This is a genomic window from Clostridium transplantifaecale (genome assembly GCF_900626075.1).
Lineage (GTDB): Bacteria > Bacillota > Clostridia > Lachnospirales > Lachnospiraceae > Otoolea > Otoolea transplantifaecalis.
Map to the genome: position 1 here is coordinate 1,095,756 of NZ_UYZY01000001.1, position 115,343 is coordinate 1,211,098.

Genomic DNA, 115,343 nt, shown 5'->3' on the forward strand with positions numbered 1-115,343 from the left:
CTTCGATCATCTCAGCAATAAACTGGAACGTCTTGAACAGCGTATTGAGGAGCTTGGGTCCAGGGAGGAAAATGGGGAAGATGTCAAAAAGCTTACCTGTTTACTTGGCGTCAAAACCCAGACCGCCTTGTCTGTCATAGTGGAGGTTGGAGATTTCAAGCGGTTTGCGACAGCAGACCGGTTTGCATCGTACCTGGGGCTGGTACCAGGCGAAGATTCCAGCGGGGACGGACGCCAGAGGCTTGGCATCACCAAGGCGGGGAACACCCACGTGCGTCGGTTGCTGGTTGAAGCGGCGCAGAGTTATAGCCGTGGGCAAATCGGATACAAGTCCAGGGAATTAAAAGCCCGCCAGAGTGGAAATACACCACAGTTGATTGCATACGCAGACAAAGCCAATGAACGTCTAAGGCGGCGCTATTATAAAATGGTGCTTGGACAGAACAAGCGCAGCAATGTAGCAAAAACAGCAATCGCAAGGGAACTGGCCTGTTTCATGTGGGGAATGATGACAAATCACATAGCCTGATGCGGGTACAGCACCGTGCGGCTCCGGTCAAGGCTGCTGCGCACCGCCTGCGGCGTCAGGGCCCTGACAGTAACCGCCCGCTACTGTAGCGGGTAAACAAGCCGATGTAAGCTGGCCAGTGCCACATACATCTGGCCACAATCCAAAGTAACAACTGAAGACATCTTGAAAGGGTTTCGGCCATTTCAAGGTTTGGGCTATCTACGCCTCAACTATGTTGGCACAAATATCAGTGATCCACGCATTTAGACGGTAGAGCCCACGGCGGACCATTGACCTGTAGGTAACCAATCCACGTATATCAGAGTGGCCAATGCCGGGAACTGACACTCCGAAGCTCTTTCCAGATGTCTTCAGAAACAAAAAATAAAAGTTTGTGGTGATGTTCCGCAATTTACACTTGACAAAAGTCATTACATATCAGTTGAGATGCGAGGACGCGTCTGTAAGATGGCGGACGGGGTGGTGGGATTGTTGGATGGGTCTTCAGTCCCGGTTGGTAGGGTGTGGTGAGGGGGAAGGAAGGTTGTCGGCGGGACTGAAGACTCAGGGAAAGTTCTGCCCCGTCCGTCAGCTTCAGAAGCTAATTGTCTTTTTCGTCAAGTAAGGGGGAGGGTATTGTCGCGGCCACTATCTGGATGTGATGCCTATACAGTTTGACGTAATCTCAGACGGCATCGAAAGGAACCTGGTGGCCGAGACTATATTCCATTCCACAAAGAAATAGAACAAATTAGCGGCCGCAGGCCGGGAGCGGATGGCGAAAACCTTCCCGGAGTCTTCAGTCCCATCGACAACCTGCCCGGGGAAGGAAGGAGAAAACTTTCCGAAGGGGACCTTGGAGCCCGCCGGTGCTTAGACGGCGTTCTTTGACGTCTTAGCATCCGCTGTGCGCTCCATAAGCGGGAGCGAGTCCCCGTAGGAATTTTTTCTCCTGGATTCCCCACCAGCGACAACCTGTACCGGGACTGAAGACTCACAGCCTCCCTCTCACCATCCCGACCCCCGACCGTCCCGGCGGCGTTCTCATTTCCCAAATCCCCCGCTTGTGTTCTTTCCGGCCATCTGCTATATTTATAGTATAAAAAGCTCTTAAACAAAGGAGAAAAAATGGTCTTTAAAATTGCTCTGATCCTGAAAGAACATTTCAGAGAAAAAATCAACAGCTACATGCCGAACAAACCGGACGACGTCGTTTTTGACTTCTTTCCTTATACTACGATTCAGGAAATCCAGGATGTTTTTCTTTCTATCAAAGATCAATATGATGGATTTTACGTCAGCGGCCTGATTCCGCTGCAGGCTATTAAAATAATCGGTGAACAGAGCAGGGACGCCATCATCGCCCATTCTTCCGTTAATGTGGAAAATGTGTATCAGGCCCTGCTTCATCATATTGTCACGGCCGGCATCGAGAATGTCAACCTCTCCCGCGTCGGGATGGATTTCCTGGACGATGAAAAGACATTGGAAGAATTGATACGTGAGGAAAAATTCGCCCAGGCCGCCTACACCTATGAGAAACGCTGGACCAGCCTACAGACGGTGGACGAGATTGAACAGGAGGAACTGCGCGTCCAGGATTTCTATGTGAAACAGTATCAGGAAGGCAAGCTGGATATCATCATCACCTATTATTACAGCGTACTGGAACGCCTGAGAGATAAGGATATCAGCTGCTATTACGTTTACCGCGGCGAATGGGCTTTCTGGAACAGCATAGAGGAGTTGAAAAAGAGCATTTTCATCAAGAAATTTAATAAGAACCGGTCCGCGGTTATCCATATTAATACCGATAATGCCAGAGAATTATACCGGGACAATTATGAGCAGTTCCGCCATCAGTTGATGAGCACGGTGCTGCAGTTTAACCAGCAGCATTTAAATAAGGCAATTTTTAAATCCAGCTACGATGCGATGGAACTCTATATGGACTATGAAACCATGAACCTGCTCACAGACGGGTTCCACAGCTGTCCTCTGTTCACCTTCTTGTTAAAGTCAATGGATTTTCACGGCTCGGTCGGCTACGGCATCGGAGACAATATCTATCAGGCCCGCTTAAATGCCATCAATGCCAGCCACTTCGGACGGAATATGATGAAGGACAGCATGGGCAGTTTTCTGCTGGATCAGAATGAGTCCCTGACTTTCCTCTCGGCCGGCGGTTCCTCCGGGTCGGGTTCTCTCTTTAAAATCAGTGCCGACATCGTCTCTGAGATTGCCGACAAGGTAAAACTTTCCTCCGAAACAGTAGTCCGTATCGCGGAAGTCCTTCTTTCCCTGAATACGGAAGAGATCACTTCCCAGGATTTGATTAATAGTCTGGGCGTTTCCCTGCGCAGCGCCAATAAATTTTTATCCAATCTGGAAAAGGGCGGTTACGCCTCCGTTTGCGGCCAGAAAAGAAATGGAATCAAGGGACGCCCCGTGAACATCTACCGGGTGAATTTTAATTTAAATCCGTCTTAAACGGCGGCTGCACTGGCCGTCAGACATAATACTTTATCTATGCAGACAGCATAAAAGAGGCTCACAGATGCCAATACAGGCATCCGGAGCCTCTTCTGCTTGCCGGTACTATTACTTCAGCCCCATTATTTCAATCCAGTTACCTCGGCTCCGTTACTTCAGTTCTGTTACTTCAGTTCCACTGCTTCATTCCGTTACTTCTCAGAGCCTTATCATGATTCACATTCTTCCTGCCTGTAAAAATTAATCAGGCAGCCCTCACGCAGGATCTTGCGCTCCGTTTTGCTTAGATACCCTAAGGACAGCGTAATTTTATGCGGACTCTGCGACCTGTCTTCCGGGAGCACATAAGCTTCCGTTTCGCTCTCCTTCGACTCAAGCAGCTGCCTGATGCCGGGAATCCAGATAAAACATCCCGTCTCAAATTCCGACCCGCCCGCGCAGGTAAAGGGCAGAATCCCCCAGTTAATCAGATTGGAACGGTATCTCTTCGTCGCATATTCGCGGCAGATGTTAGCCCAGCCGCCAATCACGCGCTGGCAGGTTGCCGCGTACTCCCTGGCCGAACCGTCACCCGGCTTTTGGGAACAGAGCACGCTTCCGATGCAGGTCCTTCCTGCGTTAAACGGCAGGCCATTTGCGGTCAGGCAGGCCGCGGCTTCCCTCAGCTCCCTGTCCGTCTCAAAGGGGGCGGCTCCCTCCATCAGCGCATCTTCCCATTTTTTCACCGCTTTGCAGCGTCCCACGTACTGCGGTTCCCTGGCTGAGAGGGCGTACTCCGCCAGTTTTAAAAGGTTTGAGCGGTAAGAGGAACTCTCCCCTCCCGGAATCAGTTCATCGGTTGTCGTCACGGGATCGTCAAGAACGGCCGAAACCTTTAAAAGCAAATCGTCGTTCAGCGCCGGAATCACAGGAATGTCCTTGATATTCGGCCCCTTTTTAAGCTCCACGCTCCGGTCCGCCTTTCCGAAGCAGTCGAGCACCCGGTTCTCGTACAGCTTGGGATTAAAATAATAGTTGTACTTTGTATACGTTCCGTCCCACTCCGTTGCCGGTGTCAGAAATCCTTTATTACCGGCGGTTGCGGCGATGCTCAGCGCATCCATCAGGGCAACCGACGCCAGCTGTCCGCTCTTCGGCCTGGAGCCCTCGCGGTTTGAAAAGTTCCTGGTCGTATGGCGTATGGAGAAGCCCCCGTTAAACGGCACATCCCCCGCCCCGAAACAGGGCCCGCAGAAAGCGGAACGTAAGTTTGCCCCTGCCTCCAGAAGCGTTGAAGCAATCCCCTTTTCCACCACTTCCTGGAACACGGGCTGGCTGGCCGGGTAAATATTTAACTGGAACACATCATTTCCAATGGAGCTCCCCTTCAGAATATCCGCCGCCTTGCTGATGTTTTCAAAGATTCCTCCCGCACAGCCTGCAATCACTCCCTGATCGACTCTCAGACGGCCGTTCTCTATCTTGCTTCTCAAATCCATCTTCAGGCCGAACTCTTTCATCTGTTCGTTACATCTTTTCTCGGTCAGATTTAGGATATCCTCCGTATTCTCATTCAGCTCTTCGATCGTATAGGCATTGCTCGGATGGAAAGGAAGGGCGATCATCGGCCTGATTTTTCCCAGGTCCACTTCCAGAAGATAGTCATAACGAGCCAGTCCTGCGGGCCTGATTGGCTTATAACCGCTTTCGCGTCCGTGGATCTTAAGCCACTCCCTGACGCTGTCATCCGTCTGCCAGATTGTGGAGACGCAGGAGGATTCCGTCGTCATCACATCGATCCCATTTCTGAAATCCACACTGAGGTTTGCAATTCCCGGGCCTGCAAATTCCATAATCCTGTTTTTCACAAAACCCTCGTCAAACACGTTCCTGATAATATCGAGAGCCACATCCTGCGGCCCCACTCCCGGCGCCGGCGTCCCTTTCATATACACGAGGACAACCGGAGGCCGTACGATATCATAGGTTCTCAGCAGAAGCTGTTTTACAAGCTCTCCGGCCCCCTCGCCGATAGCCATGGTTCCGAGAGCGCCGTACCTGGTATGGCTGTCCGCCCCCAGAATCATCTTTCCGCCCCCGGCGAACTGCTCCCTGATATACTGGTGAAGAACCGCCTGATGGGCCGGAACCATGATTCCGCCGTACTTTTTCACCGCTCCCATCCCAAAGAGATGGTCATCCTCATTCAGTGTCCCGCCCATTGTACACAAGCTATTGTGGCAGTTGGTCAGGACAAAAGGAATTGGAAATTCCTCCACGCCGCAGGCAATTGCCGTCTGCAGCACTCCCATATAAGTCATATCGTGGCTGACCAGCGCATCAAATTTGAGCTTCAGGTTTCCCATATCAGAAGACGTATTATGCGCTTTCAGTATGGACCACGCCATGGTTCCCTGAACCGCCGCGTTAAGCTCCTGTTCTGAAAACCGGCCTCCGGCGGTCAGGAATTCCCTATCTTTATCACATACAATTTTTTCACCGTCTACAAGATAGACGCCGTCATATTCTTTTCTCATCGCAAATTCCACCTTGTTGTCCCTAATCATAACGATTCACTTCTTTTCCCGTTCCGCCCAGATCATTATCCTTCTTTTTTCGTCTGCCTGATTACATCCAGAATCGTTCCGTCACGGCTCTCCACAATTCCTACCACCCGCTCCTCAAATTCCAGTTCCTCCGGCTTTCCGACAATCGAATAGGCGATATCCCGAAGCTCCACGATTGTTTTTAACGGCAGCCCCGCCTCTTTGAATGCGCTCAGTAAATCCTGCCTGCGAGGGTTAACGGCAATGCCGTAATCCGTTACAAGAACATCTATCACCTCACCCGGAGTCGTCACCGTTACCACCCGGTCACAGACGGTCGGGATGCGGCTGCGCAGAAGGGGGGCGACAATAATCGAACAGTTGGAACCGGCCGCCGTATCAGGATGACCGCCCGGCGCTCCCCTGACAATTCCGTCGGAGCCCGTCACCACATTGACATTGAAATCGGTGTCGATTTCCAACGCTCCCAGCACTACATAGTCCAGCCTGTTTACGTAAGCCCCCTTATTCATCGGATTGGCATACTCGGATGTGGAAATCTCAAAATGGCCCGGATCCTTTTCAACGGACTCAACCGAGGCGGCGTCAAAACACTGGGCGTCCACAATGGTCCGTACAAATCCCTCTTTCAGCAGTTCGCACATGGGTTCTGTGATTCCGCCGATGGCAAAACCCATTTTGATACTTTTTTCTTCCAGATAAGGTTTGAGCATCCTGTTTACCGCCAGCGCCGCTCCTCCTCCTCCGGTCTGAAACGAAAAACCGTCCTTGAAAAACGGAGCCTCCGCGATTACTTTCGCACAGTATTCCGCCATTTTCAGTTCCCTGACGTCACTCGTCATCCGCACCACATTGCTGACAATCTTATCCGGGTTTCCGATCTCCTCCACCTGCACCACGTAGTCCACATCCACCTGCGAAATGCTGGCGGGAAGGTTGGGAAAGCCGACGAGACAGTCCGTGACGACCACCACCCGGTCCGCGTACTTTGCATCCGCCATGGAGTATGACAGGACGCCGCAGTTGCTTTTGCCGCCCACTCCCCTGGCATTTCCGTACTCATCACTGGTGGAGGCGCCGATAAACGCAATATCGATATGTACGTCCCCTTCTTCAATTGCCCTCACCCTCCCTCCGTGGGAACGGATAATAGCCGGGTTTTTCAATTTGCCTCCCGAGATAGCCTCCCCGATTTTCCCCCGCACTCCGGAGGACTGGATACCGGTCACCACGCCGTCCTCAATCAGCTTTGCAACCGGGTCATGGGCCGCCCCCAGGGAACTGGCGCAGATGGTTAAATCTTTTATTCCCATAGCCGCCACGGTCTCCATCACCATGTTAACCACGTAATCTCCATCACGGAAATGGTGGTGGAAAGAAAGAACCATGCCGTCTTTGATGCCGCATTTTCTAAGGGCATCCTCCAGGGAGGGCAGAAGCTTCTTTCCTCCCTGCATATTGCTTCTGACCGCCGGAGCCGCTTTTTTATATCCTGCCCCGTCGCGGTAACCGGGGCCCTGATACCCCTCTTTACCATACCGCTCTAATATTTCATCCGGGATTTCTCTCCCCACTCGATTGATCATGGCCGTCTATTTCCTTCCATTTTTTTCCATTTTTTTGTTCTTGACTTGCAGAGTCAAACACTATATGATTTATCTGTATATATTATTCGACATTTTATTACATCTTTTGTGCATATTGACTAATTTCTTTTTTCAGCAGTAAGGAGGCCGAATTCATATGGAATTCCGGGAATTAACCAACATTTTAACAATCGCCGAGGAGGGCAGCCTGTCGAAAGCCGCCGAAAAGCTTTTTGTAAGCCAGTCCTCATTAAGCCAGTTTCTCAAAAGCTATGAAGCCTCCATTGGCTGCTCCCTCTTTGTCCGCACTTCCACCGGAATGCGCCCCACCGAAGCCGGTGAACGCGTCCTGGAAGCCGCCCACCAGATTGTTGCCATCGGCAATAATTTACAGAATGAACTCTGGGACATCGCTAACCTTTCCACCGGCAAGGTGGCCCTCGGACTTACGCCGTTTCGCGGTTCCTTTGTACTGCCCGATATCCTTCCGGCCTTTTACGCCAGGTATCCGCAGATTACAATCCATACGGTGGAAGCCAACACCCAGACACTGGAAGATCATCTTCTGCGCGGCATTATCGATGTCGCCCTGCTGACCTATCCCCTCATCAACAAGAAGTTACCCACCGAGGACGCCTATGAGGAGGAGGTATATCTGGCGGTTAACCGGGATTCCCACGTCCTGGAACTGGCGAAATATGACGCAGAGACGGGGCGCACCTATGTGGAGTTTGAGGATGTGATGCATGAGCCTTTCATCCTTCTCTCAAAAGGCCAGCGGCTTTTCACTCTGGCGGAGAGCCAGTTTGACAAATACGGCTGTAAACCTCATGTCATCCAGAAGACCCAGAATCCTGAAACCAGCATCCGCCTGGCCGAACAGGGTCTTGGTCTGGCATTCATGGCAGGTTCCTATATCCACCCCATTTACAACGGCAGTTATAAGCTCTCCTATCTGTCTATCGGCAGGGAGGGCCTCCACCGCAAGCTGGTCTTTGCGTTCCCGCCCAACACCTACCGCTCTAAAGCAACGATGGCTTTCGTGGAGATGGCTTCCAGGCTGCTGGCTCCCGGAGGCAAGTTTTCCTAGAGCCGCGCCGCCCGTGTTTCATGCCGTCCAATTGAACCGGGACCCATCCAATTGAACCGGAACCGTCATGCGCCGCTATGCCCGGGCTTTTCTTTTTTTCGCAAACATGGGGCCGAATACGCAGGCAATGCTGGCTATCGCCAGTATCAGTACGATCGGCCTTGTAAATATCTCCCAGAAGCTGTCGTAGGATTCAATGGTCCGAAGCAGCTCATTGTCGGCGGTTTTACCAAGCAGAAGTCCCAGTATCAGAGGCATAATGGGAAATTCTGCTTTTTTCATTGCCCAGCCAATTACCCCGAACAGCAGCATCAGCCCGGCATCGAACAGGGTATTTCTGTTGGAAAATGCACCCAGAAGCGTCAGCACCAGAATGCAGGGAACCAGATATTTTGTCGGCACCTTTACAATGTATGCGGCAAAAGCACAGAGCACCAGTCCCAGAATCAGCATGACGAACTGCTGGATAAACAGGGAAGAAAACGCCATATAGATGACATCCTCGTGGTCGATAAAAAGTTTTGGGCCCGGATTCCATCCCTGAAGCACCAGCGCCCCGAGCATCATGGCAGTGGAGGCTGAGCCGGGAATGCCGAGCACAAACAGAGTTGCAAGGGCTCCGCCCTCGGATGCATTGTTGGCCGTCTCACAGGCGATTACGCCTTCCGGGATTCCCGTTCCGAACTGATCCCCCCGTTTGCACCACTGCTTCGACTGGTTGTATCCCATCATACCGGCCACTGCCGCTCCTGCTGCCGGCATGATTCCGATAATCACGCCGAGAAGGGAGCAGAGCACCGCCTGCACGGGTCTTTTCAGCACCTCTTTAAAGCCTGAGATAACCGCCCTGAATCCGGTGGAATGGTTTCCGTTCTCGTCCGTCATCATCTTTTTTCCCGCCAGATTAATGATCTCCGGCATTGCCAGAAATCCAATCAGGGCCGGAACCATCGGAATGCCGTCCATCAGGAACATATTGCCGTAGGTTCCCCTTATCGTTCCAAGGGAACTCATCCCGATTGTGCCTAGAAGAATTCCGAAGAGACCTGCATATACGCTCTTCAGCGTATTTTTTGCAAGGCTGCCCACACAGCTCAAACCAAAAATCGCCACCATAAACATCTCCGCCGGTCCGAATTTCAGGGACAGCGTAGCCAGAGGTTTTGTGGCGAACAGCAGGAAGACGCAGCCGATCAGGCCTCCGATTACGGAACTCATCAGGGCAATTCCCAGCGCTTTTCCGCCTTCTCCTCTCTGGTTCATCGGATAACCGTCCAGCATGGTCACCATATTGGCCGTCGAACCCGGCGTGTTAATCATAACGGCCGTAACGGCCCCGCCAAATAATCCTCCCGTGTAGATTGAAAGCAGGAAGACGAGAGCCGTCAGCGGCGGCATCTTGTATGTAAAGGGCAGCATCAGCGCAATTCCCATACTTCCCGTCAGGCCCGGAAGGCAGCCGAGCACCAGCCCAATCGCCACTCCTCCGAACATGTAGAGGAGGTACTGCATTTGAAAAATAACCGAAAATCCTTCTATGAAATGTTGCATCCTGTTCCTCCTCCCTTAAAATCCCAGAAATCCCGCCGGCAGCGGAATATGCAGCCCGATCTTAAATACCGCATATAAAATCCCGGTGACGATAAGCGGCAGCAAAATGTAAGGCAGCGGCTTTTTGACCTGCATAATCAGTAACAGAACCGCCAGCAGAACCGCAGTGGTAATGATAAATCCCAGATGAGGCATGACGATCACGTAAACCGCCATGGAAACCACCACGAGGAATGATTTGAACAGGACCTGTTTCTCCTCCTGTGATATCTGCAGCGCCCCTTTATTTTCTTCCCGCTCCCTCTTCCACTCCCTGATATCGGTGAACGTATTTACTGCAAACAGAATCACCATCACGATAAAAACCGGTTTAATCAGGTACTGGTTCTTTTTGCTGTATCCCGCAACCTCGATAAAATAGGTTGCCGACCAGAGTAATACAATGGCAGGAATCGCCAGTCTTTTTATAAGCGAACCCATTTTTTATCCTCCTTCCGTACTGCGGCAGCCCGACGGCCCGCCGCTTCCCCTCCTGAGACCGCGGTTTTCCCGCTGTCTGTTCTGCCCGATATCCGAAGATGCGGGATACCGGGCAGCAGTTTTCTTGTTTTATACTCACATGGAATAATCTTTTTCTATGCGTTCTGTCTTATTCCTCTTTCAGCCAGTCCTGGTACTGTACGACGAGTTCATGAAGCTGAAGATTCAGTTTATTGCTCTCTTCCGGTCCGCGGAACGCCGATACGGCAAGCTCGCCGCTGGACTCTAAGAACTTCTGGTATTCCGGATTCTCGAACGCCTCTTTATAGGTATCTATAAGCGTCTGGTAACGCTCCGGGTAGTTTTCTTTTACCCCCTTCTGGACTGCAAAGAGACGGCAGGAACCGAGGGAGCCGGGGATCTTCAGATCCGGATACACTTCATCAAAGCTTGGGGTCTCGGGCCAGATAGCGTTTCTGTCGGAACCGCAGACGGCAAGCACTTTTGCCTGATCGCCCAGTCCCATATCGCCGTTGGCGGAACCCGTGATGAAGTCCACATGGCCGCCCATTAAAGCCGTACGGAAATCATTGCCGCTGTCGTAATAAATTGTCTTGTAATCCAGGTTAAACGCCTCAGTCAGGATGCCGAGCAGGATGGAACCGGCTCCGCCTGCCGTGAGGCCCACTTTAATTTTCCCGGGGTTGTCCTGAATCGCCTTGACCAGATCTTCGATCGTATTATAAGGTGAGGTGTCGAGCACCGTTATCGTGGTCGGATCGATCTGCTGCATATTAATCAGGTCAAAATCCGAGATATCGTAGGTAGCCCCCTGTAAAACCTGGTTGCCGCTTAAGTATGTCTGGGTTCCGCAGTAGATATTTGTGCCGTCCGCCGGAAGCGTCTGGTAGTAAACCGAACCGACCATGGTGGACGCGCCCTCCCGGTTCTCAACGACGAAGGTGCAACCTGCCGTCTCCTCCCAGTAAGGAAGAATTCCCCTGACCATCAAATCGGCGCTTCCTCCCGCCTTAAACGGAACAACTATCGTCAGTGTCTCTCCCTGAGGCCAGGCGCTCTCCCCTTCCTCCGCCTTGCTGTTTTCCTCTGCTGGGGCCGCCGCTTCCTTCTCTTCGGCTTTTGAACCGCTTTCCGTTCCCTTTACCCCGCCCGAACTGCAGCCCGTAGCCGTAACTGCCATCATTGCTGCCATTGTCAGTGCCATCACTCTTTTTTTCATAGGTACTCCTCCTGTTTTTTGATTCTTTTTTATCGGACGTCTTCCCCACTTCTTCCGTCCTTTTTAATGGTTTCATTTTATCAGATAATTCTGAATTTGAACAATACGGATTCCCACACCCACCCTATCAGTTTTTCTAATATCTGATATCTGATCTTACTATTGGCGTTTTGAAATACTTTTCAGTATAATCGCAAGTAAATACAGTATGAGGAGGTTGTTATGGAAATTTTAAATACTGCCATAGCCGGTACCCTGGAATCCAGCGATGTCCAGGTGATGGTGGAACCGGCGGCCGGGGGGATTGAACTTGAGCTTGAAAGCAGCGTTATCAACCAGTACGGAAAACAAATCCGGGCGGTTATCATGGAAACGCTGGAACGGCTGGATGTGAAAAATGCAAAGCTGCGCGTGATCGACAAGGGCGCGCTGGACTGTACGTTAAAGGCCCGGGTGGAATGCGCCGTTTTCCGCTCCAACCATATTACGGAGCAGCTGCCGTGGGGAGGTGCGATTCGATGAATGAGAATAAGAACAGGCTCAGAAGAACCATGATGTTCCTGAACTGCCAGAAACCGGGACTGATCCGGGATCCTTATATCTACGGCGCGGATTCCATCATTCTCGATCTGGAGGATGCGGTTGCGGCAAACCAGAAGGATTCGGCCAGATACTCTCTCTATCACGCCTTAAAGGAAATCAATTACCGCGGAGTGGAGCGCGTCGTGCGGATCAACGGGCTGGACACGCCTTACTGGAAAGAAGATATCCGTGTCTGTGTTGCCGGCGGCGCCGACGCCATCCGGATCGCCAAGACGGAAACGGCGGAAGACGTAAAAGCCGTGGAAGCCGCCGTCCTCTCCGCCGAGCAGGAATTTGGCAGACCGGCCGGCAGCACGCTTCTCATGGCCGCGCTGGAATCCGCAAAAGGCATTTTAAATGCGCTCGAAATCTGCGGTTCCTCCGAGCGGCTGTTCGGCATCGCCCTCAGCGGAGGTGACTTCACAAAGGATATCCAGACCACCATCACAGGAACCGGAGTGGAGCTGGCCGGAGCCAGACAGCACATGATCCTGGCTGCCAGGGCCGCCAAAATCCAGTGCTTTGATACGGTCTACACGAATCTGGATGATATGGAGGGATTCCGGAAAGATGTGGAAATGATTCATATGATGGGCTTCGACGGCAAATCCATCATCAACCCGAAGCAGATCGCCGTGGTGCATGAAATCTTCACTCCCTCGGAAAAAGAGATTATCTATGCGGAAAAGCTGATACGCGCGATTGATGAACAGAAGGAACAGGGCATCGGTGTCTTTACCGTGGACGGAAAGATGGTGGATATCGCCTTTTACGACGGAGCCCTGAGGACGCTGAATCTGGCCCGCGCCGCCGGGCTGTCTGTGAATCTCTGATTAGAGAACATGATTAGAGACTGTATGCAAAAAAACTGCCCGGGGCTTCTACACCGGGCAGTTTCTTATCTACGATACTATATTTTATTATTGATTTAGATGCCGAATGAATATTTTATTACCAGACTACAATAGAAACAGCCATCAGGATACTCTGTGTAATAACAAGTGCGATGAAAAGCGGTACAAACCATTTCCACCACTTATCAATCTTGACGCCCGCAATACCACAGATAATCGGTGTCATGGCAGTAGGCCACATGATGTTGGAAAGGCCGTCGCCAAACTGGAATGCCAGAACGGCCGACTGTCTGGAAATACCAATCAAATCTGCCAGAGGCGCCATGATCGGCATACTTGTTACCGCCTGGCCGGAACCGGACGGAATGAAGAAATTGAGGCCCGTTTGCACCAGGAACATTGCAATCGCAGAAATGGCTCCCGGAAGGTTTGAAAGCGGAATAGACAGATAATAAACAATCGTATCAATGATATGTCCGGCCTGGAGCACTACCAGAATACCACGGGCAATACCAATCATCATACAGGCAACCGCAATCTCGGAAAAACTCTTGGCCACTTTTTCCGCAATCACATTAGGTCCCCAGCCCATAATAAATCCGCTGACAAGGCCCATTAACAGGAAAACAGCGCTCAGTTCGGCAAAATACCAGCCTTTTGTCTTTGTTCCCCAGACAATTACGATAATACCTACAACAAGTGTTGCAAGAACCAGTTTTTCCCTTATGCCGAACCGCTCATTCTCGATATTATCCGAGTCCATGGTGAGGCTGTCAAAATTATCCCCATAAACAAGGCTCTTTGACGGATCCGCCTGGATTTTCAGGGCATAACGTACGACGTATACGGAAGCAACGGCAATGAGGACAAGATGACAGATAATCCTGAAACCTGCTCCTGACATCTGCGGGATGTCGGCAATACTCTGGGCCATTCCGACCGTAAACGGGTTCATAACGGCGCCGCTGTAACCGAGTCCTGTTCCAAGGGCAACGATAGCAAGGCCTACGATTGCGTCATATCCCATGGCAATCGAAATTCCTACGAAAATCGGAATAAACGGGAACATCTCCTCAAATACACCGATGGTGGAGCTGGCGCATCCAATCAGGGTAATAAATACCGGGATGATGACGGCTCTCGCGGAACCTTTTAACACTCTCAGCATGCTGGCAACGAGACCGTTAAATGCGCCGCTGGCGATAATCAGTCCGATGGAAGCATAGGAAATAAATACGAAGAACGTTACTCCTGCCGCATCCACAGTACCGTTGTAGAGTGACTGAACAAGGGTGAAAAAACCTACCGGAGTAGACTCAATGATGTGATATGTACCGGGAACTACCATCTCCCTTCCGGCATCATTCAAGGCACGTTCGAACTCGCCTGCCGGAAGAATCCACGATGCAATCGCACAAATAATAATAATTGAAACAAGAAGTACATAAATATGAGGCATTTTAAACTTTTTCTTTGTTGTTGCGGACTCACTACTCATATGTTCTCTCCTCTCATAAGACAGACCCGTTTATTTACTTTCTCTTCTCCACCTGCTCCTGAAACTCCGTGTAAACCTTATTCCTGAACTCTTCGTCATTAAATATCTTAAGAGCCATCAGGGACAGGATACAGGCCCCGTTTTCCATTGCCTTTTCCGCCTGCGGCAGGGCTGTTGCGTCCCTGAACGCCTCGGTGTGCAATGCATAGTCTTCATCCGTGATTGCTAACAGCGGCTGGATCGCCGGACAATGATAGCTTACATTTCCCACATCAGAAGAACCGCTGGCTGCCTCTACCCCCGTTGTAGGCATGCCAAAGGACTCAAACCGGTCAATTACTTCCTCCTCCAGTGTCATGTTGCGGACCATATCCGCAAATTCGAACACCGTCGTAAACTTCACCGTGCAGTCGAGGGCCATTGCCGCTCCTTCCGCACATTTCTTTACCATCTCATCCACCGCTCCCATGGATTTCATCGTAGCCGTCCTGAATTCCATTCTGAGCTTCACATAATCGGGGATGATATTGGGTGCCTTTCCTCCTTCCACTACAATACTGTTGACATGGACATCCGGTGTGAAACATTCCCGCCTTGCATCAATCAGATCCATGAATTTCCTGGCCGCCGCCAGAGCGCTCTTTCCTTCCCAGGGAGCGGCTACCGCGTGGGCCGCCTGCCCGTAGAATTCCACAAAGTAGCAGCGCAGGCTGAGAGCGTCCATATCCGCCCGGCACTTTCCTCCGGACCAGCTGTGCATCATCATAGCCAGAGACATGTTGTCAAACACGCCCTGGGCCGACATGCCTATCTTTGCGCCGTTCTCTTCCTCTGCAGGAGTTCCGATTACATGAACCTTTCCCTTATAACAGTCCTTCAGATCTTTTAGCGCAAGTCCCGTCAGCACCGAAAGTGAGCCGTGAAGATTGTGGCCGCAGCCATGCCCGATCTCAGGAAGCGCATCATACTCCGTCAGAATCGCCACCTCCGGTCCGTCCCCGTTGTCAAACAGGGCATGGAATGCCGTCTCGTATCCTGCGTAAGGGTATGTAACCTCGAATCCCGCGTCCTTGAGCACTTCCACCATCCTTCTGCTGGATTCAAACTCCTGATCCGGCAGCTCCGGATGTTCCCTCAGGTAGCAGCTCAGTTCAGCCGCCTTCTGAAAGTGTCCCTCCACCGCTTTCTTTACTTCTGACAGTTTGTATTCTGCCATAGCACACATCCTTTCTGAGTTTCCTCTAAACCGTCCCCGCCGTGCGGAGACACAACACCAGGTTCCCAATTAAAGTACACTTCAGCTCTGTCGTTCTTTAATTAAAGCATACTTAAAGAACAGCTCTTTAAAAAGAATTATATCACACCTGCATCTGCTCTGCAATGTTTTTTGTGTATTTTATTTTATTTTGTATTTTTTCAGACATTGACAAACTGGCACGGACTTTCGTCGGTTTCCTCTTTGTTCCGCCTCCTGCCCGGCGGATCTTCTATGCCGGCGGGGCAGCAAACCGATTATCCGCACTTCGCTCCGCCACCGCAGATAATTTGTAAAATTGCAGGTCCAAAGTACCGCTGATAGTTCAATTGATGCTATCTTATACTTTTTTCATACTCTTCCTTGATTTTCTCCCCATTTCTGGATACAATAGGCTGTATCACCTAAAGGAGGAACCTATGAAAGTTAAGAAAGTCTCATCGATGATCACCAGAATCATCATTTCTGCAGTACTTATGTTTTTATTGTTTTATTCGATGCTGCCGGCTATCAATTTAAAAGATAAGAATTTTATCATTTATCTGATTTCCTGCATCATCATTTTCCTGGTCGTTAATTTCCTCACCTATGTCAAAGATTTTATCCAGAATCTCAGCAGCGGGCGCGGTATGGAGATGACAAGAGATCCGGTCACCGGCCAGGTCGTCTTCCGCAAAACCCCGGGTGAGAATAAAGGCAAGGTAAATATGGGCAAACCGTTAAAATACGGTTTCATTGCCATTGCGGTTTTGATTGCGCTGATGCTCCTGGCCTCGGCGCTGGGACTCAAGATATTTAATGCCGGACGCTACCGTGACCTGATCACCATCACCGACGGTGACTTCACCTCCGACGTCTCCGAACTTAACATGTCACAAATACCGGTCGTTGACAAGGATACTGCATCCCGGCTGGGAAGCAAGAAGCTGGGTGAGATGACGGAGCTTGTCTCCCAGTTTGAAATTCTTGATAATTACACCCAGATTAACTACAAGGGCACGCCTTACCGTGTTACGCCGCTCTCCTACGCCGACCCGGTCAAATGGCTCTATAATATGAAAACCGGTCTTCCGGCCTATATTGCCGTGGATATGGTAAACCAGGACACCAATCTTGTATGGCTTGAATCGGGCATGAAATACTCTACCAGTGAATATTTCTTCCGCAACATTTACCGTTATATCCGTTTTAAATACCCTACCAAGATGTTTGAAACCGTCTCCTTTGAGATCGACGACGAGGGTACGCCTTACTGGGTTGCCCCGACTATCGCCTACCGTATCGGCTGGTGGGACGGCAAGGATATCGACGGAGCCGTGCTTGTAAACGCAGAGACGGGAGAATCGGCTTACTATGACAAGGCCGATGTGCCTCAGTGGATCGACCAGCTTTACGATTCCAACCTGATTATCGAACAGCTGGACGACAACGGAAGATTCCAGAACGGCTATATCAACTCCATCTTCGGCCAGCGGAACGTGCGCAGGACCACCTACGGATATAATTACCTGGCAATCGACGACGACGTTTATCTGTACACGGGTATGAGTTCCGTTACCTCCGATGAATCCAATATCGGTTTCGTTCTGGTTAACTTAAGGACAAAAGACACCCAGTTTTACGCGGTTCCCGGAGCCACCGAGCTGTCTGCGATGGAGTCCGCCAAAGGCCAGGTACAGCACTTGAACTATACTGCCACCTTCCCGCTGCTCTTAAACATTTCCGACAGGCCGACTTACTTTATCTCCCTGAAGGATGCCGCCGGGCTTGTTAAGATGTACGCGTTTGTCGATGTAGAACAGTACCAGATTGTAGGAACAGGCCAGACGATTGACGAGGCAAAGAGAAACTACCGCAATGCCCTGAACCTGGAAGATGTGGAAATTCCGGAGGTTAAGGAAGGAACAGAGATTTCCGGCACCATCGACGCCATCGAAAGCGCCGTAGTGGGCGGGAATACCTGCTACTATTTCACTCTGAAAGGAAGCACGCAGGTTTATACGGCGGAGATTACCGTATCGGAGAAACTTCCGTTTATGAAGGCCGATGAACGGGTGAAATTCAATTATACGGATGAAGGGAATGTGCGGGATGTTATAGAGTTTATATTTAATTGATGGAGGGACGCCGGAGAGATGGTGGCGGGATGGTGAGGTGGATCGAGGGGGCTTCAGTCCCGGGTGAGGTTGTCGTGCAGGGGAAGATTATCGACGGGACTGAAGCCCCCATGCCATAGTAAATCGCCCGCCATCATCCCCCGGCTGACTGTCCCCTCCACCAAGTGCGGGGCCAGGTATTGCCGCTGTCACTACTCGTTTCCTGTCAATATTAACTCTTATTAAATTTAAATTTTGTAAATTAAAAAAGGTGTTTTTTCTGATATCAGAACATGTTTTTTGTTCCTCATCGGAAAAAGCGCCTTTTCTTTTTTAAGGTTATTTTTGCTCTTTTCTAGCCTTGAAACCGGTTATAAGAATAGAAATTTCAACTGTAATTCGCTAACTTTTCCTCATTAGCTGCGATATCCAGAAACCGTAAAAGCACCGGATGCATATAGTGGCCGCGGCTATATCTCCCCCCTTGTGAAGAAACAGGACAATTCAGCAGCCTCCGGCCCGGGGACGGGATGGCGGTAAACTTTGCGTCTTCAGTCCCGGCCATAACCTTCCCAGCGGGGGAGGAGGAAGAAAAAATCTCCGAAGGGAACGTCGGAGTCCATCGGCACTTGGGCGGCGTTTCTCAGGCGCCCTAGTGACCGTTATGCACTCCATAAGCGCAAGCGGTTCCCGTAGGCGATTTCTTTCTTCCGGATTCCCCACCCGCGACCAAACTAAAGCCCGGGACTGAAGACTCATAACCTCTCTCTCCCCATCCCGTCCCCCGGCCGTCCCGGCGGCGTCCTCATTTCTCACCACCACCTCCTGTTGAATTTCCCTCCCATTTCCGCTATAATACTAATACTGCCCTGAAAACCGGCGGCTCGTACAGACCCGCTTACATAATTCGCCCGGCTTCATCGCAGTACCACACGTAAGGAGGATAACACAATGAAAAGTGACGATATAATCATGAAAGCAGCCATCATCCACATCCTGGATTCTTCGGTAGGCATCCCGGTGCTTTCCGATCAGGCTATGGAGATTGGCCCGGATTTTTCCGATTTTTTAAAGGCACATATTGAGAAGATTACCGAGAGCGACGATATTAAACAGTGCCGCTTTTCCGACAGCTCTCCTTTAAAGGAACTGATTGAAAACTGCACGCCGGAGAACTTTGTGGAGACCAGCAAACAGCTTGCCGAGAATCTCTATGATATTATGAACTCCAACATCGACATTCCCGCCGCCGATATTGCCATCCTGGTGTTCAGTTGTGCAGGTGACGATTATCTGGCATTTCTGAAGATGAATTATAAAACATCCTACACCCATGCCACCAGGGAAGCCGACGGCGGCAACCGCAATGATATTATTCTTCAGCGCGCTCTGCTCCCCGCGCAGGGGCAAAAGCTCTCTGAGGCCTTTGTGGTTAATCTGTCGGACGGCAGCATTCTCCTGACCGAGAAAAAATATGAGGTCAATGGTGAAAAACGGTTCTATTTCTCCGAACTGTTCCTGGAGTGCCACGCTCCCCTCTCCCAGAAATCCAAGCTGGATATCGTAACAAGAGCGGTAGAACAGGTAAATAAGAAATATTACGGCGATGAAGCGCCCGAGCGCAGAATGGAGATTAAAAATGTTATCTGCACCGAACTGGAGGAACAGGGTGAGATCAAGGTCGCCACAATCAAGGAGAAGATTTTTCCGGACAGCCCCGATATGCAGGTAGAACTGGACGAGAAGCTGGACAAGTATAATATGTCATATGAAACCGTTCAGCCAAAGAGTGAGCAGACTATCAAAAAGTTCCAGAAACAGCATCTGACCACCGACACGGGTATTGAAATCTCGATACCGATGGAAGAATACAGAAATCCGGATCACGTGGAATTTATCACAAATGAGGATGGAACCATATCCGTGCTGATTAAAAATATCGGACAGCTTACAAGCCGGTAACCGCCCATCCTTCTCACACAGCCTTCATGCCGCCTTTTTCCTTCCAAATACCGTAATCGAAATAACGGACGCCAGAATAAAAAGAACACCGATCCCCGTCTTCACTCCCACCGCCTCACCGAAGCAGACAACTCCCAGCACAATGCTGGTGAGCGGTTCGAAGGTGCTGAGAATCGCCGTTTTCTGCGCCCCGGTCATGGCTATGCCGAGCTGGAACAGCACACAGGCCACCACGATCAGCATAAAGGAGAATCCAAACGCAGCCGCCCAGCCCCTGGCCGAATGGAAAAGCACAAAGGTTCTCGTGACCAGAGAAAGCGCAAAGACCATCACTCCCGAAACGAGAGACATATAAAAATTCGTCTTGAACGGCTTCATAAATTTCAGCGTGCTCCGCTCGAAATACATCATGTAAAACGTATAGGTAACTCCGGATGCCAGAGCCAGCAGGATTCCTATCATCCCGTTTTCCTGTCCCGGTTCATAGAACAGGACGAGGCCGATCACGCAGAAAACGACCGATGCGATCTTAGTCCATGTTGCCTTCTCTTTAAAAATGAATACCGATGCAAGAATGACGAGCACCGGATAGCTGAAATGAATCGTGGTAGCGCTGCCGCTTGAGATATAATTGTAAGAAGAAAATAGAAGGATTGGGGTCAATGAAAATCCCAGGCTCAGAATAATAAACTGACCGAGCTGGGACACCGTAAGCCGCATCCCGTAATCGCGCTTTTTAAGCTCTCCCGCAGCCTCCCTCTCTTTTTCACCTTTTGCCTGCTCCCTGAGCGCCAGGATAAACAATACCGGCAGCGCCAGACTGTAGCGGTACACGACCAGGCTGACCGCGTTGCACCCCTCGGCGTACAGGTATTTTGCAACAATCGGCATACAGCCGAATATGATTGCTGAAATGACAGCATAGACAGACCCTTTTAATTCTTTCATTCCACACTCTCTCCCCGGTTATTTTCAACTTTTCTTTCTAAAACAGTTACAGATAGGAAACCGCCAAACCGGCCTGTATCTTCTCACAGGCCTTCGGCTGCCTTACCGGTCATCCGTCCGCCGGTTCAGCGGCTCAGCTCCCGGCTCGGGCTATATCATCTTTCTGTATTCCTGTTTCCATTTGGTCAGCATCTTTCCGGCTCCGGCCATCCGTTTAATTGAATCCCGGTCAAAAAGAGTTTCCACTTCTTTTACTTTCCCGTCCTCAGAGGCCTCCTTAAGAACCGTCTCAAGCTCTTCCTTCCATCCGTCCTTTTCTTCTTTCGTAATCAGAGCTTCATACCGTTCCTTTAAGGTCAGCTCCGGGTTCAGCAGTGTAAGCTGGTAAATCTTCTTAAGCGTATCCCTGTTCTTCTGGAAATTGTAGGACATATCAAAAGCAGCCATCGCCTTTTCAAACCAGAAAATGCCCGCGTAGGAAGCTCCGATATTGTTCCAGATCTTCGATGTGAATTCATCGCTCAACGACTTGAGCCTCCAGTCGTCCAGGATTTTCTCATAGTAGAGCACGGCGGTTCCGTACTGTTTCAGCCTGAAATAGAAATCAGCCGTCTCTTTCGTAAATTCCGCGGCGCTCGTCTTTCTGTATGCTGCAATCTTCTGACGGAATTTGCTTATCTCCCTGGCCGTATAGTAGTAGCATTCCTGAAGAATGATAAAAATCATCTCATCGGGGTCCTCCCCGCTTTTCTTATAGGTTTCCAGCTTTCCCGCCAGAAACGCCATATCCAGTTCGGAACGGATAAATGCAATCAGGTTATCGTCGATAAAACCTCCCATGGCCAACAGTGGATTATTATAAATGACATAGCAAAGCTCCTGGGAGGATGTGATGTGGATTCCCAGACGATCTATAAAATATGGATGTTTCACCGGCTCATGCCTGCAAAGTATCAAGCTCATAATATAACCTCCTGCTTTATCACCGCATCCCCAGCAGGGTAAAGCTCGCCAAACCCCTTATCCTTTATCACGGCCACCATCGTCCGGTCACTTGAAAAGCCCAGCGAGAGTTCGATTCTGGTTGTCCTGTCCGGACGCTTCGGGAAATCGGCCAGCTCGATTTTCACCAGCTTCTTCCGTTTGGGATCCAGCGGGGAAATAGTAAATTCCACCTCCGGCGTCCCCGTGACGATAAAATCTACGGTACTCTTCGCCTCATACCAGTTGTCCCCGGCCGCGGCCAGAACTAACTGCCCCTCTTTATCGTGGTTCAGAACCTTTAAAGAGACCGTCGTCTTAAGCCTGCCCTCGCAGATGCAGATAAAGGGATAAGATGTTTTCTCCTGCAGGTAATCGGCGGCTTTCATCAGCGCTCCCTTGGAAAACAGGCTGTTTTCCACGAAAACTCTTCTGCGGCTGCACACCTGTTTCATAAATTCCGGCGCCCACTCCGTATTTTCAAATCCCTTTCCAGTCAGTACAATGGCGGAAAACAGCCGCTTCTGAAGAATGCGATCCGCGCAGGAACAGAGAATACGGTCCGCCAGCCTGGCTCCCGCCGTATTATCCAGCACATCCAGGTGGAATCCTTCCTCCAGATTATCGCAGTCGGCTATTACCTGCATCTGCCGCAGCCCCCTCTGGACCTTCAGCTCATAGTAACGCAGGCTCTGATCGCTTAAATCAAACATCCCGACCTGGTTGCTCCAGACTTCACGTTTCTGGCTCATGACATAATAGACAAAACTCTCCGTATGGCTGATCAGGTGCACCCTGTCGCGGGGAATATTCAGATAATCGGCACAGTAAAGAAGACTGTCCATCAGTTTTACCTCAAGGCAGTCCACTGCAATGACCAGGCTGGCCACATCCTCCTTGCCGGAGGCTTTCTTCGGCAGTTCCAATGCTCGTTCAAGGAACATCTTGAGGAGATAAATCCCCTCATACTTGATGCCCCCGATTGTAGCGGTTCCGTCCTTTAGCACCTGTGTCAGAAGCTTATCCTCCATGATCCCGTCACCGACCAGGGTATGGGCGTAAGCTTCCTCCTCCACATACCATTCGTCGATATTCTTGTTCTTGCACACGACTGTGGGGATTACCCAGGTCTGTTCCGGCTCCATACACGAAATATGTGTGTAGTTATCACATAAATCAATTCCTATTACAAGTCCGTCCATTCTCTAAAAGTCCTTTCAAGGTCACTTACATTCCTGTTCACCGACTGCCCCAAAACGCAGTGTTCAGAACAGCCGCTCACTGTAATGTGAACAGCGCTGCAACCGCCGCATCCTTCTTTAAATATTCTTCCATCTGTTCTCTCAGGGCCGCCTCGTTCTTCAGTTCCAGGGAAAGACTTATCTCATTCAGGCAGGCAAAACGGTTGCCCGGCGTTCTGGTCGTCACCTCCCGGCAGGAAATGCTCCCCTCCGCCACTTTCTTCCTCTCTCCGTTCTCATCCTCCAGAATCTGATATTCCATAATCTCGCCCTCAAACAGAACCTTCTCCCGGATATAAATCCCCTTATACACAGGCCGCATGTCCTCGTAATGGTATTCCTCCTCTTCCGGAAGAATCCGAAGGCGCAGATACGGCTTTTTCTCCTTATTACCATGATATTCGATGATTTCCTTATCCAGAATATTACCCGGTATCATAATGAACTTTGCCAAATCCTTAAAGTAGGTAAAAATCATGCCCGCCTCAATCAGGACATCCACAACCGACTGGCACAGCTCCCTCTGCTCATCCAAAAGCACAGGAAGAGTGGAATAATATTTGGTAAGCGCCAGCAGATAGATATCCGGCACCTTGTCTTTCTCCACACTGTTGTTGACAGCCGCTTCCAGATAGGCGAATACCTTGTCCTCGGTCGTCCTGTCATAGAGGAAATACTCCACGCTCTTTACGGTAAAGTACGCTTTTACCACATTTTCACTCGTCTTCTTCCTGGATGCATACAGTTCAAAGACGCGGTCCATCTTTTCCGTGCTGCCTGTAAACAGCATCTGCGCCACAAGACGCTCCTCCAAATCGTATGTCTCCACATGTTCCTTGATTCCCTGCATCAAAATCCGGTACATCTGATCCACGGTTCCGTTGAAGTGCTCACACAGGTAATCGAGAATAACGCTGTCGCTCTTCTCTTCCAGGAACACCTGATAAGCCAGGTGAAGCAGCCTGTCGTCCTCATCGAAGAGGTTTTGGAGCACCATCTTTGTGCACAGCTTCAGAAGGCGGTTTACCTGGATGCCCTCCGTGCCGTAGCGGCAGATCATCTCATACGCTTCCGAATAATAATTCTGTCTGATCAGCGTCTCGCAGACGCCGCTTCTCTCCTGCCTGGTCAGAGAATCCTTGTCCAGGCACAGCAGATAAGCCACATTGTTATTCCTCGTGCCGTCCTCGCTCTCATCCACCATCTTTTTGTAATACTTTACAATCGAAGACATGATGCGGGAACGGAACAGCGGGTGTAGCTTCATCTTCTGATCCGCCAGCTCTAAAAGAGCCGCGTTGTCCTCGCTCAGCTCTTCTTTCTCCATAGCCTCATAGCAGGCATTGACGAACAGAACCGGGTGATCGGGATAAACCTCAAAGCAGCATTCCAAAAGCTCATCTACATCCTCCATGGCCGGTGCCTTGTCATAGCGGATATTCAGATACCTGTTCCCGTAGGCGTCCTGGAACAGAATAATGTCCCGCTCTGAGAAAAGGGGCACATAGGCCACTCCATCATGGAGCGGATAGGCATCCTCCGTCATCAGTTCCTCATGGCGCACCACCACGTAACGCATTGCCGCGTCACGGCAGCTGATCCGGTTCGACTTAAGAACCACCGGCAGGGATTTGGCCATCTGGGCATCAATCAGTTCCTTATAGATCATATGCTTGTAAATGACCGCCAGGCGGCTGCCTATTCTCCCGGCAAAAAGCTGCTCCAGAGCAAACTGTTCAATCGCCCTCTCATAGAGACGATAGATATCGGAATCACGTTTTGTGTAGCTCAGGATATTTCTGTAGAGCACGGAACGGCTGTTCGCATCCAGCTCCGTGGCATACGAAAAATACAGAAGCACTTCCCTGGGCAGAAGTTTCCCGTAGTCCCCCGGCAGGGAATAGAGAAAATATTCGTACAGCCTGGTCAGGCTGATTCCCGCCTTGATGGATTTGTCATACCATTCAAAGTAACGGTTTCCACGGCAGTTGCCCTTTATCATCATGGCGCATACGGAAGAAAGAATCTCCTGCTCCGGATATTTCTCATATAATATGCAGAGCAGTTTCAGATATAGCTCCTTGAATCCCTTGGCGCTGTTCAGGGCCCTCGCGGCCGCCAGAGCCAGTTCGCGGCTCATCATCCCCCGCTTTGCGCCAAAATAAAGGGCATGAAGTTCAAAACGGGCCATATTTCTTAAAAATCCCGGTTCCTTTTCAAGCAGCTTCAGGCACTCCACATACAAAAACGGGCTGTGACAGCCGTCCTTGAACTCCTGCTCCATGCTGATAAGGACCGTCACCGGATTTTCAAATAACTCCTCATTCACTTTCAGTAACATCAGATAGAGCATAAAGTCATTATGCCCCCGCTCCTCATCAGAACAGTATTTCTGAAGCAGACGGATCAGAGAATCTTTCTGTTCGTGGTCATTCCAGATCTTCACCTGGAGATACTGGTAAAGACAGTAAAGCTCCTTCTGCTCCAGCCGCTTTGCCAGAACCCTGTCCCTGACCTCGTCAAGAATCAGACATGCCTTATCCTGACGTCCGGTCAGAACGTAGATTTCCGCCTGTAAAAGAGGCAGAAGCAGATTCTCACTCGTCATCTTCATCAGATCCAGCTCTTTCTGCATCTGGTTGAGAATCAATGCATCTTCATACATACCGCTCTCGTACTCCAGGCGCAGCCCCAGGTATTCCTTCATCTCCTCCCGGAATGCGGCGCGCTCCGCGTCGGCTGATTTGCCGCTCAGGGTAGCTTCCACCGGAATCTTTGTAATGCCCCTGGCCGTCTTGATCAGAACGGCGCCGTAATTTCTTCCCATATGAAGACGCTCGGAAAGAATGGTAAACGGCAGCCTGAGGGTCCCGTCCTTAAAATCGGCCTGGGTTGCGCTCTTCTTCGGCAGGTGGATAAAGTCTCCGTCCACCGAGGCCTCCAGGTAAATATATCCCCATGTGTCATTTCTTATCGTAATAGAATCTTCCAGGAGCCTGCCCGGATTATCATATATCTTCTTTCCGTCCTCGATCATCAGACGGATTGGATTCTTGACGCCCAGGGCAACCAGAAATTCTTCCATGAAATTCTGTCTGCTCCCGTGGCCTTTAAGTCCATCGTAAATAGCCCTTGTATGCATGTCCTGCATAAAGGGCGCTTCTATAAAATCCTGGTACTCTAAAAGGCGCAGAGCCGTATCCATATCATGCTCCGCGACTTCTAGAAAGTCTTTTGCCGTATTCAGGTTCCCGAGTATTCTGCCCGATGAGGCGAGATCTACGTGGAACAGATAAGGGATTTCCTTCTCCCCGCAGTTCGTTACAAGATAAAAGGAACCGTCTATCTCATCTCCCGCGGATAAAAAAGAGGTATCCACTTCATAGACTATATGATTCCGGAGTCCTCCAAACGTATTATTGTCATTTGGAATGCGCACGCGGATACTGGAAGAATAGACAAACCCTTTTACATTCAGGCCATTCTCGCTGCCGATAAAAATCTCCCTCTTCACGGTCGTGCCGACCCGTACGGTTTCCTCAATTACATCCGGCGTCCATATTATCTTCGGAAGTTCCGAATCGATAATTCCCTTCGCCAGACGGTTAATCCTTTCTTTCATATCTTACCACCTGCTGTCGCTCTCGTTGGTAATTATTCTATCATACTTTGTCCGCAATTACACTACATAAATCGACTTTTTGTCACTTAATTCGGTAATTCATTTTTTATGTCCTTGATTTAAGAATGTAAAATTGCTATGATAGGAACATGAGAATTTGCGGCCGCTCTTTTGCCTCTGTACCGGCATTGCCGGACCTGGTTTGAGTGGTTTTGCAAATATTGTGTTACATAGAAAGTAATTCTATTTCTGGAGGAAAGCATAATGACAAACAGTGAGAAAGCGTTAAAGCTTCATGAGGAGTGGAACGGCAAGATAGACACCGTTTCCAAAGCACAGGTAAAGTCCAGGGAGGATCTGGCGCTCGCTTATACGCCGGGCGTAGCCGAGCCGTGTAAGGTGATCGCAGAAGATCCGGAGGCCGCCTACAAGTACACCATCAAAGCCAATACCGTGGCCGTTGTATCCGACGGAAGCGCCGTTTTAGGCCTCGGCAACATCGGTCCCCTGGCCGCCATGCCGGTTATGGAGGGCAAGGCCGTCCTGTTCAAGGAGTTCGGCGGCATCAATGCATTTCCAATCTGTCTGGACACCCAGGATACGGAAGAGATTATTGAGACCGTAGTCCGTATCGCTCCCGCTTTCGGCGGCATCAACCTGGAAGATATCTCCGCTCCCCGCTGTTTTGAGATCGAAGAACGTTTAAAGAAGCTCCTTAATATCCCCGTATTCCACGATGACCAGCACGGGACCGCCATCGTCGTACTGGCCGGCATTATCAACGCCCTCAAGGTAACGGGAAAGAAGAAAGAGGACTGCCGCGTCGTAGTCAACGGTGCTGGAAGCGCGGGTATTGCCATCACAAAACTTCTCCTGACCTACGGCTTCCTCCATGTCACCCTCTGTGACAGAGTCGGAATCCTTACTAAGGGAATGGAAGGCCTCAACTGGATGCAGGAAAAGATGATGGATGTCACCAATCTTGAACAAAAGACCGGGTCCCTCGCCGATGCGTTAAAAGACGCCGATATTTTTGTTGGAGTCTCCGCTCCCGGCATTGTGACCGCCGAGATGGTTTCCGCCATGAACAGCGACGCTATCCTCTTTGCAATGGCAAATCCCGTTCCGGAGATTATGCCCGACATTGCAAAAGCAGCCGGCGCCAGAGTGGTCGGCACGGGACGTTCCGATTTCCCCAACCAGGTCAACAATGTCCTGATTTTCCCCGGCATCTTTAAGGGGGCTCTGGAGGGACGCGCCACCGCTATCACGGAAGAGATGAAGCTGGCGGCCGCCACCGCTATTGCCGGACTTGTGGATGACAGCGAACTGAACGATGAAAATATTCTGCCCGCCGCATTTGACCCGAGAGTGGCCGATGTGGTCAGCAAAGCCGTTAAACAACATATCTGAAGGTACAAGTATGCTATCATAAAGGAGTCTTTCCATGCTGTCTGAACCGATGACCTTATACAAACTGATGAACCTGTATATGCTGAAACAGGTAAATTTCCCGCTGACGAACGCGCAGCTGTCCAACTTTTTCCTGGACCGTGAGTACACGACGTATTTCACGCTTCAGCAGGCCCTCAATGAACTTCTCGAAGCTGGGCTTATCAAGATGGAAACGCTGCACAACAGCACCAGATACGAGATCACCAGAGAAGGTGAGGAAACCCTGGAATTTTTCGGGAAAAAGATATCTCCCGCCATCGTGGAGGATATGGATGAATATTTAAAGGAGAACCGCTTCCGCATGCGCAACGAAGTGGGACTGGTTTCCGATTTTTATAAATCCACCAATCAGGATTATATCGTTCATTGTGAAGTCCGGGAGGGTAAGAATGTCCTGGTCAATATCGACGTCTCCGTTCCCGATAAGGAACAGGCCGAGATTATGTGCAGCCATTGGAAAGACAGAAGCCAGGAAATATATGCTTATATTATGAAATCCCTGATGAGTGATAAATCTTCGGGAAAAGGAAAATAACCGTAACACGAAATAACGGCTATGCATGGAACAGGGGAACGAAATTCCGGTTTCGTGCATAGCCGCCGGGCTTTTAAGGAACCCTGTTTTTATATGGAAGTTCCCAGATATACGGAAACTCGCAGATTACGGACTGATGCGGTTTTAATTCGGGTAAAATGCACGGAGGTTGCTTTTTACCATACAGAGGAGGGAATACGATGCGTTCGCAGAATTCTTCGATTGCGCCGGTACGCGCGGTGCAGAACTTGAAACAAAACATGGACCGGGATATCAGACAGATCCGGAGAAAGTACACGTTTCTCAAAATCAAGTGGACTCTTCTCTTTGTGCTGCCAATCCTTCTGATCGTCATCGCTTACCAGGTGGCAAAACAGTTTTTACGTATCAAAATCCGTGAGGTCGGCCGGAAAGCATCAAACGCGCTTCCCTATAAGGAATGCTCCGGGGCCGCGGCCTCCATGCCGGACAGCGGCGATAAAAAGATTGAGGCGGAAACCAAGCTATGAATTCATTTATCCATGACAGAACCTCCGGGCATATGACGGACACTGCTTCCGCCGCCCCAAAGGAGCGCGACTACCTGTTTGACAATCTGAAGGCATTTATGCTGTTTCTCGTGGTAATCGGCCATATTCTGGATCCCTATATCGAGCGCCAGGACAGCCTTTACCGCTATCTGATGCAGTACATCTATCTCTTTCACATGCCGATGTTTGCCTTCATCACCGGATACTTCACAAAGAATACCGACAAAGCCAGGAATACAGCAGTCAGGAATGTGCTGATCCCCTATACCTTCTGGCAGCTCCTCTACATTGCGATGGCGCTGCTTTTCATTCAGCTCGGCCTGGCCAGCTATAACACGGACGTATTTAAGCCGTCGCTCCTGCTTCCCAGCAGTCCGCTCTATTATCTTCTCTGCGTTTTCGTCTGGAAGATGTTTGCAAAGGATCTGCTGAAGCTGCGCTGGCCCGTTCTCTTTTCGTTTGTATCGGGCCTGCTCGTAAGCATCGTCTTCGACGAAGCTTTCCACATAGGATGGGGCGCCTGTTTTTCCCTGCTGTTCTTTTTTGTGCTGGGCCTTAAGTGCACGGAAGAACGCGTACGGAAAATACGGAAACTTCCGCACCTGCCGGCGCTGGCCATCCTGGCGGCGGCAGTCATTCCCTCCGTCGTGCTGCCCTACAGCTTCCGGAATGTGCGTTTTACCTATGAGTCGGTCGGTCTTACCCCCGCCCTTGGAATCGCTTACCGCGCCCTCTTCTATCTCATTGCCATCCTGATGATAGGAGCCCTGATCAATCTCTTCCCTGAGAGGAAAAACTGCTTTTCCCGCGTCGGCACCAACGCCATTCTGGTCTACGCAGGCTCCTCCTTCGCCGCCCCGGCCCTCTATCTGCTCATTGCGCGGTTCATTCCGCTTGCCGGCAGCGTTTATGGGAATCTGGCCGGAATGACGGTATTTGCCGCCGCACTGGTGATGTTCTGCCAGATGGAGTGGATCAGGAATATTTATGATTGGGTTATAGGGGGAATCTGTAAAGTAATTTTTAAATAAGATGTACAATAAGTCTTCAGTCCCGGGCTTTAGGTTGTCGCGGGTTGGGAATCCGGGCAGAAAAAGTTCCTTCCCCACAGGCAGGTTATGGACCGGGACTGAAGACGCGAAGGTTTTCGTAATAGGGTATTTTTTCATAGGCACTACGTTTTTTCGATTTCAGAGAATCTGCCCCCTGTTCAGCTTGAAATACCACTTATTTGCTTGACTTTTCCAGAAAATCCCTCCACAATAGAATCAGATACTACCTGACTAGTCCAGGAAAGGAATTGGTGAGCATATGAACCTCCTTAAAAAAGAATTGATAAAACCCGCTTTAATCTCTGTTGCAATATGTCTTTTCGTCGGTATTATCCTGCGGTTTCCGATCGATTTTGTATTTGAGCTATTTGCTTATTTTATGACTTTTCTTCTGCTTCCTCCCTGCTTAAAAAGCCGCGAGGCCAGTCTTCCTTTTAAACTGTCGTGTATTGCCGTTACGGCAGCTGCCGGGATCGGAACCATCTACCATTTCGACGGGATCGGCAGGCTGATGCATTACTATCTGATTACGTTCTGCATCATTGTTGCAGGCTCTTTTCTCTGCTTCTATCTCAGCGGCCGGTTTTTCCGGCAAAAATAAAGAAAACGAACTTTTTATAGATTACTATATAAAAACAGCAAGACTCCCGGGCGTTTCCGGGAGTCTTGCTGTTTTTTAATTCACCGCTTCTGCGGAAAAAAAGTTTGTCTTTGCATTGGCCAGCTCTCTGTGGAGAGAAACGGCCATGGCCACGGCTATAACTGCGGAAATCACATCAGCGGCCGGCTGGGCATAAAGTATTCCGCCCAGTCCCCAGATATGGGGAAGAAGGAGGATAACCGGCACAAAGCAGAGCCCCTGCCTGCATGCTCCCAGTATAAAACCTTCTCTTGCCTTTCCCAGCGCAAGAAAGAGGGAGGAATAGACGGTGTAGAAGCCAAAGAGAATGAAGGAAATACCATTTGCCCTTAAAGCGCTTTGGCCCACGCGGATCATCTCGGCATCCCCCTTTGTAAACTGGGAAATGATAGCGGTAGGGAATAAGGCCATCACCAGTCCGAAAATTGCGCAGAATATGGTAGACCATAGAATGGAGGTTTTGATTGCCTTTTGAAGGCGATCGTATTTCTTAGCTCCGTAGCTGTATCCTGCAATAGGCTGAAATCCCTTGATAAAGCCAAATACCATCAGGCTGCCCATGGAAATAATTCTTGTGACGGCACCCATCCCTGCAATTACAGAATCTCCGTACTCTCCGGCCTGCATGTTAATCAGCGTGATAGAGAGACTGGTCAGAAGCTGGAAAATCAGTGTGGGTATTCCTATCTTAAAAATTTCGGACATTATTCGTTGCGAAAAACTGCATCTTTTTATGCTGAAGCTGAAGACACTTTTCTTTCTAAATATATACCACAAATAAACCAGTGTAGAAAAAACCTGTGAAATTGCCGTCGCCGCCGCGGCTCCCGCCACTCCGTAACCAAGGGAATAAATAAAAATCGGATCCAGCACCATGTTCAGCAGCGCGCCGGCCAGCAAGGCACACATCGTTGTTTTGGCAGCTCCTTCACTTGTTGCAATATTATTCATCGTCACGTTAAACACGTTGAATATTGATGATATTATATAAATTCCCGCATAAGTAACCGCATAGGGCATAATGCTGTCCGTCGCCCCCAAAAGTCTCAGGATGGGATGCAGAAATATAACGGCGCAGAGTATTACAAAAGCTCCAACGAAAATACTGCCGTACAGAGCGGTACTGGCAACCCGGTCCGCACTCTCCTTTTCGCCACGCCCCAGCAGCCTGGAAATATAGGATGCGGCTCCGTTTCCAAACAGCAGTCCCAGCCCCACAACCGCCTGGCCTAACGGAAATGTGACGGAGATTGCTCCCATCTGACTGGTACCCAGACCTCCGACAAAGTAAGCGTCCACCAAGTTGTACAGCGCATTAATCATCATTCCGATCATGGTTGGGATTCCCATTGCCAACAACGCTTTGGCTATGGGGGCGCTCCCCAGCAGTTCCATCTTCCTGTTTCCTCCGTTCATGAATTGTTCTCCTCTCTCTCAACAACATCTATATATTATATTACTATAAATTATAGTAATATAAGTAGCAGAATATATACTACTATAATTTATAGTAATTGTCAAGAAAAAGATTGTACTAAACTGCTCTCCGCACATTCAAATCGCGGCGAAGAGCCAGTCTTTTCAATATGTACATCCGCCGCAACCCAAAGTTGCGCAAGTGTATTGCTAAAATGATTGCCAGTATTACTATGCTTTGGTATGATTAAAGCACTAAATCAGGAGGTATTTCATATGACATTCGGCGAAAAGCTGCTTCAGCTCAGAAAAGAAAAAAACCTGTCGCAGGAAGCTTTAGCAGAACAATTAAATACAACAAGACAGGCCGTAAGTAAGTGGGAGAATGGACAGAATTATCCGGAAACAGAAAAATTGCTGATGATTAGTAATCTGTTTAATGTCTCCGTTGATTCCTTACTGAAAGAAAATTCAGAAGCCTGTAAAACAGGCAGGAATGGATATTATGTAAGCCGTGAGTGTGCCGAAGGATATTTAGCGTTCGAAAAAAAAGTTACCTATAGAACCTCTCTTGGTATCAGTCTTTTAATTGGTGCCGGAATTCCGTACTTTGTTCCACGGTTTAATCCTGCCGGAGCACATAACTCTCCCCTCTTTGCAGCCATAATACTGATTTTAGGTATAGGCATTCTGGTTACAGTCGTATTTATGGAAAACCCTGATACAAATATTGGCAGTAAAATATTAATACTCGACAGCGCTTTCCATACCGAATTGAAATCCGGATATACCAAACAGAAGAATAAATTTATTACCCTCATTATCTCAGGCGTTGTTCTGTTAGTCACGGGAATATTTCTTTATAAACACTTTGAGAGAAGCAATGGGCTGATATTCCCATACAGGGAATTATGCTGTGTTCTGTTTGCCGCCGCATTATACTGTTTTCTAATTGTAGTTGGGATTGTAGAATCTTATGATACTCTGTTAGACAGCACTGAACGGATGAACCGGCTTTCCATTCATATTTGGAAGAAAATAAAAGACAAACTCATGAAATAAACTATCTTCCCCAGCTGAAGGCAAAGCGCCGCGCCCCCTGTTTCTTTGAGGATACGCAGCGCTCCGCCGGATCTTATGCATTTTTGATATAGTTACAAACATCGGAGTTCAGAAAACCGGTGAGGAATTCTTTTGTACGCTTTGTAGCCCCATACATCGGCAAACCGGAGAACACCTGGGAACAGTCATCCGCTTTTTCCATCGCCTCGATATACTCATGTACATCGGCCCCGCCTTCAGGAAGGTCCAGATAGTCCAGTTTCTGCGGATTGATGCGGTGTGTCGCAATTGCATAATCGATTCTCCGTTTACAGGAACATTGTCCGCCTGACAGGCCGCAATATACTTTCAGGAAATCTCCCACCTTTTTTCTGACCCTGGACAATCTCTGCCGGTATGCTTCCGGCGTGATTCCCAGGATCTCACCCGCCACACGGCTGTCCGCCTTAAACATGGTTCCCAGGATATAAATACAGCGGCTTTCCCCATCCAGGCATTGAAGCATCACATTGGTGCAGGACATCTTCAGTTCCTCCTCCAGAAGCCCTCTGTCAACCCCTCCCGTTCTGTCGGAAAGGTCCTCCGTCCTTCCGTTTATAATGTCCTCTCCATAGTATTCAAAGCTGAGAGGCGCATTGGCAAACATGTGCTTTCTGTAATTCAAAAGATGATTCGTGGCAATGGAAAAGACCCATGTCGTAAATGCACTCTCCCGCCTGAAATCACCCAGGTGGGTCATCACTTTAATCAGAATCTCCTGTGATGCGTCTTCCGCATCCACTACCGTTCCCAACATACGCAGAGAGAGGTTAAATACCATGTCCTGGATTCTCAAAAGAATCTCTTCCACCGCCTCTTTCTTCCCCTCCGCCGCCTGTACCGCCAGGACTTCCAGTTGTGTTTTATTTCCGCTTACTTCCGTCTGATTCATATTCATTCTCCTTTTCCGGTTGATTTTCTGTTATATATCATTAGACAGACCGGAATACACTTTGTGACAGTAAAAATACCCGTTTTTTATGTAAAATTATTATATCATTCCCGGAAACTGTTTACAAACTCCGGACATCAAAAAACAGGCAGAAGATACGCCCGCAACATGAGGGGCATCTCCTGCCTGCCTTGCAACAATAACCGAATTCGGCCGCACAAGCGGGAATTCCATTTTACTTACGCTTCGGCCAGTCTCTCTATATAATCCCAGATTTCTTCCCTGCCCTGCTTTGTCTCCGCTGAGAAAGGAATCATCAGCACATCGGTTCCGACGTCCAGGCCGACCCTCAGAACCTTCATCTGTTTCTGCAGCTGGCTTCTCTTAATTTTATCAGCCTTTGTCGCAATTATGACCGGCTGGTATCCCTGTGAGACAATCCAGTCGTACATCAGCTTATCGTTGGAGGACGGCTCATGGCGGATGTCAATCAGAAGGAAAACGCATTTGAGCATCTTGGAACGGTGGAGATAATCCTCAATCATCTTTCCCCACTTCGCCTTTACCTCCACATTGGCTTTCGCATAGCCGTAGCCCGGGAGATCCACATAATAGAGCGTATCATTGATGTGGTAAAAGTTGATGGTCTGCGTCTTGCCTGGCTGTGCCGAGATACGGGCATAGGATTTGCGGTTCATCAGCGCATTAATCAGCGAAGATTTTCCCACATTCGACTTGCCTGCAAAGGCAAACTCCGGCTGTGTATTCTCCGGCAGCTTGCTGGTAATGCCGCATACGGTTTCCAGGTTTACATCTTTTATAATCATGGTTTTCCCTTTCTTTCTGGCTTTACGGCCACGGTGGCCGCAGCCTCGGCCAATGCGGCGGAGGATGCATCCCTTTCCCGGTCTGCCGCCTCATCCTCTGTGCATCCTGTTACAAATGCCTCCCGGATTACATCTTCCATCTCCTTAACGTAGACAATGTCCATGCCTTTTGTAATCTCTTTCGACAGTTCTTCCACGTCGGGACGGTTCTTGTCCGGCACGAGCACTTTCTCAATGTGGGCCATCTTTGCCGCCAGCAGTTTCTCTTTCAGTCCTCCGATCATGAGGACATGGCCTCTCAGGGTAATCTCACCCGTCATCGCAGTTTTTGCCGATACAAAGCGTTCCGTCACGGCCGACAGCATTGCAGTAGCCATCGTGATTCCGGCCGACGGGCCGTCCTTGGGAACCGCTCCCTCCGGAATGTGGATATGGATATCATGTGTCTCAAAATAGTCTTCCGGAACCCGGTATTTCACCGAAGCCACCGAACGGACCCAGGTGAGGGCCGTCTGCGCCGATTCTTTCATCACGTCGCCCAGCTGGCCCGTCATCTGCAGATTGCCTTTGCCCGGCATCACATTCACTTCAATCTGAAGCGTATCTCCCCCGACGCTGGTCCATGCAAGGCCTCTGACGATTCCCACCTGATCCTCGTCATTCGCGTCCTCATACAGCACCTTTTCACGGCCAAGGTATTTCTCCAGGTTTTTATCCGTGATACGGATTGATTTCTTGTCCTGTTCCAGAAGCTCTCTTGCAGCCTTGCGGCAGATATCTCCGATCCTTCTCTCCAGGTTTCTCACACCGGCTTCCCTGGTGTAATTGTGGATGATCTTCTCAAGGGCAGGATTGGTGATGGTAAGCTGTGCCCTTGTCAATCCGTTCTTCTCCATTTGTTTGCGTATCAGGTAATTCTTTCCAATATGGAATTTTTCGTTCTCTGTATAGCTGTTGACCTCGATCAGTTCCATTCTGTCCAGAAGCGGCCCCGGTATTGTCTGGGTCGTGTTTGCCGTTGCAATGAAGAGCACTTCCGACAGATTAATGGGCAGCTCAATATAATGGTCGCGGAAATGGATATTCTGTTCGCTGTCCAGGACCTCTAAGAGCGCCGAGGAGGTGTCTCCCTTATAGTCGCTGCTCACCTTGTCAATCTCGTCGAGAAGCATCAGAGGGTTGCTTACGCCCGCGAGCTTAATTCCCTCCACGATACGGCCCGGCATTGCGCCGACATATGTTTTCCTGTGGCCCCTGATCTCGGCCTCATCATGCACGCCGCCAAGACTGATGCGGACATATTTCTTGCCCAGCGCCCTGGCTACGGAGCGGGCAATCGAAGTCTTTCCGGTTCCCGGAGGCCCCACCAGACAGATAATTGGGCTGGTGCCCTTTTTCGTCAGAATTCTCACCGCCAGATATTCAAGCACCCTCTCCTTAACCTGTGTAAGGCCGTAATGGTCTTCCTCCAGCACCTTCTCCGCGAACTTGAGATCCGAATTATCCTTTGTCACCTTATTCCACGGCAGTTCCAGAACGGTCTCCAGGTAAGTCCTCAATACGTTGGCATCCTGGCTGCCGGAGGGCATTCCCTTAAACCGGTTGATTTCCTTTAAGATGCGGTCCTTGATTTCTTTGTCCGCCTTAATGCTTTTCAGCTGTTTTTTCAGCTCATCCGCATCGGATACGGGGTTGTCCTCCCCCAGTTCCTCACGGATTACCCTCATCTGCTCGCGCAAGATATAGTCCTTCTGATTCTTGTCGATTGCCGCCTTTACTTTGGTCTGAAATTCTTTCTTGACGCGGTAAACCTCGGTCTCGGTAAGCAGCAGCTGAAGTACGGTCTCGTACATGGAGCTTAAATATGTACACTCCAAAATTCTCTGTCTTGCTTCAAAATCCCATGGAAACTGCACGGCCAGCTGATGAAGAATCTCTTCCAGCCCGGATGCGGAGATCAGGGACAGGAGAAAATCTTTTCCCGCCGTCTGGTTGAGTTTACCGTACTCCTCCAGCTTCTCCTTCACGATCCGAAGCATCGCCTCTTTCTCTATCACATTTAAGTCGTCCTCCATGTCACCGAGAAGCTCCGCGGTGGCGGTCAGGGTGGAACCGCTGTTATCCAGTTCCAAAAGTTCCGCTTTCTCCAGTCCCTCCACGGTAACGCGGACCATGCCGCCCGGCATCTTTACCAGCTGCTTTACGAAGCCGACGGTTCCGATATGGAATAAATCCTCCATGTCGGGATTCATCTCCTCCGGTTTTACCTGTGTAATCAGAAGGACCTTCTGATCGCCCACCATGGCTTTTTCAACGGCTGCAATGGACTTTCCCCTGATAATGTCAAAATTTATCGTCATCTGCGGCAGCACGGTGAGTCCGCGCAGTGCTATCGCAGGAAGTCTCATCTTTTTATCTTCCATTTTAAATCTCCTGTTCTGTACGTCACTTTCGCGGGACAGCATCCCCCGCCTGAATGGATATACATCGTAACAATAAAGGGATCTGTAAAATGAGAAACACTCCATCTTACAAACCCCTTTCGTTTAGGCGCTAAAAGTACGCGGAAAGCGTACCTTTCATCGCTGATGACAGGCCTTAATCAGGCGATTTCGCCTGTCTTATCCTTTTTTGAACGCCCTGTAAATGACTTACGGGGTACTGTATTCTCCCGGTACACCAGTTCCGGTTCACTGTTTCCTTCCACCACGTCCTTGGTTATCGTACAGATTCCAATGCTGGAGTCTGAAGGGATCTCGTACATAATATTCATCATGATCGATTCCATAATCGAACGCAGTCCTCTGGCTCCCGTCTTTCTCTCTACGGCCAGATGGGCAATCGCACCGAGTGCATCGTCCGTAAATTCCAGCTTCACACCGTCCAAATCAAAGAGTGCCTGATACTGCTTAATAATAGCATTCTTCGGCTTTGAAAGTATCTTTACCAGAGCGTCTTCTGAAAGGGAACTTAAGGAAACCGTAACCGGCACACGGCCGATAAACTCCGGAATCAGACCGAACTTGGATAAATCCTGAGGCATAACCTGCTTTAAAAGTTCGTCGATATCCTGGTTCTGTCTATCCACGATCTCCGCATTAAAGCCGATGGAGCCGGCTCCCAGACGGTTCTCGATAATCTTCTCAAGGCCGTCGAACGCTCCGCCGCAGATAAAGAGAATGTTCGTCGTATCGATCTGTAAAAGCTCCTGCTGAGGATGCTTTCTCCCGCCCTGAGGCGGAACGCTTGCAACCGTACCTTCCAGGATTTTCAGAAGCGCCTGCTGCACTCCCTCACCCGAAACGTCTCTTGTAATCGAAACATTTTCTGATTTCTTTGTGATCTTATCAATCTCGTCTATATAGACAATACCGTATTCGGCCTTGCTGATGTCAAAGTCGGCTGACTGGATAATCTTTAACAGAATATTCTCTACATCCTCGCCGACATAACCGGCTTCCGTCAATGTCGTGGCATCTGCGATGGCAAAAGGGACATTCAGGATTTTGGCAAGTGTCTGCGCCAGATATGTCTTACCGGAACCGGTTGGTCCAAGCATCAGGATATTGCTCTTTTGAAGTTCCACTTCCTGGCTTCCCTTGGATGTGATTCTTTTGTAATGGTTGTATACCGCTACGGAGAGCACTTTCTTGGCTTCCTCCTGGCCTACGACATACTCATCGAGAAATTCCTTGATCTCCTTCGGCTTTAACAGGTTAATCCCGCTGAAGTCCGGACCCTTGTCATTCTGATCAGCAAATTCCTCTTCCAGAATTTCTGCACAAAGTTCGATGCAGTCGTCACATATATAAACATCATTAGAACCTGCAATCAGTTTTCTGACCTGGTCCTGCGTTTTGCCGCAAAAAGAGCAGCGAATCTTGTCATCAGATCTGCCTGGCATATGCCCACCTCAATTCCTTCTATAAAATAATGGCTATGAATGTAATTAGTGGCTTGAAATGACACTGTCAATCAGTCCATACTCCATTGCCTGCTGTGCTGTCATGTAATTATCTCTGTCGGTATCTCTCTCAATGACTTCATATGGCTGGCCCGTGTTCGCTGCCAGGATTTCGTTCAGTTTTTTCTTTGTCTGTAAAATCTTCTCCGCCACGATCTGAATTTCCGTAGCCTGACCCTGTGCACCGCCGGACGGCTGATGGATCATAACCTCGGCATTTGGAAGGGCAAAACGTTTTCCCTTTGCACCGCCTGCCAGGAGGAATGCTCCCATGCTGGCCGCCATGCCGAAACAGATAGTAGAAACATCGCACTTGATGTAATTCATCGTGTCATAAATTGCCAGTCCTGCCGATACGGAACCGCCCGGGCTGTTGATGTAGAGATGAATATCCTTGTTCGGATCTTCGGACTCCAGAAACAGAAGCTGTGACACGATAAGTCCTGCCGACGCATCGGTAACTTCTTCTCCGAGGAAAATAATCCTCTCTTTTAACAGCCTGGAAAAAATGTCATAGGAACGCTCTCCCCGGCTGGTGGATTCAATGACATAGGGTACTAAACTCATAGAATGCCTCCTGTTCTGCAAAAATGGAAACGATGAAAAGCCCGCAAAGCGCACTTTTCACCGACACCAAACGGTGAAAGGCGCGCTTTGCGGGCCTCCCACCAATTTGCACTTCTTATTCATTATACGGCAATTAAACTAATTTTGCTTCTGAAACCAGTAAATCTACTGCTTCCTGAACCTTTAAATCGTCTCTTAACTGCTCTTTTTCCTTCTCGCCCATCAGCTCGTTCAGCTTCTCGGCTTCCATCTGATAGCTTGTTGCCATCTTTCCAATCTGCTGGTAAACAGCCTCGTCGGAAACTTCGATGTTCTCAAGTTCTACGATCTTTTCAAGAACAAGTCTTGTCTTGATTCTCTTAAGAGCCTGAGGAGTCATCTGGTCGATCAGCTTGTCTGCCGTCATACCTGTATATTTCATGTAATCATTGATATTCAGGCCCTGGCTCTGCAGTCTGCGCGCATAGTCTTCCACCATACCGCGTGCCTGTGTGTTGATCATTGCCTCCGGGATATCCATCTGGGCATTCTCAACTACCTTATCAATAACACGGTTCTCGTTCTCAGTAGCAGCTTCTCTGTTCTTCTTATCCTGAAGTTTTGCCCTGATATCGTCTTTGTATTCAGCAAGAGTCTCAAAATCTGAAACTTCGCTTGCAAACTCGTCGTTCAGCTCAGGAAGTTCAGTCATCTTGATCTCTTTGATAGTCACTTCAAACTTAGCCGGCTTGCCTGCTAATTCAGGAGCATGGTACTCTTCCGGGAAGGTAACTTCGATCTCGCACTTCTCGCCGAGGTTCTTACCAATTAACTGCTCCTCAAATGTATCAATAAAGGAATGGGAGCCAATTGTCAGAGGATAATCTGTACCTTCTCCTCCTTCAAATGCAACACCATCGATGAAACCCTTGAAGTCTACAACTGTGTTGTCGCCGTCGGCAACCGGTCTGTCTTCTACTGAAATAAGACGTCCGTTCTTATGGCGGGCTGCTTCCAGCTCTTCTTCAACATCGCTGTCCGTCACTTCTGCAACGACCTTCTCTACCTCTACTCCTTTATACTCACCTAATGTAACTTCCGGTTTTAAAGCTACGGTTGCTGTATAAATAAAATCTTTTCCTTTTTCGATCTGTGTTACATCGATCTCCGGGGAGGATACGATCTCTTCCTCGCACTCCTCTGCTGCCTTTGGATAAGATGCGTCGATTACTTCGTTAGCAGCCTCTTCATAAAAAATGCCTGCTCCGTACATCTTCTCGATCATGGCCTGCGGCGCTTTACCTTTTCTAAAACCAGGAATATTGAATTTTCCTTTATTGCGATTGTAAGCAGTTTTGATAGCAGCCTCGAATTCCTCAGCCGGAACTTCGATCGTAAGCTTAGCCATGTTGTTTTCTAATTTTTCTACCTGTAAACTCATTATAAGGGGTCCTCCTTGCTTCTATATGTGAACAGCCATACCCGTTAGGCGTTACACTTCAAGATAGCATTATATCATATCCCTTCTGTAAATACCAGTCCAAATTGTCAAAAAACCAAAGAAAAAACGGGAAAACACAAGGGTTTTTCTACTTTTTTCCCCAGTTTTCCCGTCCCTTATTCCGTATTGTTTTTCCGATTCCTGTTCATGCCGGATGGATTCTGTGATTTCAGACCTGATCGTATTGTATCGCTGTTTTGATATGGGAGGCCGTTTTTTCGTCAATCAAAAGGCCTGCCAGTTCCAGCCCCAGATCCAGCGCATACCCAAGGCCTCTTGCCGTCGTCACATTGCCGTCGGTCACAACTCCGTCGCCCGTAATCTCGGCTCCGGCCAGCGCACCCTCAAACCCGGGATAGCAGGTGGCCTTCTTCCCTCTCAGGATTCCAAGTCCCCCCAGGACGCTCGGCCCCGCACAGATGGCCGCCAGACGGCGTCCCTCCTCATTGGCCGTTACCAGAGCGTCACAAAGTACACGGCACTCCGAAAGATGTCTTGTTCCCGGCATTCCGCCCGGCAGAAACAGCACATCCGCCTTCTTAAAATCAATCTCCCCGATTGTGGCGTCCGCCATAACCGTAAAACCGTGGGAGCCAGTCACCTCTCTCTTATCACTGATGGACACCAAAGTCACTTTCACACCGGCGCGGACCAGGACGTCCGCCGTTGCCAGACATTCCACCTCTTCCAGCCCATCCGCCAAAAATGCATATACTTCCGCCATATCAGCCACCTCTTTCATATCATTCTCTAATACTGGTTGTCGTAATAGTTTCCGTTATCCTGGTTCTGGTTATCCTGATAATTCCCACTGCCGTAATTCTGGCCCCCATGGTTCTGGTTATCATAATAATTGTCCCCGCCGCCCTGATTGTCATAAAACACTTCCGGCTCGGGCACTCCATAGCCGTTGAATGGGAAACCATTAATATAACCTCTCAGATGGTGATACAGCTCGGCAACAGCCGCCTCCTGGTAAGGAACCACCAGCACTCCGCCGACACAGCAGAGAAGCATTCCCAGCAGATACCAGCCGATAAACGACAGTTCCAGTAAAAACAGCTGGAAACGGTTTCCGTTCATCATATCCTTGGTCACGGCAAAAACATCCCTGCTGTCCGCCTCCGGATTCTCCGACAGGATATACGGAATCATCGCATACTCATAACTCTTGTAGATTCCCGGAATTACAAAAAGAAGGGACCAGAGACCCGTAAAAAGATCCCTCAGGAACATAATCTTCACCACGTTCATATAATGTCCGCATCCAAACACCCAGAACACCTTGCCGATCCCGGCCGATTTAAGGGTCAGGCGGCTCTCCATAAAGAACCGGTTCTTGCCTACCGTAACGGGGTTGCCAATAAACACCTTGAACAGCAGCGCCGCAATTCCCACAATCGCGAAAATTCCCAGCAGCGTAAAAATTATCATGTGCAGCGTCGCAGGATTGATCCCCTGAAAACTGTGGTGAATATCCTCCCTATACTCTCTATAAGTATTAACACTGCCCCCGCGGCTTGCACCGCCTCCTAAAAGCGACCAGATTATCGTTACTGCGAATGCCGACCAATAATAGAGTTTTACTTTAGCCCATCCATTACGTTTCATGTCTCCTATTGACCACATAATATATCCTCCTTAACTATTCCCGTAAATAAACCTTAACGCAAATTTAGTATAGCATATTTTTTCAGAAAGCTATAGGAGAATTTTCAAAATGTGGGGGTTTTGAGGAAATGAGGGGGACTTTGGCATGTATGGGGATGGGGTGGTGGAGGGAAGGTTATAAGTCTTCAGTCACTCTCACCATCAGCCCGCCATCCTGCCGTCGCAGTCCGCATTTTTACTCTCCCTCATTTGACTTCCCTCCCCTAAACCATTAGAATGAAATAAATAGTTTTATCTCATACTGATATTATGAAAGGAAGTCACACATGGAAATTGAAAGAAAGTATTTTATAGAAACGCTCCCTTTTGACCCTGAACAATACCCGTCTCACCAGATTGAACAGGCCTATCTGTGTACGGATCCCGTGGTGCGCGTGCGCCGCGAGGACGATACGTTTTATCTGACCTACAAGTCCAGGGGACGGATGGTGCGGGAAGAATATAATCTTCCCCTGACGGAACAGGCCTATCTCCACCTGCTTGGGAAAGCCGACGGACGCGTCCTGACAAAACGGCGCTATTTAATTCCCATCGAGGGGACAAAGCTCACCATTGAACTCGATCTCTTCAGCGGCGCCTATGAAGGGCTTGTACTGGCCGAGGTAGAGTTCACCACGGAGGAGGAAGCCAATGCATTTACCCCTCCCGCGTGGTTCACAAGGGAGGTCACGTTTACGGGAGAATATCAGAACAGCAGGCTTTCGGCGCTGTAAACAGCAGGTATTCAGAGGCCGCAGTTCTGCCGTCTCTTCCTATTTCATGAGCAGATTCGGCAGGAACATCAGAATCTGCGGGAATATGGCTATAATGAAAACCACAGCAATCAGGGAGAGGATAAAAGGCGCCGCCCCCGAGACCACCTTCCTGAACGACAGGCCGGTCGTCGACGCCACGGTGAACAGGTTTACCCCAAACGGCGGCGTCACTACCCCGATGATCAGGCTGAGGCAGAAGACCATTCCGACTATCAGGGGATCGATGCCAAGTTCGATTCCAATCGGCGCCAGGATTGGGGCCAGAATTACGATGCTCGTCAGCGTTTCCATGAGTGCGCCTACAATCAGCATCAGCAGGCAGAGGACTATCAGATAGATAAATTTCGTCCTTACGATCGGGATAACTAAAGCTGCGAGTGTCTGAGGAATCTTAGCGTAGGCCAGAATCCAGCCAAAGAGGTTGGAAACACCCAGAATCAGCGTAATCATCGCAGACGTCTCAATCGTGGAAACCATGGTTTTTCTAAGCTTCCCAAGGGACAATTCCTTCAGACAGAAGCCCACCAGCATACCGTAGACGACCGATACAACAGCCGCCTCCGTTGGAGTAAAGATTCCGCCATAGATGCCGCCCAGTATAATGAGAGGAAGCAGCAGGGCCGGAAGGGCTCTCCACGTCCTTACAAGTTTCTCTTTCGCCGTGAATTTCTTTTCGCTGGGAGGTATATTCTGTTTCTTTACAATAAGCATATTTACGATAATCAGGCCGAACACCATCATAAGTCCCGGAATAATCGCGGACATGAACATTTTCGGGATGCTCAGGTTCATGGTGGAACCGTAGACAATCATGCCGACACTGGGAGGGATGATTGGGCCGAGCGCTCCGCCTGCAGCAACAAGGCCTGCGGAGGTTTCCTCCCGGTAGCCGCTCTGTCTCAGAGCCGGAATCATCAGCGCGCCTATGGCGGCGATTGTCGCCGGTCCCGAACCGACCAGGGCGGCAAATATGGCGCAGGATACAATAGTCACTACGCCGACGCTGCCCCGGATCCGTCCGAAAATACATTCTACCCAGTCAATCAGCCGTTTTGACAGTCCGCACTGATCCATCAAAAAACCGGTCATGACAAAGAGCGGAACCGCCAGGAGGACAAAGGAGTCCATTCCCAGGAAAAAGCGCTGGGCGAGCAGTAACAGGGAACCTGAACCTGTAAAGACGAGGAAACCGGCTGTCGCAAAGACAATGCTGAACGCGATGGGTATTCCGGCCAGCATCATTACAAACATAAGTCCGAATAAAAGTAACGCCATCAGCCAGCCACCTCCTTCTCTCCTTCCGTCCCGGTATCCCTGAGTTCCACAAGATTAGCCAGGCACTGGATGACAATTCCAACACAGCCGATTGGGATTGCACAGTAGACATATCCCATTGGAATCCCCAGCGCAGCGCTCGAACGAACCATCATTACCTTAACCATATTAACTCCATAGACACCGATGAGTACGGAGGCCGTTATCATGGCAAGCTGGACAACCGCCGCATGGTACCATCCGGCTTTCCCGTGAATAAAATCACCGATGATGTCGATTGTTGCATGGCTAGCATGACGGGTCGCCAGCGAGGCCCCCATCATGCTCATCCAGATAAATGCATACCTGGCCCCCTCTTCCGTCCAGGGCAGGGAAGCTTTCATAAAATATCTCGTAGTCACCTGGAGGAACGTCGTTATTATTACAAGGGCGAGAAACAAAGTCCCGGCGGCCGAGTACAGCCAAAGGAATTGATCCGCCACCCGCTTGAACCCATTTTTCATAAAAATCTCCCCTATTCATTAATTCCCAGCAAGTTTACAGCCTCTTCATAAATTTCAGAGCTGATGTTGTTTTTATAATTTTCATAGATTGGCTTTACGAGTTTCCGAAACTCCCCGATGTCCTCGATGTCATTGACCTGGATTCCGGCTTCCTTCATCGCCTCCAGCTGTTTCCCCTCATTCTCGGCCACGGCCAGACGCTGCTCCTGTCCCGCCTTTACCGCCGCATCCCTTAAGACCTGCTGAAGTTCAGGCGACATTTTGCCGTAGAGGTTTTGGCTGATGCTGATTGAAAGCGCATTGTAGAAATGTCTTGTCATAGACAGGTACTTGCACACCTCGTAAAATCCAACCGTATATCCGTTGCCTACCGGGACTTCAATTCCGTCAATCGTCTTCTGCTGGATTCCCGTATACGTCTCCGAGTAGGTCATTGGCGTTACGTTTGCCCCCAGCGCCGAGAACGTGTCAACGAAAATGGTCGTCTCCGGAACTCTCAGCTTGACTCCGCTTAAATCGGCCGGTGTATTGATTGGACAGATATTATTGAAAATGTTCCTGAAACCGCCCGACCCCCAGCCCAGATGAACGGCTCCCGTCGTCTGTGACAGTTCCTCAAGAAGGCCTGCGACCATGCCGCTGTCCAGCAGTTTCTCCGCAGCTGCCTCGTCCTCCAGGAAAAACGGCATGTCCATGATTGTCGTCTTATTATTGTAGAGGCCGAAAATATTACCCGTGGCAATACACATGTCAACTGTGCCCATGCCAAGCCCCTCATAGCTGTCCATTTCCCCTCCAAGCTGTCCGCTCGGGAAAATTTCGATCGTTACTTTTCCTCCCGTCGCCTCTTCCACGTTTTTCTTGAAGTTTGTCGCCAGGATATGGTAGGGATCATCATCGGCAGGAGCGGAACCGTGTCCCAGCTTAATCGTCATTTCCGGAAAATCTGCGGTGCCTGCGTCCCCGTGGTTTTCCTCCGCAGACGGCAGAACCTCCTTTGTCTCCGGGGCGCTCTTTGTTCCGCCCGCCGAACCGCATCCCGCCATTGTAACCGCCCCCAGAATTGCCGCCACTGTAAGAGCCGTTGTCTTTACCCATAATCTTTTTTTCATAAACCGCATCTCCTTCTCTCTGTATGATCTTTCAATCTCTCAACCTTCCTCACCGTCACAGCGACAGCAGGAAATTATAGTTCTCATTCATCATCTGATGAAGCTGCTCTTCCTTCGCTCCCGCGTATCCCAGGAGCTGGGCAAATATCCTGAGTTCTTCCGCGGGCCATCCCTTCCTGTTATGCCCTGCATCCGAGGCCAGAATAAAATGATCCACGCCGTATTTCTCGAAACATGCCGTATAATCGTAAAGGTTTGCGCTCCGGGGAATCGGGCAGAGTTCATTGGCACAGAACTCCATGTAAGCACCCAGACGGACCAGTTCCCCCACCGTGGCAATATCCAGATCCGGCACCTTGAAAAACGGATGGTCTATCACCAGTTTCCGAAAACCGTTCTCTTTCGCCGCCTTTGCCAGCTTCAGTGTCTCCGAGGCATGGATATGGCCGGTCGCCAGGATAATACCGGCGTCTTTGCACATTTCCATAATCTCCATAACCGAAGCTTTTATATTGCCCTCTTCGTCCAGTATTGTGATGGGCTCCAGCGTGCGGCTGCGGCTGTTTTCCTTCGTGTAGCCGAAGCTGCCCAGGGCGCCGAAGGCAATTTCGTGTCCCAGCGCATGGTAGGTCGGCAGCCAGACAACCTTTGCACCCATCTCGACGGCCGGGCTCACGGCCATGGGATTCAGCCCCCCGTCGTGATAATCAAGCACCACGCCGCCGAATACCCGGATTCCCTCTACCTGCTGCGTCACATGCCAGGCCCTTGAAACGGTGGGTTCCAGAACCGATTTTAAAACAATGGCCCTCATGCCCGCCTCCCTGGCGCGAAGTGCGATCTCTGTGTCATTTCCTATCCGGTCAACAATATCCGGCGCCGAATGGATATGCAGATCGCAGGCTCCCTCTAACGATATTGTTCTCATCTCATGCCCTTCTTTCCTTCTCACGATACACTGTGTTTTCAGTAAAATTTGTAAGAATTTCATTAAATTGTCCGCATTCCGTCCAGAACATGGCATGTCCTCCCATGTCAAATTCATAAAGCTCGCTGTAGGTCCGTATCTGCCCTTTGTAATGTCTTCCCATTGAAATCTCTTCCCCGGAAATAAGAAGCACCGGAACCGTGAGTTCTTTTAAAAACTGCTCCGTATCCGTGTGGCACCAGTCCGTATGGATGGCAAAACCAATCCAGGGAGGCGTTTTTTTGATTTCCCGCCTGAGTTCTTCCCTGTCCTCAGAAGTCAACCCCCTGTCGATGCGGCGGATAAAATTGTTATAATACAGTTCGGTATCCGTAAGCCAAACTCCGTATTTACCGCACCACTCATCCATATTGTAATCCCTGGCCCTGTAGGTATTCCAGGCCTCCCCGGAAAATGGAAAAAGCGCGGCATCAATCAGCCCCAGAGCTCCCAGATGGTTTTCATGATATTTATGCGCATACATCATTACAAAACTCCCGCCGAGCGACCAGCCAAGAAGCACCGCATGCTCCAGGCCCAGGAACTCAATCAGTTCCTTAATATCGTCACAATTCCGCTCCACATCATTTCCATGAAGCACCTTCGACGAATTCCCAAACCCCCGCGGATCCATAGTCACAACACGGTAAGACTGCGACAGCGCCTCGGCGTTCTTTTTAAAAAAACGGGAAGTGCACATATGGCCGGGAATAAATACGAGAGGAATCCCCTCCCCCCTGTCCTCATAATAAATGCGGGCTTTATCAGTTGTTGTCAGATAACCCTTCTTCAAGAAAAACCTCCCCTTCTTCATTCAATGGCGCCATAATTGATACCATTATGATACACCGCAGGAACTATAGCTGTAAATCCAGAATTACTGCATAGAAAGTATAGATTGAAACTATACTTTTTGTGCGAAAATTGGTATACTAGTTGAGATGCGAGGACGCCGCTGTAAGACGGAGGACGGGGTGGTGGGAGGGTATATATGAGTCTTCAGTCCCGGGTTGTAGGGTGTGGTGAGGGGGAATCCAGGAGAAAAAATTCCTATGGGGACCCGCTCCCGCTTGTGGAGCGCACAGCGGATGCTAAGCTCGAAAGGACCTCGCTAAGCACCGGCGGGCTCCAATGTCTCCCTTCGGAAAGTTTTCTCCTTCCTTCCCCGGGTAGGTTGTCGACGGGACTGAAGACTCAGCGAAGGGTTTTGCCCCGTCCGCCGGCTTCAGGGGCTGATTGTCTCTTTCGTCAAGTGGGGAGGGAGGTATTGTCGCGGTCACTAGGTAGTCGTGAATCATTTACCTTATGAAGGTATTTCGGGCTGGATTCAGAGAAAAATCCAATGCTATATTTAATGATGAATCAAAATATTCAATAGTTATTCAAGGATAGGTCAGGCGCTAAAGCTCTGACTAATCAATTTAATACCATACAAGAGGAGCTCTCCCGGAATTCGAGGAAATGTAGTGGCAGCAACAATACCTTCCCCCTTTGAAGGAATAAGAACAATTCAGCGGCCGCAGGCCGGGGTACGGGATGGCGAAAAACTTCGCGTCTTCAGTCCCGTCGACAACCTTCCCGGGGAAGGAAGGAGAAAACTTTCCGAAGGGGACCTTGGAATCCGCCGGTGCTTGATGAGGTATTACCGAATCTAGCATCCGTTGCGCATTCCACCAGCGGGAGCGAGTCCCCGTAGGAATTTTTTCTCCTGGATTCCCCCTCACCACAACCTGAAAACCGGGACTGAAGACTCACCCCCTCCCCCTCACCATCCCGCCCCCCGACCGTCCCGGCGGCGTTCTCATTCCTCAATTAAATCCCTAGAAAGGAGCTCACATGGACTTCCGCGAAATCCAATACGTCCTAGCCATTGAAAAATATCAGACTCTCTCCGGCGCAGCCCGTTTTCTCGACATCACCCAGCCGTCCCTCTCCAAATTTCTCCAGAATCTGGAGAAACACCTGAATGTCAAACTTTTTTGCCGCATTGACAATAAGATGTATCTGACCTATGCTGGTCAGCAGTATGTTGATACGGGGCTCAAGATCCTGGATCTGAACCATCAGCTCCGCAATACCCTTGCCGACATCAGCTCAGAGTCCATGGGCTCCCTCTCCATCGGCGTCACACCGACCAGGGGGCGTTATGTGCTGCCCAACGTCCTGCCTGCCTTTAAGAGGATGTACCCCAAATACAAAATAAGCATTATGGAAGACGGTACAGCCGCCCTCAACCAGGCGCTGGAAAACGGCCGGATTGACCTTGCAGTCTATACGGTAACCGGGACATTCCGCCCCGATCTGGAGTATGTCAAGGTATGCAAGGAAGAAATTGTCCTTTGCCTGTCCCCCATTCTGGAAGCGGCCCGCCTGATCGAGCAGAGGCCTGAAAAAAAGCATCCCTGGATTGATATTAACCAGTTGGGGGACGAGCTCTTTTTCCTGGTGGACGAAAAATTCAGGACTAGAAAAATTGCAGACCGGATTCTCTCCACCTCTTCTATCCGCCCGCAGACTATCACCCTGCAGAGCGTGGAAACAGCGCTGTCAATCGTAGCCTCGGGTATTGGGGTAGGATTCTGTACCGATATGTGCGAAAAATTTTTCTATACCAGCCGCCCCCTTCTGTACTGCTCCGTCGGGGAACGGGAAAATCTGTGGGACTTTGTCATCGCTTACCGAAAAGACAGTTATCTGCAGACCGCAGCACAGAATTTCATAGATATCACAAAAGAAACCTTTGCCACTCAATAATAAAGCGACCCACCGCAGTGCGATCCTGCCCGGAAGATTTTTATATCATGAGAGCATTTTCCTATGATATAAAAGAAGCATTACCCAGGCCTCCAATTACTTCCTTGGGTAATGCTTCTTTTCTCTATCTCATTCCGAGAATCACAACAATAATTCCAAAAATTACCATCACTATGATGAAAATATCCAGGGTTCTGACCGACACATTCACCTTGTCATAGAGCCTCTCTTTCAGAGAAAGATTTCTGACACGCTCTATCTCCCTGCGCAGTTTTTCATTCTCCTCTTCCAGCTTCCGGAGGTTTTCCTCTTCTTCTGTCAACGCTTCTCCAGAATGGCCCGGCGCTTCTTCTGGTGAGCCTTCCGTGGAGAGTTCCTCTATTCTTTCACTGTCCTGTCTGTTGTCTTCCAAATTCTCACCCACTTTCAATTTTCACTCCTCATAGATTCTGTTCCCTGAAATTCAAAAGATTTTCTGCGATTCCAAAAGAGGAGCCGCGTATACGGAAACTTTTTCCGCCTGCAACTCCTCTTTTATGAAAGACGGCATGGAAGCCGCTCCTTGAAACTACTTTAACCGCTTTGACCGTATTCAATACTTCAAACTGATTAAAATTCGACCACCTGATTTAAAATACTTTAAACTAAATCAAATACTTTAACTGCCACGTGTTAATTATAATAAATTACTTCTTGGCAATATATTTTCTGATATCAAGTGCGATAGCAACTACGATAACAACACCCTGTGCGATGTACTGGTAGTTCGGGTCGATTCCGAGGAACTGGAGACATGTCTTCAGAAGCTCGAATACGAGAACACCGATAACAACACCGGACACACGTCCGATACCGCCGTTAACGGATACACCACCGATGGTACAAGCTGCGATAGCTTCCAGCTCGTAACCCATACCCATGTTAACAGAAGCGCCGCCGGATTTTGCTCCCAGCAGGAAACCTGCGATTGCGTAAAGAGTTGCTGCTGTTACGTAAATGATAATTTTAGTCTTTTTAACATTAACGCCGGCAACCTCTGCCGCTGCCTCGTTACCGCCGATAGCGTACATATATTTGCCATGGCGTGTATAGTTATAAACAAACCACATGATCAGGCCGATTACGATTGCGATGATAAACAGATACGGGAAAACTCCGAATAATTTACCGTTGGCAATAGCTGTGTAATCCGTACGGTAACCGCCGATCGGGATTGACTTTGTGTAAACAAGGTTGATACCGTAAACGATCATCTGCATACCTAATGTGCCGATGAAAGCCGGTACGCTTAAGTAAGAAACAACAATACCGTTGATAAGACCGAAAATACAGCAGATGCCGATACAGATTAAGAGAATAATCCATACATTGAGCTGCGGGAAATTCTTCGTCAGTTCAAAACGGCCGCTGTAATCTGCTTTCTGAAGCAGTGTACCTGCGAGGCAGGCTGCAAGACCTACGACACGTCCTGCGGAAAGGTCGGTACCTTTTGTAATCAGACAGCCGGATACGCCGACTGCGATAATGAAACGGCAGGCTACGTTAATGGAAACGTTGCTGAAGTTGCTGCCTGAAAAGAAATTCTCTTTGGTAACACCAACGAAGATTACCATGAGAAAAATTAATATAATAATACCGTTGTTAATAAGTATGTCCGCTACATTGACTTTTTTCTTATCCATTCTCTCTTCCTCCTATCACTAGAACTTGGTCGCGTAACTCATGATACGTTCCTGTGTTGCTTCCTCGTCCTTAACTTCTCCGGTAATATGTCCGTTGCACATGACAAGGATTCTGTTGGACATACCGATTAATTCCGGCATTTCAGAAGAAATCATGATAATGCCCTTACCCTGTTTCGCCAGGTCGATCATAATCTGATAAATCTCATATTTTGCACCAACATCGATACCACGGGTCGGTTCATCCATAATCAGGATATCAGGGTTGTTTGCCAGCCATCTGGAAATCAGAACCTTCTGCTGGTTTCCTCCTGACAGAGACTGAATCAGGGTTTTGCTGCTCGGCGTTTTAATGCTCAGTTTTGCCACATTTTCCTTTACGAGCTGCTCGATTTTTCCTTTATTCAGCTTCACTCCTGCGTCCACGTACTGATCCAGGGAGGATATGGATACGTTGTCTGCAATAGAGAGACAGCCTAAAATACCTGTTCCGCGCCGGTCCTCGGTAATCATGCCGATACCTGCCCGGATTGCATCCTGAGGACGCTGAATATGCGTTTTTTTACCTTTGATATAGACTTCTCCGGTCGTAATATGGCGCATGCCGAAAATCGCTTCCATAAGCTCTGTCCTCTGCGCGCCTACCAGGCCGCCAAAGCCCAGAATTTCACCTCTGCGAAGTTCAAACGAACAGTTCTGGAAGGAACGCTCGTGAATACTCGTATAATTCTTCACATCCAGAAGAACCTCGCCTACCTCGGCGTCATTCTTAGGAGGATAAATATTCGTCAGTTCACGGCCTACCATCTGTTTTACGATCTCATCGTCTGTGATATCATCCATGCTCCAGGAACCCACGTAGGTACCGTCACGCATGATGGTAATATCATCACAAATCTCACGAATTTCCGCCATCTTATGGGAAATGTAAATCAGGGATACTCCCCTGCTCCTGAGGTCTCTGATGATACGGAAGAGCGCTGCCACTTCGTTGTCTGTAAGAGAGGAGGTCGGCTCATCCAGAATCACCACTCGTGCCTGCAGGGAAACTGCTTTAGCGATTTCTACTGACTGCATCTGAGCGATTGACATGGTTCCGAGCTTTGCCTTTGGGTTATAGGGCATCTTTACGTCTTCCAGCCATTTCGCCGTCTCTTCAAACATCTTCTTGTGATCGATTACCTGAATCGGTCCGAACTTTTTCGTCGGATAACGGCCCGTATACATGTTCTCTGCGACTGTTCTCTCCGGTATCGGCTGAAGCTCCTGATGAACCATTGCCAAACCTTTGTGAAGCGCTTCGTCGGGGTTCCCTATCTCTGCCTTTTCTCCGTCCAGATATACTTCGCCCTCATCCATGTGGTAAATACCAAAAAGGCATTTCATCAGGGTGGATTTTCCTGCACCGTTCTCCCCCATCAGAGCGTGAACCGTACCAGGACGGACCTTCAGATTAATCTGATCCAGGGCCTTAACGCCAGGAAAGCTCTTCGATACCCCGCGCATTTCCAATCTGTACTCTGCCATCCCATTCTCTCCTTTCATAAAATCGGGTGTGCCAAGATGACACACCCGACGCATTCATTCCATAATTTCTGCCGAGCAGAATTATTTAACTAATTCAAGAATCTCTGCTGCATTCTCTGTTGTAACTTTTACATAGTCTACCATGTATACGCTGTCAACATCTTTGCCGTTTACGAAATCCATAGCCTTGTCAGCTGCTGTGTGAGCCTGGCCGATGTAATCGTTGAATACAGTACCTGTCATCTTGTTGTTCATAACGTTCTCAACAGCCTCTACAAGAGCGTCAACACCTACTAAGTAGATATCTTCGTTAACTTTTCTTCCAGCTGCTTCGATTGCCTGTAATGCACCAAGTGCCATAGCATCGTTGTTACAGAAAACTACATCGATCTTAGCGCCGTGCTGTGCAAGTGCGTTAGCTGTGATTTCCTGGCCTTTTGTCTGATCCCAGTCACCACGCATTTTAACGAGTTCTTCAACTTCAACGCCGGAAGCCTTTAAAGCTTCAACGGATTTCTCTGTTCTGTACTGAGCATCTACGTTCTCCGGGTCACCCTGAACCATGATGTAACGAACAACGCCGTCGCCGTCTGCATCGCCCTTGTTCTCAAGCTCTGCGATTTCTTCGCCCTGGAATGTACCGGACTGTCTTGCATCTGCGCCTACATATGTAGCTTTGATTCCTTCGTCTTTCCAAGCCTGCTCTCTCTCAGCTTCCGGTTCACGGTTGATGTAAACTACCGGGATGTTAGCTTTTGCACACTCTTCAGTAACAGTTGGCTCGGAAGAAGCCTGAACAAGGTTGATAATCATTACGTCAACGCCTGTTGTGATAAAGTTTCTAATCTGGTTCATCTGCTCACCCTGGTCGTTCTTTCCGTCCATGATGGAGATGTTTTCTTTCTTAACGCCTAATTCTTCTGTTAAGTATTTCTCTAATTCCTGACGGTAAACTGTCATGAAGTTATCAGCGAACTGATAAATGGAAATACCAACCTTAACAGTTGCAGGATCTTTGCCCTCTACAGCCTCTGCTGCTTCGGTCTTTGCTTCTTCAACTGCTTCGGCAGTAGTCTCTGCTGTAGTCTCTGCCTGTGTCTCCGGTGCGGCTGTCTCTGCTGGTTTGGAGCTGCATGCTGTCATGGATAATACCATTGCTGCTGCGAGTCCGACTGCCATGAATTTTTTGAGTGATCTCATAATACTAGTTCCTCCCTTAATATAGTATTTTTTGTCGATTGGTTATTTTTCCTCACCGACACCCTTATTATAGATGGCTTTTGTTCATATTTCCATATGATTTTTTTTGGACTTATATAATTTTTTTTAGATCCTTACTTTTTTAAGCTGTTTTTTTTATATATTTGACAAAAAGGGGAGGATTAGTTGGGGAGTGAGGACGCCTCTGTATGACGGCGGACGGGGGAGTGGGAGGTGTATATGAGTCTTCAGTCCCGGCGGTTGGTTGTGGTGAAGGGGAATCCAGGAGAAAAAATTCCTACGGGGACTCGCTCCCGCTTGTGGAATGCGCAACGGGTGCTAGATTCGAAAAGACCTCATCAAGCACCGGCGGATTCCAAGGTCCCCTTCGGAAAGTTTTCTCCTTCCTTCCCCGGGCAGGTTGTCGACGGGACTGAAGACTCAGCGAAGGGTGTGCCCCGTCTGCCGGCTGCAGGGGCTGATTGTCTCTTCCGCCAAGTGGGGGGAGGTATTATCGCGGCCACTACGAAGTTGCATTACCCGTAATGATTCGATACCTGATTTATCTCCGCTTCGCGGTGCACAAAAACAGACTGATTTCGAAGAATAAGGAGGTAGTTCTAAGGCAGCCGAAGTAACGTAGTGGCAGCATCAATCCCCTCCCCTTTGAAGGAAAAGAACCAAATCGGCAGCCGCAGGCCGGGCTTGGGAATGGCGATAACCTGCGCGTCTTCAGTCCCGGGGGAAAACCTTCCCGTGGGGAATCCGGGAGAAAAAGATTCCGGAGGGAACCTGGGAGTTCATCAGCACTTAGGTGGCGTATTTTGGCACCTTAGTTCTGTTATGTACTCCAAAGAGCGCAAGCGTTTCCCGAAGGAACTTTTTCTGCCCGGATTCCCCACCCGCGACAACCTGTAAACCGGGACTGAAGACTCACAACCTGACCTCACCATCCCGAACCCCGGCCGTCCCGGCGGCGTTCTCTCCCTCCCCCTTACTTCAAAGACTCCGCCGTCAGGGCATGCTGGCTGCATTCATAATATTTTCCCTGGTTCAGTTCCACCTTTTCCTGTACGTTCTGCCCAAGTGATTCCGCCGCGGCCATCTCAAAAATGACATCGGCATACTCTTTGCTGTCACACTGCACCGTTCCGAACAGCTTTCCGCTCTTTAAACCTTCCATTCCCTGCGGCGTCCCGTCTATGCCGACAATCTTAACCGGCCTGGAATCGCCGCTCCGCTCCAGCGCATCGGCGGCTCCTAAAGCCATCTCGTCGTTGTTGCAGATGACCACCTCAATTTCTTTGGGAAATTCTTCGATCCACTGCTCCATCAGGGCCGATGCCTGGCTCCTGTCCCAGTTGGCAATCCCGCCGGTCAGTTTCTCAAGAGGTACGCCTCCGTCCTTTAATGTCTGGATTGACCACTCGGTCCGGATCAGGGAATCCTGGTGGCTGCTCTCTCCTTCAAGCAGCACATAGCTGACCTTTCCATTGCCGTCCAGATCGAGTCCTTCCGGATTTTCCTTATAGAGATCTACCAGGATATTCCCCTGCAGGACCGCAGACTCCTTGGCGTCCTCCCCCACATAGTAGAGCTTCTCCCAGCGCTTCATATCTTCCTCCACCGGCTCCCGGTTGAAGAAAATGACAGGCACGTCCGCATCCATCGCCTTGTTGATGACATAGGAGGCGGCAGAGCGGTCCACCATATTGACGCAGATAGCGTCATACCCCAGCGAGAGGAAACGGTCCACCTGGCTGTTCTGTGTATTCTGGTTGCCCTTGGCATCGGCCACATCCATCACGACCTTGATCCCGGTTCCCTTCTCATACGTTTTGGCTTTATCTTCCAGATTGGAGCGGATATTGTTGATAAACGGATCGTCTCCGCGGTACAGCGCCACGCCGATGCGGATCGATTTTTTTTCATCCTTTTTCCCGCCCCCGCAGCCCTGCAGAACCATACACCCGGCCAATATAACCGCCACGGCGGCCGCTGCAATCCATAAACGTTTTTGCTTCTTCATAGGCCATCCCCCTCTAATCAATCGGATACAGAATCTTCTCGAACTTGCTTTCCCTTAAATCCGCTTTTTCTATATAATAAGCATCCAGGCGGATCTGCTCCCTGGCTCCTTTTCTCTGAATCGCTTCCACTGCCTTCTCCACACAGAGATAACCTTCATCGAACTCATTGCTGACCACCATTCCCTTAATGACTCCCTTGTCCATCTGGTTCAGAAGGGAGGGGGTTGTCCCTGTCCCGTAGAGGCTCACGATGTATTTTCCGTATACCGGGCTTCCGCCTATAATCTCCGCCGCCTCGCTGGTACTTGAGGGATCCAGGCAGGCAATCACGGCCGTCCCGCTTCCCGGATAGACGGTTTCTTCGATGACTTTCCGGAACGTATCCGCCGTTTTTCTCTCATAGGCCGCCATCGCATAGCCGTTTTCTTCCAATACCGTCCTGAGTCCTTCCAGCCGTTCCCCCGTATAGCCGTGGGTCAGGCTGTCAGCGAAAATGTACACGGGAAGCTCCGGCGTATTTTCCGAAACGATAGCTTCACCCATTTTTTTACCCTCTTCAAAGTGATCTGTGGCTACCGCACCTTTCACGCTTTCCGACGGCAGCAGTTCCCCGGCCACAATCACAGGACTCCCGAGAACAGCCGTATCCATATGGGTCATGCACTCCATCGAGTCCACCGGTTCCAATATGACTGCCAGGGCCCCGTCGTCGATCTCCCGTTTCACCAGCTCCATCTGGCTGTCCGCATCTTCCTTATCAAAAAGCGTGATAAAACTGACATCCACATTGTAATCATCGGCGGCCTGTTCAACACCTTTTCTGAAGTTGACGTAGTAGTCGTCCGTCGTATCGGCGATAACAATGGAAACCGGGTAAATCTCCGTCTTTTTTTCTTTAATAATCAAATCAGTGGAGGATAAAAGGTACAGGAATACAAGGATTCCCGCAAAAATACCCCAGAGGACTTTTTCCTGTTTTGCCATTATACCATCCCCCTCTCCACCGCTTCACTGTACGGCACGACCGGAAGATGTATCCTGACTGTAGTGCCCTCGTCCGGCTCCGACTCAATAGAAAGGCCGTATTCTTCCCCAAAGTATAGCTTGATCCTCTCATTGACATTCTTAACCCCGATGCCGGAACCGCGCCTGGATTCCACGTGGGACGCCCCCGTAAAGAGGTTTGCCACCTGCTCATCGGTCATTCCAAGGCCGTTGTCAATCACGCAGAAATACAGATCCGCGTCTTCCTTCCAGACCTTCAAAAGAATTTCCCCGTCGCCGTCCATGAATTCCATGCCGTGATAAATGGCATTTTCCACTAAGGGCTGCAGCATCAGTTTGAGGCTTGCCAGTTCCAGCACGTCGTCGGACGCCTCGATCTCATAAGTAAACTTGTTTTTAAATCTCATATGCTGGATCATCAGGTAGTTTCTGACGTGTTCCAGCTCATCCCTCACCGTGATGATACTCTTTCCCTTACTCAGGCTGATACGGAAAAATCGGGCCAGCGCAGTCACCGCCTTTACCGCCTCCGCCTTCTGCTCGTTCTCAATCATCCAGACGATGATGTCCAGTGTATTATAGAGGAAATGGGGGTTAATCTGGGACTGCAGCGTGTCGAATTCCTGTTTTCGCTTTGCCTCGTGCTCCGTCACGATGTCCTTCATCAAAAGGCGTATCTGCGCCGCCATGTCCCCGATGGATTTGCCCAGATGCTGGATCTCATAGGAACCGCCGGTGTAGACGGCCACATCCAGGTTGCCCTCCTCCAATATTCCCACGGATTTTTCCAGCTCCTTGATGGGGTTTGTAATCCTGGAAGAAATATAGGAGTTGATGAGGGTAAGAATGAACAGAATGAGTGCAATAATAAATACGATAAAAAGCCGGGTCTTAATCGTGTTCAGCGAAACGACGTTTTCCGGCGTTACTCCGACTACTTTCCAGCCCGTATAGCCGATAGACTTGATTGTAACAAACCGGCTGCCTCCCTCAAATTCTTCCATGTGGTTGCCGTCCTTATAACCGGCCGCAGCAATATTGTTCTCCTGCAGCCTCCCTGAATCAATGAGCTGCATCTTAGGATGATACAAAAGCTCGCCGTCGCTGCTGATCAGATAGACATAACCGCCCTTACCGGCCGTCACGCCGTCAAAGAGCTGTTCCAGACTGGAATAGCTGATGTCCACCAGTAGCACGCCCTGGGCTGTGGAAGTGCCCTTAGTAAGCTCCACGGCGCGGGAAAGCGATATCACCCAGCGGTACTGATTCTCATTGTTGTCAAAGATATACTGCACATGGGGCTGGGAAAAATGCTGGTTCTCCGTCTTCTCCAGCGCATCCTGAAACCACGGTTCCCCCGTGACGTCCAGATTCGCTTTGAGTCTTGCCGCGGGAACCGCTTCCACGAGCGCTCCGTCCTCCGAGAAAAGAGCAATGTTATCAACATTGTCCTTGTTATTGTCGTAGAGCAGCGTAAGTTCCGAACCAACCGACTCGGAGGAGAGGTCCGCATTCTTTACCGCTCCGTAATAGAGAGAATCCGACAGCTTCATAATCGTCCGCAGATAGGATTCCACGGAGCGGGCCACCTGGCCGATCAGCCTCTGGTTCTCATCCTGGACCATGGCCGTGACCTGGCCGGAAAGTCTCTGGTACAGGGAAAATGTAATCAGAAGACCGGCCGCCAGCGCAGTCACCGTGAAATAGATGAAAATCGTGGTACGTATGCTGTTATTCAGAAAAAACGGCCGTCTCTGATTATTATCCTTCTTATCCATTTATCTGGCTCCCCTGAATTTCGTAGGCGACACACCGAACTTCTTTTTGAAAACATAACTGAAATAGTTTTGTTCCGGGTATCCCACCTTCTCTGCGATAATATAGGTCTTATCTTCCGTTGTCATGAGCAGTTCCACCGCCCGGTTTAAACGCACGTCTGTCAGATATGCGATATAGGCCTGCCCCGTCTCCTTCTTGAATACAGTGGAAAAATAGGCCGGACTCATATGGAGATGGCGGCAGATCTTTTCCACCGACAAATCCGGATCCCTGAAGTTCTCCTGGATATACTGTTTGGCCTCCTGGATGACATTCTTGGTCGAATTGCTTCTCTCCTCTTCCATCCCCCGGTTCATTTTAAAGGCGACTTCGGTCAGGTACTGTCTGATATTATCCGTTTTCTCCACTTTCAGAAGGATTTCAAAATAATCCGTCTCCACGCCGAACATATCGCTGATCCTAAGGTCATACTGCTGCGACAGCTGGGTCAGGGCGTTGATGACGGCCAGGATATAAGCCTGGTGCTGGCGGTAATGGACCTTTGCCTCCTCCATCTTTCCGACCACGTCCCCAACGACGGAGCGTATCTTCTCCTCCGGCCCGAATTTGACGGCGGCTATCAGCTCCGACTCCATCCGGCTGTCAAACTGCAGCTTTCCGTGGTTAAACGGCTCCACATCCCGGATGTAGATAAGGCCGCCCGAACCGGCCACGGCCCGGTAGCCCAGCGCATTTAACGCCGAGTGGAAAGACTGGCCGATATCGGCCAGGGAATTACAGCTCTCACCGACACCGATTGTAACGGAAACCTCCAGGATCTTTTTTGTCTCCTTGCAGATGTCGCCCAGCATGGCCACCAGGCCTGTCTGGGAATTGTTTTCGTCGATCGCGGCAATCAGGATGCTCTCAAAGGAAGAATGGAACATCGTATAACGGTACTGGCCCTCCAGCTTTTCTTCTATCATATTCTGGACGGAGATCGGAATCAGCTCCCTCTCCTTATGGAGGGATACGGCCTTGTCCACCTTCTCGTCCGGTTCCAGATGAATGGCCGCAACAATCCATTTATGGGCGTTGTCTATGTCGATATCATATTCCTTTAGTTTCTCCGATATAGTTTCCCCCGACATTCCACCATGAATCAGGTCATTTAAGAAATGTTCCCTGATGGTCGGGAGATTTTTGATATAGCTCTCCCTGAGGAGGTTCACGTTCCTCTTCTGCTCGATCTCCTCATCCAGGTTTTTCTTAATTTTTTTCAGGATCGCAGTCAGCTCTTCCACGTTCACCGGTTTTAAAATGTACTCAATTACATTCAGTTTGATCGCTTTTTTCGCATATTCGAATTCATCGAAGCCGGAAAAAATCACAATCTTCACCGACGGATACTGCTGACGGATTGTCTCCGCCATCGTTAGGCCGTCCATGTAGGGCATTTTGATATCCGTAAGGACGAGATCCGGCTCATTCTGCTCGATCTTTTCCAGGGCGTCCTTGCCGTTCTCCGCATCCCCGATTACTTCAAAGCCGGTGTCCGCCCAGTCTATCTTGTTAATAATGCTTTTCCTTACCTCTTCCTCATCATCTACCAGCATAATCTTATAAAGATTCATATCGCATCACTCATCTTCTTCCCTGTCAATGTCATTGTCAATATAATCGATATCCTCAAGCGCTGCGGGATTAGAGGCCGGACAGAGATATACCTCCTCCGAATGCCTCTTAATTACGGCTTTTCCGCCCGTATCGCCGCAAAGGCTTAAAAGTTCCTCCCGGTATATCCCTGAAAACACCGCCGGATTCCCGGTCCTTTCCCCATCCGACAGGCAGGCGATCGTCTTTTTCGACTGCCTGAATTCCTCCGCCAGCCGGAAGAGCTCACCGGCCGCCAGCCGGGGCTGATCGCAGACCATAAACATCAGGCTGTCTTCATCCGCCATGGCTCCGGCCGCCCGGATCCCCAGCTCTATGGAATGGGAAATCCCCATTTCCCGGTTCCTGTTAAATACCACCCGCCTGTCCGGTTTCATGGATTCATCAGGTTTCATGGTTCCATCAGTTTTCATGGATTCAGCCGGTTCCAGGTATTCAGCCGGCGCAATATTTTCAGCCAATGCAATACATTCTGACGGCTCACCGTACGGTACGAAACCGTCACGGCTGCAGAGTTCCCGGCCGATTTCCTCATAAGCCGTCACGGCGATGAGACGGACCGCTTCTCCATTTCCCGGCTTTTGATGCTGGGAAGGGGAGCCTTCCTGATACTCTTTTGCTGCCTCCACTGCGTAACGGTACATCGGCGTTCCGTCGATACAGTGGAGGAGTTTATTGCTGCCAAACCGTTTTGAAAATCCGGCTGCCAGCAGAATCACATTCATCATGGCAGTTTTTTAAGCCCCCTCACTACCTTCTCGGGTGTGACAGGCAGCTCCCGGAACCAGAGTCCGGTTGCATGATAGATCGCCTGCACAATGGCGGGAAGCGGGGTGTTCATGACAACCTCGCCTACCGATTTTGCCCCGAACGGCCCTGTCGGTTCATAGCTGGAATCGAATTCCACCTCCAAATCCGGCACCTCCACCCTGGCCGGAATTTTGTACTGCATAAAGGAGTTCTCTTTCAGTCTTCCCTTATCCGTATAATTTATATCCTCAAAAAGCGTCATGCCGATGCCCTGGACGATGCCTCCCTCGGCCTGGATTCTGGCCAGGTTCGGGTTTATCACCGTTCCGCAGTCCACGGCCGCCTTGTACTCGAGAAGGTCAATTTTCCCCGTCTCCAAATCCACTTCCACCTCGGCCATACCGCACATAAACGGAGGCGGCGATACCTGGGAGGAATGGGAAACCGTAGCCTCAAGAGCCAGGCCGGAACCGCACATTCTTTTTGTTGAGATATCTTTCAGGGAAACCTTCTGTTCTTCCCCCGTCCGTGCTTCCGATACAAAAACAAAAGAACCGTCGAAGTCCGCTTCCGACGCATTAACTCCCAGAAGCTCCGCGCCCTGGGCGATAATCTTTGCCCGCAGCTCGCCGCAGGCTTTTACGACGGCCATTCCGGTGACATAGGTGGTGCTGGATGCGTAGGAACCCGAGTCATAGGGCGAAACATCCGTATCTACTCCGGACACGACGATGTCGTCCACATCGCAGTCCATACAGTCGGCCGCCATCTGTGCGAGGATTGTGTCACAGCCGGTTCCCATATCGGTTGCTCCAATCATCATATTATAATGGCCCTCATCACTCAGGCGGATTGTCACCGTGCCGACGTCCATGGCCGAGATACCCGAACCCTGCATGGATATTCCGACTCCGACGCCCCGGACCTTACCGTTTTTCATAACTCTGGACGGATACTTTCCGGCCCAGTCCATCATGGCCGCCGCCCTGTCCATACACTGTTTTACATGACAGCTCTGAAGCCGTTCATTGTAGTAGGCGGGCATAATCTGGCCTTCCTGCAGGAAATTCCGGCTCCTGATTTGGAGCGGATTAAGTCCCAGTATCGCCGCGGCCTCATTTAACGCCGTCTCCACTGCAAAGAGGCCCTGGGTCGCCCCATATCCTCTGTAGGCTCCCGATGACTGGTAGTTTGTATAGACCACATCATAGGTAAACCGGAATGCCTCCGGCGTATAGATAGGAATCGCCTTATGGCCGCTGAGTCCGACCGTCGTCGGCCCGTGTTCCCCATAAGCTCCCGTGTTAGAGAGGGTATACATGTCGATAGCCCTGACCTTGCCGTCGCCGCTCAGTCCCATCCGGACGGTAATCTCCATCTCATGGCGTGGGGAGGAGGCAATCATGGATTCATATCTTGAAAATACCATCTTGGCCGGACGTCCCGTCTTCATCGTGACAAGAGCCGGATAAATCTCCGCCACTCCCGTCTGCTTGGCCCCGAACCCGCCTCCGATTCTCGGTTTAATCACGCGGATGGACGACTTTGGGATGTCCAGGGCATTAGCCAGAATCCGCCTGATGTGGAACGGAATCTGGGTGGACGCCACCACGTTAAGCCGTCCAAAGGCATCCTTATAAGTAAAGGCCCTGAACGTCTCCATCATCGTCTGATTGTCCGCCTTCGTGTGATAAGTTCTCTCAATCACCAGATCACAGTCTTTCAGCACCGCATCCACATCCCCGTCCGACTCGGCGCCGCTGGAACACAGGTTTCTCTGATTATCGGCTCCCACCGGGCAGAGCGCCTTCCAGTCCTCCTCCGGATGGACCAGCACGCGGTTGTCCTTCGCCGTCCTGAAATCGAGAACCGGTTCCAGAACCTCGTAATCCGTCTTAATCAGCCGGAGAGCCTGATCCACGGCGTTCTCCGTCTCTCCCGCCACGATAGCGGCCACATCGCCGACAAAGCGCATACGCCGGTCGATAATCTTTCTGTCGTACGGGCTTGGCTCCGGATAAGTCTGTCCCGCCTGGGTAAACCGGCTCTTTGGCGAATCTTCCCAGGTCAGCACACAGGCGATTCCCGGAACGGCTTCTGCCCTTTTCGTATCAATGGTCTTCACAAGCGCATGGGCGTAGGGACTTCTTAATACCTTCACCACAAGACAGTCCTTCGGGGCCAGATCATCGGTATAGACCGGCGCTCCCGTCACCAGGGCCATGGCATCTTTTTTCATCACAGGCCGGCTCACATTCTTTCCCTTATTCATGACTCCTGCCCCTCCTGCTCTTTTTCCTTTATGTAAATAAGATATTTTCTGATCGCGCGCATCTGGCCGGAATAGCCGGTACAGCGGCAGAGATTGCCCGCCAGGTATTCCCGGATCTCGCGGTCGTCCGGTTCCGTCAGTTCCCGTTTCATGGCAAGGACATTCATAATAAAGCCGGGACTGCAGAAGCCGCACTGCTCCGCTCCTTCACCGGCCAGGAAACGGCCGAATTCTTCCGCTTCCTGCTTAACGCCCTCCAATGTCGTAATCTCGGCGCCTTCCGCCCGCATCGCGGGAACGGCGCAGGAAAGCACCGGTTTTCCATCCATCCAGACGGTGCACAGACCGCAGTTTGTCGTCTCACAGCCGCATTTTACGCTGTAGCACCCCTGGGAGCGCAAAAATTCAAGAAGCATCATATCGGGAGCAATATCCGCGCTCACCGTCTTATTATTAATCCTGCATGTCAGATTCATCCCGTCTGCCCTCCTGTCCCTCTCTCAGTGCGCCGATACGTCCGGCCGCCCGGCCGATGAGGACGCCTGCCAGATATTTCCTGTACTCCGCGCTGCCCCTCATATTGGTTCCGTAAGTAAAACGGGCGGCCAGTTTCTCCGCCTCAGCGCGCCTCTTCTCCCCATCCAGGACGGAAAGCAGGCCTTCCGTTTCAATGACCGACGCCCTGGCCGGCCTTGCCCCGACCGCCAGGCGTGTCATTCCGTTATCATCCTCCGAAACGGCAACAGAGAGCACCGGGAAATCCACCGCCTCATTTCTCATCATCTCATAAGCGGCTTTTCTGCCCGTCTTCTTCACAACGAGGGCGGTCATAATATCGCCGTCTGCCTTCATGGCCACAAACTCGGAAAGGGGAATCCTCCCGCCCCTGTAAAGCTCCACCCACGAGTCCATGACAAGAAAACAGGTCAGGATGTCGGAAAACCCGAATCTTCCGAATATGCTTCCTCCCACCGTGGCGCAGTTTCGAAACTGCGTTCCCACAATGTGACAGACACAGTCCTTTGCCGCCCCGGACATAAAATCATTCAGCCCTTTATGCAGCTCCAGCTGACGCAGGGAGACCATAGCTCCAATCCGGAATTCCTCCTCCGTCTCCTCGATCCGATCCGATAGAAGATCGCGAAGATCCAGGAGTGTTCCGATATTCCTGCTCTGCAGACGCAGAAAACAGAATCCACCCGCTATCACCGCCGACTTTTTGGCATTCATTGCGAATGCCTCTTCCAAATTCTTTGGTTTAACATAATTTTTATAATGAATCACCGATTTATCCTCCGTATTAATCCGTGCCGTATGGCTGCCGTTTTGCGGCTAAGAGGCTGTTTGGCCTCAAACACGGTTTACAGATATTTTACCATAGAGCTCAATTTAGGACAAGGAAAAAGCGGCTCGCGCCGCTTACAGAGTGCCGGGAAACCGGCGCTCCGTAAAATTCATTGCTGCCGCCGCTTTCTTTCCTATCTTCCATTATTATCGCGGCGCCCCTGCGCGCCCCTGTGCTCAATTTTGTCGCCTGTCCTCCTGCCCGCCTCCTTTTTTTCTCTCGCGAGTTTCTCGCTGCAGGCGAGGCAGTCTTCATCAATTTCGTATACGCTGTTTCCTTCTATTATTAAACGGGTGCTCATTCCCACTTTCCCCCTGTAATTTTCATCGTACTTTAGTATATGCGGCAATTTCCAAAGCGTCGGCATGATCCTTTCTTTTTGCGCATATATTTAGGCAAGGAATTAAGAGGTATTGTCCCATGAGCAATGAACAGACTTTAAAATTGACAGAGCTGGATTATCTGACGGCCGCCCCTCATCTTCAGATGATAAAAGCCGCCCTTCCCTACATCAATATACAGGAACAGCGTATCTTCTCCCTGCTTGTAAAAATTGGTGAACTGCAGCGAACCGTACAGTTGTTTGGAAACAGTGAGGAAGGTGATCTCAGCATCTGTTCCCTGGAAGAAGACGCGCCGGCTTCCCCGGTGGATATGTTAAATGCAATGAAACCGTTCGGCACAGAGGCCGAGCAGGACTTTATCGATCTGATTGTCAACTTTCTGCAGGGCTCCCAGCTTTACCAGTCCTATATGGACAGTATGGATGAACCCGATCAGGAAATCCCCAGGCGGGAACCGGAACATGTGCAGGGACAGGAACACAGGGCCGACAGCCGTACGGGATATTCGTCCGCCCAGAATAACCAGAGCAGCCAGAACAGCCAGGGGAACCAGAACGGGTCCGGCGGACAGAATAGTTCCGGTGGGCATAACGGACAAAACGGCAGGAGAAACGATTTCTTCCGTTTCCCCATGGACCAGCTGAAAAATATACTTCCACCCGATCAACAGTCCAAACTGGAGACGGCCCAAATGCTGATGCAGACCTTTCAGCAGTTCTCGTAACACACCCTGCTCCGTTACATAGAACGGCAGCCGCCCTCCCTGCAGCCGTGTCCGCGGCGGGACCGTCCGGAGACAAAGCTCAAACCAAAAGCATGAAACTACCCGACCAGAAACAGATCATAACAAGCAGAAAGGAAATTAGACCATGAATGAGAATTGGAGACAGGATCCGCGCCTGAAAGGAATGGATGAACAAAAACTGAAATATTTGACCGAGCTGGCCGACAAAGCCGGAAAAACACCGAAAGATAAACTGATGCCCTTATTAATGAGCATGGCCGCCGGAAACAACGGAATGAATTTTAATGATCAGGAGACGGATTTGATTGTATCGATTCTCACTTCAGGAATGAATCCCGCACAGAGAAAACAGGTAGAAACCCTGCGCACCCTGTCGAGGAAGATGGGAAACCGGAAATAGAACATTGAAGGCCGCTGCAGGCAGTAACCGGCAGCGGCCTCTGTTTCGTATTTTTCTCATCTATCCCATTACCTGATCGACAGAAGCGCCGCCTTTGTCGCATGGATCTGCGTCGTATCAAACACGGGTAATGCCGTATCCGCCTCCCGGATCAGCATTCCAATCTCAGTGCAGCCAAGAATCACTCCCTGCGCACCGGCAGCCGCCAGCTTATCGATAACCGCCAGGTATTTCTGTTTGGACGCCTCCGAAATGATTCCCCGGCACAGTTCTTTAAAAATCACTTCATTGATTTCTTCAATCTCCTCTTCCTCTGGAATCAGAACTTCAATTCCGGCGCCAACCAGCTTTTCTTTATAAAAATCCTGCGTCATCGTATATTTTGTGCCAAGCAGAGCCACCCGGTTAATCCCGCTTTGCAGCAGAATGTCTGCCGTCGCCTCGGCAATATGGATAACCGGAATCCCGATGTGCGCCTCTATCTGCGGCACGACCTTATGCATGGTGTTAGTGCAGATGACAATATAATCGGCTCCCGCATTTTCAAGCTTCTTTGCTGCCTCCGCCAGAACCTCCCCTGCCCTGTCCCACTCCCCGTCGGACTGGTACTTCTCGATCTCCTCAAAATCCACGCTGTACAGCAGTATCTTTGCGGAATGCAAACCTCCCAGCTCTTCCTTAACCACCTCGTTGATAATCTTATAATAGGTGACGGTGCTCTCCCAGCTCATTCCGCCAATCATCCCAATTGTTTTCATCTTAAATGCCTCCCGCCTGTGTCAATCGGACAAGAAAGAGTCCTGCCCTGAGGTTTTTTCATATCACAGGCTCACTTTCCTGTGATAGAAAAAACAGACGCCGGATGCGGAACGGTTTTCCCCCGCCTCCCCCCGCAAAACGGTTTCGGCCGCGTCAGAAAATCCTGTCCGCCATCCGGCGTCCTGTTTTTCAATTAGATCTCTTTTTTCCAGAGTCCGTGCAGATTGCAGTACTCATAAGCGGCAACCGCCTCATCAGTCTCACTTAAAACAAACTCAGCAGCCGGTTTCATCTCCGGGTTCAGATATTTAATCTGAACGCCTTCTTTCGTCTCAAGGGCAATCCACTGGATATAGTGCTGCTCCATCATCGGATGCTCCACTTCGCCTACCTTTACGGTAACCTTAGAACCCTCGGCCTCTACTGCAGGTACATGCTTCTCAAACGCTCCATCCGTACTTCCCGGAACAAGCTCCGTCATCTTCTGACCGCAGCACATAACCGGCACTCCGCTGTTTTTCACGTAAGTAATAATGTTACCGCAATGCTCACAGACATAAAATTTTAATTCCATCTTTCTTTTCCTCCTGATTTCCACATATGTAACCGTTCCGTACCTTCCGGACCGTTTCCATATATTTCTTTTTATGTATATTCATTATATTTGTTTTAGATACAATATACAAGCAAATATTAATTACTTATAACAATTCACCGCCTCATATCTCATGCTTCACAATCCACAGTAACATTAAAGCAACATAGTGGCAGCAACCTCCCCCTGAGAAATAAAACAACTAACCTGCCGCAGGCCGGTTTTTGGAATACAGCGAAAACCTCGGCGTCTTCAGTCCCGATCCATAACCTGCCCGTGGGGAAGAAGGGAGAAAAAGATTCCGTAGGGAACCTGGGAGTCCATCGGCACTTACCGAGGTTTTTTCGAGGTTAGTGTCCGCTATGTACTCCAAAGAGCGCAAGCGTTTCCCGCAGGAACTTTTTCTGCCCGGATTCCCCACCCGCGACAACCTAAAGCCCGGGACTGAAGACTCATAACCTCCCCATTCCACCCCGCATTTTTATATTTCCCAAAAAACAATTGATTTCCCATCCTTTTCGTGCTACAATCAGTAATCGATAAGAAGACTGCTTTCACAGACTTTTTACCATTATAAATCAAAAAAGAAACAGGGGAGCTTGTAGAACAGGCTGAGAGGAAATTTAAAATTTCGACCCTTTACCTGATTTGGATAATGCCAACGTAGGGACGTGAAATACTGTACATACTATCCCGCCATTATCCGGCGGGATTTTTTATATCATATGCCGCTATGCGTCCGCGCTCGGCGCGAGAGTCCGGCGAGCCGGCCACTTTCTTGTTACTGACTATTTGACTTTTTCTATAAACAGGAGATCCCAATGAAAAAATATTATAATAACCTCACCCCGGCCCTTTTCATTCTCGTTCTGCTCCTTCTGTGGGAAGGGGCCGTACAGTTTTTTCAAATTCCCCTGTATGTCCTTCCCTCCCCGGTGCAGGTGATAAAAACACTGGCAGCCGAACTTAACACACTGGGAGGCCATGCAGCCGTTACCGTTATTGAAGCCCTCTCCGGCATTGCGATCTCCCTTGTACTGGCGCTTGTACTCGGCATCCTGATGGACTGTTTTCCTGTTGTCAAGCAGGGACTTTATCCGATTCTCGTCGTTACCCAGACAGTTCCCATGATTGTCCTGGCCCCGATTCTTATCATCTATATGGGTTTTGGCGTGGCTCCGAAAATATTGACCGTCGTACTGATGTGTTTCTTTCCTATTGCGGTCAGCTTCTCCGATGGGCTCGCCCAGGTGGATGAAGAATATGTCCACCTCACCCGCTCTTACGGCGCGGGAAGATGGGAGACTTACCGCCTTGTAAAAATACCTGCCTCCATCCCGTCTCTGCTGTCCGGCCTGAAGGTAGCGGCCACTTACAGCATCAGCGGCGCCGTGGTAGGCGAATGGATCGGCTCACAGAAGGGACTCGGCTATTATCTTTTGAGGGTGAAAAACAGCTATATGCTCGACAAGGTATTTGCCTGCGTCCTTGTAATCATCTTTTTGAGCCTGTGCATGAACGGACTGATCCGCCTTTACCAGTTCGCTGCCCTTCCCTATCTGAAACGGAATAACAATTAACACTGCGTTTGCAGATTTTAACGTTCATTTATTAAATGATGCAAAGCCTTCACTGCTCCCACACGCTGCTTTTAAGCGGAATTTGGACCATAACCCGAATTGCCCATGCATCATTTTGAATAATCACACCAAAGGAGAAAAATTATGAAAAAGAAATCACTTGCAATCCTGTTAACCGCTGCCCTGGCAGCAGGTACGCTGGCAGGCTGTTCCCAGTCCTCCGGCACCGCAGAGCCGTCTTCCAATCCGGCTGCGGCAGAAACCGGGAAATCTTCCTCCGGCGCGGAAAAGACGGAGGAGTCTTCCGGTGAAGCTTCCGCGAACTCCGGAGAGTCTCAGGATGTCACCGTCATTCTCGACTACGTGGCCAACACAAACCATACCGGCATGTACGTTGCCCTGGACCAGGGATATTATGAGGAAGAAGGACTGAACGTCAATATTATTGAACCAACCGAGGGCGCTACCGCCACCCTTATTGCCGTTGGTAAGGGTGATTTTGGAATCAGCTATCAGGAGGACGTCACTATTGCCCTCACCGCTTCCGATCCCCTTCCAATCAAAGCCATTGCAACCATAATCCAGCATAACACCTCCGGTTTTGCAACCTATGAAGGAAAAGACATCAAATCCCCGAAAGATTTTGAAGGCAAAACTTATGCAGGCTGGGGCGGCCCGGGTGAAGAAGCCGTATTAAACGCCGTTATGACAAAGGAGGGAGCCGATTTCTCCAAACTCAGCATGGTCATCTCCGACGGTTCCGGTTTTGAGGCACTGAAAGATAACGCCGATATCATGTGGTTCTTTGAGGCCTGGGACAATGTGAAATGCCAGTTAAATGATTTCCCAATCGAGTATATGCCGGTCCGCGAACTGGATGAGCGTCTGGACTACTATACCCCTGTCATTATTGCTTCCAACGACACGTTGAAGAACAAACCTGACACGGTGAAAAAGTTCCTGGCCGCCACGGAAAAAGGTTACGAATACGCAATTCAGAATCCAAAGGAAAGCGCCGCCATCCTCCAGAAATATGCTCCCGACTATCCTCTTGAAATGCTGGAAGTATCCCAGGCCTATCTTGCCGATAAATATTCGGAGGATGCCAGTCAATGGGGCGAAATGAAAGACGAAGTCTGGGACAGATACACGGACTTCATGGTTGAATACGGTGTAATTGACAAAGCCATTCCGGCTTCCGACTGCTATACCAATGAATTCCTCCCTGCGAAATAAGAAAGGACAGATGTACTATGAAACTGGACGTATCCGGCTTATCTTTTTCCTATGAAAACAAAAAACTGTTCGAGGCCCTGGATTTTTCTATCGAAGAAGGGGAATTTGTAAGTCTCCTCGGGCCATCCGGCTGCGGAAAGTCGACGATTCTCAAGCTCCTGACCGGGGTCATCAAGGCGGAAACCGGCCTGATTCAGGTGGACGGCCGGACCGTGAACGGACTATCGGAGCATTTTGCTTACATGCCCCAGAATGATCTCCTGTTCCCCTGGAAAACAATTCTGGAAAACGTCTGCCTTTACGGACAGATTCATGGTTCTTTAAATGAGATGAAGCGGGAAGCCGCGGAAAACTTTCCTGCTTTCGGCCTGGACGGATATGAAAATAAATATCCGTCCGCCCTTTCCGGAGGCATGAGGCAGCGTGCCGCCTTCCTGCGCACCGCACTGTGCAAGGCAGACATCCTGCTTCTGGACGAGCCGTTCGGAGCCCTCGATGTCATCACGAGAGGTGATATGCAGGACTGGCTAATTGGGATGAGAGCCAGGTTAAACCGTACGGTGCTCCTGGTCACACACGATATGGATGAGGCGCTCTATCTCTCTGACCGGATTCTGATTCTCAACCAGACGCCGGCCCGTATCACCTGTGAAATCACAATCCCGGACAGGGAAAGAAACAGGGAATGGCTCTACCGGCAGGGAGAGCTGAGGCAGAAAATCCACTCAGAAATCATGTCGGGACGAACCTGAGATGATTCGCCAAAAGGGATATTGGACACCAGACAGGAGGTATCAAAATGGAACAGGCTAAAATGGAGCAGACCAGAATGGAACAGACCGATTTAAGGTTTTTATGCGATGCCCACGCCCATATCGGCTCCCGCGAAGAACTCAGGGAGCGCAGGGAAAGCAAGATTCCCTCTCTCCTGTGCGCTTCCAATCCAGTGGAGGCGCAAAGGCTGGCCGCACTGTGTTCCGAACCGGAAAACGAAAGCTTTCTCATTCCCACCTTCGGCCTTCATCCATGGTATGCGGACCGCTTCCGGATCACCGATATGGAACCGTTTTTTTCACAGTGTTCCGTTATCGGGGAGATTGGAATGGACAGCGTCTGGTGTGACGTCCCCCTGGACATTCAGGAAAAGGTGTTCACCGGACAGCTCGCCATGGCAAGCGATATGAAAAAGCCAGTGATTCTCCACACAAAGGGGCAGGAAGAAAGAATCGCCTCCCTGATCTCCGATTTTCCCAATACCTATCTGGTACACTGGTACTCCTCCCCCGAATTTCCGAAACAGTATCTGGAACTTGACTGCTATTTTTCCATCGGGCCGGACGTCTGGTGGAATCCCGATGTAAGAAAACTCGCCGCCGGCCTTCCGTCCGACCGGATTCTAATTGAAACAGACGGTCTGGGAGCCGTAACCTGGTCCTTTGATGAGGCTCCGAAAGAACTTCGCACTCAAGACGCTGAGGACGCATCCTCTTCCGTCCGTTCCTCCCTCTCCTTCACCCTGGCGCAGACGGCAGAAATCCGGCGCCTCCCGGTGGAAGAAGCCGGATCTCAGATTGTCCGAAACTTTTATACATGTTTTAAACTGGATTGTCACAAATCCCGATAAAGAGCCACACGCCGTTCTTCTTAATGCCGTACAGGAAAGGACGGTCCAGGATCATCTCCGCCCTGCCGTCCGGCAGTGCGGCTCCTGCGTAGGTGATATCCGTAAAGGCAGATGCCTCCACGCCCTTCTCGTCGATTCCAATATGCCCGTTCTGGGTGATGGACGAGATGAAAATGTCTTTCTGCTCCGTCATTCCCGAAAAGTCTCCGTCCTCAAAAATTCTGGTGATTCCCAGTTTCATCATCATCTCTTTTATATCACTCCGGCTGTCCGAAGTGAATTTGGGAACCTTAAAAACCACCTCCCCCATATGGCTCTCCCCGCTCTCAAGCGCTTCTCTCAGGCGATCCGGCGATTCAAGAAAAGAATCGATGGAAACGCCTTCATCGGGAAGAACAAAGACCATGGAACCACTCTCTTTCAGCCCCAGGGCGGATCTTACATATCCTTCCCCCTCGCTGTATCCATGGGAGCCGAAGGCCGCATTCATAAAATCCGTCTCCACCGCGGTTCCGTCCGCAAGGTGGAAATCCCCCTTCTTTGTCTTTGATTCGGAAAATCGGTCAATCCATTCATCATAGAAGTAAATCGTATTCATCAGGTGCATCAACTGCTGTGAATCGGTTTTGATCTCCGGCGCGATTGTACCCTTCGTATTCTCCTGTACCCATTTTCCCATCTCCGCACCTGTTTTTTCATCCGAAAAATCCACATTGTGGATGGAAGCATAGAACTGCTCTGAAGCCGTTTTCAGGAACGCTTTCTTCAGCTCCAGATCACGCCCCACCCACAGGGATGTCGCTATGCGAAGCTGGCCGATGGAATTGTCACAGTATAAAGTCCGATAGAGTTTACCCGCATTTTCTTCAGCGTTTTCCCTGTCTTTTGTGCCGAGAAAACGGTACAGCTCCTCCGCCGTCTCCCCCTCCGTTCCGGAAGCCGCCAGAGCCAGGGCGTAGTAAAGACTGGTCGGGGAATAGACCAGATTTTCCTCCCTGGCCGCCAGTAGCTCCCTGGCCGTTGTAAATACAAAATCCGCCTGTTCCTCAATGAAAGACGGATCTACTTCGTTATTGTCCATATATTCCCTCCATTTTTCCCAGTCCTTGTCGCTGTCTATCCCTTCCGGATAGGACGGGTTTACCGCCGAATCCTGGTTCGACTGTACGCCTTTGCCGCAGCCTCCCAGGAGCGCCCCGGACATCGCAAGAAGCGCCAGGCCGCAGAGCACGGCTGTCTTTTTCTGTTTCCATCCTGCTTTCTTCATAAGTTGCCTCCTCTTTTTAGCCGCCCGTTCCGTCCCTGGAACCCGCACGGCTTATTCCATGCTCCTATTATACCTGATTTTTCCAGCATCTTTTTTGCTTTTCTCTTACTCATTCTTAATATTTGTTACTTTTCATTGCCACTCAATAAAATAAGGCACTCATTTCCCTTCGCCGACGGCAAGAAGGAAATGGTGCCATTGTTTTATGACATTGTTTTATGACATTGTTTTATGACATTCTCTTATGAATTTGAAAAGGAAAGTGTACTCAGGCGGTCCGCCCGTACATTTGGCTCTTTTCTTTTTAATACGCCTTAATACGCCGCCAGATCTTTTTCCTCCTGGACTACGATAATCTTTGTGTTCTGGTCTACGTTTTGTACCAGCTCCTTCATATACTCTTCCTGTATGCTGATACAGCCGGAGGTCCCCGTATTATTGGCAACCTTCGGACAGTGCAGGAAAATGGCGGAACCCTTTCCCGGCACATAGCCGTCGTTGTAGTTCAGAACCAGTGCATAATTGTAATGCGGCGCCTGGCGTATCAGGTTCTCGGAGGAAGTCCAGTCCTTCTGGACTTCAAATTCATTAACAAGGCGGTTGTAATACCGGCTGTTTCCGTCATCTACGAAATGATCGCCGTTTACCACCTTGTGGTAGGGAAGAATACTTCCGGGGTTATCTTTCATTCCGAAAGCCATGGTAAAGGAGTAAACGCCGGCCGGCGTCTTCTTGTCCCCCTCCTTTTTGTCTCCGGAAATCCCGTTCATGCCGCTCACCGCCGGTACGGAAAATGCAGGTGTAAACACTCCATCCTGGTTCTTTTTATACCAGGTCAGAGTTCCCAGTGCAGGATCGGCAGGATTTCCCACCGCCACGATAAGCTGGGAGGCCTCCTTTGCCGCTTTCAGCGTGTTAACATCTCCGTTATACGGGACGGCAGCCTCTCCTGTTTCCGTGTTACCGGACTGTTCCGGAAGGAGTCCGGCTTTCTTCTGTTCACTCTCCCAGGCCGGTCCATACGCCTGTCCGCTGTTTTCTGCGGCAAATGCGGTCCGGGGACCTGAAGCCGCAAGAATCAGCCCGGCAAGTCCCGCCACGCAGATTTTCTTATATAATTGATCGGTTCCTCTGTACTTCTTTTTCATCAGGGCAAATTCCTTTCTGTCCATGGTCAGCCATTCTATATCCATTCCTGTATTACCGGTTCCCCGGCATCTGCTGCATTTATCCATTACTGCAGTTTGCCGCATCGATTGCAACAACAAGCATCAGACCCAGAAGTTCATCCTCCGGATCGTCGTATTGCAGCACATAGGTGTCACCCCAGTGCAGAAATTCTTTTTCGATGTGCATGATGGCCGAACACTCGTTATAAATGCTGTAATCCCATCCCAGGAAATCGCCTTCCACCCGCCAGCCGTTAAAATCGACCTCGTATTTGGGCCTGAACAACGTAAACCGCTTTTCAACCTGGCCCATAATCCGTCCGCCGATCTCGATTTCAAATCTCGGCATCAGCGTTAAAAAGGCCTCCCTGACCGCGCCCAGCTCTTCCCCCGTGCGGCTGTCATAAACGTGAATCTGGTGGGTCAGCGACAGGAATTCCGCTTTCACAAAATACCGCGGACTCTCATCCTCACCGTATACGTCATAAGTATCGCTCCACGAAAACACTCTCTGTTTGATTAATAATCTGGGCATCCGGTCCTCCTTATTTATTGTTCTTTATATTAGTCTCTTCTGTGTCCATTACTGCTTCTGTTCCGCCTTCTGTTTTTCTATCTGTGCAGACAGCAGCCTGTCCAGATAGATGGATTTAAACTGCTTGCTTGCCAGGGCCTGCTTTACGGGCGGCAGTTTCAGGATGGTCCCGAAAACGGCGGCCAGGGCCCTGTGGTTGGCGAATGCCTCATTGTCAAATATCAGGTTCTGCAAAGTTCCCTTCTCAATCGCCTGCAGCACGAAACGGTGCGTGCTGTTGACCGGCGTGATAATCTGTACGGGACGTTTCTCCAGTTGGATGGCTCCCACCGGGCAATTTCTCACACAGACGCCGCAGCCGAGACAGATATCCCGGTCCACCACCGCCTTCTTCCTGCCGGTCCTCTCACCTGTCTCCGGAGATAACTCATCCTCCATCTTAATCGCCAGCACCGGACAGACTTTTGCACATTTGCCGCAGCCGATACAGGTCTTCTTATCGATTGCCGGAATGTAATTCGTCGTCGCCACCGGCTGCATCGGGGCAAACCGTCTGGCAGCCTGAAGAGCTTCACAGCAGCATCCGCAGCAGTTGCAGACAAATGCCGGATATTCCCTCACATTTTCACCGATTTGCACCAGATTGGCATCATAAGAACGCTCAAGCGCGTCCATTGCCTCTTCTTTGGAAATCAGTCTGGCATGTCCCCCATGTTCTGCCAGGGAACGGGCCACATTGCCGAAGGTCAGACAAACGTCAAGCGGAGCGTCTATCTCACAGGGATGGCCTGCATGGGCCGCTTTATGGCGGCAGTAACAGAGCCCCAGGCCGATATAATCCGCTTCCTCCACGATATGGCTGGCTCTCTCATAGTCCAGGATATGGCTCATATTCTCATTGCCGAGCACCGGTTCCTGGACAAACACGCGGCCCAGCTTAGTCTCCGTCGCATAGAAGAGATCCTTTACAAAGTCCTCCTCCACGTTCATGTACTGATAGTAAAGCTCACTCAGATATTTCTGATCGATATCTCCCCGGGTGCGCATCAGGGCAAACTCGAAAAATCCGGCCATTGGCGGCGGGATAACAAATTTTCTGACTCCATTATGCCAGGAATCCACCAGAAGCGCCTTTTCGCAGAGATGATCGAGCACCTTCTCCGCCTTTGCCTCCGAAGTATTCCAGATATGAGCCGCTCTCTTTAGTGTAAAAGGCCTTACGGGAAGCATGGCCATAACCCTGGCCTCCTTTTCCGTAAAAAGCACCTGTAAAATTTTATACAGCGTATCCGATGCCGGCGCGCCCTGGGTAAACCAGTTGATGCGTTCCTCCAGGCTCTTGTGGGCATCCTTTGATGTAATGTGTCCCATTTCTGTCAGTCCTTTCCTGATAAGTCATATTTTATATCATAACACAAAAAATATCCCTTTTCCATTTACGATTTTCTTGCAATTAAAAACCTGGGCCCCGGCGTATGCAGGGACACAGGTTTTTAATTAACAGGAAAATCCGCCGTTGTGCGGCTCCTTTGCCACATACAGTTTGCTTTTATAAAACAGCGCAGGCAATGTTTTTACTGCATTGCCTGCGCTGTTTTATTGATTTGCAATGAAAAGCCCATGGGGCATACGGTTCATTATTTTATTGCAATCGAATTCTTATTTAATTACACTTATTTCATTACGATGTTGATAATTCTGCCCGGTACGTAGATTTCTTTCACCACGTTTCCGGTCATTTTGCCTTTAAGCGCCTCTTTGCCTGCCGCAATCGCGTCTTCTTTGGATACTTCGGCCGGAAGTGTTACGACAGCCCTTGTCTTGCCGTTGATCTGGACGGCAATCTCTTTCTCATCGTCCTTCATCAGCTCCGGATCGCATTCCGGCCATGTCTCGTGGAATACGCTGTCCGTGCCGCCCAGTACCTGCCACAGTTCTTCACCGAGGTGAGGGGCAAACGGAGCCAGAAGGATTATAAATGTCTTGAGGGTTTCTTTATCAATTCCGCCCTCTTTCTTAGCCAGGTCGATAAGCTTGTTGTTGTACTCCATGAATCCCGAGATAACGGTATTCAGGCTGAACTGCTCAAATCTCTGTTCAATGTCGAACACCAGCTTATGGCGGAGCTTGATCATTTCCTTAGTCGCAGTAATGTCCTTATCCTTATTTTCCATTACAAGGTTGTGGAAACGGTTCAGGAAACGCGATACGCCCTCGATTCCCCGGTCATCCCACTCGGCATCCAACTCCGGCGGTCCCACGAATAATTCATAGAGACGCAGGGAATCACAGCCGTAGTCGCGCACCAGATCGTCAGGTGAAACCACGTTGCCCTTGGATTTACTCATCTTGATACCGTTCTTGCCGGTGATCATACCCTGGTTAAACAGCTTCTTAAACGGCTCGTCAAAGTCGATAGCTCCGATGTCACAGAGGAACTTCGTATAGAAACGGGAGTAGAGAAGGTGAAGGACCGCATGCTCTACGCCGCCGATATACATATCAACCGGCAGATATTTGTCTGCCTTTTCCCTGGAAACCAGTTCTTCATTGTTTTTGCTGTCCACATAGCGAAGGAAATACCAGGAGGAACCTGCCCACTGAGGCATGGTGTTGGTCTCTCTCTTTGCAGGCGCGCCGCAGCACGGGCATGTGGTGTTGACCCACTCGTCGATACCTGCAAGAGGTGATTCACCGGTTCCTGTAGGCTGATAGCTTTCTACCTTAGGAAGCTCTAACGGAAGCTGATCCTCCGGTACCGGCACGTTGCCGCAGTTCGGACAGTGGATGATCGGGATTGGCTCTCCCCAGTAACGCTGGCGGGAGAATACCCAGTCACGCAGTTTGTAATTAACCGTCTTTTTGCCCAGTCCCCTCTCCTCGATCATGGCAGGAGCTTCCTGTTTGAGCACGGACGACTCCATGCCGTTCCACTCGCCGGAATTGATCATGACTCCGCTTGCCTCGGTATAAGCTTCGGTCATGTTCTCGATTTCCTTGCCGTCCTTTGCGATAACCTGAATAATCGGGATATTGAATTTTTTCGCAAACTCAAAGTCACGGTCGTCGTGGGCCGGAACGCACATGATGGCTCCCGTACCGTAATCTGCCAGTACATAGTCGGACAGCCAGATTGGAGTCTTTGCGCCGTTTAAAGGATTGATTGCATAGGAACCGGTAAATACGCCGGTCTTTTCTTTATCCTGGAGGCGGTCCACATTGGATTTCATTGAAGCGTCGAAAATGTATTTCTCCACTTCTTCCCTTGTCTCATCCGTAGCCAGGCTCTTCGCCAGGCTGTGCTCCGGGGCAAGGACCATAAACGTCGCTCCGTAAAGGGTGTCGGGCCTTGTTGTATATACTGTGATTTTCTCGTCTCTTCCGTCCACCTTAAAATCAACTTCGGCGCCGTAAGATTTGCCAATCCAGTCGGTCTGCATCTTCTTAACCTTCTCAGGCCAGTCAAGCTTGTCGAGGTCATTTAAGAGGCGCTCTGCGTATGCCGTGATTTTGAGCATCCACTGACGCAGGTTCTTCTTGGTCACGGCGGTTCCGCAGCGTTCGCAGCAGCCGTTTACAACTTCCTCGTTAGCGAGGCCGGTCTTACAGGACGGGCACCAGTTGATCGGGAATTCCTTCTCATAGGCAAGGCCCTTTTTGAACATCTGGACGAAAATCCACTGGGTCCATTTATAAAATCCGGGATCCGTGGTGTTTACTTCCATATCCCAGTCATAGATTGCCGCAATCTCACCGATCTGGCGTTTGATATTCTTTACATTCTCCGCAGTGGAGATAGCCGGATGGACGCCCATCTTGATGGCATAGTTCTCTGCCGGAAGACCGAACGCGTCCCAGCCCATCGGATGGATGACATATTTTCCCTTTAATAACTGATAGCGGCTCCACACATCAGAGATAACATAGCCTCTCCAGTGTCCTACATGAAGGCCGCTTCCCGACGGATATGGGAACATATCAAGGCAGTAGTATTTCTCCTTCTCTCCGTCATTTACGTTGATCGGGTTCTTTTCCCAGTTTTCGCGCCATTTTTTCTCAATGGCGGTATGATTGTACTGTGACATTTCATTTCCTCCTGTTTCAATTTATATGCAGCGCTTCCTGCCCGGCGGGCTTTTTTATATCATAATGATATAAAAAAAGCCCGCATCTCTATTATCATAGAGACGCAGGGCAATATTACACGCTACGCGGTACCACTCTATTTCACACCGGTTATTGCGCCGCAGGTTTCAAGGTTCCGGCCAGATCGGCCTTTGCGGCAAACGGTATGCTCTTTCTATTCCCTATAACGGCCGGATCCCGGCTCTGCCTACACAGGAACTTCCCTGCACCGGACGGAATGTCCGTGCATCTTCCCTTCAACAGGCTGCTCCAAGGCGAGTTCAACTGAAATATTCATATCTGCCTCGCACCTGCCGGCAGCTCTCTGGTATGTCATTCAGCCTACTATTCCTTATCATTGCATTTATGCTAAACAATAATTTAACATAATCGCAGGGGGATGTCAACCCGTTTTGGCGGGGTTTCTTGATATTGTTGATGCTCAGGTATGAAATAGGGATTTAGTTTAGTTGAGATGCGAGGACGCCTCTGTAAGACGGCGGACGGGGTGGTGGGAGGTTGTTTATGAGTCTTCAGTCCCGGTTGGTAGGGTGTGGTGAAGGGGAATCCAGGAGAAAAAATTCCTACGGGGACTCGCTCCCGCTTGTGGAATGCGCAACGGATGCTAGATTCGAAAATACCTCATCAAGCACCGGCGGATTCCAAGGTCCCCTTCGGAAAGTTTTCTCCTTCCTTCCCCGGGCAGGTTGTCGGCGGGACTGAAGACTCAGGGAAGGTTGTTGCCCCGTCCGCCGGCTTCAGGGGCTGATTGTCTCTTTCGTCAAGTGTGAAGGTGGTATTGTCCCGGCCACGATATAGTCGTAACTATTTTACATTCTGACGATATCCTGGGCTGCATAAAAAGAGTAGCAAAATAAACGCTCTAAGATTCTAAGCTTACATAGTCTCATATTGAACAGGATGTAGTTTTCCGGCATCCAGAGAAACGTAGTAGCAGCGACAAGCGCCTCCCCCATTGAAGAAATAGGACAGATTAGCCGCCGCAGGCCGGGGGCCGGGCAGCCGCCTTGGCTGAGTCTTTCGTCCCGGCCATAACCTTCCTGCGGGGAAGAAGGGAGAAAAAGATTCCGAAGGGAACCTGGGAGTTCATTGGTACTTACCGAGGTCTTTTCGAGGTTAGAACCATTATGTACTCCAACGAGCGAAAGCGTTTCCCGCAGGAACTTTTTCTGCCCGGATTCCCCGCCCACGACAACCTTTCTCCGGGACGAAAGACTCATCGATCCCCCTCACCACCCCGGCCCCTGGCCTGACGGCGGCGTCCTCATTTCTCAATCAAATCCCTAAAACCCCCGTAAGAACGGCAACCACCATCACCAGCGCATTTGTAATGAACATGATTACACCGCCGTACTTACAGAACTTTTCCGGCTCAACCTCACAAAGCGCGCATCCTACATAGGTGGATGAATTCATTGGCGTTACGCCGGTGGCAAGGGCCAGATTACAGACAAACGGGGCAATAATTGCAATTCCTCCAATCCCAAAGGATGCCCCCACAGAGATAAAAAGCGGATACATGGTATTATAAATCTGATAGGGTACAAAATAAATAATTGGTACGCAGAGGAACAGGAAAATAATATACATATATCTCATCAAAAATTCCGGTAGAATTCCAGTCATAGCCTGTGCAAGCGCATTTACCATAGACAGCCGGCTTCCATCAGGCGGAGCGGCGTTAAAAGCCGCAAGATAGAAACAGATTGCAAGCAGCATGATCAGTACGTTAAAAAATGTCAGCCCTGCTTTGTTCCAGATTTCACCAAAGTTATTCGGATAATTCACCATAGCGGTTACAATCGAGGCTGTCAGAAATATCAGATAGCTGGGCAGTTTGAAGACAGCCAGTGATACAAGCGCTGCAATGAATACTATCAGATTAAACCAGAAGAGCTTTGGCCTGGCATTTTGTTTTTCTTCCTTTATTGTCTCTGTTTCTGCTTGTAATATGGCTGCTTCTCCCGGCAGACCCAGCGTGCCATTCTCCTTTTTATGTCTCCATGCAAAATAAAACCATTGCAAAATAATAACCGGAATAAAGCACAATCCCCACGGAATCGATGCCGCGGCCAGCTCGGTCGGATCGCAGCCCGCCATGATGGATGAATTTACCACTCCGATGCCCCAGGGAAGAAAACACACGGCGGCCATAGCTGTCTGGCAGATGATAAACGCATACTCCCTTTTGATATTAAATTTTTTAAACATAGGTATCATAATCGGAAAGCAAATCAGATACGCAGTGGACATGCTGGCCGTTAAATACGCAAGAGCTCCGATCACTGTAGTCATTATCATAACCACGACTACATTCATGCGCTCTCCAACCAGAGTGACGACGCCATTGATAATTGTATCAAACATCCCCGACTCCGTCAGCATTGTAAAATAAATCAGGCCAAATAACAGCATCCATCCGGCCGATGTCATAATTTCCGATATTTTTGACAGGATAAATCCGCTGATTTCAGACACATTATACCCCAGCCCAAGTAAACAGAAAACCGGGACTGCAAACATAACGAAGTTCATGGGAATTTTTCCGGTCAGGATGCCGCCAACAACAAGCGCAAGCAGAATAACCGCCATTATAGTAGGACTCATTTTCATTACCTCCTCAGTATATTTTCTCTTCTCCCCAACCCTTTTTAACTGCCATAGTACCGGCTCCATTGGCTTACCGCATTTTGTTTTTTTATCTCTTCCGGCGGCATATTCAGGAAATTGAGATATCCTGACTTCAGTTCCGTGAGGAAACGCCGCCATTCCGCGGGATCAACAAAAGCCATTTCTTCCCCCTTTTTCTTTTTTTCGGCCTTCCTGTATGTATCATTGTGAAACGGATGGTTTCCCAGCATAATATCCACCGGTTCATTCCACACTTTTTCAATGGAAGAGAGGAAATCTTCACGCAGGGAAAGCGGTAATCCGGCTTTTTCGAGCCATTCCTCCGATACGGTTGAATAACCTGCGCCCCCGTATATTCCTACTTTATAATCTTTCCCCTCATGTCTCAGGTCCCAGAAATGGGACATAACCCCTTTTGAATGCCCGGGTGTCAGAACACATCTGATTCTTGTATTTCCGAGCTCAATAATATCCCCGTCTTCCAGCTCTACATCGGGGGTGAAGCATTCATTAAAGGGTCCTAAATCCTCATTCATAGACGCCATCCGCCCGGGATTATCCCGCATATCCTCCGCATCCACACGGCTGATAAATGCCCTTGCCCCGGTCATATGCCGAAGAGCCTCAACCGCTCCGAAATGGTCGCTGTGCGCATGGGAAACAACAATATACTTCAAATCCTCCATCCTGAAATTCAAACGGCAGATATTATGAATCAGCCCCGGCAGTCCGGACGCACATGGAGTGTCCAGAAGCAGGAGCCCGTCACCCGTGTCAATCAAATGCGATGAACACCATTGGTTTCCCACAAAATACAGGTTCCCCAGTATATTAAAGGGGTCCCGGTCAATAAGATACGGCCTCCTCTTCGCCTCTTCCGGGGGCATCATGTTGCCAAATCGATTAAACATAATTACTTCTCCTTCCACACCAATACAATTGATTTTTGCGCAATAATCTTTTACAATTAAAACGTTATGATAATTATATAAATGTTAACCCGTATAAACAATTCGATCTCGCTCACAGCAGTATGACTTTCAGGAATACTCGCGTGACTTTATCAGGAGGCGCCGTGGAACTATATCAATTAAAATATTTTCTGGAACTGGTAAAAACCGAACATGTCTCTGCTGCCGCCGATTTTCTGAACATTTCCCAGTCGGCGCTCAGCAAAAATATAACTGCCCTTGAAAATGAACTGAATCTCCAATTATTTGATCGGACTAAAAACCGTCTCAAATTGAATCATAATGGCCTTATTTTCGCAAAATATGCCGAGGAGGCGCTCAATACACTAACTCTCGGCGTCAATACCGCCAGAAGTATTTCTTATGAGACTTTGGGAATGATTCGTATCTACTGCTATGCATACGCGCCGATCATTACATCCTGCGCAAACGCATATTCTTCCCTTAACCCCCTGATTGACTTCGATATCAGCCAGTCCAATATGCTGATAAACCAGAACCAAAGTGAGGATTTGGATTTTATCCTGTATTCCTCTTCCAATAACTATCCCATTGTGAATAAGGAACAGTTCTGGGTATCTCAGCCGCTTTTCCAGGAGAATATGGTATTAATCGCATCCGAAAACTGCAGAGAGTTTCCTTCCACGATAAAGAACGATGCAGAGTTTGTTGATTTGGCTTATTTTGACAATACGCCTTTTGTTGTCATGTCCCAGTCCGATTTGTTTTTCAGTGATATCACTTATTCGCTTTGTCAAAAAGCAGGATTTATACCAAGAACCTTTTATCAGACAGACGATTTTCTCACAAAAATCAGTACCATCCGGCACGGTCTGGCGGTTTCCCTGATTCCGGAGTCCTGTCTTTCGGATGCCCGGGCCCTTTGCCCGGGTCTGAGACATTACAAATTGTCTGAACCAGGTAACTCACGGACCGTCTATCTGATGAGGCATCGTAAAGCCCTGATGACGGAAGCCGCTATGGATTTCTGGAACTTTGTACTAGATTACTACCACCTGCCTGAGGATTCGTCTGTCGATTAGTGGCGCTATCCTGCTGCCGGACAGTAATAATAGAAATCATATTTCGTAAAAGGAGCTGTAAAATAAGTCCCTAGCCAAAAAAATCGCTGAAGTCTCACGACCAGCGATTTTTCTGTTTGGAGAGTTTTATAACATCCCCTTCATATGTTGTCTGCTAAATGAAACAAAGAAATTTAAAAGCCTATTGCGCTTCTTCCTTAATCATATATTTCTTCATCTTTCTCCACAGCGTCGTCCTGCTGATATGAAGCAGCTCCGCCGCTTTCGTACAATTCCCGTCCGTCTCATGCAGGGCGGCCTTAATCCGTTCCTTTTCCCTGTTTACCCGGCCTCCTCCATCCGCCGTCCCGCTGCCAGCCGCAGTACATTTCGCAGCATCTGTGTTTTCCAAGCATACTGTCTCAGAAAACGAGGTCCCAAACAAGGCCATTTTCACATCTTCCTCAGAAATCTCGGTATCTGTCGCAAAGATGGCCGCCCTCTCAATAATATTGGACAGCTCCCGTATGTTTCCAAAATACCGGTGCGCTTTCAAAAGTGCCTGCGCGCCGGGAGCAATGCCGGTGATCTCTCTTCCGTGATTATCCCCGAATGTCCTGGCAAATTGCAGCGCGAGGGGCACAATGTCCTCCTGCCTCTCTTCCAGAAGGGGAAGCTGCAGGGTCAGAACGCTTAGCCGATAGTACAGATCCTTTCGGAAATTGCCCTTTTTCATCTCCTCCAACAGATTCTTATTCGTTGCCGAGATAATTCTGACATCTACGGGAATGACGGAACTGCCTCCCAGGCGGACAATCTCCCGCTCCTGGATGACCCGCAGCAGACGCGACTGAAGAGTAACCGCCATCTCACCGATCTCATCCAAAAATATTGTGCCTTTATGCGCCATCTCAAAGATTCCGGCCTTTCCGCTGGGACTTGCGCCTGTAAAAGCCCCTTTTTCGTAACCAAACAATTCACTTTCCAAAAGGCTCTCCGGAAATGCGGCGCAGTTAACCGCTACAAAGGGCTGGTTTCTTCTACTGCTGGCATTATGAATGCTTTGGGCGAATAATTCCTTCCCGGTTCCCGAGTCGCCGCAGATCATCACTGTACTGTCCACTCCCGCATACATCATGGCCTGATGCTTGGCTTTTACAATTCCCCCGCTCTTACCGATAATATTCTGAAGTGTATATTTCGCAGTATAGCCTTTTGTAGCGGAATGTCTGCGGATTTTATTCTCCACCGCCTGGATATCGTCGGAATCCTGAATATTGATGATAATTCCTTTGATGATGTTGTCGGCCACGATCGGGAGACTGCTGACAGCCAAATAATGGTTTCCGTATGTGACAAGATAATTATAAAACCGTTTTCCCTGCATCGTTCCCGCAATAATAGCCGGAAACGGGAACAGTTCCACACACTCCCTTCCCAGAACATCTTCCTCGCGAAGGCCTCCTCCGAGTATTTTCAGCGCCACCTTATTCATGTTTGTAATAACGCCGCCCTTGTCCAGCGTCATCATTCCTTCGGAAGAGTTATCAAGCAGCATGCTGATCGTACGATAGCGGACCTCCTGGGCAAGCAAAAGCTTTAAAAGCCGCTGTGCGTCGTAAATCGCTTCTAATACAACATCCTCGTTGCAACCAAACAGCACACAGGGAATCCCCTTCTCGGCAGCCAGCTTCCGTATTGTCACGCCTCCGACGATGGCGCTGATTCCTTTCTTCTTTAAACTGGCGATTTCCTCCCGCGCTTCCTTAATGTCCGCAACCTGTATGACGACTGTCTTTACCTTCCAGTAATAATATTCCTTTTTAGCCGATTCAAGCATCACCTCGGAGAAAACGATCATCGCAATCTGTTCTCCGTAACGGGATGCTTCCTCGATAGCCGAAGCAAAATCCGAGAATGCAAACCGCACGGCTACCATGGGGATAGCCACCTTCTTCTGGATGCGGTTCCACACGCCGCCTCTGGAAATAATGATTTTGGCTCCCCGATTCACTTCCGAAGCCGCAACCTCCTCTACCTCTAATAATTCCGCCAGTATAACCCGGCAGTCTAATTGCCTTTCCTCCACCAGTCTTTTTGAAAGCTCATAGGCAATGGGATTCGTCCATATCATTGATATCTGGGAATTGCTGTTCCTGTCCATTCTTCTCCTCTTCTGTACGCAGTCTCTCACACCGGCCTAACCCGTTAAGATTAGTATAACATCCGTCCGGGGTTCCGGCAACGGGTTGGCCTTTCTACGGGCATGAGGATATACAAAAGCTGATGGCAGAACAGAACGCTGATGGCAGCATAAATAAGAGGAAGCTATCCGTCCTAAAACAGCGGCTTACCGTCCATCGCCCCGGCTTCATGGGAAAGCCCCAGCAGTTTCATCATCGTCGGCGCCTCGTCAATCAGCCGCGCGCCCTCGAAAGTCCCCTCGGGAACCCCCGCTCCGCGGACGATAAAGCAGGGCTTATCGCCTCTTGTGGGCAGATGGCCGTGAGTCGCCACCGAGTATTTATAATCGGAACTGTCCGTCCCTGCAAATAAGTCACCGCGGGAGGCATTGCCGAAAGCGTAGTTCGGCGCAGCTTCAATCATGTAGGAAAAATCTCCGTCAAGATGGTACTTTTCTTTTAATTCCTCTTTTTTAAAAATTTCCTGCACATATCCCAAATCCTTTAAATCATTCAGAAGACGAAGCACGGTTTCCTCTGTTTCCTGTTTCCTGATATAGACCTGGGCGCTGATTCCGCAGGACTGAATATATGCATCCCATTCCTTCACATTACCTGCTGCATCAGTTTTTATAATGCCTTCCCGCTCCAGAAGCACATTAGGGCATATATTATAGTCCACCTGGAGATGCCCGTGATCTCCCAGGATAATAAATGCCGTATCCTCAAACAGTCCTTCCTCTTTTAACGCCTCTATGATCTGTCTGATCCAGCCGTCGTGGAGACGGAGCGCCTCCTGGATTTCCGGAGCATGAAGTCCGTGCACATGGCGGGTATGATCCAGATGTGACTGATGCATAAAAAGCACATCGGGTTTATAGCGGTGTATAATGTCAACCGCACACTGCACCTGAAAGCTGTCAAACCGGGGATTTTCTTTCCAGTTCATCATATGACAGTTTTTTTCATAAATTTCTTTCATGGGCGGCGAACTGTTTGGAAGAAGCGCCTCCCGCATATCCGCTTTATGCTCATACGTCCACATTTCCGGAATCACATAGTCAATGGGAGCCCCGGCTGTAACCGGCCATTGCACCGATGCCGTGGTCAGGTTGTTCTCTTTTGCGTAATCAAAGATTGTTTTTACCGTTAAATCCCGGTAATTCCAATACCATTCACGGTTATTTGTCCCGGGATCCAGTTTTTCATTGTGACAGATTCCGTGGCGTTCCGGCCAGCAGCCGGACATTATCGTTGCATGGCACGGATAAGTCAGTGTGGGATATACACAATCAATATTTTTATAGATGGCCGCATGCTCCATTATGGTTCTGAATCCCTGCATTTTGGCCACGTCTTCTAAGTCTGTCGTAAATAAAGCGTCAACACACATCACTACCAGTCTTGGCATTATCGCACTCTCCTTGCTGTCTGCTTATTTGTCTCGGTTTTCATTTTAATGTGCCTGTACGTTCCCTATCACTTCAGCAGGGAATCACAGGCGGATGCACACTCATTGAGCGCTGTCCGTATATCCACATCCGTTGTCATGATTTTATCTATGGCATCCTGATATGTCTTAGTCATTTCAGAATAGGCCTGTGCCATCGGACGCCCGCTTCCGTATTGGAGCTGTTCAAGGGCTACCCTGTACTGAGGCGTTTCCTCATATAATTCTACCAGCCGCTCATCGCTGCCGATACTCTGTCTTGTCGGAAGGTATCCTGTCTTAATATGATTTTTCACCGCGCTGTCTTTGCTTGTCATAAAGTTAATCAGCAATGCGGCCGCCTCCTTCTCTTTTCCCTCCAAACGGCTGGTCATAACCAGATTGCAGCCTCCCGTGGGAACTTTATTCTGAGTGTTTTTCGGGATAAAAGCGGTGCCGATCTCATATCCGTTATCTGAGGCCAGCTGGAGGTTGTTGGACAGATTGGCCGTGGATGTTACCCACATCGCCACTTTCTGGTTGACCTCATCTGTAGTCAGCGCATCCTTGCCGCTGTAATATTTAAAATTATTATCTGTAATCCCTTCTTTGAAATACTGCGCCATCTCCACACCCGGCTGGGAATTAAATGTGGCCTGCGTCCAGTCCTTATTCACCGTATCACCGCTGTTGCTGCGCAGAAACGCCTCAAATATCCAGATATCCGAGATGAATCCGTATCCGCTTACTCCAATATCGGCCAGCTGCCCGGACATAGCGGCAAGTTCCTCCCAGTCGGACGGACCTTTTTCCGGATCCAGACCTGCCTTTTCAAAAAGCGTTTTATTATAATACAGCACAGGCGTGCTTCTCAGATAAGGAACTCCATAGAGTGCTCCATCCACATAGCAGTTTTCCATCAGGCCCGGATAGAAATCATCCACGTCCTCCTTTGCCACCATATCCTGGATCGGCTGAATAATTCCTCCGTCTGCAAATGACTTAATGCTGGCAATCTCCATGACGCAGACATCCGGTTCTTCGTTGGCTACAAACGCACTTTTCAGTTTGGAATGTAAATCATCGTAAGTTCCCTGATATTCGGCAGTGACCTGGATGCCGTTTTCTTTTCCTACCGTATCGTTAAATTCCTGAATACGCTCCACATTATTTTCTGCAATCTTATCCTGCCAGGAATACCAGTAGGTCAGCTGAATCGGATTGGAACCGTCCTCCGACACGGCTCCCGTAGAACCGGCTGCCGTAGATACATTGCCGGACGTATTGCCCGAACAGCCTGACAGACAGGCAGATACAGCCGTCAGAGCGGCCAAAATACAGGTTGCAGTTTTCTTTTTCATGTTGTTTGTTCTCCTTTTTGTCATAAAAAATTGATGTCTCTCTATTCTCATATCCCGGACAGAGGCTGCAGAATGGATCCGCTTTTGCTATTTGTCTCCAAGATAGGTGAATGCCTTGATAATCTGTTTGTGCGCCAGCAGATATACGATAATAATCGGTATTGTCAGCATCACATTGCTTGCCATCAGGATATTGTAATTAATGCCGCTCTCTATGTTGCGCAGAGACGCCACTCCAACCGGCAGGGTCCTGACCGTATCATTGGTTGTCATAACAAGCGGCCAGAAATAATCATTCCATGTATTAATAAACGTCAGCAGCGCCATGGTAACCAGGGTCGGCCTGGCCATTGGCAGAAACAGGCGGAGCACGATTTTCCCCTCACCCGCCCGATCCAGGCGGGCCGCCTCAATCAGCTCTTTCGGCATCTGGTTGAAGGTCTGCCGAAGCATAAAAATACCAAACGCACTGGTGCCAAACGGAAGTATCAGGGACATATAGCTGTTAATCAGACCCGCTTTTGAAAACAGAATAAAAAGCGGCAGGAAAATCAACTGTGCAGGCACCATCATCGTTGCCAGGGTAAGGCCGAACAGAAATGATTTACCTTTAAAGCGGTATTGTGAAAAGGCATAAGCCGCCGGAATCACCGTGAGCATCTGCAATACTAAAACCGCGGCCGTAACAACACAGGAATTCACAAGAAACCGTACAAAAGGAAATGCGGTAAAAGCCGCCGCATAATTTGAAAACTGGAATTGTTTCGGAAGCAGGGACGGCGGAAACACCATGGTCTCTCCAAGGGATTTAAAGGATGTTATTATCATCCAGAAAAAAGGAAAGAAAAAAATCAGCAGCAGAACTGCACTCACCAGAATTCTGACCGTCATTCCAAGCCTTCGGACCGCCTGCCTGCGCCCTGCCGCCCTCCATTCTTTTTCCCCGGAGTTTCCGGAGCTGCCTTCCGAAACCGGCAGGACAAACGTTTTTTTATTTACTGCATCCATATCTGTCTCCTTCTAAAATTATTGATAATGAACCCGTTTTGACAGCACCGCAAAGTACAGTATTGTAAATAAGAGCACGATGAAAAATAAAACCACTCCGATTGCCGCCGCATAACCCACCTTATAAAACTTAAATCCGTATTCGTAAAGGGAAAATACAAGTGTGTTGGTAGAATTCTGCGGTCCTCCCTGAGTAATAATCTGAATGGTTTCAAACACCTTAAACGCTGCTATTACATCCACAAGAGCTAAAAAAAACAACGTCGGAGATATCATAGGAAATGTAATGCGGCTGAAGGTCCTGAAAGCTCCCGCCCGGTCCAGCTTTGCAGCCTCATATAAATGAGGCGGAATTCCCTGCAGGGCCGCAACAAGAATAAGTGCATTATAACCGACGCTTTTCCACACGTTAATGATAATCAGCGACAGCAGTGCAAACCTGGGACTCCCCAGCCAGTCAACAGGCGGTATATGAAACACGGCCAGCAGCGCATTCAGAAATCCGAAATCATTGTTCATCAGCCACATCCATAAAAGTGCAATGGAAGCCAGCGACACAATATATGGTGAAAATGCCACACTCTGCAGAAGCAGATTCATCTTTGTTTTCTTTGACAGAAAGACCGCAAGCAGCAGACCGAAGCCAACTCCGAACCCTACTGTACAGACTACATAGATGACTGTATTGAGCAATGTCTGAAAAAACTGTCTGTCCGTTGCCAGCTTTGCAAAGTTTCTCAATCCCACAAACTTCTTGAATGGTGAAATCATATCCCATTCATAAAGACTCAGCCCAATCATATTAAAAATGGGATAAATACAGAAAATACATAATAGAAGAATAGCCGGTGCAATCAGAAAATATGGTTTTGCCGCTTTCATACCCTCACCCTCCTTCCGCCGGCGTCAAAAAGATACATGCATTTTTTCATAACCGCCACCCGGACGGTCATGTCCTCGGGAAGCTGTTTTTCATTAAACGTTTTAAAAGTAATGATTCCGAATGGCGCCCGGAGCCGGTAAATAATCTCACTGCCCATCAGCTCCCTGGTAAGAATCGGGCCCGAGGTAACTATCTCCCCATCGGTGGAGGAATCACCCGCTTCCAAGAGACGGACTTTGGATGGTCTGAAACCCACCGTCTCCACCTCTTCCGGCAGCTGCAGGAACGGCTCCATCTCAGTACGTTTAAAAAGGTTCATCGTCGGATTACCGATGAACTGGGCCGCAAATAAATTGTCCGGATCGTTATAGAGCCGCTCAGGGGAATCAACCTGTTGAATCTCCCCCTGGTTCATCAGCACGATATCGGTTGCCATGGACATCGCCTCGGTCTGGTCATGGGTAACATATACGAAGGTGGTTCCAAGCTGTTTATGTAATTCAATCAGTTCCGTTCTCATCTGGTTCCGCAGTTTTGCATCCAGATTAGAAAGCGGTTCATCCATCAGAAATACCTTCGGCTGTTTTACCATTGCCCTGGCCAGAGCCACCCTTTGCCGCTGTCCTCCTGACAGTTCACCCGGTTTCCGGTCCAGATAAGGGGTCAGCCCTACCGTTTCGCAGATTTCCCGGATCCGTTTCTCCCGCTCCGGCTTTGGCACTTTTGCATTAGCGAGGCCGAATTCAATATTTTCTCTCACATTCATGGTCGGATAGAGCGCATAGTTTTGAAAAACCATAGCAATATCGCGCTCCCCCGGCTCCAGATCATTTACCCTGGTTCCGTCAATATACAAATCCCCTGAGCTTAAACTCTCCAGTCCGGCAATCATCCGCAGTGTGGTGGACTTGCCGCATCCGCTCGGTCCGACCATAACCGTGAAACTGCCATCGGGAATACGCAGATTCAGATTATCAATCACACAATTGTTTTTTCCATAAGTCTTATTTACATTCCGCAGTTCAATCTGTGACATATCATTTCGTCTCCTTTACTACCTGTTCTCGCATAACTTCGACATTTTCGATTATAACACCATCAAATTTTAGAACTATCAAGAAAATGTTATATTTTTTCTAAATTTAGGTAAAATTTTATACAACTATCGGAAAATAAAAACAGGCAGAAACTGAAAGACCTTGTCGAAATGAATCACGCTCGTGAACGTTCAGAAAAGCAATAAAGCGCCCCTTTAAAGTTGATTCGGTTCTGTAAAACCAAATCTCCCTGAAGAGACGCTTCATTTTTTGCTAACGGCAATGAAAGACCGGCTAAACATGTTCCCTATTATCTTATCCTACTGTCCATCCGGCTTCTGCCGGCCTTCCGAACGGGACGCTTTTATCTTGTCAAGAACCATCGGCAGGAATATACCGATGACGATTAAAGCCGTAATAACCAGGCTGATTGGCCGGTGCAGATAGTAAGACAGCAGATTTCCTCTTGAAAGGTTGACTGCCTGGCGCAGTCCCTTTTCCGCCATATGCCCCAGCAGAAACCCCAGCACCATCGCCGCCGGAGGAAATTTTGCCAGCCGCATAAAGTAGCCGATCAGACCGAAAATAATCATGATATAGACATTGTACATATCACTTGAAATTGCGTAAGAACCAACCACGGCCAGGACAACTATGATAGGGCAGAGGATGTTGACCGGGACCTTTGTAATCCTAACAATATACCGGGCAATGAACAGGCCGATAATACCCATCATAATATTAGCCAGCATAAAACCAAAGATAATCGCATAGGTCGTACTAGCCTTCTTCACAAACAGATCGGCTCCGGGCTGCAGGCCGTGGATCATCAGTCCTCCCATAAGAACCGCGGCTGCGGCGCTTCCTGGTATTCCAAGGGTCATCATCGGAATACATGCTCCGCCCGTTACGGCGTTATTTCCCGCTTCCGATGCCGCTACGCCTTCATAAGAACCTTTTCCGAATAATTCCTTATTCTTTGATCTGTTTTTTGCCGTATTATACGCCATCCAGGAACCGATCTCCCCTCCCGCTCCAGGCAGAATTCCGGCAAATACGCCAATTACGGAAGAACGTAAAATCGTGGGCAGCAGCTTTTTGTATTCCTTCCACGGCAGCAGCACCTTTCCGCTCATCCCGGCAACCTCGGCCACATTGACGGTCTTTCCCTGGCTGCGGGCGTTCTCCAGCTGATCTAACACCTGTGGGATTGAAAACAGGCCAATCAGCGCAGGAACCGTCGGAATTCCTCCTAACAGCGGCACAATCCCGAAGGTATAGCGGGCATAACCGGAGGAGGCGTCAATTCCGATGCAGCCCAGCACCAGGCCAAGGCAGCCGGCCAGGAGCCCCTTAACTAATGACTCCGAGGCCAGGCTTGCGATGACGCTGAGTCCCAGGCAGGCCAGCAGGAAATATTCCATGGAGCCGAATTTGAGGGCCGCGGAGGCCAGCATGGAGGCCAGAAAGAGAAGCGCCACGGCGCTGACGGTTCCGCCAATCATGGAAGCGCTGATGGAAACGCCGAGAGCCTGCAGCCCCTTTCCCTGTTTCGTCAGCGGAAACCCATCCAGGGCGGTCGCAGCAGAGGAAGGGGTGCCCGGCGTATGGATTAATATAGCGGTAATCGATCCGCCGCAGATCGCCGAGGTATAAATGGTCATCAGCATGGCGATTGCGGAAATCGGGGACAGCCCGTAGGTAAACGGGAGCATCAGGGCGATTCCCATTGTCGCGCTCAGCCCCGGCAGGGCGCCGATAAACATCCCTCCCACAACCCCCAGGAGGATACACAACATCGTCTCCAATGTAAACAGGGACGCCAGAATCTCGGGGCCTGCATCTAAAAATGTCTGTAACAAAGCAATCACCTCCTTAAAACAGGATTCCCGCAGGGAGACTGAGTTTTAATCCCACGCAAAACATTGCATAGAGGAACACATCCATCCCGGCCGTCACTCCCAACAGTACCAACGGTTTCCTGACCTTTAGAAAATACATGAATGCAGCCGTAAAAACAGAAGTCGCCACAAAAAAACCGATACTCCTGATTCCGATAATATAAAGCACCATAATGCAGTATGCCTTGCACGGCATGGCAAACTGTTTCAGAAATCCGTCTCCTTCCCGAAGTACCCCTTTTTTTATTTTATTTGCCTGAGCAGTTACACTGCTTATCAGCAGCAGAACGGATAAAAGAAAAGTCACTGTCAGAAATAACTGCGGAAACATTTGGGCGGCTTCTGGAAAAGCCAGTGATAAGTACCAGAACCAACCGCTGAACAGTATCAGGATTATTCCTATTACCACATCCAGTGTCAAATACTTTTTCATTTCACTCCTCCTTTCCGAAAACAAGCAGAAATCATTAATGTCCTCCGATTTCCCCGTCCTTTATTCATTGTATCCAAGCTGATCCGCGTATTTTTCTACCATTTCTTTGACACCGGCTAAATATACACCATACTCATCGCTTCCCATAAAGTCCACTTCGTATCCTCCGGCTTTCATAGTTGCCAGATACTCCGGATCTTCCGACGCCTTTTTGCAGGCATCCTCCAGAACGGCCTTCAGCCCTTCATCCATGCCGTTCGGCACGACGATGCCGCGCGAAGAACCCAGTACAACGTCAAAGCCCTGCTCTTTTCCCGTAGGCACATCAGGTAGAATTTCCGATCGTTCCGACGCCAGAACGGCCAGTATTTTAGCGTTTCCATCCTCAAACATGGTAAAAGAATCGCCAACCTTGCCAAAATAGATATCTGTTTCAGCTCCCAGGAATCCGGCTTTAGAGGCCGATATGCCGTCCGCATAATTGATTCCGGTCATGTTTGTAATTCCACTCCACCCCATAAATTCATACATCGCAATCTCATCGGCTCCGCCTCCCGAAGTCAGGCTGACTAAAAATTCTGTTTCCGAATTTTCCTTCAGACAGGCAACTAATTCTTCCAGACTGCCCACATCGGCAAACCGGCTGTCATCCGCCCGGACACAGATGGTGCAATAGTCCGTAACACAATTGACGAGAGGGGTATAATCATCCATCGTATACTGGATTTGAAGAGACTTGTTTAAATAGTTACAGAATTGAGGCGTGGCCAGCGAACCGATATTATAGCCGTCCGGCGCAGACTGAATTAAGCGGATCCAGGCATTCCAGTTCTGTCCTCCTGTCACATTTTCAACCGTCACGGTCCCTTTTCCCGGCAGATACTTCTCAATATAAGGGGAAATCATTCTGGCGCAGAGATCCAGCCCTCCTCCCGCGCTGCCGGAACAGATGTAAGTGATATTTTTAGTTGGAAAATCTGCGTATACCCCGCCGGCTGAATCCGCCGCGGTTTTTTCCGGTTTACTTTCCGCCTGTCCCGCGTTCCCGGTACCGGCTTCCGCCTGAGCGGTTTCTTTTGCCGGAGCTCCGGCACTGTTCCCACCGCTGCATCCCGCCAGAACACCCATCATCATACTGAGACATAAAACTGCTGCTAATCTTTTTTTCATTTGTTTTCCTCCCTATGCATTATATTTTGTAAAATACATCCCGTTTTGAAAATGTTCGGGCGTCGTGATCCTCCCTTCTTCCACCCCTGTCACATTCTCATAACAGCGTTCCACCATAGCCTGTAAAACCTCGTCCGTGCTGGCGCCCATATGAGGCGTAATCACGGTATTATTGAGGCTGAACAGGGGATTTCCGGCCGCAGACGCCGGATTATCTTCCTGCTCCAGCACATCGAGGGCAGCTCCTGCTATCGTCCCTTCCGCCAGCGCTTCGTACAAATCCGCCTCATTGACCACACCGCCCCTGGCCGCATTGATAATCACGGCCGTTTTCTTCATCATTGCCATCGTTTCCCGGTTAATCAGATACTTCGTTTCCGGTACCAGCGGAACATGGAGCGTAATTACATCCGAAGTTCGAAACAGTGTTTCCTGCTCCACATACTGTAGCTCTTCTCTCTCCTCCGTCTCAGGCGGAAGACGGCGCGCATCATAATACTGGACTCTTGCCCCGAATCCCCGCATCAGCCGGGCAACCGCTCTTCCTATATTGCCGATTCCGATAATGCCGATGCACTTGCCGCAGATCGTATGGCACTGGGGCAGATAAACCTCCTTGGACCAGATGCCTTTACTTAAATCCCGGTTCAGCGGGAGGATTCTCCTGTATAAAGCAAGAAGCAAAGCCACCGTCATTTCAGAAACCTGCACTGCGTTGATTCCCGCACAGTTCATAAATGGAATATTGTAACTGCCGATCTGTTTCATATCATACTGGTCAAATCCTGCCCCCCACTTCTGCATCAGCTTCAGGTTCCGTGCAGACCTAAGCAGTTCATCACTCAGCTCCACCCTGCCGCGCAGAAACAGATAGTCCGCATCTTTTGTTTCCTCAATCAGGACATTCTGTTCAGGAACTCCCACAAATTTGAGTCCATATCCCTCCGGACACAGCTCTTTAAAAAGCTCCACCGCCTTATCGTTGTAAATTCCCGCGACGACTATCTTTCTCATCGCTTCTCCTCCTCTATGTAAAGAAAATCCGCCTGCTCCATCTTGCCCCGGTACAATTCCTCATGTTTTTCATAATTGACGCGGCCGTCTGTATAATCGGAGATGGTCTTTTCCTCCGATGCAAACTTTTTTCTGACCTCTTTCAGGATTTCCGGGGCGTCCTCCGGCCGTATCACAACGATTCCATCCCGATCACCCACTAAAATATCGCCGGGCTGTATCACCTGTCCGCCGACACAGACAGGGACATTGATCTCTCCGGGACCGTTTTTATACGGTCCCTGGGGAGTGATTCCCTTACAGTAGACCGGAAAATCCATCTCCCGCACGGCGTCGCTGTCCCTCATGCATCCCTCGACCACCACTCCGGCAAATCCTCTTGAGATACAATAACGCATCATAATCTCACCGGCCAGGGCGCGCTCCATCCCTCCGCGTCCGTCCACCACCAGCACATCTCCCGGTTTTGCGAGATCCATTGCCCGGTGAAACATCATGTTATCTCCCGAGGGACATTTCACCGTAAAAGCCACGCCCAGAAGAGAGGCGTCATTTAAGGGCTTTATATCTGAACTGGTACAGTAAAGCCGCTCCATTACATCTCCGATGTTGCTGGACGGATATCCCCGAAATTGCTCCACCAGCTCCGGATCCGGCCTGTTTATATTTAAGAAAACCCTGCGTCCTACATGATTACCCATACTTTTATTCTCCTTTTCCATATACAAATCCGACATTACCAAAATAAAATCAATCGGTCAGCTGCCACGTCAGCCCGTTGCCGTCCAAAAAACTGCTGACTGTCCGTCCGGTGTCTGCTATCTTCTTTTTTTCACTCTTAAAATCAATCCCCTTTACTTTCAGGCACTCCACATCATCACTCTCCCCCTCACTCTTAAAAGCGATATGATGGATGCCGGTAAATGCTTCGCCCTGCACTTTATGTATCTCAAAAACCACCTGATTTTCCCCAGGAAGCGCCATCTCCACCGAGTTTCTCTGCGGCATGCTGCGCGTCACTGCCAGGCCCAGTTTTTCTAACATAACTATCGTTTCATCAAAATCCTTTACCCTCAGATCAATATGATCCACTCTGACTAACATCTACTTACCTCCTTAATACGTAGTTAAAAGGCTGGCTGCAAATCTCATTCCCCGGTACGTTTATATGCAATCCTGCAAACCTCGCCGAAGAAGTCCCTACCACACAAAACCGCCGGAAGCGGCAATCGGATGATAGATTGAAAATGCCTCCGCATATTTGCAGCCCGGCCGGCTTCCGCGGCCCGACGCTTCATTAGCCCGTACCTCCGCTTTACGCTTATAGGCGGCATACATCCCAGGCTGTGTGGAAAATACCTTCATTGCGCGGCATTTTATCTCAAACACTTCTGTAATATCGACATAGACAACCGGTTTAAAATCACTGATTTCCGTGACATGGGGTTCGAAGCCGAAAATCGGCGTCTGCCTGGGCGAAACCTCCAGCCCATCCCGGAAACCGGCGCCGGTTGCGGCGGCATGTGCTTTTTGAACGAGCTGATGAACCGTGTTATGGTCCGGGTTAAATGCATCAAAAGCAGAATGTGTGATGATGAGATTCGGCCTGAACTCCCTTATCTCATGAGCCAGTTTTTCAACACAATCATCCGCTCCCGTCATCGGATAATCCGGCAGTCCCCAGAATTCAACCGCCTCCGCGCCCAGTATCCTGGCCGCCTCTGCGCCCTCTGCACGCCGCCTTTTCAAGCCTTCCTCCGCATTAGCGCCTTCCGTCTTCCAGTAGTCATTAGCCTCACCGCGGAGTCCATCGGACACGATGATGAGCTTAATGGCGCTTCCCTCCTGCGCATAGCGCGCTATCGCGCCCCCGCTTCTCCATACAAAATCTCCAATATGGCCGGCAACAACAAGGATTCTCGGTTTTTCAAAAATAGTGGTCATGATTATTCTCTCCTTTTCTTTTTTTGTTGGTTTTATAGTTTCTTTTACTTGCTTTCAGTTATATATAACAGCAAGTTGCATGCCACTATTTTTATTGTTTGAAATGTATTTTATAATTTATAGTTTTTTCTTTATATTATCCAGAATATGGTGAAGTATCAACCCAATTATATAACAATTAACTTCCTTTATTTCCCAATAATTAGGGCTTTATACATATTCTTTTCCTGTTAAGACGAATCATTTTTGTTAATTCGTTTCAATTGTTTCGTATTTACGTTTCACTTTTTCTTTTTTGTTACACTCGTTCCAAAAATGTAACAAGCTTGTCTGGTTCAAAGAAGGAAACATTCACCAAATCCCTATTGTTTCAGGCGTATTTTGTGTAAAATCCCGGATTCCGTGTCACAAACAGGATGTATGGATTTTGCTAAAAAATTATGATATACTGTGTCACAGATTGTAACGATCCGTACCTTTATCGTTACCAAAGTTTTTACATTATCGGATCAATTTCCGGAAACCGGGAGATGAATTTTATGAATAAAAACAGAGAAGAGTTATTTGAAACCTGCCCCATCGGCAGAGCCGTTCTGACCCTGGCGGTCCCGACTGTCTTAAGTTCGGTCGTCACGGTTCTCTACAGCCTTGCCGATACCTATTTTGTGGGTATGATGAACAATCCTGTCCAGACCGCCGCGGTGGCGCTGGCGGCCCCCATGCTGCTTGCTTTTAATGCGGTCAATAACCTGTTTGGGGTCGGCAGCTCCAGCATGATCAGCCGGGCCCTCGGCAGGAAAGACTTTAAGACCGTCCGTGAGAGTTCCTCCTTCGGGTTCTACGGCGCGTTTTTCTGCGGAGCGCTTTTTGCTCTTCTCACCACCGTACTCCGCGGTCCTCTTCTCGTTCTTTTGGGCGCCGATTCCGTCACCGGAATCCCTACCGGCGGCTATCTGAACTGGACCGTTACCGTCGGAGCCGTACCTGCCATCTTGAACGTCGTGATGGCCTATATGATCCGGTCGGAGGGTTCCGCGCTTCACGCCAGTATCGGAACAATGAGCGGCTGTCTTTTAAATATTGTGCTGGATCCGATTTTCATCCTGCCCTGGGGACTTAATATGGGCGCCGTCGGCGCCGCCCTGGCAACCTGCCTTTCCAACTGTTTTGCCCTGGTCTATTTCCTGGTTTATCTGTTTGTGAGAAGAAAGACCACCTGTATCAGCATCTCCCCGAAATCGCTGAAGCTGAACCGTGAAATTATAACGGGGGTCTGTTCCGTTGGCATCCCCGCTTCCATCCAGAACCTTTTAAATGTGACGGGAACGACGATTCTCAACAACTTTACCGCCTCCTACGGCGCCACCGCCCTTGCAGCCATGGGAATCTGTCAGAAGGTGAACATGGTGCCGATGTATGTGGCAATGGGACTATCCCAGGGCCTGATGCCTTTAATCAGTTATAACTACGCCAGCGGAAACAGGAAGAGGATGAAAGAAGCTCTCTTTTTTGCCGAGAAGATTGCTCTGTCCTTTTTAGCCGCCGTGACCGTGATTTTTTATTTCTCCGCCGGGACGCTGACCCGTTTTTTCATCGAGGATGCACAAACCGTTGCTTACGGAACCCACTTTTTAAGAGGCTTCTGTCTGGCGCTCCCTTTCCTCTGCGTGGATTTCATGGCGGTCGGCACCTTCCAGGCCGTGGGAATGGGCAAAGAATCTCTGTTTTTTGCCATCTCCCGCAAGGTAATTCTGGAGATTCCGCTGCTTTACGTCCTGAACCACTTTTTCCCGCTCTACGGGCTTCCTTTTGCCCAGGTTATTGCGGAAGTTATTCTGGCCGTCCTGTCGGTCTTCGTGCTGGCCAGGTTCTTAAGAAAATCGGGGGCAGTTGGGCGCAGTTCCTGACACCGCGGGCAAATGCCCCAATTGAACTCCCTCAATTGAACTCCCGTTTCATTTCAGCTATAATATTTTACATGAAATCTATACGGAAGTTACTTTACTTTATAAATACTGCAGATATTTGATGTATATCCGAATCATCATTCCTTTAAAGGTGGTGGCAAATGAACCTGGAATACTATAAAAATTTCCTTGTCGCAGCCAATGAACTGAATTTTACCCAGGCTGCTAAAAAACTGTACATGACGCAGCAGGCACTCAGCAAGCAGATTGAGAGCCTGGAGAAAACATACCATACCAGGCTGTTTAACCGTGAACCGCCGATGTCCTTAACGCCCTCCGGTGAATGTATGTACCGCAATCTTTCACAAATTATGGATATAGAGCGGGAAATGATCAAGGAACTGGATTCCCTGAAGGGCGAGGAGGCCTGCAGACTCTCTGTCGGAGTTTCTCCCCGGCGCAGCAGCGTGATCATCCCGGCTCTGGCGTCGGCCTTTATGTGCCAATATCCCCACGTGCAGATTTTCGTTAAAGAAAATCCTCTGTCCAAACTGATTGAAGCACTTAAAACAAGGGATGTTGATTGTATATTCGGCTATGATCTCCCCGATGACCCGAGACTCATGTCAAAAAACATAGGAAAAGAGCATACCGTTATCGCCGTCAATAAAAAACTGTTTGAGCAGTATTTCACAGGCCCGGAGCAGGCAGAACTTCTTGATTCTCCCAGCCACCGTCTGAAAGCGTTCGAGCGCTGCCCCATGATCCACATGAATTCAAGCACCTGGCTTGGAAACCTGTTCGATCTCTGCTGCCGCGAAGAGAATATCACGCCTCAGATTACGCTGGAGTCCTCCAACATCTTTACGGTATTGATTTGCTGTGTCAGGGGAATCGGTGTGGCTATCTGCCCGGAACTGTATATAAACCAGCTTACTGCAAAGGAACGGGAAGAACTGCACTTATTCTACTGGGATTATCCAAATGCACAAAAAGATTTAGCCATCCTGTATCTTAAAAACAGCTTTTTGTCCCAGACAACAAAACAATTCATTAATTTCTCCAGAAACTCTTTTGAAGAGTGCGTAAATTCCGGCAAGGACATGACGTAATCCCTGATTCCGTCCCCCTGGGCCGGAATTTTTTTATATCATAGAAAGTGCTCCTATGATATAAAAAAAGCCCTCTGGGCGGGATCGCACTGCCCCGGAGAGGGATTCTCCGCCTGCACAACTTTTTTTTGTAAGGCACATGGAAACGTTGTTTGTGCATCCGAAACACCCATGCTACTATGAAGTCATAACAAAATGATAAAAGTTGAAAGGGGAACGTTATACTATGAAAACACCTGTAATCGGAGTGATGCTGTCAGAGTCACGCTCTCAGATGCCGGGGGCAATCCACAAAATGCAGCATGTCAACAACGCTTATCTCCACGCAGTCGAGCAGGCCGGAGGTATTCCCGTGGGCCTTCCGCTGCTGGGGGATTCCGAAAGATTTGATCGGCTGCTGAATCTTTGCGACGGTTTTTTACTTCCGGGCGGTGCAGATGTGGATCCACGCTTTTACGGCCAGGAACCACACCCTCTGCTGGGAAGGGTTAACCTCGGGGAAGATGAAATCTGGGCAAAAGTGGTCTTCCACTCCATTGAGACAAAGAAACCTCTGCTGGCTGTCTGCCGCGGAATGCAGCTTCTGAATACTGCGCTTAAAGGAACTCTGTATCAGGATCTATCCGATTTTCCGGCTCCCACTCTGCTGCACAGACAAAGCTTCCAGGATCGCGATTATCCGATGCACAAAGTCACGCTGGAAGGCAACAGCCGTCTCGCAGCCGTACTCGGCACTTCCGAAGTCTGTACTAATACGCTGCATCACCAGTGTGTCGACAGATGCGGCGAAGGGCTGATGGTGTCCGCTCATACGGAGGACGGCGTCGTTGAAGCGGTGGAAAGCCGGGACGGCCTGCTGCTCGCCGTGCAGTGGCATCCGGAAGAATTGCAGGAGACCGTACCGTGCATGAAAAATCTGTTTTCCGATTTGATCAGCCGTGCTCAGAAATAAGTAATGCACCGTTGAAAAAGAAATTCAGTTTCAGCGCAAAACACGTAAAAATAAAGAAAGGACAATATGGCACCGCCCCTCTGTCACGATGCCATGAAAGAGATGAATATGAAAAAGGACGTTGTTAAAAAAGCCCAAAAAGAACCTGCAAGTATGTGGACCATTATTCTTATTGTAATTCTGGCCGTTTACATACTGTCGTTTATTATCCCATCCGGTTCCTACCAGTACGAAGGTAAAATTGCAGTTCCCGGAACCTATGCCATCGTTAAAAAGATTTTTCTAACCCCGGTTGACGTCATTCTCGGAATCGGAGAACAGGCATACAGCATGTTCGGCAAATTATTCGTAACCCTCACCATTTTTGGAGGCCTGATGGGAATTATGAATTCGACCGGTGTGCTGGATCGCGCTCTGGGCAATATGATACACCGGTTAAAAGATAAGGCCATGCTGATTATCCCGATCTATATTTTTGCAACCGGACTCATCGGGTGCGTCGGTTCCATGATTTCCACCGTCGTTCTCTTTATCCCGCTCGGCATCACCATTGCAAAGCAGCTTAAAACGGACCGCTGTTTTGCCGTCGGCCTGGTTATCATGGGATCCTTTACCGGATTTATGACTTCTCCAATCAATCCGCTGACCGGTGTGCTCGGCCAGGAGATTGCAGGTCTTCCGGCCTATTCCGGTTCCGGTCTGCGCGCAGTTGTCACCGTTATCAATCTCTGCATCGTTTCCGCCTATCTGATTTACTATGCGAAACGCTGCCAAAAGAATCCGGTTGGCTATGATAACGACTTCGGCGTCAATTCCAAAGAATATTCCGAAGGTTCGAATCAGGAATACCGTCTTCTGACAAAGTCGGAAGTGGCATCCATCGTCGTTTTCTTCGGCGCTTTTATCTTCTTTGCCGCAGGCGGACCCATCCTGGGCCTTAACAATCTGCAGCTCAGCTCAATTCTGCTGCCCGTTGCCTTTGTGGAGGGATTGCTCGCCCGCTGTGACATTGATGAAATTATGAAACGGTTTGTAAAAGGCACTCAGGGCATGACAACCGTCATGGTCTTTATGATATTAGCGGCAACGGTTTCCGTTATTTTAAACAAATCCGGCGTTCTGGATTCCATCGTTTACTATATCTCGATTCCGTTAAACAGCCTGGGCAGCAGCCTCGCAGCCATTGGAATGTTCATTGCCAACGCGTTCATCAACATTTTTATCGGCTCCGGTTCCGGACAGACTTCCGTCGTTATGCCGATTATGGCGCCTCTGAGTGATGTAATCGGTGTCACCCGCCAGATGGCTGTCCTGACACTGCAGTACGGAGACGGTTTCTCGAACCTGATGGTTCCTACCAGCGTCAACCTGATGTCCTGTCTGGCTCTGGCAAATCTGGATTTAAAAAGATGGTACCGTTTCTTCCTGCCCTGCTACGCCATTATCTTTGTTATTTTAGTTATCTCCATCTTTGTCGGAACAGCGATTGGATTTTAATTTATCTGGAAAATGAGAGGTTTTTATATTATGGATATTATGGAAGAAATTCAGAAATTATCGGATGAACTGGAGCAGCAGGCCCTGGCCCTGCGCCATGAAATCCACAGCCATCCGGAACTTTCCTTTCAGGAAAAACGGACTGGCCTCCTGGTCATGCGTGAGCTGGACCGCCTTGGAATCCCTTATAAGAAAAGTCCCTGCGAACCGGGCATTATCGGAACCATAGACAGCGGAAAGGCCGGAAAACACCTCTTACTGCGCGCAGATATGGATGCACTGCCAATCCAGGAGGCTACGGGACTCCCCTTTTCCTCAGAAACGCCGAATGTCATGCATGCATGCGGACACGATGTACACACTTCCAATCTTTTAACGGTGGCCGAGATATTAAACCGGGCAAAGGACAGATGGAGCGGAAAGGTGACACTGGTCTTCCAGCCCGCCGAAGAAAGAGGCGGCGGCGGCCGTGAAATGATTAAATGCGGTCTGATGGACGAAGTTCCGGACGCCTGTTTTGCCCTCCATGTGGAGAACAGCCTGCGCGGCCAAATCCTGATCGGCAGTCATTATTTAACCGCCTACTCGGACGGGTATCAAGTAACCGTCCGCGGTCGCGCGGCACACTCTTCCACTCCGGAAGAAGGCGTCGACGCTATCTACATTGCCGCTCACATCATTACCGCCCTGCACGGCATCGTATCCAGAAACATCGATCCGCTGGAAAGTTCCACGATGAATATCGGCCTGATTTCCGGAGGGAGCGCCTCCAACGTTATTGCGGATCATGTGGAGTTTCGGTGTATGCTCAGAAACCTGACAAAGGAATCACGCACCGCAATGTGTAAACAGATAGAAACCATAGCCACCGGCATCGCCTCTTCGATGGGCGGAAGCTGCGAGTGTGCATTCCACGAGGGTTATCCCGCCGTGTACAATGACGGGCAGTTCACCGCTTTTGTGACCGATACCCTGAGGGATAACGCCTCCGCCATCTGCGAAGGGATTCCCGGCAGTCTCCCCGATGATTTTCTCATTACCGGCGACCATCCGCTGCTGGGCGCAGAAGATTTCGGTTTTTACGCACAGAAGGCTCCCTCCTGCATGGTCTGGGTCGGCACCGGCGGAGGTTCCCCAAAACACAGTTCCACCTTCCAGGTGGAAGAACCGTTCCTCAAACTCTGCACCCGGACGATGGCTGCCGTCGCAGTAAACTACCTGCGAAACGGCGCCGGCGGTGAAAAGGAGTAAAACGCAGAAGCAAAAAAAACGCTGTCCCGTACAAAACTGGACAGCGTTTTTCACCATACCCAAATCAAACAACTTTGTACAATACTTAATTCCTCTTACCCCCCCAGCAGCGCATCCACCACCGCATCCGCCGACCGTTCTTCCACGGAAAGCGTCAGCCTTGGCTCATGGATGTCTTCCAGGTAATGAGCATCCGAATCGCTTAAAATGATGCACTTTTCCAGATAGGGATTACTCTTTTTAAGAGTGTGGTACTTCCCCATATCCGCTATCTCCGCCGCAGTAAAACGGCTGTCCACGGGAACGAAACCCAGGTTGGAAATCAGGCTGTTGGTCGGCTTGTCGATATGCGCGGGAAACATGACGCCTCCATAGGAGCGCACCAGTTCCCACAGGCCGTCAAATGAAATATCGGTGCTGTTGATAAGGAGATTCTCCACATGGCCGCAGACACAATCGCTGCAGTCGTAAATCTCCTGTTTTCCAAATATATCCTCCCTGTTCGTAACCGGTATCAGATGCCCGTAGACATAGGCGTCAAACTCCATCGCCGCCTCAAGCGTTTTAAAAAGGCAGACCGCGTGAACTTCCTCCGATGTGTTAATCTCCATCCCCGGGACGGCCAGGATGCCGTACTCCCCGGCCGCCGCCAGCACAGCCGGACAGTTTTTGCAGGAATTGTGGTCGGTCACGGCAATCACATCCAGCCCCTTGACCGCAGCCATTCCCGCTATATTATAGGGCGTCATATCATCGTTTCCGCAGGGTGAGAGGCAGGAATGCATGTGCAGATCATAAAACAGATTCATCATGTCAGTTTCTCCCGAGTATTCTGTAAACCTCCAGGGCTCCGTCAAAAACAGGGTCCTCCGTCCGGAGCACTGTAATTCCCTGCACTTTTGCCTTCTGCGCAGCCGTCTCATCGAGTGAAACGCCCTCCGCCAGTATAATACAGGAGACATCCGTCAGGGCCGCCACCGCCAGGGTGTTAATGTTGCCCATCACGGTCACCCACACACTGCCTTCCGGCGCCCGTCCCATCGCAATGCTTAAAAGATCGCAGCAGTAGACGCCCGTCACTTCGCGTTCCGGATCCGCCCCATCGCTGACCTTCCCGAAACGGCCGCTCTCAATCAGCTTCTCAATCAGATTGTTTAAGGTCATCTTCTATCCTCCTGGCATTCTTCTCAAGACGTGACATCTCATCAGCAATTTTATGGACACATTCGCGGAGCACATAGACGGCCTCGTCGCCGAAATTCTCCCCGTCGATCATACAGTCCGCCATGATTGTCACTTCCTCGGACAGCTTGTGGAGATTCTCCCTCAGATGGTAAATACAATCCTTCTCATCCGCCTCGCCGCGCACAATATCCTCCGCAAGCGCCTTACAGGTCGGCGCGCCGCAGGAACCGCAGTCCAGTCCGGGGAGTTTCTTGCAGATCCGCTCCACCTGGTTAAATCTGGAGAAGCTCTCCATCATCGTATTACCCAGATTGAATACCGGCTCAAATTCCACCGGCTGGGTCCAGTTGACACAGTTCCTGGCGTCTTCATTCAGATGGCTCCTGGAAACCGGCATATATTTGTGGAGCCATTTTAATTTAACTTCCGCAACATAGGGATTCTCCACCGTCAGGACGCCTCCGACACAGCCTCCGTTGCAGGCGTTCAGCTCCACGAATTTAAGGTTGGAGAATTTCTGATCCTCCATGTCCTCCAGTACGCGGATAACATTCTCGATTCCGTCGGCCGCCAGGTAGCTCTCCGTGAAAAGGCCTCCGGCCTCCCCGCTCCTTCTCCCCCAGCCTACGCCTATCTTGCCCGACTCCGTCATATCCGGAGCCTTTGAATCGACCGTCTGCATATAGGAGATCAGCTGCGGATAGATATCCTTGATCGCCAGCACCCGGTTCACCTCGCTCTTATCCGTCCCCAGAGGTGATTTTACATATGTCACCTTGGACGGACACGGGGAAATAAAGAAAATACCGATTTTCTCCCTGGGCAGTCCCGTCTTCTCCATCGCCTTCTTAACGGCAAGCTGCGCTGCCACCTCGATCGGCGGTTTTAAAGGAAGCAGGTTCGATATTAAATTAGGAAACTTCACTCTTATCAGGCGGACCACCGAAGGGCAGGCCGTACTGATGAAAGGCGCACCCGAATAATTGGCCGCTATGTATTCCCGCGTCGCTTCCGAGACCATCTCGGCGGCCGCGCTCACCTCGAATACATCGTCAAAGCCCATCAGAACCAGGCCGTTCAGCACAATATTCACGTCGTCCAGGTTATTGAACTGGCTGTACAGCGACGGGGCCGGAAGGGCCACCGTATATTCATATTGTTTTAACGAATCCAGCGGATCATAAAGAGCCAGCTTTGCGTGGTGCGGACATACGCGGATACACTCGCCGCAGTCAATACAAAACTTGCTGTTTATCTGCGCTTTTCTGTTTCTCACCCGAATTGCCTGGGTGGGGCATCGCTTGATGCAGTTAATGCATCCCTTGCAAAGCTCCGGGTCCAGACGAACGGAATGGTAAAATTTATCCATAACCTTCCCTCCTCACCCGGACAGACTGTTTTATGCAACATTGACAATCATCGTTATCGTCGTTCCAACTCCCAGTTCTGTCTGGATATCCATATAATCGGAATATTTTTTCATATTGGAAAGCCCCATGCCGGCTCCAAAGCCAAGGCTCCTGATCTCATCAGGGGCGGTGGAATATCCCTCCTTCATAGCCAGTTCGATATCGGGAATTCCAGGTCCGACATCAGCCAGGACCATCTTTATGGACTCCTGCGACACCTCCACCGTAATATCCCCGCCTTTAGCGTGGATGACCATATTGATCTCTCCCTCGTACATGGCTATCGCTACTTTTCTTATGGCGCTGGGACTGATGCCCAGTTGTTTTAACTTATTCTTAACATCACTGCTGGCCTCTCCCGCCCTTGTGAAGTCATCGGGAGATACCTTATACTGCAGTGTAATCACATCATCCATCAGATTGCACCTCCCCGCAGGCCTGCTTCATAGAGCATGCCGCAGGCAGAAAACATCCTGTGTCCCGTCTCCATAATAACAAGGCCGGTCTCCTTTGCCAAATCCAGCATAAGCTGATCCGGCTTCTTACCGCGGACAAAGATAATACAGACGATGTCCAGCATCTCGGCCGTCCTGATCACCTGCGGATTGCAGAGTCCGGTCAAAAGAATGGAATGATCCTTGGAAAATGCGAGTACATCACTCATCATATCTGCGCCGCAGGCAGTTCTCACTTCCCGATCCAGGTATTCTTCCCCAACCAGGACCCTCGCTCCCAGGACCCTGCGTGCGTCTTCTACGGTCATCATAATAATTCCTCCTCATCCTCCTGCAAAATTGTTTTATTTTTACAAAGTCCTGTATCTAGGATATCATCGTAAATAGGAATTATCAACAAAAATATTGTGGATTTTTCTGTAAGACCATGTTAAACTATTTAAAAAAGTTCAGTAATCATAAGGAGGTTAAAACATGTCCCACAAAAAAGAAGGCGTATGCTTTACCTGCACTCCAGAACAGGAGGCCGCTTTAAAGAAAGTCATTGCCGATTTAAAGGACACAGATGGCGCTTTAATGCCTATTCTGCAGCATGCGCAGGAAATCTTCGGTTATCTTCCCATCGAAGTGCAGACGATGATTTCCAATGAAACCGGCATTCCCCTTGAAAAGATTTACGGGGTAACCACATTCTATTCGCAATTCTCCCTGCAGCCCAAAGGCCAGTACCGGGTTTCTGTCTGTCTTGGAACCGCATGTTACGTAAAAGGTTCCGGCGAAATTTTCAAGAAAATCGAAGAACTGCTTGGCATCACAAACGGAGAATGCACCCCTGACGGCAAATTTTCACTGGATTCCTGCCGCTGTGTAGGCGCCTGCGGCCTTGCCCCGGTTATGATGATAAATGACGAAGTTTACGGCAGACTGACTGTGGATGACATCCCGGCCATCCTCGCAAAATATGAATGACAGTCTAAAAAACGGAAAGTGAAATAAGATTATGATGACGGAATTATCACTCAATATCCTGGATGTGGCTGAGAATTCCACAAGAGCCGGCGCAAAACTGGTTCGGATTGCGGTAGAGGCCGATTTTCCATCCGACCTTTTAACCATATCAATCTGTGACGACGGCTGCGGCATGAGCGAAGAACAGGTAAGTCAGGTGACGGATCCTTTTTTCACCAGCCGGACCACCCGTAAAGTGGGTCTTGGCGTCCCTTTCTTCAAATATGCGGCGGAAAGCACGGGCGGAAGTTTCACCATCTCCTCTGTTCCAGGCAGGGGGACCGATGTGACGGCTACCTTTGTTTTATCCCATATTGACCGGATGCCCCTCGGCGACATTACCTCAACCATACATACGCTGATTGTCTACCATCCGGATACCGATTTTGTCTACACCTACCGTTATAATGAAAAATCATTTACCCTTGACACAAGACAGTTCCGTGAGATTCTCGGAGATCTTCCCTTTGATTCACCGGAAATCTCTTCCTATATAATGGAGTATCTGACGGAAAACAAACTTGAAACTGACGGCGGCGCCCTCTATTAGGCGTCTTGGAAGCGCGATGAAAAGCGGAGGACTTTTCACCGCCGGCAACGGAGGAAAAATCTATGAAGAGCCTTGAAGAATTGAAAGCAATCCGTGAAAAGATGCAGAATCAGGTAAACTTACGCGAAGGCGGGGCAGGTTCCACACGTGTCGTAGTCGGTATGGCTACATGCGGAATCGCAAGCGGCGCAAGACCTGTATTAACCACCCTGTCCAACCTGGTCCAGGAAAAGGGCCTGACGGGCAAAGTCACGGTTACCCAGACCGGATGTATCGGCCTCTGCCAGTATGAGCCCATCGTGGAAGTTATGGAGCCCGGCAAAGAAAAAGTTACCTATATTAAGATGAATGCGGAAAAAGCGGCTGAAGTTGTGGAGCGGCACTTAATCGGCGGCCATCCGGTAGAAAAATATACATTAAATTCAGCAGATATCAAATAAACAGGAGGAAGCCAGATGTATCGTTCACACGTATTAGTCTGCGGAGGAACCGGATGTACTTCTTCCGGCAGCCAGCAGATTATGGAAACCCTAAAAGCTGAAATCGATAAAAACGGCCTCTCAGAGGAAGTCTGTGTTGTCCAGACAGGATGCCACGGCCTCTGTGCACTTGGTCCGATCATGATTGTTTATCCGGATGCCACCTTCTATGCGATGGTAAAGAACGAGGATATCCCGGAAATCGTCACCGAACATTTACTGAAGGGCCGTATTGTCACCAGGCTCCTATACAGCGAAACCGTCACACCGGCCGGAATCAAAGCCCTGACCGATACGGATTTCTATAAGAAACAGCACAGGATTGCGCTGAGAAACTGCGGTATTATCAATCCTGAAATTATCGAGGAATATATCGGTACCGGCGGCTATGAAGCCCTTGGAAAGGTTCTGACCGAGATGACGCCCGATGATGTCATCGAAACGCTTCTTGCCAGCGGACTGCGCGGCCGCGGCGGAGCCGGTTTCCCGACCGGCCTCAAATGGAAATTGGCGAAGGCCAATGACGCCGACCAGAAGTACGTCTGTTGCAACGCCGACGAGGGCGACCCCGGCGCATTTATGGACCGTTCCGTATTAGAGGGCGATCCCCACGCGGTACTTGAGGCCATGGCCATTGCAGGCTACGCCATCGGTGCAACACAGGGGTATATTTACGTCCGGGCCGAGTACCCGATCGCAGTACAGAGGCTTAAGATTGCCATTGCCCAGGCCCGTGAAATGGAGCTTCTCGGCAATGACATTTTCGGAACCGGATTCTCCTTCGACATCGACCTGCGCCTCGGCGCCGGCGCCTTTGTATGCGGCGAGGAAACGGCCCTTATGACCTCCATCGAGGGCAAACGCGGTGAGCCGAGGCCAAGACCTCCGTTCCCTGCACAGAAAGGCCTTTTTGGAAAACCGTCCATCTTAAATAACGTTGAGACACTTGCCAACATCCCGCAGATTATCTTAAACGGAGCCGAGTGGTTCACCTCCATGGGTACGGAGAAATCAAAGGGCACCAAGGTATTCGCCCTGGGCGGCAAGATACATAATACGGGTCTCGTGGAAGTTCCGATGGGAACAACGCTCCGCGAAATCGTCGAAGAGATCGGCGGCGGAATCCCGGGCGGCAAGAAATTCAAAGCCGCACAGACGGGCGGACCTTCCGGCGGCTGCATCCCGGCAGAGCATTTCGATATCCCGATCGACTACGACAACCTGATTTCCATTGGTTCCATGATGGGATCCGGCGGCCTGATTGTCCTGGATGAGGACGACTGTATGGTCGACATCGCCAAATTCTTCCTGGAATTCACGGTGGAGGAATCCTGCGGTAAATGTACGCCATGCCGTATAGGCACAAAACGGATGCTGGAAATACTCACTAAAATTACAAAGGGACAGGCTACGATGGAAGACATCGACAAGCTGGAGGCTCTCTGCTACTACGTTAAGAACAACTCGCTCTGCGGCCTGGGCCAGACGGCGCCGAACCCGGTGCTCTCCACACTTCATTATTTCCGCGACGAGTATGAAGCGCATATCAAAGAAAAACGCTGTCCGGCAGGCGTATGTAAGGCTCTCCTCTCTTACGTCATCGACCGTGACAAATGCCGCGGCTGTACGCTCTGCGCCAAGAACTGCCCGGCGGGCGCCATTATCGGAACCGTTAAGAACCCGCACATCATTGACACGGAAAAATGTATTAAGTGCGGTGCATGTATGGAAAAATGCCATTTCGGCGCAATTTACAAGAAATAGAGGAGGAAGAATCAAATGGCGGATATTACAATTAAAATCAATGGCAGGACAGTTACCGCACCGGCCGGCTCCACTATTCTGGAGGCAGCCCGCCTGGCAGGCATTGAGATTCCTACCCTGTGTTTCTTAAAGGAAATCAATGAGATCGGCGCATGCCGCATCTGTGTTGTGGAAGTAAAGGGAGCCAGAACTCTGGTTGCTTCCTGCGTATACCCAATCAATGAGGGCATGGAGGTGTGGACAAACACGCCTCAGGTGCTGGATTCCAGAAAGAAGACACTGCAGCTTCTCCTCTCCAACCACGAGAGAAAATGCCTGTCCTGCGTGCGCAGCGCAAATTGCGAACTTCAGGCGCTCTGCCGTGAGCTGGGCGTGGACGATGAAGCTTTTTACGACGGCGAGAAGACACCGTCCGAGATCGATGACAGCGCAGCCCATATGCTCCGTGACAACAGCAAATGCATCCTGTGCCGCCGCTGCTCGGCAGTCTGCGAGAATGTGCAGGGGATCGGCGTAATCGGCGCCAATGAGCGCGGTTTTGCAACCAACATCGGTTCCGCATTCAATATGGGACTGGGCGAAACGAGCTGCGTTTCCTGCGGCCAGTGTATTGCCGTTTGTCCAACAGGAGCACTTCAGGAAAAAGATTTTACAGATAAAGTATTTGCAGCAATTGCCGATCCAACCAAGCATGTCATTGTCCAGACGGCTCCCGCCGTGCGCGCCGCCCTTGGCGAAGAATTCGGCTATCCGATCGGAACCAATGTGGAAGGAAAGATGGTTTCCGCGCTGAAGATGCTGGGTTTTGACAAGGTATTCGACACCGATTTCAGCGCCGACTTAACAATTATGGAGGAGGCCCACGAATTCCTTGACCGTGTTCAGAACGGCGGAGTCCTTCCGCTCATCACCTCCTGTTCACCGGGCTGGATCAAATACTGCGAACACTATTTCCCGGATATGACGGAAAACCTGTCATCCTGCAAATCACCGCAGCAGATGTTCGGCGCCATCGCGAAGTCCTACTATGCCGAGAAAGCCGGCATTGCCCCCAAAGACATCGTATCGGTCAGCATCATGCCGTGTACGGCCAAAAAATTCGAAATCGGCCGTGACGACCAGGATGCCAACGGAATGCCGGATGTGGACATCGCCCTGACAACGAGAGAACTGGCCCGAATGATCCGCAAAGCCGGAATTAAATTTACCACGCTCGAGGATGACTCCTACGATACACCGATGGGGCTCAGCACCGGCGCCGCCACTATCTTCGGCGCAACGGGCGGCGTTATGGAAGCAGCTCTCCGTACGGCGGTGGAGACCCTGACCGGGGAAGAATTAAAAGCACTCGACTTTACCGATGTCCGCGGTACGGCAGGCATCAAGGAAGCCACTTACAATGTAGCCGGTATGGACGTAAAGGTGGCTGTAGCCTCCGGACTCGGCAATGCCAGAGAACTCCTGAATAAGGTCAAATCAGGCGAGGCCTCTTACCACTTCATCGAGATCATGGGATGCCCGGGCGGCTGTGTAAACGGCGGCGGACAGCCCCAGCAGCCGGGCCACGTGCGCAACACCGTCGACATCCGCGGACTGCGCGCAAAGGTGCTTTACGACGCCGATAAGGCTAATACAATCCGTAAATCACATGAGAATCCGGCCATTAAGGAACTGTATGCAACTTATCTTGGGGAGCCGGGCAGCGCAAGGGCTCATCATTTGCTGCATACGAGTTATGTGAAGAGGCGGATTAACGAGATATAGATTGACGGAATATAGATTAACAGAATATAGTTTTGCAGAATCGTCTGATTCAGTTCAGCATCAGCCATATCCGCGCTTCCCTCAAAAGCGGCGGTTATAAATAGGGCAGGTACACTTTTATGGTGTGCCTGCCCTCTCCTTATGTGTGGGATAGGGATTTGATTGAGAAATGAGGACGCCGCCGTCAGGCCGGGGACCGGGGTGGTGAGGGGGATCGATGAGTCTTTCGTCCCGGGCGTCAGATTGTCGCGGGCGGGGAATCCGGGCAGAAAAAGTTCCTGCGGGAAACGCTTGCGCTCGTTGGAGTACATTGGTACTAACCTCGAAAAGACCTCGGTAAGTACCAATGAACTCCCAGGTTCCCTCCGGAATCTTTTTCTCCCTTCTTCCCCGCAGGAAGGTTATGGCCGGGACGAAAGACTCCGCGAAGATAGCGGCCCGGCCCCCGGCCTGCGGCGGCTGATCTGTCCTTTTTCTTCAATGGGGGAGGCACTTACCGCTGCCACTACGTTGCTCTGGATGCCTGAAAGCTACATTCTGTTCACTATGAGACTATGAAAACTTGTAATCTTATAATCTTAGACTGTTTATTCTGATACTCTTTTTATGCAGCCCAGGATATCGTCAGAATGTAAAATAGTTATGACTATATCGCGGCCGCGACAATACCACCTCCACACTTGACGAAAGAGACAATCAGCCCCTGAAGCCGGCGGACGGCTGCCCGGCCCCCGGCCTGCGGCGGCTGATCTGTCCTATTTCTTCAATGGGGGGAGGCGCTTGTCGCTGCCACTACGTTTCTCTGGATCACTGAAAACTACATCCTGTTCGCTATGAGACTATGTAAACTTATAATCTTATAATCTTAGAGTGTTTATTTTGATACTCTTTTAATGCAACCCAAGATATCATCAGAATGTAAAAGAATCACGACTATATCGTGGCCGCGACAATACCACCTCCACACTTGACGAAAGAGACAATCAGCCCCTGAAGCCGGCGGACGGGGCAATACCTTCGCTGAGTCTTCAGTCCCGCCGACAACCTGGCCGGGGAAGGAAGGAGAAAACTTTCCGAAGGGAGACCTTGGAATCCGCCGGTGCTTGCTGAGGTTTCTCACGAAGCTAGCATCCGCTGCGCATTCCACAAGCGGAAGCGAGTCCCCGTAGGAATTTTTTCTCCTGGATTCCCCCTCACCACACCCTACTAACCGGGACTGAAGACTCATAAACAACCTCCCACTCCCCCGTCCGCCGTCTTACAGAGGCGTCCTCGCATCTCAATTAAATCCCTATTCAGCTGAACTATACAGATCATTCCCTGACTAATTAACTATAACCTTATTCCT

General features: G+C 49.8%; 98 protein-coding genes, 1 riboswitch and 1 other annotated feature (1 of these 100 only partly in view). Of the genes, 32 read left to right on the forward strand and 66 right to left on the reverse strand.

Annotated features, from left to right (window positions below; genetic code table 11):
* Window positions 1-529 carry the final stretch of an IS110 family RNA-guided transposase gene (locus tag EJL91_RS04685; protein WP_125140774.1) on the forward strand. The gene continues 593 nt to the left of window position 1, outside the view, so 529 of the gene's 1,122 nt are visible here — the last part of the coding sequence; its start codon lies off the left edge, out of view; the stop codon is at window positions 527-529.
* 1,110 nt (window positions 530-1,639) lie between these two features.
* The gene (locus tag EJL91_RS04690) at window positions 1,640-3,001 is read left to right on the forward strand and encodes a hypothetical protein (RefSeq protein ID WP_125140775.1); all 1,362 of its coding nucleotides are present in this window, start codon (window positions 1,640-1,642) and stop codon (window positions 2,999-3,001) included.
* Between the two features lie 212 nt (window positions 3,002-3,213).
* Here EJL91_RS04690 and EJL91_RS04695 read toward each other — a convergent pair whose 3' ends face one another.
* Window positions 3,214-5,550: a hydratase gene (locus EJL91_RS04695; protein WP_341466947.1), complete on the reverse strand. Its 2,337-nt coding sequence runs from the start codon at window positions 5,548-5,550 to the stop codon at window positions 3,214-3,216.
* 35 nt (window positions 5,551-5,585) lie between these two features.
* Window positions 5,586-7,136, reverse strand: a complete 1,551-nt coding sequence (gene citF, locus EJL91_RS04700; RefSeq protein ID WP_125140776.1) for a citrate lyase subunit alpha — start codon at window positions 7,134-7,136, stop codon at window positions 5,586-5,588.
* Between the two features lie 157 nt (window positions 7,137-7,293).
* Here citF and EJL91_RS04705 point away from each other — a divergent pair, with 157 nt between their 5' ends.
* A complete protein-coding gene (locus tag EJL91_RS04705; protein ID WP_125140777.1) occupies window positions 7,294-8,226 on the forward strand; it encodes a LysR family transcriptional regulator in 933 nt (310 codons plus the stop codon).
* Window positions 8,227-8,301: 75 nt separating this feature from the next.
* On the opposite strand, the gene EJL91_RS04710 is transcribed toward EJL91_RS04705, so the two are convergent.
* From EJL91_RS04710 to EJL91_RS04720, 3 genes are all read right to left on the reverse strand, one after another.
* Window positions 8,302-9,777 (reverse strand): tripartite tricarboxylate transporter permease, encoded by a 1,476-nt coding sequence (locus tag EJL91_RS04710; RefSeq protein ID WP_125140778.1) that lies wholly within the window; start codon window positions 9,775-9,777, stop codon window positions 8,302-8,304.
* Between the two features lie 15 nt (window positions 9,778-9,792).
* A complete protein-coding gene (locus tag EJL91_RS04715) occupies window positions 9,793-10,257 on the reverse strand; it encodes a tripartite tricarboxylate transporter TctB family protein (RefSeq protein WP_125140779.1) in 465 nt (154 codons plus the stop codon).
* Window positions 10,258-10,426: 169 nt separating this feature from the next.
* Window positions 10,427-11,497, reverse strand: coding sequence for a Bug family tripartite tricarboxylate transporter substrate binding protein (locus EJL91_RS04720; protein WP_243125224.1), 1,071 nt, complete (start codon window positions 11,495-11,497; stop codon window positions 10,427-10,429).
* A gap of 222 nt (window positions 11,498-11,719) precedes the next feature.
* Here EJL91_RS04720 and citD point away from each other — a divergent pair, with 222 nt between their 5' ends.
* Complete coding sequence (gene citD / locus EJL91_RS04725; protein ID WP_125140780.1) at window positions 11,720-12,019, forward strand: citrate lyase acyl carrier protein; 300 nt, start codon at window positions 11,720-11,722, stop codon at window positions 12,017-12,019.
* A complete protein-coding gene (locus EJL91_RS04730; RefSeq protein WP_125140781.1) occupies window positions 12,016-12,912 on the forward strand; it encodes an aldolase/citrate lyase family protein in 897 nt (298 codons plus the stop codon). Before citD ends, EJL91_RS04730 begins: the two co-directional genes overlap by 4 nt.
* A 118-nt stretch (window positions 12,913-13,030) precedes the next feature.
* Here the strand turns inward: EJL91_RS04730 and EJL91_RS04735 are convergent, their stop codons facing one another.
* Both EJL91_RS04735 and EJL91_RS04740 read right to left on the reverse strand, forming a co-directional pair.
* The gene (locus EJL91_RS04735; protein ID WP_125140782.1) at window positions 13,031-14,431 is read right to left on the reverse strand and encodes a YfcC family protein; all 1,401 of its coding nucleotides are present in this window, start codon (window positions 14,429-14,431) and stop codon (window positions 13,031-13,033) included.
* Between the two features lie 34 nt (window positions 14,432-14,465).
* The gene (locus tag EJL91_RS04740) at window positions 14,466-15,647 is read right to left on the reverse strand and encodes an amidohydrolase (RefSeq protein WP_125140783.1); all 1,182 of its coding nucleotides are present in this window, start codon (window positions 15,645-15,647) and stop codon (window positions 14,466-14,468) included.
* Window positions 15,648-16,105: 458 nt separating this feature from the next.
* On the opposite strand from EJL91_RS04740, the gene EJL91_RS04745 reads away from it, so the two are divergent.
* Window positions 16,106-17,803, forward strand: coding sequence for a CvpA family protein (locus EJL91_RS04745; protein ID WP_125140784.1), 1,698 nt, complete (start codon window positions 16,106-16,108; stop codon window positions 17,801-17,803).
* A gap of 930 nt (window positions 17,804-18,733) precedes the next feature.
* Entirely contained in the window at window positions 18,734-19,744 is a 1,011-nt protein-coding gene (locus EJL91_RS04750) for a nucleoid-associated protein (protein WP_125140785.1), read from the forward strand.
* 24 nt (window positions 19,745-19,768) lie between these two features.
* Here EJL91_RS04750 and EJL91_RS04755 read toward each other — a convergent pair whose 3' ends face one another.
* From EJL91_RS04755 to EJL91_RS04770, 4 genes are all read right to left on the reverse strand, one after another.
* A complete protein-coding gene (locus EJL91_RS04755; RefSeq protein WP_125140786.1) occupies window positions 19,769-20,692 on the reverse strand; it encodes a DMT family transporter in 924 nt (307 codons plus the stop codon).
* Window positions 20,693-20,842: 150 nt separating this feature from the next.
* Entirely contained in the window at window positions 20,843-21,655 is an 813-nt protein-coding gene (locus EJL91_RS04760; RefSeq protein WP_125140787.1) for a hypothetical protein, read from the reverse strand.
* Window positions 21,652-22,875: a DUF5716 family protein gene (locus EJL91_RS04765; protein ID WP_125140788.1), complete on the reverse strand. Its 1,224-nt coding sequence runs from the start codon at window positions 22,873-22,875 to the stop codon at window positions 21,652-21,654. The genes EJL91_RS04760 and EJL91_RS04765 overlap by 4 nt, the downstream gene beginning before the upstream one ends.
* 76 nt (window positions 22,876-22,951) lie before the next feature.
* Window positions 22,952-26,536 (reverse strand): DUF5717 family protein, encoded by a 3,585-nt coding sequence (locus tag EJL91_RS04770; protein WP_125140789.1) that lies wholly within the window; start codon window positions 26,534-26,536, stop codon window positions 22,952-22,954.
* Window positions 26,537-26,800: 264 nt separating this feature from the next.
* Between EJL91_RS04770 and EJL91_RS04775 the strand changes: the two genes are divergently transcribed.
* The 5 genes from EJL91_RS04775 (at window position 26,801) to EJL91_RS04795 (ending at window position 30,709) form a co-directional block, all read left to right on the forward strand.
* Window positions 26,801-27,949, forward strand: coding sequence for an NAD(P)-dependent malic enzyme (locus EJL91_RS04775; RefSeq protein ID WP_125140790.1), 1,149 nt, complete (start codon window positions 26,801-26,803; stop codon window positions 27,947-27,949).
* A gap of 34 nt (window positions 27,950-27,983) precedes the next feature.
* Window positions 27,984-28,526, forward strand: a complete 543-nt coding sequence (locus EJL91_RS04780; protein ID WP_125140791.1) for a DUF4364 family protein — start codon at window positions 27,984-27,986, stop codon at window positions 28,524-28,526.
* 200 nt (window positions 28,527-28,726) lie between these two features.
* Complete coding sequence (locus EJL91_RS04785; protein WP_125140792.1) at window positions 28,727-29,035, forward strand: hypothetical protein; 309 nt, start codon at window positions 28,727-28,729, stop codon at window positions 29,033-29,035.
* Window positions 29,032-30,087, forward strand: a complete 1,056-nt coding sequence (locus EJL91_RS04790) for an acyltransferase family protein (protein ID WP_243125225.1) — start codon at window positions 29,032-29,034, stop codon at window positions 30,085-30,087. The genes EJL91_RS04785 and EJL91_RS04790 overlap by 4 nt, the downstream gene beginning before the upstream one ends.
* A 280-nt stretch (window positions 30,088-30,367) precedes the next feature.
* Window positions 30,368-30,709, forward strand: a complete 342-nt coding sequence (locus tag EJL91_RS04795) for a hypothetical protein (protein WP_125140793.1) — start codon at window positions 30,368-30,370, stop codon at window positions 30,707-30,709.
* A 75-nt stretch (window positions 30,710-30,784) separates the two neighbouring features.
* Here the strand turns inward: EJL91_RS04795 and EJL91_RS04800 are convergent, their stop codons facing one another.
* Entirely contained in the window at window positions 30,785-32,164 is a 1,380-nt protein-coding gene (locus tag EJL91_RS04800) for an MATE family efflux transporter (RefSeq protein ID WP_125140794.1), read from the reverse strand.
* Window positions 32,165-32,440: 276 nt separating this feature from the next.
* Here EJL91_RS04800 and EJL91_RS04805 point away from each other — a divergent pair, with 276 nt between their 5' ends.
* Window positions 32,441-33,226: a helix-turn-helix domain-containing protein gene (locus EJL91_RS04805; protein WP_164516745.1), complete on the forward strand. Its 786-nt coding sequence runs from the start codon at window positions 32,441-32,443 to the stop codon at window positions 33,224-33,226.
* Between the two features lie 73 nt (window positions 33,227-33,299).
* Here the strand turns inward: EJL91_RS04805 and EJL91_RS04810 are convergent, their stop codons facing one another.
* The 8 genes from EJL91_RS04810 to EJL91_RS04845 form a co-directional block, all read right to left on the reverse strand.
* Entirely contained in the window at window positions 33,300-34,157 is an 858-nt protein-coding gene (locus EJL91_RS04810; protein WP_243125227.1) for an RNA polymerase sigma factor, read from the reverse strand.
* A gap of 239 nt (window positions 34,158-34,396) precedes the next feature.
* Complete coding sequence (yihA, locus tag EJL91_RS04815; protein ID WP_125140797.1) at window positions 34,397-34,984, reverse strand: ribosome biogenesis GTP-binding protein YihA/YsxC; 588 nt, start codon at window positions 34,982-34,984, stop codon at window positions 34,397-34,399.
* A complete protein-coding gene (gene lon / locus EJL91_RS04820) occupies window positions 34,981-37,407 on the reverse strand; it encodes an endopeptidase La (RefSeq protein WP_125140798.1) in 2,427 nt (808 codons plus the stop codon). Before lon ends, yihA begins: the two co-directional genes overlap by 4 nt.
* Window positions 37,408-37,586: 179 nt before the next feature.
* The gene (gene clpX / locus EJL91_RS04825) at window positions 37,587-38,888 is read right to left on the reverse strand and encodes an ATP-dependent Clp protease ATP-binding subunit ClpX (RefSeq protein WP_125140799.1); all 1,302 of its coding nucleotides are present in this window, start codon (window positions 38,886-38,888) and stop codon (window positions 37,587-37,589) included.
* A 45-nt stretch (window positions 38,889-38,933) separates the two neighbouring features.
* Window positions 38,934-39,515 (reverse strand): ATP-dependent Clp endopeptidase proteolytic subunit ClpP, encoded by a 582-nt coding sequence (gene clpP / locus EJL91_RS04830; protein ID WP_125140800.1) that lies wholly within the window; start codon window positions 39,513-39,515, stop codon window positions 38,934-38,936.
* A gap of 133 nt (window positions 39,516-39,648) precedes the next feature.
* A complete protein-coding gene (gene tig / locus EJL91_RS04835; protein ID WP_125140801.1) occupies window positions 39,649-40,935 on the reverse strand; it encodes a trigger factor in 1,287 nt (428 codons plus the stop codon).
* A gap of 229 nt (window positions 40,936-41,164) precedes the next feature.
* On the reverse strand, window positions 41,165-41,719 hold the full coding sequence (locus tag EJL91_RS04840) for a DJ-1 family glyoxalase III (RefSeq protein ID WP_125140802.1): 555 nt from the start codon (window positions 41,717-41,719) through the stop codon (window positions 41,165-41,167).
* Between the two features lie 26 nt (window positions 41,720-41,745).
* On the reverse strand, window positions 41,746-42,624 hold the full coding sequence (locus tag EJL91_RS04845) for a DUF975 family protein (RefSeq protein WP_125140803.1): 879 nt from the start codon (window positions 42,622-42,624) through the stop codon (window positions 41,746-41,748).
* 308 nt (window positions 42,625-42,932) lie between these two features.
* Between EJL91_RS04845 and EJL91_RS04850 the strand changes: the two genes are divergently transcribed.
* Window positions 42,933-43,379: a CYTH domain-containing protein gene (locus EJL91_RS04850; protein ID WP_125140804.1), complete on the forward strand. Its 447-nt coding sequence runs from the start codon at window positions 42,933-42,935 to the stop codon at window positions 43,377-43,379.
* 39 nt (window positions 43,380-43,418) lie between these two features.
* Here the strand turns inward: EJL91_RS04850 and EJL91_RS04855 are convergent, their stop codons facing one another.
* The 5 genes from EJL91_RS04855 to EJL91_RS04875 are packed head-to-tail and all read right to left on the reverse strand — an operon-like array spanning window position 43,419 to window position 48,071.
* Window positions 43,419-44,696, reverse strand: coding sequence for a TRAP transporter large permease (locus EJL91_RS04855; protein WP_125140805.1), 1,278 nt, complete (start codon window positions 44,694-44,696; stop codon window positions 43,419-43,421).
* Complete coding sequence (locus EJL91_RS04860; protein ID WP_125140806.1) at window positions 44,696-45,199, reverse strand: TRAP transporter small permease; 504 nt, start codon at window positions 45,197-45,199, stop codon at window positions 44,696-44,698. Before EJL91_RS04860 ends, EJL91_RS04855 begins: the two co-directional genes overlap by 1 nt.
* Before the next feature lie 11 nt (window positions 45,200-45,210).
* Complete coding sequence (locus EJL91_RS04865; RefSeq protein WP_164516746.1) at window positions 45,211-46,311, reverse strand: TRAP transporter substrate-binding protein; 1,101 nt, start codon at window positions 46,309-46,311, stop codon at window positions 45,211-45,213.
* A gap of 55 nt (window positions 46,312-46,366) precedes the next feature.
* Window positions 46,367-47,239, reverse strand: coding sequence for a DUF6282 family protein (locus tag EJL91_RS04870; protein WP_125140808.1), 873 nt, complete (start codon window positions 47,237-47,239; stop codon window positions 46,367-46,369).
* A 1-nt stretch (window position 47,240) separates the two neighbouring features.
* Window positions 47,241-48,071, reverse strand: coding sequence for an alpha/beta fold hydrolase (locus EJL91_RS04875; RefSeq protein ID WP_125140809.1), 831 nt, complete (start codon window positions 48,069-48,071; stop codon window positions 47,241-47,243).
* Between the two features lie 1,043 nt (window positions 48,072-49,114).
* Between EJL91_RS04875 and EJL91_RS04880 the strand changes: the two genes are divergently transcribed.
* Entirely contained in the window at window positions 49,115-50,032 is a 918-nt protein-coding gene (locus tag EJL91_RS04880; protein ID WP_125140810.1) for a LysR family transcriptional regulator, read from the forward strand.
* A gap of 124 nt (window positions 50,033-50,156) precedes the next feature.
* Here EJL91_RS04880 and EJL91_RS04885 read toward each other — a convergent pair whose 3' ends face one another.
* The 13 genes from EJL91_RS04885 to EJL91_RS24500 all read right to left on the reverse strand — a co-directional run bounded on the left by EJL91_RS04885 (window position 50,157) and on the right by EJL91_RS24500 (window position 65,576).
* A complete protein-coding gene (locus EJL91_RS04885; RefSeq protein WP_243125228.1) occupies window positions 50,157-50,456 on the reverse strand; it encodes a hypothetical protein in 300 nt (99 codons plus the stop codon).
* Window positions 50,457-50,718: 262 nt separating this feature from the next.
* The gene (locus EJL91_RS04890; protein WP_125140812.1) at window positions 50,719-51,714 is read right to left on the reverse strand and encodes an ABC transporter permease subunit; all 996 of its coding nucleotides are present in this window, start codon (window positions 51,712-51,714) and stop codon (window positions 50,719-50,721) included.
* Between the two features lie 18 nt (window positions 51,715-51,732).
* The gene (locus EJL91_RS04895) at window positions 51,733-53,241 is read right to left on the reverse strand and encodes a sugar ABC transporter ATP-binding protein (protein WP_125140813.1); all 1,509 of its coding nucleotides are present in this window, start codon (window positions 53,239-53,241) and stop codon (window positions 51,733-51,735) included.
* 81 nt (window positions 53,242-53,322) lie between these two features.
* Window positions 53,323-54,441: a substrate-binding domain-containing protein gene (locus tag EJL91_RS04900; protein ID WP_125140814.1), complete on the reverse strand. Its 1,119-nt coding sequence runs from the start codon at window positions 54,439-54,441 to the stop codon at window positions 53,323-53,325.
* Window positions 54,442-55,435: 994 nt separating this feature from the next.
* A complete protein-coding gene (locus tag EJL91_RS04905; RefSeq protein ID WP_125140815.1) occupies window positions 55,436-56,470 on the reverse strand; it encodes a galactose ABC transporter substrate-binding protein in 1,035 nt (344 codons plus the stop codon).
* A gap of 13 nt (window positions 56,471-56,483) precedes the next feature.
* Window positions 56,484-57,455 carry a substrate-binding domain-containing protein gene (locus EJL91_RS04910; protein WP_206429453.1) on the reverse strand — a complete coding sequence of 324 codons (972 nt, stop codon included), beginning with the start codon at window positions 57,453-57,455 and terminating at the stop codon, window positions 56,484-56,486.
* Window positions 57,455-59,254, reverse strand: a complete 1,800-nt coding sequence (locus tag EJL91_RS04915; RefSeq protein WP_125140817.1) for a sensor histidine kinase — start codon at window positions 59,252-59,254, stop codon at window positions 57,455-57,457. The genes EJL91_RS04910 and EJL91_RS04915 overlap by 1 nt, the downstream gene beginning before the upstream one ends.
* The gene (locus EJL91_RS04920) at window positions 59,255-60,868 is read right to left on the reverse strand and encodes a response regulator (RefSeq protein ID WP_125140818.1); all 1,614 of its coding nucleotides are present in this window, start codon (window positions 60,866-60,868) and stop codon (window positions 59,255-59,257) included.
* Window positions 60,869-60,874: 6 nt separating this feature from the next.
* On the reverse strand, window positions 60,875-61,636 hold the full coding sequence (locus EJL91_RS04925; RefSeq protein ID WP_125140819.1) for a nucleotidyltransferase family protein: 762 nt from the start codon (window positions 61,634-61,636) through the stop codon (window positions 60,875-60,877).
* Window positions 61,633-63,930, reverse strand: a complete 2,298-nt coding sequence (locus tag EJL91_RS04930) for a xanthine dehydrogenase family protein molybdopterin-binding subunit (protein ID WP_125140820.1) — start codon at window positions 63,928-63,930, stop codon at window positions 61,633-61,635. The genes EJL91_RS04925 and EJL91_RS04930 overlap by 4 nt, the downstream gene beginning before the upstream one ends.
* A complete protein-coding gene (locus tag EJL91_RS04935) occupies window positions 63,927-64,406 on the reverse strand; it encodes a (2Fe-2S)-binding protein (protein ID WP_125140821.1) in 480 nt (159 codons plus the stop codon). The genes EJL91_RS04930 and EJL91_RS04935 overlap by 4 nt, the downstream gene beginning before the upstream one ends.
* Entirely contained in the window at window positions 64,384-65,214 is an 831-nt protein-coding gene (locus tag EJL91_RS04940) for an FAD binding domain-containing protein (RefSeq protein WP_125140822.1), read from the reverse strand. The genes EJL91_RS04935 and EJL91_RS04940 overlap by 23 nt, the downstream gene beginning before the upstream one ends.
* A 194-nt stretch (window positions 65,215-65,408) precedes the next feature.
* Window positions 65,409-65,576 (reverse strand): hypothetical protein, encoded by a 168-nt coding sequence (locus tag EJL91_RS24500; RefSeq protein WP_164516747.1) that lies wholly within the window; start codon window positions 65,574-65,576, stop codon window positions 65,409-65,411.
* Between the two features lie 119 nt (window positions 65,577-65,695).
* Between EJL91_RS24500 and EJL91_RS04945 the strand changes: the two genes are divergently transcribed.
* Together EJL91_RS04945 and EJL91_RS04950 are read left to right on the forward strand one after the other, a co-directional pair.
* On the forward strand, window positions 65,696-66,343 hold the full coding sequence (locus tag EJL91_RS04945) for a hypothetical protein (RefSeq protein ID WP_125140823.1): 648 nt from the start codon (window positions 65,696-65,698) through the stop codon (window positions 66,341-66,343).
* Between the two features lie 145 nt (window positions 66,344-66,488).
* Window positions 66,489-66,764 (forward strand): hypothetical protein, encoded by a 276-nt coding sequence (locus EJL91_RS04950; RefSeq protein ID WP_125140824.1) that lies wholly within the window; start codon window positions 66,489-66,491, stop codon window positions 66,762-66,764.
* A 68-nt stretch (window positions 66,765-66,832) separates the two neighbouring features.
* Here the strand turns inward: EJL91_RS04950 and EJL91_RS04955 are convergent, their stop codons facing one another.
* Both EJL91_RS04955 and EJL91_RS04960 read right to left on the reverse strand, forming a co-directional pair.
* Window positions 66,833-67,522 (reverse strand): aspartate/glutamate racemase family protein, encoded by a 690-nt coding sequence (locus EJL91_RS04955; RefSeq protein WP_206429454.1) that lies wholly within the window; start codon window positions 67,520-67,522, stop codon window positions 66,833-66,835.
* Between the two features lie 194 nt (window positions 67,523-67,716).
* Window positions 67,717-68,097: a desulfoferrodoxin family protein gene (locus tag EJL91_RS04960; RefSeq protein WP_125140825.1), complete on the reverse strand. Its 381-nt coding sequence runs from the start codon at window positions 68,095-68,097 to the stop codon at window positions 67,717-67,719.
* A gap of 602 nt (window positions 68,098-68,699) precedes the next feature.
* Window positions 68,700-68,806, forward strand: a riboswitch (TPP riboswitch).
* 133 nt (window positions 68,807-68,939) lie between these two features.
* Here EJL91_RS04960 and EJL91_RS04965 point away from each other — a divergent pair.
* From EJL91_RS04965 to EJL91_RS04980, 4 genes are all read left to right on the forward strand, one after another.
* Window positions 68,940-69,698 carry an ABC transporter permease gene (locus EJL91_RS04965; protein ID WP_125140826.1) on the forward strand — a complete coding sequence of 253 codons (759 nt, stop codon included), beginning with the start codon at window positions 68,940-68,942 and terminating at the stop codon, window positions 69,696-69,698.
* Between the two features lie 144 nt (window positions 69,699-69,842).
* Window positions 69,843-70,934: an ABC transporter substrate-binding protein gene (locus EJL91_RS04970; RefSeq protein ID WP_125140827.1), complete on the forward strand. Its 1,092-nt coding sequence runs from the start codon at window positions 69,843-69,845 to the stop codon at window positions 70,932-70,934.
* 17 nt (window positions 70,935-70,951) lie between these two features.
* Window positions 70,952-71,686, forward strand: a complete 735-nt coding sequence (locus tag EJL91_RS04975; RefSeq protein ID WP_125140828.1) for an ABC transporter ATP-binding protein — start codon at window positions 70,952-70,954, stop codon at window positions 71,684-71,686.
* A gap of 47 nt (window positions 71,687-71,733) precedes the next feature.
* Window positions 71,734-72,558, forward strand: a complete 825-nt coding sequence (locus EJL91_RS04980; protein ID WP_243125229.1) for a TatD family hydrolase — start codon at window positions 71,734-71,736, stop codon at window positions 72,556-72,558.
* On the opposite strand, the gene EJL91_RS04985 is transcribed toward EJL91_RS04980, so the two are convergent.
* The 7 genes from EJL91_RS04985 to EJL91_RS05015 form a co-directional block, all read right to left on the reverse strand.
* Entirely contained in the window at window positions 72,530-73,825 is a 1,296-nt protein-coding gene (locus EJL91_RS04985) for a serpin family protein (protein WP_125140829.1), read from the reverse strand. The two genes, EJL91_RS04980 and EJL91_RS04985, sit on opposite strands and share 29 nt — an antisense overlap.
* A gap of 314 nt (window positions 73,826-74,139) precedes the next feature.
* Window positions 74,140-75,018, reverse strand: a complete 879-nt coding sequence (locus tag EJL91_RS04990) for a L,D-transpeptidase family protein (RefSeq protein ID WP_243125230.1) — start codon at window positions 75,016-75,018, stop codon at window positions 74,140-74,142.
* 34 nt (window positions 75,019-75,052) lie between these two features.
* Window positions 75,053-75,529, reverse strand: coding sequence for an LURP-one-related/scramblase family protein (locus EJL91_RS04995; RefSeq protein WP_125140830.1), 477 nt, complete (start codon window positions 75,527-75,529; stop codon window positions 75,053-75,055).
* A gap of 48 nt (window positions 75,530-75,577) precedes the next feature.
* The gene (locus EJL91_RS05000) at window positions 75,578-76,900 is read right to left on the reverse strand and encodes a 4Fe-4S dicluster domain-containing protein (RefSeq protein ID WP_125140831.1); all 1,323 of its coding nucleotides are present in this window, start codon (window positions 76,898-76,900) and stop codon (window positions 75,578-75,580) included.
* Between the two features lie 302 nt (window positions 76,901-77,202).
* Window positions 77,203-79,614, reverse strand: coding sequence for a leucine--tRNA ligase (leuS, locus tag EJL91_RS05005; RefSeq protein WP_125140832.1), 2,412 nt, complete (start codon window positions 79,612-79,614; stop codon window positions 77,203-77,205).
* Between the two features lie 95 nt (window positions 79,615-79,709).
* Window positions 79,710-80,022 (reverse strand) — a binding site (T-box leader).
* Between the two features lie 928 nt (window positions 80,023-80,950).
* Window positions 80,951-82,282 (reverse strand): SLC13 family permease, encoded by a 1,332-nt coding sequence (locus tag EJL91_RS05010; protein WP_125140833.1) that lies wholly within the window; start codon window positions 82,280-82,282, stop codon window positions 80,951-80,953.
* A 44-nt stretch (window positions 82,283-82,326) separates the two neighbouring features.
* Entirely contained in the window at window positions 82,327-83,217 is an 891-nt protein-coding gene (locus EJL91_RS05015; RefSeq protein WP_125140834.1) for an MBL fold metallo-hydrolase, read from the reverse strand.
* A 164-nt stretch (window positions 83,218-83,381) separates the two neighbouring features.
* Between EJL91_RS05015 and EJL91_RS05020 the strand changes: the two genes are divergently transcribed.
* Window positions 83,382-84,320: a LysR family transcriptional regulator gene (locus EJL91_RS05020; RefSeq protein ID WP_164516748.1), complete on the forward strand. Its 939-nt coding sequence runs from the start codon at window positions 83,382-83,384 to the stop codon at window positions 84,318-84,320.
* Between the two features lie 181 nt (window positions 84,321-84,501).
* Here EJL91_RS05020 and EJL91_RS05025 read toward each other — a convergent pair whose 3' ends face one another.
* The 13 genes from EJL91_RS05025 to EJL91_RS05085 all read right to left on the reverse strand — a co-directional run bounded on the left by EJL91_RS05025 (window position 84,502) and on the right by EJL91_RS05085 (window position 98,662).
* Window positions 84,502-86,463, reverse strand: coding sequence for a sigma 54-interacting transcriptional regulator (locus EJL91_RS05025; RefSeq protein WP_125140836.1), 1,962 nt, complete (start codon window positions 86,461-86,463; stop codon window positions 84,502-84,504).
* Window positions 86,464-86,636: 173 nt separating this feature from the next.
* Complete coding sequence (locus EJL91_RS05030; RefSeq protein ID WP_125140837.1) at window positions 86,637-87,893, reverse strand: alkaline phosphatase family protein; 1,257 nt, start codon at window positions 87,891-87,893, stop codon at window positions 86,637-86,639.
* A 68-nt stretch (window positions 87,894-87,961) separates the two neighbouring features.
* Window positions 87,962-89,272 carry an ABC transporter substrate-binding protein gene (locus tag EJL91_RS05035; protein WP_125140838.1) on the reverse strand — a complete coding sequence of 437 codons (1,311 nt, stop codon included), beginning with the start codon at window positions 89,270-89,272 and terminating at the stop codon, window positions 87,962-87,964.
* A gap of 87 nt (window positions 89,273-89,359) precedes the next feature.
* The gene (locus EJL91_RS05040) at window positions 89,360-90,280 is read right to left on the reverse strand and encodes a carbohydrate ABC transporter permease (RefSeq protein WP_125140839.1); all 921 of its coding nucleotides are present in this window, start codon (window positions 90,278-90,280) and stop codon (window positions 89,360-89,362) included.
* 18 nt (window positions 90,281-90,298) lie between these two features.
* Window positions 90,299-91,162 (reverse strand): carbohydrate ABC transporter permease, encoded by an 864-nt coding sequence (locus tag EJL91_RS05045; RefSeq protein WP_125140840.1) that lies wholly within the window; start codon window positions 91,160-91,162, stop codon window positions 90,299-90,301.
* A complete protein-coding gene (locus EJL91_RS05050) occupies window positions 91,159-92,199 on the reverse strand; it encodes an ABC transporter ATP-binding protein (RefSeq protein ID WP_125140841.1) in 1,041 nt (346 codons plus the stop codon). Before EJL91_RS05050 ends, EJL91_RS05045 begins: the two co-directional genes overlap by 4 nt.
* 321 nt (window positions 92,200-92,520) lie before the next feature.
* Complete coding sequence (locus EJL91_RS05055; protein WP_243125231.1) at window positions 92,521-94,062, reverse strand: tripartite tricarboxylate transporter permease; 1,542 nt, start codon at window positions 94,060-94,062, stop codon at window positions 92,521-92,523.
* A 13-nt stretch (window positions 94,063-94,075) separates the two neighbouring features.
* Window positions 94,076-94,534 carry a tripartite tricarboxylate transporter TctB family protein gene (locus tag EJL91_RS05060; RefSeq protein ID WP_125140842.1) on the reverse strand — a complete coding sequence of 153 codons (459 nt, stop codon included), beginning with the start codon at window positions 94,532-94,534 and terminating at the stop codon, window positions 94,076-94,078.
* 60 nt (window positions 94,535-94,594) lie between these two features.
* Complete coding sequence (locus EJL91_RS05065) at window positions 94,595-95,704, reverse strand: tripartite tricarboxylate transporter substrate binding protein (RefSeq protein WP_125140843.1); 1,110 nt, start codon at window positions 95,702-95,704, stop codon at window positions 94,595-94,597.
* Between the two features lie 12 nt (window positions 95,705-95,716).
* Window positions 95,717-96,718 carry an NAD(P)-dependent oxidoreductase gene (locus EJL91_RS05070; protein WP_125140844.1) on the reverse strand — a complete coding sequence of 334 codons (1,002 nt, stop codon included), beginning with the start codon at window positions 96,716-96,718 and terminating at the stop codon, window positions 95,717-95,719.
* Window positions 96,715-97,419 carry an RraA family protein gene (locus EJL91_RS05075; RefSeq protein ID WP_125140845.1) on the reverse strand — a complete coding sequence of 235 codons (705 nt, stop codon included), beginning with the start codon at window positions 97,417-97,419 and terminating at the stop codon, window positions 96,715-96,717. The genes EJL91_RS05070 and EJL91_RS05075 overlap by 4 nt, the downstream gene beginning before the upstream one ends.
* Before the next feature lie 49 nt (window positions 97,420-97,468).
* Window positions 97,469-97,822: a VOC family protein gene (locus EJL91_RS05080; protein ID WP_125140846.1), complete on the reverse strand. Its 354-nt coding sequence runs from the start codon at window positions 97,820-97,822 to the stop codon at window positions 97,469-97,471.
* A 96-nt stretch (window positions 97,823-97,918) separates the two neighbouring features.
* On the reverse strand, window positions 97,919-98,662 hold the full coding sequence (locus EJL91_RS05085) for a PIG-L deacetylase family protein (protein ID WP_125140847.1): 744 nt from the start codon (window positions 98,660-98,662) through the stop codon (window positions 97,919-97,921).
* Between the two features lie 539 nt (window positions 98,663-99,201).
* Here EJL91_RS05085 and EJL91_RS05090 point away from each other — a divergent pair.
* From EJL91_RS05090 to EJL91_RS05110, 5 genes are all read left to right on the forward strand, one after another.
* On the forward strand, window positions 99,202-100,569 hold the full coding sequence (locus EJL91_RS05090; protein WP_125140848.1) for an MATE family efflux transporter: 1,368 nt from the start codon (window positions 99,202-99,204) through the stop codon (window positions 100,567-100,569).
* Window positions 100,570-100,730: 161 nt separating this feature from the next.
* Entirely contained in the window at window positions 100,731-101,681 is a 951-nt protein-coding gene (locus EJL91_RS05095) for a LysR family transcriptional regulator (RefSeq protein ID WP_125140849.1), read from the forward strand.
* A 226-nt stretch (window positions 101,682-101,907) separates the two neighbouring features.
* Window positions 101,908-102,633, forward strand: a complete 726-nt coding sequence (locus tag EJL91_RS05100) for a gamma-glutamyl-gamma-aminobutyrate hydrolase family protein (RefSeq protein WP_125140850.1) — start codon at window positions 101,908-101,910, stop codon at window positions 102,631-102,633.
* A gap of 108 nt (window positions 102,634-102,741) precedes the next feature.
* A complete protein-coding gene (locus tag EJL91_RS05105; RefSeq protein ID WP_164516749.1) occupies window positions 102,742-104,130 on the forward strand; it encodes a Na+/H+ antiporter NhaC family protein in 1,389 nt (462 codons plus the stop codon).
* A 30-nt stretch (window positions 104,131-104,160) separates the two neighbouring features.
* Window positions 104,161-105,381: a M20 metallopeptidase family protein gene (locus EJL91_RS05110; protein WP_125140852.1), complete on the forward strand. Its 1,221-nt coding sequence runs from the start codon at window positions 104,161-104,163 to the stop codon at window positions 105,379-105,381.
* Window positions 105,382-105,476: 95 nt separating this feature from the next.
* On the opposite strand, the gene EJL91_RS05115 is transcribed toward EJL91_RS05110, so the two are convergent.
* From EJL91_RS05115 to EJL91_RS05135, 5 genes are read right to left on the reverse strand one after another with little or no spacing between them, the layout of a single operon-like run.
* The gene (locus tag EJL91_RS05115; protein ID WP_125140853.1) at window positions 105,477-106,193 is read right to left on the reverse strand and encodes a PHP domain-containing protein; all 717 of its coding nucleotides are present in this window, start codon (window positions 106,191-106,193) and stop codon (window positions 105,477-105,479) included.
* 1 nt (window position 106,194) lies between these two features.
* Window positions 106,195-106,545, reverse strand: coding sequence for a hypothetical protein (locus EJL91_RS05120; protein ID WP_125140854.1), 351 nt, complete (start codon window positions 106,543-106,545; stop codon window positions 106,195-106,197).
* Complete coding sequence (locus EJL91_RS05125) at window positions 106,523-107,935, reverse strand: [Fe-Fe] hydrogenase large subunit C-terminal domain-containing protein (protein ID WP_125140855.1); 1,413 nt, start codon at window positions 107,933-107,935, stop codon at window positions 106,523-106,525. Before EJL91_RS05125 ends, EJL91_RS05120 begins: the two co-directional genes overlap by 23 nt.
* Window positions 107,936-107,965: 30 nt before the next feature.
* Window positions 107,966-108,391 (reverse strand): ATP-binding protein, encoded by a 426-nt coding sequence (locus EJL91_RS05130; RefSeq protein WP_125140856.1) that lies wholly within the window; start codon window positions 108,389-108,391, stop codon window positions 107,966-107,968.
* A complete protein-coding gene (locus tag EJL91_RS05135) occupies window positions 108,391-108,741 on the reverse strand; it encodes a DRTGG domain-containing protein (RefSeq protein WP_330627897.1) in 351 nt (116 codons plus the stop codon). Before EJL91_RS05135 ends, EJL91_RS05130 begins: the two co-directional genes overlap by 1 nt.
* A gap of 163 nt (window positions 108,742-108,904) precedes the next feature.
* Between EJL91_RS05135 and EJL91_RS05140 the strand changes: the two genes are divergently transcribed.
* The 5 genes from EJL91_RS05140 to EJL91_RS05160 all read left to right on the forward strand — a co-directional run bounded on the left by EJL91_RS05140 (window position 108,905) and on the right by EJL91_RS05160 (window position 113,995).
* Entirely contained in the window at window positions 108,905-109,399 is a 495-nt protein-coding gene (locus EJL91_RS05140) for an NADH-quinone oxidoreductase subunit NuoE family protein (RefSeq protein ID WP_125140857.1), read from the forward strand.
* Window positions 109,400-109,430: 31 nt separating this feature from the next.
* Entirely contained in the window at window positions 109,431-109,988 is a 558-nt protein-coding gene (locus EJL91_RS05145; RefSeq protein ID WP_125140858.1) for an ATP-binding protein, read from the forward strand.
* Window positions 109,989-110,050: 62 nt separating this feature from the next.
* Window positions 110,051-110,428 (forward strand): (2Fe-2S) ferredoxin domain-containing protein, encoded by a 378-nt coding sequence (locus EJL91_RS05150; protein ID WP_125140859.1) that lies wholly within the window; start codon window positions 110,051-110,053, stop codon window positions 110,426-110,428.
* Window positions 110,429-110,443: 15 nt separating this feature from the next.
* A complete protein-coding gene (nuoF, locus tag EJL91_RS05155) occupies window positions 110,444-112,231 on the forward strand; it encodes an NADH-quinone oxidoreductase subunit NuoF (RefSeq protein ID WP_125140860.1) in 1,788 nt (595 codons plus the stop codon).
* Between the two features lie 15 nt (window positions 112,232-112,246).
* Window positions 112,247-113,995 carry an NADH-dependent [FeFe] hydrogenase, group A6 gene (locus EJL91_RS05160; protein ID WP_125140861.1) on the forward strand — a complete coding sequence of 583 codons (1,749 nt, stop codon included), beginning with the start codon at window positions 112,247-112,249 and terminating at the stop codon, window positions 113,993-113,995.
* Here the strand turns inward: EJL91_RS05160 and EJL91_RS05165 are convergent.
* Window positions 113,965-114,306 (reverse strand): hypothetical protein, encoded by a 342-nt coding sequence (locus tag EJL91_RS05165; protein WP_125140862.1) that lies wholly within the window; start codon window positions 114,304-114,306, stop codon window positions 113,965-113,967. The two genes, EJL91_RS05160 and EJL91_RS05165, sit on opposite strands and share 31 nt — an antisense overlap.
* Between the last annotated feature and the right edge of the window lie 1,037 nt (window positions 114,307-115,343).

What these genes read in the sequence shown, in the direction of transcription:
- EJL91_RS04975 (WP_125140828.1), top strand. Translation starts at nt 70,952, where the DNA reads ATGAAACTGGACGTATCCGGCTTATCTTTTTCCTATGAAAACAAAAAA.
- leuS (WP_125140832.1), bottom strand. Translation starts at nt 79,614, where the DNA reads ATGTCACAGTACAATCATACCGCCATTGAGAAAAAATGGCGCGAAAAC.
- EJL91_RS05070 (WP_125140844.1), bottom strand. Translation starts at nt 96,718, where the DNA reads ATGAGAAAGATAGTCGTCGCGGGAATTTACAACGATAAGGCGGTGGAG.
- EJL91_RS05110 (WP_125140852.1), top strand. Translation starts at nt 104,161, where the DNA reads ATGGATATTATGGAAGAAATTCAGAAATTATCGGATGAACTGGAGCAG.
- EJL91_RS04970 (WP_125140827.1), top strand. Translation starts at nt 69,843, where the DNA reads ATGAAAAAGAAATCACTTGCAATCCTGTTAACCGCTGCCCTGGCAGCA.
- EJL91_RS04955 (WP_206429454.1), bottom strand. Translation starts at nt 67,522, where the DNA reads ATGAAAACAATTGGGATGATTGGCGGAATGAGCTGGGAGAGCACCGTC.
- EJL91_RS05065 (WP_125140843.1), bottom strand. Translation starts at nt 95,704, where the DNA reads ATGAAAAAAAGATTAGCAGCAGTTTTATGTCTCAGTATGATGATGGGT.
- EJL91_RS05035 (WP_125140838.1), bottom strand. Translation starts at nt 89,272, where the DNA reads ATGAAAAAGAAAACTGCAACCTGTATTTTGGCCGCTCTGACGGCTGTA.
- EJL91_RS04755 (WP_125140786.1), bottom strand. Translation starts at nt 20,692, where the DNA reads ATGAAAGAATTAAAAGGGTCTGTCTATGCTGTCATTTCAGCAATCATA.
- EJL91_RS04965 (WP_125140826.1), top strand. Translation starts at nt 68,940, where the DNA reads ATGAAAAAATATTATAATAACCTCACCCCGGCCCTTTTCATTCTCGTT.
- EJL91_RS05050 (WP_125140841.1), bottom strand. Translation starts at nt 92,199, where the DNA reads ATGTCACAGATTGAACTGCGGAATGTAAATAAGACTTATGGAAAAAAC.
- EJL91_RS04800 (WP_125140794.1), bottom strand. Translation starts at nt 32,164, where the DNA reads ATGAACGGAGGAAACAGGAAGATGGAACTGCTGGGGAGCGCCCCCATA.
- EJL91_RS05140 (WP_125140857.1), top strand. Translation starts at nt 108,905, where the DNA reads ATGTCCCACAAAAAAGAAGGCGTATGCTTTACCTGCACTCCAGAACAG.
- EJL91_RS05000 (WP_125140831.1), bottom strand. Translation starts at nt 76,900, where the DNA reads ATGGGACACATTACATCAAAGGATGCCCACAAGAGCCTGGAGGAACGC.
- EJL91_RS04895 (WP_125140813.1), bottom strand. Translation starts at nt 53,241, where the DNA reads ATGGCAGAGTACAGATTGGAAATGCGCGGGGTATCGAAGAGCTTTCCT.
- EJL91_RS04905 (WP_125140815.1), bottom strand. Translation starts at nt 56,470, where the DNA reads ATGAAGAAGCAAAAACGTTTATGGATTGCAGCGGCCGCCGTGGCGGTT.
- EJL91_RS04840 (WP_125140802.1), bottom strand. Translation starts at nt 41,719, where the DNA reads ATGGCGGAAGTATATGCATTTTTGGCGGATGGGCTGGAAGAGGTGGAA.
- EJL91_RS04790 (WP_243125225.1), top strand. Translation starts at nt 29,032, where the DNA reads ATGAATTCATTTATCCATGACAGAACCTCCGGGCATATGACGGACACT.
- EJL91_RS04950 (WP_125140824.1), top strand. Translation starts at nt 66,489, where the DNA reads ATGAATGAGAATTGGAGACAGGATCCGCGCCTGAAAGGAATGGATGAA.
- lon (WP_125140798.1), bottom strand. Translation starts at nt 37,407, where the DNA reads ATGGAAGATAAAAAGATGAGACTTCCTGCGATAGCACTGCGCGGACTC.
- EJL91_RS24500 (WP_164516747.1), bottom strand. Translation starts at nt 65,576, where the DNA reads ATGAGCACCCGTTTAATAATAGAAGGAAACAGCGTATACGAAATTGAT.
- EJL91_RS04935 (WP_125140821.1), bottom strand. Translation starts at nt 64,406, where the DNA reads ATGAATCTGACATGCAGGATTAATAATAAGACGGTGAGCGCGGATATT.
- EJL91_RS04860 (WP_125140806.1), bottom strand. Translation starts at nt 45,199, where the DNA reads ATGAAAAATGGGTTCAAGCGGGTGGCGGATCAATTCCTTTGGCTGTAC.
- EJL91_RS04710 (WP_125140778.1), bottom strand. Translation starts at nt 9,777, where the DNA reads ATGCAACATTTCATAGAAGGATTTTCGGTTATTTTTCAAATGCAGTAC.
- EJL91_RS04740 (WP_125140783.1), bottom strand. Translation starts at nt 15,647, where the DNA reads ATGGCAGAATACAAACTGTCAGAAGTAAAGAAAGCGGTGGAGGGACAC.
- EJL91_RS05115 (WP_125140853.1), bottom strand. Translation starts at nt 106,193, where the DNA reads ATGATGAATCTGTTTTATGATCTGCACATGCATTCCTGCCTCTCACCC.
- EJL91_RS04870 (WP_125140808.1), bottom strand. Translation starts at nt 47,239, where the DNA reads ATGAGAACAATATCGTTAGAGGGAGCCTGCGATCTGCATATCCATTCG.
- EJL91_RS04855 (WP_125140805.1), bottom strand. Translation starts at nt 44,696, where the DNA reads ATGGCGTTACTTTTATTCGGACTTATGTTTGTAATGATGCTGGCCGGA.
- EJL91_RS05125 (WP_125140855.1), bottom strand. Translation starts at nt 107,935, where the DNA reads ATGGATAAATTTTACCATTCCGTTCGTCTGGACCCGGAGCTTTGCAAG.
- EJL91_RS05030 (WP_125140837.1), bottom strand. Translation starts at nt 87,893, where the DNA reads ATGCCAAGACTGGTAGTGATGTGTGTTGACGCTTTATTTACGACAGAC.
- EJL91_RS04845 (WP_125140803.1), bottom strand. Translation starts at nt 42,624, where the DNA reads ATGTGGTCAATAGGAGACATGAAACGTAATGGATGGGCTAAAGTAAAA.
- EJL91_RS04995 (WP_125140830.1), bottom strand. Translation starts at nt 75,529, where the DNA reads ATGCCCAGATTATTAATCAAACAGAGAGTGTTTTCGTGGAGCGATACT.
- EJL91_RS04745 (WP_125140784.1), top strand. Translation starts at nt 16,106, where the DNA reads ATGAAAGTTAAGAAAGTCTCATCGATGATCACCAGAATCATCATTTCT.
- EJL91_RS04770 (WP_125140789.1), bottom strand. Translation starts at nt 26,536, where the DNA reads ATGAAAGAAAGGATTAACCGTCTGGCGAAGGGAATTATCGATTCGGAA.
- EJL91_RS05010 (WP_125140833.1), bottom strand. Translation starts at nt 82,282, where the DNA reads ATGAGTCCTACTATAATGGCGGTTATTCTGCTTGCGCTTGTTGTTGGC.
- EJL91_RS05075 (WP_125140845.1), bottom strand. Translation starts at nt 97,419, where the DNA reads ATGGGTAATCATGTAGGACGCAGGGTTTTCTTAAATATAAACAGGCCG.
- EJL91_RS05045 (WP_125140840.1), bottom strand. Translation starts at nt 91,162, where the DNA reads ATGAAAGCGGCAAAACCATATTTTCTGATTGCACCGGCTATTCTTCTA.
- EJL91_RS04850 (WP_125140804.1), top strand. Translation starts at nt 42,933, where the DNA reads ATGGAAATTGAAAGAAAGTATTTTATAGAAACGCTCCCTTTTGACCCT.
- yihA (WP_125140797.1), bottom strand. Translation starts at nt 34,984, where the DNA reads ATGATTATAAAAGATGTAAACCTGGAAACCGTATGCGGCATTACCAGC.
- EJL91_RS04900 (WP_125140814.1), bottom strand. Translation starts at nt 54,441, where the DNA reads ATGAGATCACTCAAAAAATTCATGGCAGTCGGACTCGCAGCAGCAATG.
- EJL91_RS04960 (WP_125140825.1), bottom strand. Translation starts at nt 68,097, where the DNA reads ATGGAATTAAAATTTTATGTCTGTGAGCATTGCGGTAACATTATTACT.
- EJL91_RS05015 (WP_125140834.1), bottom strand. Translation starts at nt 83,217, where the DNA reads ATGTTTAATCGATTTGGCAACATGATGCCCCCGGAAGAGGCGAAGAGG.
- EJL91_RS04765 (WP_125140788.1), bottom strand. Translation starts at nt 22,875, where the DNA reads ATGGACGGACTTGTAATAGGAATTGATTTATGTGATAACTACACACAT.
- clpX (WP_125140799.1), bottom strand. Translation starts at nt 38,888, where the DNA reads ATGCCAGGCAGATCTGATGACAAGATTCGCTGCTCTTTTTGCGGCAAA.
- EJL91_RS05105 (WP_164516749.1), top strand. Translation starts at nt 102,742, where the DNA reads ATGAAAAAGGACGTTGTTAAAAAAGCCCAAAAAGAACCTGCAAGTATG.
- EJL91_RS05025 (WP_125140836.1), bottom strand. Translation starts at nt 86,463, where the DNA reads ATGGACAGGAACAGCAATTCCCAGATATCAATGATATGGACGAATCCC.
- EJL91_RS04735 (WP_125140782.1), bottom strand. Translation starts at nt 14,431, where the DNA reads ATGAGTAGTGAGTCCGCAACAACAAAGAAAAAGTTTAAAATGCCTCAT.
- EJL91_RS04865 (WP_164516746.1), bottom strand. Translation starts at nt 46,311, where the DNA reads ATGAAAAAAAGATTATGGGTAAAGACAACGGCTCTTACAGTGGCGGCA.
- nuoF (WP_125140860.1), top strand. Translation starts at nt 110,444, where the DNA reads ATGTATCGTTCACACGTATTAGTCTGCGGAGGAACCGGATGTACTTCT.
- EJL91_RS04775 (WP_125140790.1), top strand. Translation starts at nt 26,801, where the DNA reads ATGACAAACAGTGAGAAAGCGTTAAAGCTTCATGAGGAGTGGAACGGC.
- EJL91_RS04730 (WP_125140781.1), top strand. Translation starts at nt 12,016, where the DNA reads ATGAATGAGAATAAGAACAGGCTCAGAAGAACCATGATGTTCCTGAAC.
- EJL91_RS05130 (WP_125140856.1), bottom strand. Translation starts at nt 108,391, where the DNA reads ATGGATGATGTGATTACACTGCAGTATAAGGTATCTCCCGATGACTTC.
- EJL91_RS04925 (WP_125140819.1), bottom strand. Translation starts at nt 61,636, where the DNA reads ATGATGAATGTGATTCTGCTGGCAGCCGGATTTTCAAAACGGTTTGGC.
- EJL91_RS05150 (WP_125140859.1), top strand. Translation starts at nt 110,051, where the DNA reads ATGAAGAGCCTTGAAGAATTGAAAGCAATCCGTGAAAAGATGCAGAAT.
- EJL91_RS05120 (WP_125140854.1), bottom strand. Translation starts at nt 106,545, where the DNA reads ATGACCTTAAACAATCTGATTGAGAAGCTGATTGAGAGCGGCCGTTTC.
- EJL91_RS04980 (WP_243125229.1), top strand. Translation starts at nt 71,734, where the DNA reads ATGGAACAGGCTAAAATGGAGCAGACCAGAATGGAACAGACCGATTTA.
- EJL91_RS05090 (WP_125140848.1), top strand. Translation starts at nt 99,202, where the DNA reads ATGAATAAAAACAGAGAAGAGTTATTTGAAACCTGCCCCATCGGCAGA.
- EJL91_RS04690 (WP_125140775.1), top strand. Translation starts at nt 1,640, where the DNA reads ATGGTCTTTAAAATTGCTCTGATCCTGAAAGAACATTTCAGAGAAAAA.
- EJL91_RS04720 (WP_243125224.1), bottom strand. Translation starts at nt 11,497, where the DNA reads ATGAAAAAAAGAGTGATGGCACTGACAATGGCAGCAATGATGGCAGTT.
- EJL91_RS05165 (WP_125140862.1), bottom strand. Translation starts at nt 114,306, where the DNA reads ATGTACTCCAACGAGCGCAAGCGTTTCCCGCAGGAACTTTTTCTGCCC.
- EJL91_RS04795 (WP_125140793.1), top strand. Translation starts at nt 30,368, where the DNA reads ATGAACCTCCTTAAAAAAGAATTGATAAAACCCGCTTTAATCTCTGTT.
- EJL91_RS04945 (WP_125140823.1), top strand. Translation starts at nt 65,696, where the DNA reads ATGAGCAATGAACAGACTTTAAAATTGACAGAGCTGGATTATCTGACG.
- EJL91_RS04695 (WP_341466947.1), bottom strand. Translation starts at nt 5,550, where the DNA reads ATGATTAGGGACAACAAGGTGGAATTTGCGATGAGAAAAGAATATGAC.
- EJL91_RS04915 (WP_125140817.1), bottom strand. Translation starts at nt 59,254, where the DNA reads ATGGATAAGAAGGATAATAATCAGAGACGGCCGTTTTTTCTGAATAAC.
- EJL91_RS04990 (WP_243125230.1), bottom strand. Translation starts at nt 75,018, where the DNA reads ATGGATATAGAATGGCTGACCATGGACAGAAAGGAATTTGCCCTGATG.
- EJL91_RS04715 (WP_125140779.1), bottom strand. Translation starts at nt 10,257, where the DNA reads ATGGGTTCGCTTATAAAAAGACTGGCGATTCCTGCCATTGTATTACTC.
- EJL91_RS04890 (WP_125140812.1), bottom strand. Translation starts at nt 51,714, where the DNA reads ATGGATAAGAAAAAAGTCAATGTAGCGGACATACTTATTAACAACGGT.
- EJL91_RS04780 (WP_125140791.1), top strand. Translation starts at nt 27,984, where the DNA reads ATGCTGTCTGAACCGATGACCTTATACAAACTGATGAACCTGTATATG.
- EJL91_RS04785 (WP_125140792.1), top strand. Translation starts at nt 28,727, where the DNA reads ATGCGTTCGCAGAATTCTTCGATTGCGCCGGTACGCGCGGTGCAGAAC.
- EJL91_RS05100 (WP_125140850.1), top strand. Translation starts at nt 101,908, where the DNA reads ATGAAAACACCTGTAATCGGAGTGATGCTGTCAGAGTCACGCTCTCAG.
- EJL91_RS05160 (WP_125140861.1), top strand. Translation starts at nt 112,247, where the DNA reads ATGGCGGATATTACAATTAAAATCAATGGCAGGACAGTTACCGCACCG.
- EJL91_RS04910 (WP_206429453.1), bottom strand. Translation starts at nt 57,455, where the DNA reads ATGGCAAAACAGGAAAAAGTCCTCTGGGGTATTTTTGCGGGAATCCTT.
- EJL91_RS04705 (WP_125140777.1), top strand. Translation starts at nt 7,294, where the DNA reads ATGGAATTCCGGGAATTAACCAACATTTTAACAATCGCCGAGGAGGGC.
- clpP (WP_125140800.1), bottom strand. Translation starts at nt 39,515, where the DNA reads ATGAGTTTAGTACCCTATGTCATTGAATCCACCAGCCGGGGAGAGCGT.
- EJL91_RS05085 (WP_125140847.1), bottom strand. Translation starts at nt 98,662, where the DNA reads ATGACCACTATTTTTGAAAAACCGAGAATCCTTGTTGTTGCCGGCCAT.
- EJL91_RS05145 (WP_125140858.1), top strand. Translation starts at nt 109,431, where the DNA reads ATGATGACGGAATTATCACTCAATATCCTGGATGTGGCTGAGAATTCC.
- EJL91_RS04750 (WP_125140785.1), top strand. Translation starts at nt 18,734, where the DNA reads ATGAAAAGTGACGATATAATCATGAAAGCAGCCATCATCCACATCCTG.
- EJL91_RS04760 (WP_125140787.1), bottom strand. Translation starts at nt 21,655, where the DNA reads ATGAGCTTGATACTTTGCAGGCATGAGCCGGTGAAACATCCATATTTT.
- EJL91_RS05095 (WP_125140849.1), top strand. Translation starts at nt 100,731, where the DNA reads ATGAACCTGGAATACTATAAAAATTTCCTTGTCGCAGCCAATGAACTG.
- EJL91_RS04930 (WP_125140820.1), bottom strand. Translation starts at nt 63,930, where the DNA reads ATGAATAAGGGAAAGAATGTGAGCCGGCCTGTGATGAAAAAAGATGCC.
- citD (WP_125140780.1), top strand. Translation starts at nt 11,720, where the DNA reads ATGGAAATTTTAAATACTGCCATAGCCGGTACCCTGGAATCCAGCGAT.
- EJL91_RS05040 (WP_125140839.1), bottom strand. Translation starts at nt 90,280, where the DNA reads ATGGATGCAGTAAATAAAAAAACGTTTGTCCTGCCGGTTTCGGAAGGC.
- EJL91_RS05135 (WP_330627897.1), bottom strand. Translation starts at nt 108,741, where the DNA reads ATGATGACCGTAGAAGACGCACGCAGGGTCCTGGGAGCGAGGGTCCTG.
- EJL91_RS04920 (WP_125140818.1), bottom strand. Translation starts at nt 60,868, where the DNA reads ATGAATCTTTATAAGATTATGCTGGTAGATGATGAGGAAGAGGTAAGG.
- EJL91_RS05080 (WP_125140846.1), bottom strand. Translation starts at nt 97,822, where the DNA reads ATGTTAGTCAGAGTGGATCATATTGATCTGAGGGTAAAGGATTTTGAT.
- EJL91_RS04880 (WP_125140810.1), top strand. Translation starts at nt 49,115, where the DNA reads ATGGACTTCCGCGAAATCCAATACGTCCTAGCCATTGAAAAATATCAG.
- EJL91_RS04810 (WP_243125227.1), bottom strand. Translation starts at nt 34,157, where the DNA reads ATGAATCAGACGGAAGTAAGCGGAAATAAAACACAACTGGAAGTCCTG.
- citF (WP_125140776.1), bottom strand. Translation starts at nt 7,136, where the DNA reads ATGATCAATCGAGTGGGGAGAGAAATCCCGGATGAAATATTAGAGCGG.
- tig (WP_125140801.1), bottom strand. Translation starts at nt 40,935, where the DNA reads ATGAGTTTACAGGTAGAAAAATTAGAAAACAACATGGCTAAGCTTACG.
- EJL91_RS04805 (WP_164516745.1), top strand. Translation starts at nt 32,441, where the DNA reads ATGACATTCGGCGAAAAGCTGCTTCAGCTCAGAAAAGAAAAAAACCTG.
- EJL91_RS05060 (WP_125140842.1), bottom strand. Translation starts at nt 94,534, where the DNA reads ATGAAAAAGTATTTGACACTGGATGTGGTAATAGGAATAATCCTGATA.
- EJL91_RS04985 (WP_125140829.1), bottom strand. Translation starts at nt 73,825, where the DNA reads ATGAAGAAAGCAGGATGGAAACAGAAAAAGACAGCCGTGCTCTGCGGC.